General features: G+C 42.4%; 111 protein-coding genes and 1 other annotated feature (2 of these 112 cut by a window edge). Of the genes, 18 read left to right on the top strand and 93 right to left on the bottom strand.

The window, feature by feature from the left end:
- On the top strand, positions 1–533 hold the end of the coding sequence (locus IGI72_RS02750) for a glycoside hydrolase family 1 protein (RefSeq protein WP_074536600.1). Its footprint begins 892 nt before the window's first position; 533 of the gene's 1,425 nt are visible here — the last part of the coding sequence; the start codon falls outside the window, past its left edge; the stop codon is at positions 531–533.
- Between the two features lie 518 nt (positions 534–1,051).
- Here IGI72_RS02750 and IGI72_RS02745 read toward each other — a convergent pair.
- On the bottom strand, positions 1,052–1,156 hold the full coding sequence (locus tag IGI72_RS02745) for a putative holin-like toxin (RefSeq protein ID WP_017144486.1): 105 nt from the start codon (positions 1,154–1,156) through the stop codon (positions 1,052–1,054).
- A gap of 367 nt (positions 1,157–1,523) precedes the next feature.
- Here IGI72_RS02745 and IGI72_RS02740 point away from each other — a divergent pair, with 367 nt between their 5' ends.
- Both IGI72_RS02740 and IGI72_RS02735 read left to right on the top strand, forming a co-directional pair.
- Positions 1,524–2,357 carry an AraC family transcriptional regulator gene (locus IGI72_RS02740; protein WP_005227514.1) on the top strand — a complete coding sequence of 278 codons (834 nt, stop codon included), beginning with the start codon at positions 1,524–1,526 and terminating at the stop codon, positions 2,355–2,357.
- A complete protein-coding gene (locus tag IGI72_RS02735) occupies positions 2,350–2,769 on the top strand; it encodes a DUF2000 domain-containing protein (protein ID WP_005227512.1) in 420 nt (139 codons plus the stop codon). Before IGI72_RS02740 ends, IGI72_RS02735 begins: the two co-directional genes overlap by 8 nt.
- Positions 2,770–2,961: 192 nt before the next feature.
- Here IGI72_RS02735 and IGI72_RS02730 read toward each other — a convergent pair whose 3' ends face one another.
- Both IGI72_RS02730 and IGI72_RS02725 read right to left on the bottom strand, forming a co-directional pair.
- Positions 2,962–3,504 (bottom strand): DUF3267 domain-containing protein, encoded by a 543-nt coding sequence (locus IGI72_RS02730; RefSeq protein ID WP_015508960.1) that lies wholly within the window; start codon positions 3,502–3,504, stop codon positions 2,962–2,964.
- 823 nt (positions 3,505–4,327) lie between these two features.
- Positions 4,328–5,452, bottom strand: coding sequence for a GGDEF domain-containing protein (locus IGI72_RS02725; protein WP_228074223.1), 1,125 nt, complete (start codon positions 5,450–5,452; stop codon positions 4,328–4,330).
- A gap of 134 nt (positions 5,453–5,586) precedes the next feature.
- Here IGI72_RS02725 and IGI72_RS02720 point away from each other — a divergent pair, with 134 nt between their 5' ends.
- Positions 5,587–6,330, top strand: coding sequence for an EAL domain-containing protein (locus tag IGI72_RS02720; RefSeq protein WP_010748787.1), 744 nt, complete (start codon positions 5,587–5,589; stop codon positions 6,328–6,330).
- Between the two features lie 372 nt (positions 6,331–6,702).
- Here IGI72_RS02720 and IGI72_RS02715 read toward each other — a convergent pair whose 3' ends face one another.
- The 16 genes from IGI72_RS02715 to IGI72_RS02640 all read right to left on the bottom strand — a co-directional run bounded on the left by IGI72_RS02715 (position 6,703) and on the right by IGI72_RS02640 (position 25,470).
- Complete coding sequence (locus IGI72_RS02715; protein WP_438752988.1) at positions 6,703–7,050, bottom strand: DUF7006 family protein; 348 nt, start codon at positions 7,048–7,050, stop codon at positions 6,703–6,705.
- 124 nt (positions 7,051–7,174) lie between these two features.
- Complete coding sequence (locus IGI72_RS02710) at positions 7,175–7,570, bottom strand: hypothetical protein (RefSeq protein WP_438752986.1); 396 nt, start codon at positions 7,568–7,570, stop codon at positions 7,175–7,177.
- Positions 7,571–7,742: 172 nt separating this feature from the next.
- Positions 7,743–8,072: an LPXTG cell wall anchor domain-containing protein gene (locus IGI72_RS02705; RefSeq protein WP_016609681.1), complete on the bottom strand. Its 330-nt coding sequence runs from the start codon at positions 8,070–8,072 to the stop codon at positions 7,743–7,745.
- Positions 8,073–8,106: 34 nt separating this feature from the next.
- The gene (locus IGI72_RS02700; protein WP_074934358.1) at positions 8,107–8,670 is read right to left on the bottom strand and encodes a hypothetical protein; all 564 of its coding nucleotides are present in this window, start codon (positions 8,668–8,670) and stop codon (positions 8,107–8,109) included.
- Between the two features lie 27 nt (positions 8,671–8,697).
- Positions 8,698–9,216, bottom strand: a complete 519-nt coding sequence (locus tag IGI72_RS02695; RefSeq protein WP_015508953.1) for a hypothetical protein — start codon at positions 9,214–9,216, stop codon at positions 8,698–8,700.
- Positions 9,217–9,255: 39 nt separating this feature from the next.
- Positions 9,256–13,836, bottom strand: a complete 4,581-nt coding sequence (locus tag IGI72_RS02690; protein ID WP_438752982.1) for a hypothetical protein — start codon at positions 13,834–13,836, stop codon at positions 9,256–9,258.
- Positions 13,837–14,210: 374 nt separating this feature from the next.
- A complete protein-coding gene (locus IGI72_RS02685; RefSeq protein ID WP_438752980.1) occupies positions 14,211–15,686 on the bottom strand; it encodes a helix-turn-helix domain-containing protein in 1,476 nt (491 codons plus the stop codon).
- Positions 15,687–15,928: 242 nt separating this feature from the next.
- Positions 15,929–17,512: an ATP-binding cassette domain-containing protein gene (locus IGI72_RS02680; RefSeq protein ID WP_438755054.1), complete on the bottom strand. Its 1,584-nt coding sequence runs from the start codon at positions 17,510–17,512 to the stop codon at positions 15,929–15,931.
- 201 nt (positions 17,513–17,713) lie between these two features.
- Positions 17,714–18,166, bottom strand: a complete 453-nt coding sequence (locus IGI72_RS02675) for a hypothetical protein (RefSeq protein ID WP_438752977.1) — start codon at positions 18,164–18,166, stop codon at positions 17,714–17,716.
- 344 nt (positions 18,167–18,510) lie between these two features.
- A complete protein-coding gene (locus tag IGI72_RS02670) occupies positions 18,511–19,092 on the bottom strand; it encodes a GNAT family N-acetyltransferase (protein ID WP_284591397.1) in 582 nt (193 codons plus the stop codon).
- A gap of 289 nt (positions 19,093–19,381) precedes the next feature.
- Positions 19,382–20,281, bottom strand: a complete 900-nt coding sequence (locus tag IGI72_RS02665) for a DUF7916 family protein (protein ID WP_438752974.1) — start codon at positions 20,279–20,281, stop codon at positions 19,382–19,384.
- Positions 20,282–20,563: a hypothetical protein gene (locus IGI72_RS02660; protein WP_438752972.1), complete on the bottom strand. Its 282-nt coding sequence runs from the start codon at positions 20,561–20,563 to the stop codon at positions 20,282–20,284. It abuts the gene before it with no gap.
- The gene (locus IGI72_RS02655) at positions 20,560–21,543 is read right to left on the bottom strand and encodes a PTS sugar transporter subunit IIC (protein ID WP_438752969.1); all 984 of its coding nucleotides are present in this window, start codon (positions 21,541–21,543) and stop codon (positions 20,560–20,562) included. The genes IGI72_RS02660 and IGI72_RS02655 overlap by 4 nt, the downstream gene beginning before the upstream one ends.
- Positions 21,544–22,250: 707 nt before the next feature.
- Positions 22,251–22,994 (bottom strand): hypothetical protein, encoded by a 744-nt coding sequence (locus tag IGI72_RS02650; protein ID WP_005227479.1) that lies wholly within the window; start codon positions 22,992–22,994, stop codon positions 22,251–22,253.
- A gap of 483 nt (positions 22,995–23,477) precedes the next feature.
- On the bottom strand, positions 23,478–23,813 hold the full coding sequence (locus tag IGI72_RS02645) for a nucleotide pyrophosphohydrolase (RefSeq protein WP_438752967.1): 336 nt from the start codon (positions 23,811–23,813) through the stop codon (positions 23,478–23,480).
- Positions 23,776–25,470: a DUF2075 domain-containing protein gene (locus IGI72_RS02640; RefSeq protein ID WP_438752965.1), complete on the bottom strand. Its 1,695-nt coding sequence runs from the start codon at positions 25,468–25,470 to the stop codon at positions 23,776–23,778. Before IGI72_RS02640 ends, IGI72_RS02645 begins: the two co-directional genes overlap by 38 nt.
- Positions 25,471–26,353: 883 nt before the next feature.
- On the opposite strand from IGI72_RS02640, the gene IGI72_RS02635 reads away from it, so the two are divergent.
- A complete protein-coding gene (locus tag IGI72_RS02635) occupies positions 26,354–26,662 on the top strand; it encodes a hypothetical protein (RefSeq protein ID WP_438752962.1) in 309 nt (102 codons plus the stop codon).
- Between the two features lie 1,287 nt (positions 26,663–27,949).
- Here the strand turns inward: IGI72_RS02635 and IGI72_RS02630 are convergent.
- From IGI72_RS02630 to IGI72_RS02530, 21 genes are all read right to left on the bottom strand, one after another.
- Positions 27,950–28,366, bottom strand: a complete 417-nt coding sequence (locus IGI72_RS02630) for a hypothetical protein (protein WP_086269373.1) — start codon at positions 28,364–28,366, stop codon at positions 27,950–27,952.
- A gap of 24 nt (positions 28,367–28,390) precedes the next feature.
- Positions 28,391–28,591: a hypothetical protein gene (locus tag IGI72_RS02625; protein ID WP_029487044.1), complete on the bottom strand. Its 201-nt coding sequence runs from the start codon at positions 28,589–28,591 to the stop codon at positions 28,391–28,393.
- A gap of 108 nt (positions 28,592–28,699) precedes the next feature.
- Positions 28,700–29,023 carry a DUF771 domain-containing protein gene (locus IGI72_RS02620; RefSeq protein WP_086269374.1) on the bottom strand — a complete coding sequence of 108 codons (324 nt, stop codon included), beginning with the start codon at positions 29,021–29,023 and terminating at the stop codon, positions 28,700–28,702.
- A 120-nt stretch (positions 29,024–29,143) separates the two neighbouring features.
- On the bottom strand, positions 29,144–31,447 hold the full coding sequence (locus IGI72_RS02615; RefSeq protein ID WP_438752957.1) for a phage tail tape measure protein: 2,304 nt from the start codon (positions 31,445–31,447) through the stop codon (positions 29,144–29,146).
- Between the two features lie 9 nt (positions 31,448–31,456).
- On the bottom strand, positions 31,457–31,816 hold the full coding sequence (locus IGI72_RS02610) for a hypothetical protein (protein WP_438752955.1): 360 nt from the start codon (positions 31,814–31,816) through the stop codon (positions 31,457–31,459).
- 13 nt (positions 31,817–31,829) lie between these two features.
- The gene (locus IGI72_RS02605; RefSeq protein WP_010749671.1) at positions 31,830–32,195 is read right to left on the bottom strand and encodes a hypothetical protein; all 366 of its coding nucleotides are present in this window, start codon (positions 32,193–32,195) and stop codon (positions 31,830–31,832) included.
- 125 nt (positions 32,196–32,320) lie between these two features.
- The gene (locus tag IGI72_RS02600) at positions 32,321–32,950 is read right to left on the bottom strand and encodes a hypothetical protein (protein WP_225001459.1); all 630 of its coding nucleotides are present in this window, start codon (positions 32,948–32,950) and stop codon (positions 32,321–32,323) included.
- Entirely contained in the window at positions 32,947–33,231 is a 285-nt protein-coding gene (locus IGI72_RS02595; RefSeq protein ID WP_216448641.1) for a hypothetical protein, read from the bottom strand. The genes IGI72_RS02600 and IGI72_RS02595 overlap by 4 nt, the downstream gene beginning before the upstream one ends.
- Positions 33,215–33,487 carry a hypothetical protein gene (locus IGI72_RS02590; RefSeq protein WP_317745569.1) on the bottom strand — a complete coding sequence of 91 codons (273 nt, stop codon included), beginning with the start codon at positions 33,485–33,487 and terminating at the stop codon, positions 33,215–33,217. The genes IGI72_RS02595 and IGI72_RS02590 overlap by 17 nt, the downstream gene beginning before the upstream one ends.
- Before the next feature lie 22 nt (positions 33,488–33,509).
- Positions 33,510–34,109: a hypothetical protein gene (locus IGI72_RS02585; protein WP_438752951.1), complete on the bottom strand. Its 600-nt coding sequence runs from the start codon at positions 34,107–34,109 to the stop codon at positions 33,510–33,512.
- Positions 34,109–34,567, bottom strand: coding sequence for a hypothetical protein (locus IGI72_RS02580; RefSeq protein WP_311950875.1), 459 nt, complete (start codon positions 34,565–34,567; stop codon positions 34,109–34,111). Before IGI72_RS02580 ends, IGI72_RS02585 begins: the two co-directional genes overlap by 1 nt.
- A gap of 291 nt (positions 34,568–34,858) precedes the next feature.
- Positions 34,859–34,999 carry a hypothetical protein gene (locus IGI72_RS02575; protein ID WP_185079678.1) on the bottom strand — a complete coding sequence of 47 codons (141 nt, stop codon included), beginning with the start codon at positions 34,997–34,999 and terminating at the stop codon, positions 34,859–34,861.
- Between the two features lie 12 nt (positions 35,000–35,011).
- Positions 35,012–35,341: a hypothetical protein gene (locus IGI72_RS02570; protein ID WP_003128325.1), complete on the bottom strand. Its 330-nt coding sequence runs from the start codon at positions 35,339–35,341 to the stop codon at positions 35,012–35,014.
- 21 nt (positions 35,342–35,362) lie between these two features.
- Complete coding sequence (locus tag IGI72_RS02565; protein ID WP_311950879.1) at positions 35,363–35,632, bottom strand: hypothetical protein; 270 nt, start codon at positions 35,630–35,632, stop codon at positions 35,363–35,365.
- A gap of 290 nt (positions 35,633–35,922) precedes the next feature.
- The gene (locus IGI72_RS02560; RefSeq protein WP_311950882.1) at positions 35,923–37,326 is read right to left on the bottom strand and encodes a DNA primase family protein; all 1,404 of its coding nucleotides are present in this window, start codon (positions 37,324–37,326) and stop codon (positions 35,923–35,925) included.
- Entirely contained in the window at positions 37,323–38,228 is a 906-nt protein-coding gene (locus tag IGI72_RS02555) for a primase alpha helix C-terminal domain-containing protein (RefSeq protein WP_311950885.1), read from the bottom strand. The genes IGI72_RS02560 and IGI72_RS02555 overlap by 4 nt, the downstream gene beginning before the upstream one ends.
- Positions 38,229–38,243: 15 nt before the next feature.
- Positions 38,244–38,432, bottom strand: a complete 189-nt coding sequence (locus IGI72_RS02550) for a hypothetical protein (RefSeq protein ID WP_270788201.1) — start codon at positions 38,430–38,432, stop codon at positions 38,244–38,246.
- A gap of 11 nt (positions 38,433–38,443) precedes the next feature.
- A complete protein-coding gene (locus IGI72_RS02545; RefSeq protein ID WP_311950888.1) occupies positions 38,444–38,671 on the bottom strand; it encodes a hypothetical protein in 228 nt (75 codons plus the stop codon).
- Positions 38,664–38,903 carry a hypothetical protein gene (locus IGI72_RS02540; protein ID WP_311950890.1) on the bottom strand — a complete coding sequence of 80 codons (240 nt, stop codon included), beginning with the start codon at positions 38,901–38,903 and terminating at the stop codon, positions 38,664–38,666. The genes IGI72_RS02545 and IGI72_RS02540 overlap by 8 nt, the downstream gene beginning before the upstream one ends.
- Before the next feature lie 136 nt (positions 38,904–39,039).
- The gene (locus tag IGI72_RS02535; protein ID WP_311950892.1) at positions 39,040–39,285 is read right to left on the bottom strand and encodes a hypothetical protein; all 246 of its coding nucleotides are present in this window, start codon (positions 39,283–39,285) and stop codon (positions 39,040–39,042) included.
- Positions 39,286–39,359: 74 nt separating this feature from the next.
- Positions 39,360–39,632: a hypothetical protein gene (locus IGI72_RS02530; protein ID WP_311950894.1), complete on the bottom strand. Its 273-nt coding sequence runs from the start codon at positions 39,630–39,632 to the stop codon at positions 39,360–39,362.
- A 126-nt stretch (positions 39,633–39,758) separates the two neighbouring features.
- Between IGI72_RS02530 and IGI72_RS02525 the strand changes: the two genes are divergently transcribed.
- Both IGI72_RS02525 and IGI72_RS02520 read left to right on the top strand, forming a co-directional pair.
- Positions 39,759–40,607 (top strand): helix-turn-helix domain-containing protein, encoded by an 849-nt coding sequence (locus IGI72_RS02525; RefSeq protein ID WP_438752945.1) that lies wholly within the window; start codon positions 39,759–39,761, stop codon positions 40,605–40,607.
- Between the two features lie 56 nt (positions 40,608–40,663).
- Positions 40,664–41,815, top strand: a complete 1,152-nt coding sequence (locus IGI72_RS02520) for a tyrosine-type recombinase/integrase (RefSeq protein WP_311950899.1) — start codon at positions 40,664–40,666, stop codon at positions 41,813–41,815.
- Positions 41,816–41,911: 96 nt separating this feature from the next.
- Here the strand turns inward: IGI72_RS02520 and sufB are convergent, their stop codons facing one another.
- The 13 genes from sufB to IGI72_RS02455 form a co-directional block, all read right to left on the bottom strand.
- Positions 41,912–43,303, bottom strand: coding sequence for a Fe-S cluster assembly protein SufB (sufB, locus tag IGI72_RS02515; protein ID WP_005232103.1), 1,392 nt, complete (start codon positions 43,301–43,303; stop codon positions 41,912–41,914).
- A 29-nt stretch (positions 43,304–43,332) separates the two neighbouring features.
- Positions 43,333–43,827: a Fe-S cluster assembly sulfur transfer protein SufU gene (sufU, locus tag IGI72_RS02510; protein WP_005232105.1), complete on the bottom strand. Its 495-nt coding sequence runs from the start codon at positions 43,825–43,827 to the stop codon at positions 43,333–43,335.
- Entirely contained in the window at positions 43,805–45,049 is a 1,245-nt protein-coding gene (locus IGI72_RS02505; RefSeq protein ID WP_438752942.1) for a cysteine desulfurase, read from the bottom strand. Before IGI72_RS02505 ends, sufU begins: the two co-directional genes overlap by 23 nt.
- Positions 45,046–46,350 carry a Fe-S cluster assembly protein SufD gene (sufD, locus tag IGI72_RS02500; RefSeq protein ID WP_086299074.1) on the bottom strand — a complete coding sequence of 435 codons (1,305 nt, stop codon included), beginning with the start codon at positions 46,348–46,350 and terminating at the stop codon, positions 45,046–45,048. Before sufD ends, IGI72_RS02505 begins: the two co-directional genes overlap by 4 nt.
- Before the next feature lie 13 nt (positions 46,351–46,363).
- Positions 46,364–47,137 carry a Fe-S cluster assembly ATPase SufC gene (gene sufC / locus IGI72_RS02495; RefSeq protein WP_005232112.1) on the bottom strand — a complete coding sequence of 258 codons (774 nt, stop codon included), beginning with the start codon at positions 47,135–47,137 and terminating at the stop codon, positions 46,364–46,366.
- A 223-nt stretch (positions 47,138–47,360) separates the two neighbouring features.
- Complete coding sequence (locus IGI72_RS02490; RefSeq protein WP_121260106.1) at positions 47,361–47,903, bottom strand: GNAT family N-acetyltransferase; 543 nt, start codon at positions 47,901–47,903, stop codon at positions 47,361–47,363.
- 60 nt (positions 47,904–47,963) lie between these two features.
- Entirely contained in the window at positions 47,964–48,620 is a 657-nt protein-coding gene (locus tag IGI72_RS02485) for a DUF624 domain-containing protein (protein WP_438752939.1), read from the bottom strand.
- Between the two features lie 11 nt (positions 48,621–48,631).
- On the bottom strand, positions 48,632–49,504 hold the full coding sequence (locus IGI72_RS02480) for a carbohydrate ABC transporter permease (protein ID WP_005232123.1): 873 nt from the start codon (positions 49,502–49,504) through the stop codon (positions 48,632–48,634).
- A 13-nt stretch (positions 49,505–49,517) separates the two neighbouring features.
- A complete protein-coding gene (locus IGI72_RS02475; RefSeq protein WP_438752936.1) occupies positions 49,518–50,420 on the bottom strand; it encodes a carbohydrate ABC transporter permease in 903 nt (300 codons plus the stop codon).
- 86 nt (positions 50,421–50,506) lie between these two features.
- Positions 50,507–51,778, bottom strand: a complete 1,272-nt coding sequence (locus IGI72_RS02470) for an ABC transporter substrate-binding protein (RefSeq protein ID WP_034857867.1) — start codon at positions 51,776–51,778, stop codon at positions 50,507–50,509.
- Between the two features lie 45 nt (positions 51,779–51,823).
- Positions 51,824–52,975 (bottom strand): glycoside hydrolase family 88 protein, encoded by a 1,152-nt coding sequence (locus tag IGI72_RS02465; protein ID WP_438752934.1) that lies wholly within the window; start codon positions 52,973–52,975, stop codon positions 51,824–51,826.
- Positions 52,959–54,800, bottom strand: a complete 1,842-nt coding sequence (locus tag IGI72_RS02460) for a DUF2264 domain-containing protein (protein WP_101698812.1) — start codon at positions 54,798–54,800, stop codon at positions 52,959–52,961. The genes IGI72_RS02465 and IGI72_RS02460 overlap by 17 nt, the downstream gene beginning before the upstream one ends.
- On the bottom strand, positions 54,763–55,185 hold the full coding sequence (locus IGI72_RS02455; protein WP_438752932.1) for a hypothetical protein: 423 nt from the start codon (positions 55,183–55,185) through the stop codon (positions 54,763–54,765). Before IGI72_RS02455 ends, IGI72_RS02460 begins: the two co-directional genes overlap by 38 nt.
- A gap of 177 nt (positions 55,186–55,362) precedes the next feature.
- Here IGI72_RS02455 and IGI72_RS02450 point away from each other — a divergent pair, with 177 nt between their 5' ends.
- Entirely contained in the window at positions 55,363–56,406 is a 1,044-nt protein-coding gene (locus tag IGI72_RS02450; RefSeq protein WP_005232137.1) for a LacI family DNA-binding transcriptional regulator, read from the top strand.
- A 59-nt stretch (positions 56,407–56,465) separates the two neighbouring features.
- Here IGI72_RS02450 and IGI72_RS02445 read toward each other — a convergent pair whose 3' ends face one another.
- Both IGI72_RS02445 and IGI72_RS02440 read right to left on the bottom strand, forming a co-directional pair.
- The gene (locus IGI72_RS02445; protein WP_438752929.1) at positions 56,466–58,133 is read right to left on the bottom strand and encodes a hypothetical protein; all 1,668 of its coding nucleotides are present in this window, start codon (positions 58,131–58,133) and stop codon (positions 56,466–56,468) included.
- On the bottom strand, positions 58,130–58,978 hold the full coding sequence (locus IGI72_RS02440) for a hypothetical protein (RefSeq protein ID WP_438752927.1): 849 nt from the start codon (positions 58,976–58,978) through the stop codon (positions 58,130–58,132). The genes IGI72_RS02445 and IGI72_RS02440 overlap by 4 nt, the downstream gene beginning before the upstream one ends.
- Before the next feature lie 169 nt (positions 58,979–59,147).
- On the opposite strand from IGI72_RS02440, the gene IGI72_RS02435 reads away from it, so the two are divergent.
- Complete coding sequence (locus IGI72_RS02435) at positions 59,148–60,983, top strand: DUF2264 domain-containing protein (RefSeq protein ID WP_438752924.1); 1,836 nt, start codon at positions 59,148–59,150, stop codon at positions 60,981–60,983.
- Positions 60,984–61,228: 245 nt separating this feature from the next.
- Here IGI72_RS02435 and IGI72_RS02430 read toward each other — a convergent pair whose 3' ends face one another.
- Positions 61,229–61,714 (bottom strand): hypothetical protein, encoded by a 486-nt coding sequence (locus tag IGI72_RS02430; protein ID WP_142965039.1) that lies wholly within the window; start codon positions 61,712–61,714, stop codon positions 61,229–61,231.
- A gap of 91 nt (positions 61,715–61,805) precedes the next feature.
- Complete coding sequence (locus IGI72_RS02425) at positions 61,806–62,573, bottom strand: helix-turn-helix domain-containing protein (protein ID WP_438752921.1); 768 nt, start codon at positions 62,571–62,573, stop codon at positions 61,806–61,808.
- Positions 62,574–62,674: 101 nt separating this feature from the next.
- Between IGI72_RS02425 and arfA the strand changes: the two genes are divergently transcribed.
- The gene (arfA, locus tag IGI72_RS02420) at positions 62,675–64,207 is read left to right on the top strand and encodes an arabinosylfuranosidase ArfA (protein ID WP_438752919.1); all 1,533 of its coding nucleotides are present in this window, start codon (positions 62,675–62,677) and stop codon (positions 64,205–64,207) included.
- Positions 64,208–64,450: 243 nt separating this feature from the next.
- On the opposite strand, the gene adhE is transcribed toward arfA, so the two are convergent.
- From adhE to IGI72_RS02375, 9 genes are all read right to left on the bottom strand, one after another.
- On the bottom strand, positions 64,451–67,042 hold the full coding sequence (gene adhE / locus IGI72_RS02415; RefSeq protein ID WP_010748754.1) for a bifunctional acetaldehyde-CoA/alcohol dehydrogenase: 2,592 nt from the start codon (positions 67,040–67,042) through the stop codon (positions 64,451–64,453).
- 228 nt (positions 67,043–67,270) lie between these two features.
- Positions 67,271–67,771 (bottom strand): NUDIX hydrolase, encoded by a 501-nt coding sequence (locus tag IGI72_RS02410; protein WP_438752917.1) that lies wholly within the window; start codon positions 67,769–67,771, stop codon positions 67,271–67,273.
- A gap of 140 nt (positions 67,772–67,911) precedes the next feature.
- Positions 67,912–68,430 (bottom strand): GrdB-related putative oxidoreductase, encoded by a 519-nt coding sequence (locus IGI72_RS02405; RefSeq protein WP_005232156.1) that lies wholly within the window; start codon positions 68,428–68,430, stop codon positions 67,912–67,914.
- A gap of 17 nt (positions 68,431–68,447) precedes the next feature.
- Positions 68,448–69,803 (bottom strand): PTS cellobiose transporter subunit IIC, encoded by a 1,356-nt coding sequence (gene celB / locus IGI72_RS02400; protein WP_438752915.1) that lies wholly within the window; start codon positions 69,801–69,803, stop codon positions 68,448–68,450.
- A 68-nt stretch (positions 69,804–69,871) separates the two neighbouring features.
- Positions 69,872–70,204: a PTS sugar transporter subunit IIB gene (locus IGI72_RS02395; protein WP_005227348.1), complete on the bottom strand. Its 333-nt coding sequence runs from the start codon at positions 70,202–70,204 to the stop codon at positions 69,872–69,874.
- A gap of 39 nt (positions 70,205–70,243) precedes the next feature.
- Entirely contained in the window at positions 70,244–71,191 is a 948-nt protein-coding gene (locus tag IGI72_RS02390; RefSeq protein ID WP_015508904.1) for a N(4)-(beta-N-acetylglucosaminyl)-L-asparaginase, read from the bottom strand.
- A 124-nt stretch (positions 71,192–71,315) separates the two neighbouring features.
- A complete protein-coding gene (locus tag IGI72_RS02385; RefSeq protein WP_438752910.1) occupies positions 71,316–72,617 on the bottom strand; it encodes a Sapep family Mn(2+)-dependent dipeptidase in 1,302 nt (433 codons plus the stop codon).
- Between the two features lie 25 nt (positions 72,618–72,642).
- Positions 72,643–73,371 carry a GntR family transcriptional regulator, LSA1692 subfamily gene (locus tag IGI72_RS02380; RefSeq protein WP_016609636.1) on the bottom strand — a complete coding sequence of 243 codons (729 nt, stop codon included), beginning with the start codon at positions 73,369–73,371 and terminating at the stop codon, positions 72,643–72,645.
- Positions 73,372–73,397: 26 nt separating this feature from the next.
- Complete coding sequence (locus tag IGI72_RS02375; protein WP_438752906.1) at positions 73,398–74,240, bottom strand: YitT family protein; 843 nt, start codon at positions 74,238–74,240, stop codon at positions 73,398–73,400.
- 247 nt (positions 74,241–74,487) lie between these two features.
- Here IGI72_RS02375 and IGI72_RS02370 point away from each other — a divergent pair, with 247 nt between their 5' ends.
- On the top strand, positions 74,488–74,919 hold the full coding sequence (locus IGI72_RS02370; RefSeq protein WP_060792622.1) for an Hsp20/alpha crystallin family protein: 432 nt from the start codon (positions 74,488–74,490) through the stop codon (positions 74,917–74,919).
- A gap of 131 nt (positions 74,920–75,050) precedes the next feature.
- Here IGI72_RS02370 and yajC read toward each other — a convergent pair whose 3' ends face one another.
- Positions 75,051–75,392 (bottom strand): preprotein translocase subunit YajC, encoded by a 342-nt coding sequence (gene yajC / locus IGI72_RS02365; protein ID WP_005232170.1) that lies wholly within the window; start codon positions 75,390–75,392, stop codon positions 75,051–75,053.
- Positions 75,393–75,475: 83 nt separating this feature from the next.
- A complete protein-coding gene (gene tgt, locus IGI72_RS02360; protein ID WP_005227333.1) occupies positions 75,476–76,621 on the bottom strand; it encodes a tRNA guanosine(34) transglycosylase Tgt in 1,146 nt (381 codons plus the stop codon).
- 198 nt (positions 76,622–76,819) lie between these two features.
- Here tgt and IGI72_RS02355 point away from each other — a divergent pair, with 198 nt between their 5' ends.
- On the top strand, positions 76,820–77,530 hold the full coding sequence (locus tag IGI72_RS02355) for a DUF975 family protein (protein WP_434231146.1): 711 nt from the start codon (positions 76,820–76,822) through the stop codon (positions 77,528–77,530).
- 449 nt (positions 77,531–77,979) lie between these two features.
- Here IGI72_RS02355 and queA read toward each other — a convergent pair whose 3' ends face one another.
- Positions 77,980–79,011: a tRNA preQ1(34) S-adenosylmethionine ribosyltransferase-isomerase QueA gene (gene queA / locus IGI72_RS02350; RefSeq protein ID WP_213355733.1), complete on the bottom strand. Its 1,032-nt coding sequence runs from the start codon at positions 79,009–79,011 to the stop codon at positions 77,980–77,982.
- A gap of 352 nt (positions 79,012–79,363) precedes the next feature.
- Here queA and IGI72_RS02345 point away from each other — a divergent pair, with 352 nt between their 5' ends.
- The 4 genes from IGI72_RS02345 to IGI72_RS02330 are packed head-to-tail and all read left to right on the top strand — an operon-like array spanning position 79,364 to position 82,765.
- Positions 79,364–80,539, top strand: a complete 1,176-nt coding sequence (locus IGI72_RS02345; RefSeq protein WP_005227327.1) for a betaine/proline/choline family ABC transporter ATP-binding protein — start codon at positions 79,364–79,366, stop codon at positions 80,537–80,539.
- Between the two features lie 3 nt (positions 80,540–80,542).
- Positions 80,543–81,178 carry an ABC transporter permease gene (locus tag IGI72_RS02340; protein WP_016609633.1) on the top strand — a complete coding sequence of 212 codons (636 nt, stop codon included), beginning with the start codon at positions 80,543–80,545 and terminating at the stop codon, positions 81,176–81,178.
- The gene (locus tag IGI72_RS02335; RefSeq protein ID WP_010748740.1) at positions 81,178–82,098 is read left to right on the top strand and encodes an osmoprotectant ABC transporter substrate-binding protein; all 921 of its coding nucleotides are present in this window, start codon (positions 81,178–81,180) and stop codon (positions 82,096–82,098) included. The genes IGI72_RS02340 and IGI72_RS02335 overlap by 1 nt, the downstream gene beginning before the upstream one ends.
- Positions 82,099–82,102: 4 nt before the next feature.
- The gene (locus tag IGI72_RS02330; protein ID WP_005227316.1) at positions 82,103–82,765 is read left to right on the top strand and encodes an ABC transporter permease; all 663 of its coding nucleotides are present in this window, start codon (positions 82,103–82,105) and stop codon (positions 82,763–82,765) included.
- A 131-nt stretch (positions 82,766–82,896) separates the two neighbouring features.
- Here IGI72_RS02330 and IGI72_RS02325 read toward each other — a convergent pair whose 3' ends face one another.
- The 3 genes from IGI72_RS02325 to IGI72_RS02315 all read right to left on the bottom strand — a co-directional run bounded on the left by IGI72_RS02325 (position 82,897) and on the right by IGI72_RS02315 (position 88,793).
- Entirely contained in the window at positions 82,897–85,728 is a 2,832-nt protein-coding gene (locus IGI72_RS02325) for an endo-beta-N-acetylglucosaminidase (protein ID WP_438752902.1), read from the bottom strand.
- 175 nt (positions 85,729–85,903) lie between these two features.
- Positions 85,904–87,844: a glycoside hydrolase family 127 protein gene (locus IGI72_RS02320; RefSeq protein ID WP_438752900.1), complete on the bottom strand. Its 1,941-nt coding sequence runs from the start codon at positions 87,842–87,844 to the stop codon at positions 85,904–85,906.
- A 49-nt stretch (positions 87,845–87,893) separates the two neighbouring features.
- Positions 87,894–88,793, bottom strand: a complete 900-nt coding sequence (locus tag IGI72_RS02315) for a helix-turn-helix domain-containing protein (protein WP_096742193.1) — start codon at positions 88,791–88,793, stop codon at positions 87,894–87,896.
- A 120-nt stretch (positions 88,794–88,913) separates the two neighbouring features.
- On the opposite strand from IGI72_RS02315, the gene IGI72_RS02310 reads away from it, so the two are divergent.
- Positions 88,914–90,176 (top strand): alpha-galactosidase, encoded by a 1,263-nt coding sequence (locus tag IGI72_RS02310; RefSeq protein WP_438752897.1) that lies wholly within the window; start codon positions 88,914–88,916, stop codon positions 90,174–90,176.
- 66 nt (positions 90,177–90,242) lie between these two features.
- On the opposite strand, the gene IGI72_RS02305 is transcribed toward IGI72_RS02310, so the two are convergent.
- Genes IGI72_RS02305 through IGI72_RS02265 form a run of 9 tightly spaced genes read right to left on the bottom strand, consistent with a single transcriptional unit; the run spans position 90,243 to position 99,382 of the window.
- Complete coding sequence (locus IGI72_RS02305; RefSeq protein WP_164890356.1) at positions 90,243–91,433, bottom strand: arabinan endo-1,5-alpha-L-arabinosidase; 1,191 nt, start codon at positions 91,431–91,433, stop codon at positions 90,243–90,245.
- A gap of 51 nt (positions 91,434–91,484) precedes the next feature.
- Positions 91,485–91,751, bottom strand: a complete 267-nt coding sequence (locus IGI72_RS02300) for a DUF6171 family protein (RefSeq protein WP_005227303.1) — start codon at positions 91,749–91,751, stop codon at positions 91,485–91,487.
- Between the two features lie 4 nt (positions 91,752–91,755).
- Positions 91,756–93,201, bottom strand: a complete 1,446-nt coding sequence (locus IGI72_RS02295; protein WP_010748730.1) for an alpha-N-arabinofuranosidase — start codon at positions 93,199–93,201, stop codon at positions 91,756–91,758.
- The gene (locus tag IGI72_RS02290) at positions 93,202–94,185 is read right to left on the bottom strand and encodes a glycoside hydrolase family 43 protein (protein ID WP_061053697.1); all 984 of its coding nucleotides are present in this window, start codon (positions 94,183–94,185) and stop codon (positions 93,202–93,204) included. It abuts the gene before it with no gap.
- A gap of 3 nt (positions 94,186–94,188) precedes the next feature.
- Positions 94,189–95,616 carry a glycoside hydrolase family 43 protein gene (locus IGI72_RS02285; protein WP_438752894.1) on the bottom strand — a complete coding sequence of 476 codons (1,428 nt, stop codon included), beginning with the start codon at positions 95,614–95,616 and terminating at the stop codon, positions 94,189–94,191.
- A complete protein-coding gene (locus IGI72_RS02280; protein ID WP_061053696.1) occupies positions 95,613–96,221 on the bottom strand; it encodes a DUF624 domain-containing protein in 609 nt (202 codons plus the stop codon). The genes IGI72_RS02285 and IGI72_RS02280 overlap by 4 nt, the downstream gene beginning before the upstream one ends.
- 4 nt (positions 96,222–96,225) lie before the next feature.
- A complete protein-coding gene (locus IGI72_RS02275; protein WP_005232200.1) occupies positions 96,226–97,059 on the bottom strand; it encodes a carbohydrate ABC transporter permease in 834 nt (277 codons plus the stop codon).
- Positions 97,060–97,070: 11 nt separating this feature from the next.
- A complete protein-coding gene (locus tag IGI72_RS02270) occupies positions 97,071–97,985 on the bottom strand; it encodes a carbohydrate ABC transporter permease (RefSeq protein ID WP_015508888.1) in 915 nt (304 codons plus the stop codon).
- Positions 97,986–98,041: 56 nt separating this feature from the next.
- Positions 98,042–99,382, bottom strand: coding sequence for an ABC transporter substrate-binding protein (locus IGI72_RS02265; RefSeq protein WP_015508887.1), 1,341 nt, complete (start codon positions 99,380–99,382; stop codon positions 98,042–98,044).
- 375 nt (positions 99,383–99,757) lie between these two features.
- Between IGI72_RS02265 and IGI72_RS02260 the strand changes: the two genes are divergently transcribed.
- Complete coding sequence (locus IGI72_RS02260; RefSeq protein WP_005227282.1) at positions 99,758–100,648, top strand: ArsR/SmtB family transcription factor; 891 nt, start codon at positions 99,758–99,760, stop codon at positions 100,646–100,648.
- A 73-nt stretch (positions 100,649–100,721) separates the two neighbouring features.
- Here IGI72_RS02260 and IGI72_RS02255 read toward each other — a convergent pair whose 3' ends face one another.
- From IGI72_RS02255 to IGI72_RS02200, 12 genes are all read right to left on the bottom strand, one after another.
- Complete coding sequence (locus IGI72_RS02255; RefSeq protein WP_005227281.1) at positions 100,722–102,545, bottom strand: APC family permease; 1,824 nt, start codon at positions 102,543–102,545, stop codon at positions 100,722–100,724.
- A 217-nt stretch (positions 102,546–102,762) separates the two neighbouring features.
- The gene (locus IGI72_RS02250) at positions 102,763–105,471 is read right to left on the bottom strand and encodes a YhgE/Pip family protein (RefSeq protein ID WP_438752891.1); all 2,709 of its coding nucleotides are present in this window, start codon (positions 105,469–105,471) and stop codon (positions 102,763–102,765) included.
- 288 nt (positions 105,472–105,759) lie between these two features.
- Positions 105,760–106,434, bottom strand: a complete 675-nt coding sequence (locus IGI72_RS02245) for an HAD family hydrolase (protein WP_005227279.1) — start codon at positions 106,432–106,434, stop codon at positions 105,760–105,762.
- A 46-nt stretch (positions 106,435–106,480) separates the two neighbouring features.
- Positions 106,481–107,281: a pyrroline-5-carboxylate reductase gene (gene proC / locus IGI72_RS02240; protein ID WP_087626838.1), complete on the bottom strand. Its 801-nt coding sequence runs from the start codon at positions 107,279–107,281 to the stop codon at positions 106,481–106,483.
- A gap of 61 nt (positions 107,282–107,342) precedes the next feature.
- Complete coding sequence (locus IGI72_RS02235; protein ID WP_005232219.1) at positions 107,343–108,044, bottom strand: GntR family transcriptional regulator; 702 nt, start codon at positions 108,042–108,044, stop codon at positions 107,343–107,345.
- Positions 108,045–108,085: 41 nt separating this feature from the next.
- Positions 108,086–110,524, bottom strand: a complete 2,439-nt coding sequence (locus IGI72_RS02230; protein ID WP_005231469.1) for an FtsK/SpoIIIE family DNA translocase — start codon at positions 110,522–110,524, stop codon at positions 108,086–108,088.
- 130 nt (positions 110,525–110,654) lie between these two features.
- Complete coding sequence (locus IGI72_RS02225; protein ID WP_015508881.1) at positions 110,655–111,092, bottom strand: PIN domain-containing protein; 438 nt, start codon at positions 111,090–111,092, stop codon at positions 110,655–110,657.
- 7 nt (positions 111,093–111,099) lie between these two features.
- Positions 111,100–111,417, bottom strand: a complete 318-nt coding sequence (locus IGI72_RS02220; protein ID WP_005227274.1) for an AbrB/MazE/SpoVT family DNA-binding domain-containing protein — start codon at positions 111,415–111,417, stop codon at positions 111,100–111,102.
- A gap of 175 nt (positions 111,418–111,592) precedes the next feature.
- Positions 111,593–112,396: a transporter substrate-binding domain-containing protein gene (locus IGI72_RS02215; RefSeq protein ID WP_438752886.1), complete on the bottom strand. Its 804-nt coding sequence runs from the start codon at positions 112,394–112,396 to the stop codon at positions 111,593–111,595.
- A 13-nt stretch (positions 112,397–112,409) separates the two neighbouring features.
- Positions 112,410–113,042 carry an amino acid ABC transporter ATP-binding protein gene (locus IGI72_RS02210; protein WP_005227272.1) on the bottom strand — a complete coding sequence of 211 codons (633 nt, stop codon included), beginning with the start codon at positions 113,040–113,042 and terminating at the stop codon, positions 112,410–112,412.
- A 12-nt stretch (positions 113,043–113,054) separates the two neighbouring features.
- Complete coding sequence (locus tag IGI72_RS02205; RefSeq protein WP_010748717.1) at positions 113,055–113,699, bottom strand: amino acid ABC transporter permease; 645 nt, start codon at positions 113,697–113,699, stop codon at positions 113,055–113,057.
- A gap of 308 nt (positions 113,700–114,007) precedes the next feature.
- Positions 114,008–114,242, bottom strand: a binding site (T-box leader).
- A 126-nt stretch (positions 114,243–114,368) separates the two neighbouring features.
- Positions 114,369–115,343 carry the 3' portion of a cobalamin-independent methionine synthase II family protein gene (locus IGI72_RS02200; RefSeq protein WP_185953326.1) on the bottom strand. The gene runs 180 nt beyond the window's last position, so 975 of the gene's 1,155 nt are visible here — the last part of the coding sequence; its start codon lies off the right edge, out of view — the gene reads right to left on this strand; it ends in the stop codon at positions 114,369–114,371.

Genomic DNA, 115,343 nt, shown 5'->3' with positions numbered 1-115,343 from the left:
GTCTAAACTACTATGAACCACGCCGTGTCAAAGCAAGAACTTCTGCCGTTAATCTAGAAAGTCCATTCTTACCAGAATGGTTCTTTGAACCGCATATTATGCCTGGCCGTCGAATGAATGAATATCGTGGATGGGAAATCTATGAAAAAGGAATTTATGATTTATGTATGGACATCAAAAATAACTACGGAAATATTGAATCCTTTATCTCAGAAAACGGTATGGGTGTTGCTAATGAAGAACGGTTCATGGATGAAAATGGACAGGTGATTGATGACTATCGCATTGAATTTATCCAAGACCATCTCGCCTATTTATGGAAAGCAATTCAAGATGGCTGTAATATAAAAGGATACCATCTATGGACATTCATTGATTGTTGGTCATGGATCAATGCATATAAAAACCGCTACGGCTTAGTTTCTTTAGATTTAGCCACACAGAAACGTACAATAAAGAAAAGCGGCTTGTTTTACAAGGAACTAAGTAAGCAAAACGGTTTTTCCTACGATCTCGAGCGACTGGTAGATTAGCATTCACGAATATGATCGATAGTGATCTGTATAGAAGAAACCTGTTGCCACAACTCCTCTTTCGCACCTTTTAAGAAGGCGACAGGGTTTTATTAGTAAAAAAATAACCGTTTCCCTGCTAAAGTCGACGGTTATTTTTTTGTCATTTTTCACTGTGGCTAGGATACGAAAGAGCAGCATGGCAATAAATGTACCAGAATTTATCTGGAACTTATTAGCCGCTAGTTTCGATAATCATGCTTCCCTTTTCTTTAAACATTGCATTCGTTTTTGGATGTTCGAACACTTTTCCAAAATGACTACATCGAACACCTTATTCCAATTGAGAATAAGGTTTTGCCTATGTCGCTTATCGATTTTGTTTGAAAATATCCTTGTTAAAGTTGAAAAATCACTCTCTTCTTGCTATACTAACTATGTAAAGAGGAGTTGTTGCCACAACCCCTCTGCAGCGCCATTTAAGACGGCGACAGGTTTTTTAACTTAAAAGATAACCGTTTCCCTGTTAAAGTCGACGGTTATTTTTTTTTGTCATTTTTCACTGCGGCTAGGATACCAAAGATCAGCATGGCGGTAAATGTACCAAAACTGATCATTAGCCCGATTGCTTCCGCTGTGGACAAAAAGGCTTCTCCTTTCTGAAGAGTTAGTACTTACATTCATAAGCACCACCACCTTTCAAAGATAGCCACCGTCACAAACTTTACTGCAGTCAAATGGTACCATACTTCCATCAATAAAACTTTCAAATGCCAAGGATTTATCATTATTTTTTTCACGGCGCATGGTCCATCTGCTGTGATTCATTCCATAGAATCGTCAAAATAACCCACTGTTCTCTCTTCAAGTCTGATCCGCTCTTTCCCGACTTCTCTAGCCCTTTTTCTCATTCCCAATCAAGTGCCTTCCATCAAGAAAAATAGTCAAAAGTCAATATCATTCTATTCACCAAAAACCACTTTTGTTATAGTAACAAAAAGGAGAATGCAGATGAGAAATGAACGAAAAATCATTCAAGATAGCACCCTTGGTGTAGAAGCTTTATTATTTAACGGCATCCAGCAGGAGTTTCCTAACCATTGGCACGAATATTATGTGATTGGCTTGATGGAAGCTGGGACGCGTCAATTCACCTGTCAAAATACCTGCTATATCGTTGAAGCAGGCGACTTGATTTTGATTCCGCCAAAGGCTGCCCACCGCTGCCAGCAACTCACGGAGGAAAAGCTGGTTTACCGCAATATCCACTTAACCCCGGAGAACATGGCGGTACAAGTACAAAAAATTTTTAACACTCAATTGACGCCCCACTTTCCTGAACCGGTCATTCGCCAAGTGAAAGAAAAAGAGGAATTTCATGCAGTGCACCAGCTGTTGCTGTCGGATCGCGGTGATGAGTTTGAAAAGCAAGAACGCTTTACTTGTCTGCTTCACGACCTGCTTGTTCAGTATGCGGATTTCACCCACGAACAAACGGACCCGGTGTCAAATAAAGCCGCAACGGCAAAAGCCTATATCGATCAACATTATGCCGAAAAATTGTCCTTGAGTGAATTAAGTGACGTTCTTGGAATGAATCAGTACGTCTTGATTCGGCAGTTTACCAAAGCGTATGGGCTGTCGCCGTTTCAATATTTAAGTACGGTGCGCATCAGTGCTGCCAAGAAAAGACTAGAAGCACAAGAAGCAATTGCAGAAGTCGCTTTTCTGACAGGTTTTAGTGACCAAAGTCATTTTACCCGTATCTTTAAAAGCTTGATTGGGGTCACCCCGAAAGCTTACCAAACAATTTACCAAGAAGATGGAGTGAGAACGTATGAATAACCAAGAAAAATGTGTCATGATTATCGATGAACAATTACCGATTGGCTTAGTTGCAAATACTGCAGCAATTTTAGGCGCAACCTTAGGCAAATTGTTTCCCGAAGGAATCGGAGAAGATATTTACGATTCGACAGGCAGAAAACACCTTGGCATTGTCAACTTTCCCATTCCTATCTTAAAAACGAACAAGGAGCAGTTGCAGACCATTCGTGAATCGATCAGTCAGCAAGAAGATCCAGAAGTAACCATCATTGATTTTTCCGACGTTGCTCAGACCACCAATTCTTATGAGCAATACCGTCAGACGCTTGAGACAATTCCCACAGAAACACTGGCTTATTTTGGTCTTTGTTTAAAAGGCAAGAAAAAGAGTATCAATAAAGTCGCTGGCAGCTTACCGTTGTATCGGTAAAGCGCTAGTAAAAAACGGTCGTTTAAAACAAGTTGTCTTTTTGTCAGCCGAACAGTCTTCTTGCTATATACGTTTTTTATAAACAGTCCTACAAAAAAACAAACACTTTTGAGGTGTTTGTTTTTTTGTAAGAGATTTTCTAGCATACATTTTCTTGCTCTTTGATTTTGCCAAGATCAATTGAAAAATAAACTACTCTCCTTGATAAATATTTAGCCCCACTTCTGTATCTTCTACACAACTGTTCGCTGGTGCTTTAACAATCAGAAAAAGAAAGTAAAAGTCTCCCACACAAGAAGCGGCATGTGCGGCAGCAATCAAGGTAAAAAGAGATGCCGTCAACCAGCCAAATAAATAAAATAGAAAGAGACCCACAGAAATGCCAAGGAATGGCGCCAATAAAATGATGGCAAATTTCCCTTTTGAATAAAAGGAATGGGGACTCGTGGCATATGCTACGCCATTTTTGAACCCAAACTTTACCTTCCCTTTAGGGTCAAAAAGCTTGAAGAAGGCACCATGGATCAATTCATGAATAATGATGAGAATAAAATATGCAACCATTAAGATCAAAAGATCGAAAATAAACGAAGTTTCAGCATTTGACCCATGACCACCTAAGACAAAGAGTGTAAAGAACACATAGAAAAAAATAAAACTAGGAATCGCCGCGAGATTCAATCTCTTTATTGTTTTTTTATCATCCATCAAATTGATTTGTTTGAGTAATTTCATCGCTGTTCTCCTCTTCTTTTTGTCATTCTTCTTAGTACATGATTTCTATGAATTCCCTTTACCCAACCAATAAGAGCAGCAAACACAAAACCAGTGCAGTTAAAACGAAGAGGAAATTGATCATCTCTGGCGCACTTTCAAACCTTCTCTTTAATGGCGGAGGACAAAAACTTGGATTCATGCTTTTCGTTTGGTAGTCCACGCTGCTTGATAAAAAGCTGTCGGAAGGGATCATAAACACTAAAAGAACGCCATAAATAATGGAGGCAGGAATCAGGAGTGAGCATTTGGCTAGGTAGCCAATCAGTAGACTCACGATCAAAGGAATAGCTACGTACAAAACACTTTGGTACAGTATTCGCCGAATTGGTTTTATGGGGAAGTCTCCTTAGTCAGTAATCGTTACGCACAGCAAAAAATAATTTTATTTACTTATCAAATAAATATACCATTGCTTTTAAAGACTGTAAACACGCCAGAAAACCAAGTCGATGCTGCCAAGCGCGGCTGCCCAATGCTTGGTGCAAAAAAAGAAGTGGTTTCTTCCCACTTCTTAAAAAGCACTCTACTTGTTTTTTCCCTTCAATTAACCTCTCAAGATAATCGGTAAACCGTTATACTTACCAGATTGCTTCCTCTCTTCCTTTTGAAAAAGCTACGACGCTGGACAAAGAAGCCTGCGAACCTTGTCTCTTTATTAAAACTTCTTCTGAAAAGCATTCGTCTAAAAAAATCATACGACCTTGTCTTTCATTTTGGTTTCCTACAACACCCGATCTACTTGAGAAAAGACTGCGAAACCTTCTTTAGAAAAGCAAACGTCTCAAGAAAAAATAATCGTGCGGTTTCTGCCCTTCCTTTTGGCTTCGTACAATGCTTGATCTGCTTGGTAAAAGGTTTCTGAAATGTCTAACGCAGAGGCTGCTTCTGAAATCCCTGCCGAAAAGTAAAGGGTCAGTTGGGCGGTTTCTAATTTCAACTGTTCATTGCTTAAAAACAAATGGAATTCTTCAATAATTTTTTTCACAGCATCAGAAGTATTCTCTTTAAATAGGACTAAAAATTCTTCGCCGCCATATCGATAGACTTCGACTAAATGGGAAGGACTTTTCTGGTAGAGAAACGTCATCAGTTTTTCCGAAAAGAAGGATAGGGCTTGATTGCCGATTTGATGTCCATGGTGATCATTGATGCGCTTAAAATGATCTAAATCCATCATCACCACGACGAGCTGGTCCTTCTCAAGTAGCGCCAGCTTTGAAATATCCTCGTTCAGACTGCGGAAATTTTTCACCTTGGTCAACTCATCATAATTGCGTTCAATGATTTTTGTGTTAATTTTTTCCAGGAAATTTTTTTGATTCTGCAAATAATACTTCCATAAAGAAACGATCCCCACAGATCCAATGCCTAAAGACACTACATCCCAAACGCTAATTTCGCGGCGATAAAAAAGCAAGGCGTTGAGCATCGGCGAGACAACCGTAACGAAAATCGAAAATAGGTAAAATGCCGTGTGATTTGGTTGTCCATAAAATCTTTTCTTTAATAAGCCCGTAACGATTAAAATGATGTAATTTAATCCGATAATAAAGAGCATGGCTTCCCATTCAAATTTATTGATCAATGCAAAAAAGGTCAGCAAAATGACGGGTACTAACCCAACCAGATAGATTTTTTCTTTGAGAATGCCAAAATAATAAATAAAGATTGGAATCGTATATTCATACGCAACATAACCGATACTGTTCAAAGAAAATGATATAATAAAGTAGACTTGCGAAATAAACAAAACAATACCAATAAGAATTTTAAACGACAGGCGTAAATTCAATTCTTTGAAGTTCTTGATAAACAAATCATACGAAATGAGCAAGCTCACGACTAACACAGAATAGATCGCAGCATAAATCAGATGGACAAACACACTACTCCTTCTTTCTTTCATAGATTTTTCTTTAAAATCGTTCGCCCATGATTTTGAAAGGCTCGATTCTTTAACGATGCAGCGCACGAAATAAGCTTTTTTTCCTGCACTTCATGAAACCAAAAATAAAGCGACCCAGAAAGGAGCAGAAACCAATGTCTGAGAAAATAGAACAAGAACTCTTATCGATATTTCCCCAATTATATTTTGATGCCCAGCCTATCTTTCAAATGAAAGCAGATAGTCAGAAAGTGATTGGCTACGAATTATTATTGAGAAGTACCGAAAGAAATAGGTTTCCCCTTTCCTTCTTCCAGCAAGTGATCAAATACAAAAAATTACATACTCGTTTACTGCAGTGGTATCGAAATGAAATTTTCAGCTTGCTTCATCCGAACGAAGAAACAAAAATCAGTCTCAATATCCACCCGCAACAACTCAGCTACCCAGAAACCTTTTTGATGTTAGCTGATTTAGCTCCCTATCATGATCGTATTTTGATTGAGATCACCGAAGACGATACAGAACCTTCTATCGCTTGTGATCCCAAGTCCTTTCTTATGAACAAAATCAACCAAATAAAAAAGATGCGCTTTTCTGTCGCATTGGATGATGTAGGGACAGGCATTCATTCACTGACAAATATTGCACCGATGCTGGATAAAATCGATGTGATCAAGTTTTCGCCTATCTCGTTGCGAGTCCTGTCCCAAAAAGAGATTTTCTTTTTGATCGACTTCTGGCGAAATATCGCCAGCAATCGTAAAATCCAATTTATTGTCGAAGGGGTCGAAACCTCGGATATCCATGAGTACCTACTTGAAGAAGAGATTTTTCTTCAACAAGGGTTTTATTTGGACAAACCTGCCCCAGCTGATCAATTAAAGCGAAAAAAATAGTCCTCGCATCGTTTATTTTTCTCACTATACGCGATCAAAAATAAACGATTATTAAAAAAATGAACAGATGCCCTTCAAATATAACACAAATAATTTTATTTGCAGAATTTTTGCTGATTCGGCATCGTTTAAACGGTGATTTCACATGAGAGAAAGTAGAAATCAAAGAAAAGACCTTTTTTTGATAGGTGAATAGACAAAAAGCATTCAAGAAGTCAATTCCTGAATGCTTTTTGTCTATTCACTCTTTTTTCGATACACCCCTTCTATTTCAATCGCTCACCTTCCCTAATTGCAAAAGTATTAAAAATAGTCATCACTTCTTACCTACTCGTCTTGCTAGAAGTGATTCCTACCATTCCCCTCTTTGATTCATCTCACATTGAAAACCAGAGAATGTTTCGCTTTTGTTCCTAGATTGTAACCACACAGTTCTTTTAGATAAAAGCGGTAATCATTTTCAACGATTCGAATGATCTCATTGTCGGGAAAATCGTCGAATCGCATCATTTCTGTGACTAAGACCAGTTTGGCGTCGATGCCCAAAATATCTGGGGTGATCGCCCAAAATGTTTCTGGTGAAATGGCTGCTACCAATTCATCAAGGAGGGCCAATTGCTTTTCAACATACGCCGCTAAATCGCCATTGGCGCGGTGTGACTCCGCAAATTTCTTTTGAAATCCATCAAGGTATTCTGTTTTTGAAGTAAATACCGTCATGCTTTTTTACTCCTTTCTTTGAGGGGAACAAGCCCCGTTATTTTCTTCCTAAAGCTCAGCTTGTTCTTCTAGTTATTCATTCACTATTTTTTCTAGCTGCTGAAAAATCACCCAGGTACAGGCGTCAATGCAGAATATCCAGCAATCCTCTAACCAGCTGCTTGTAATGCTCTCTTTGATCTTTTGCTCCATTTTCTGCCTTGATTGAAAGACTTTGCTCAATGGCTGCTTGAGGAATTAGCAGATGGGTGTTTAAGCTTGAGATAAAGGAAACACTTTCTTCCAATAATTGATACTCTTTTTGCAGGTTGCTGGGTAATTTATATTTACGTAAAGGAAATAAATAGCGAGCACTGGCTTTTATTTCTTCTATACGATCGTTTTCTAGTAAGTAACGCATGGTATCGAGTTGCTTTCCTTGGTGATACGGGCAACTATCTGCACTCAGCAGATGGGTATAGTACCCGATGTATTCACTATTTAGGATGGTTCTTTCAAACGCTTCTTTCTTGATTTTCATCTTCTGTATCCTTCTTTCAAAGCTATCACTGACCTCACTTATACAGCGTTTGTGGTATCACTAAGTACTGTTTCTTCTTTTGGTCCATTTTTTGTTAAATCTTTCATCAAAAAAAGAGAAACTGCAAGTTTTCCCCACAGTTTCTCCTTTACGCTTCTAGCGATGCCTATAGTTAAGGAGCGACGCTTTCACCGTGTTTCTTTTTTCTTGTTACTGCGACGACAAACAGTACTAGGAGTGTATACCCAAGAATGATCAAACTGCTTGTGTTTGATGAACCTGTTTGTGGTAATTTTCCTTGTCCGATTTGAGAACCATCTGCTACGATCGTTTTCTTATTGTCATCGTCTGCTTCTTCCTCTTGCGTCACCGTTTCACCGATTCGACCGGTCACAGAGACTTGCCCTGTCGTCGCCTCTGCGACGCTGGTTTCCGATAGATCCCAGACAGTCAGAGTCAGTAACACAGCGACGAAAAGAACGATTCGTTTTCGTTTTTTCATACGATAGATCCCTTCTTTACTGGGATTTCAATTCTTAGTCTTCCTCTACATCCGGCGCAAAGCTCAAGACCAATTTGAAACTTGGATTTGATTCTTCTGATGCATCGGTCGGTGTTGCTTCACCAGTGAACGCAAATGTTCCTACATTCGTACCTTGGTTGCCTTCAAGGGTAAATAATTCTGTTTCTGCTACGGTTGGTGTGCCGTTTTCAAACAACTCAATACTGTTTACGTTTAACAAGTCTACTTCATCCATATTCAATGGTGTATCGACACCCGCAACAGAAGCGATCACACCAACTGCTGAGTTATTTGTCACAGTGTAGCTAGGTGAAACGATCTCTTTGTGGCTTGACTCTTCTGTCGTATAGAACAAAGCAGTCGTTGGAATCGTCACATTGATCCATTGGTTCAAATCGTCGGGATTTGGTCCAGGGGTTGTGTTATCGAATGATCCGATGATCCCGTTTACTTGGACATCTCCTGACGTATCGCCTTCACGTCCGTCAATGGTTTGTGTCGCAAAAGCGGTGGTGCCGCTTGCGATTACTCCTGCGATCGTTGCTGTACTTAGAATGGCTGCTACAAATTTTTTCATTTTTATTTCCTCACTTTTCCTTTTTTTTTAATTCTTAACGATGATCGTTAATTCAGCTTCAGTGACCCCTTGTTTTTCTTTGCTTTCAGGGTCGTAAATATTGATGGTGGCTTTGGCGGGATATTCCCCTTTTGCCAACGGTGTCGCTAAGGCGACATTTTCAACAAATTGGTTTGGATAGATCGCACCGGAAGAATAGATGACTTCCCCGCTCGACAGTAAAGAGATATCCACGGCGATTGGGTACACATTGGTGCCTGGATTGACGATCTCGATGGATCCTGTGCTTTGACCATCTTCAAAAATGGCTTCTGGATTGATTTGCAGCGTGAAATAATTCGCATCCGCAATCTCCTGCGCTCGTTCAGAAACCCGCTGATCGGTGGCATCGCCAGATTCTGGCAACAGGTCGGCACTGATCAAAGGGACTGCTGTTTTTGATTGGTAAAAGTAGTACCCGATCCCACCGATAAGTACTAGCAATAGCAACAACCACAAGATCCATTTCCGTCGATCCTTCGTTTCGGTTTGATTCGTTTGCTCCAATGGATTCACCTCCTTCACGTTTGGTACGATCTTTTTTCTTTAATCTCGTGGGACAAAGCGTAAGACGATGCGATACTTCGGTACGAGCAAGTCTTCATAATACCCACCTTGGTCGGCTTCTGTATCAACGATCCATTGGGGATAGTCTCCATAGAAGTCCCCCGTTAAGGAAATCGGCACGCGGCTTCTTTCTTCTAGGCGAACCAAGTGTTGTTCCTCCATCGCTTCATAGAGTTGGATCTGTGTTTCTTCCGTTTTTAGATTCAATCGCAACAGCGGGGTTGAGATGTCGTCATAGGTCAGGGTTGGGTCTTCTTCTTCGCTTTCACTTTCGGCATAGTCGAGAGGATCTTCTCCCGCTTCTAATAAGACAATACTGGCACTATCATCGATCGCCAGTTGATTGACGTAGGTATCCACGGCAAGTGGCGATTGATTGCGGATCTCATACGTTTGGCTTTCAAAATTACGATTCGATTCCGCTGTGTTGTACAAGGATTCGAAGACCATTTTGGTTGGGATCGTCACCCGCATATGCTCCAGTTTCGATGTCACATCGATACCGACTGTCAGCTGGTAGGCTTTATTCCCCACCTCAAGAACAGCGAAGTAGCTACCATCTTCGTCGACTTCTCGTGTAAGATCCGTTTCTACGATGCGAAAGTCTTCCGTCATATCCGCTTCCGTCAAGACGTTTGCGGCTTGCGCACGACTTTCTTGAAGGATCAAAGCATCTAATTCTTCTTGCGTGCTTAATTCATTAATTTTATAGCGATCTAAGGTGATATTGTATGCTTCAAAGTTCACACCTTTAATCACGGTTTGACGAGCGGTCACATCGACATAGGTCTCAATCGACGGTTTTGATAAGAAAATCGACACTTCTGTCTCGGTTTCCAATCGTTCATTTTCTCTTAGTGGAATACGGAAATAGCGATACAGCTGATTTTCATCACGATAGTCGCCCCATTCGATTCGTTCAGAGTTTTTGTCTAATTCGACGAGTTCTCCGTCAGTATTGGTATAGGAGATCACTGTGATATCGGTATCCTCGTACATAGAACCAGTGATTTCAGTCGACTGATCACTCAATGCATCAATTCGGGCAACGAGGCCTTCTGGTTCTGAAAAACGAATTTTATTGTAATTATTTTTCGCAATCACTTGATAAATATCTGTTTGTGTTTCAAGACTTTCTAAGGAACCATCGAATTGTTCGCCACTCAGCAATCTGGAACGTGCTTCGCCATTTCCTGTGCCTCCATAGGGGAAGGTATTCCCACCATTTCGATTGATTCGCATCGTTCCTGAAATATTGATAAATTCTTCCGTTGGTGCCTCTAAAGAAGCATTTTCCCAAACTGCTAGTTTTTGACTCGCCACATTGATTCGCAAACCATTCGCAACCGTATTTTGTGCGGAGCGGATCAAACGCTGCAATTGCGCATTGGCTTGACCAGTTCTTGTCGTAGGGTGACTAATTTCAAACAAATTCACATTGTTTATATTCAATCGTGCATTGGCTAGTCTGAAATAAAGAACTTCAGATTTATTTCTTATGGTTTCTAATACAACCGTAGCGTCTTCTTCTGCGGAAAATGAATTACGGACATTGACTAGTGGTCGATTGATAAATTCTGCTGATGTCCCCATGCCTGTTCGATTATCAGTCATGAAAAAATTAGCTCTGGCCCCTACCATGATGTTCGCAAATGAATTCGAATGATTGCTTGAGGCATTCCCTCCCGCTTGCGTATTTAATCCTCTCGCAACCCCTTTAAAGGTCGCGTCATCATTGAGAATGAAATTAGAGGAAGTCGTGACTCTAAAGATTCCTCCAGATTGATCCACGTCAAGGGTAGCTCCTTTGCCAATCCGAACAAATGAATTACTAGCCGTCAACCATATAAAGCGGGAATCTGAAGTCGTTCGATCTCTTCTTGACGTCATGGTGGCATTGTCTTGCAATTCCACTCTTTGTGACACTCGGATTCTGGCGTAATTTTGACTTGTAGCTGAATTTTGAATCGCCGTCGTTGTTGGCTCTGTCAAATGAACTTCAGCATGTTGTCCAAGCGTAACGGAACGAACAGTGGTGTTTCCTGTCATTCCCCTCGCTGCGTTGATTCTCGTATAGGAATTTTCGCCAAATAGCAGATCCGTCGTTCCGACGCCTTGTAAAAATCGTCCCCCCGTATCAACTTCGACTTTACTTGCTTCTTCCATCGTAAATTTCGAGTTCGCCAAGGTTAAACGAAAGACCGCTCGTGCTGCTTGTCGTGTAGTATGATTGACCGTTACTTTCGCTTCACGTCCAAGTTTGATTTCTTCTCTAAAGCGGAAAAAATCAACATTTGCATTGCTTCGTCCAGAAACGGTGATCTCAGAGTGATCGCCCACATGCAACCTGCGAATGGTTGAAGAAGCAGCAGATGAGGTACCGCCGGTAAAGCCTTGTGCGGTTTGTAGGCTGATCGTATTTGCTTCACCAATATAGATATCTGTTGTGCTGCGACCAGTAACCAATGGTCCTACTTGATTAAGGGTGATAGTTGCATTTGCTTCTGATAGAAATTGGGATGCCGCCGACGTTGAACCCAATGCAATGAAAGGATTGGCGGCCGATGACGTGCGAGAATAGTTGATTGTCGCTTTTTCTCCTAGAAAGAAGCGTCGTTGCACGGAAAACGCATTGGCTGCTGCACTCGTTGAATGCTCAGCAATCGTGATTTCAGCCCCTTCAAGCAGCTCAAATTGATCGACCATCGTTCCAGCGGTGAAGCCATGACCTAACACACCAGTAAGTTTCGCGTATTTCCCTAAAGTTACCTGAGCCAAGCTTGCGTTGACAAACGCCCCACGCTGATTCACAGCTATTTCTGAATAGTCACCAATGGTGATTTTTCCGTTGCTCGATGCTAAACCGATGACGACATTCGATGTACTTGCTGAAGAGGTCGTTCGCGTTCTCGGTACGTCAATTGTTGTATGACTGCCGATTTGAACCGAAGACGTTGCGAAAAAGGTGCGATACGCTTGACCAACAGTGGCATTACTAGGTTCACTGATGGCAATTTCCACCTGATCACCAATCGAAATACTGTCGACGGCTATGTTGCCATTAAACCCGTTGCTATGCTGATTGTTCATTTTCACGTGGTCTTGGATCACGATCGTGGAACTCGCCACCCCTGTAAACATCGGTCCATGCTGCGAGACCTTGGTTTGTGTGTGCTCCCCCAAATCGATGGCAGAATTCGCACTTCGAAGTTGAATAAATGCCCCGGTCGTTGTGCCCGTCCGCGTTCCTTCAATGATGGTAGGTTGGTCTGCGGTACTATTTTCAACGACGAAGCGGCGTCCGACATTGATGGCAGGCGTCCCGCTGACCGTCCCGTATTCAGATAGCTTTAACTGACTACCTGCTTGTAACCGTATCTCTCCTAACGTACTGGTAGAGTTCCCGGAAAGTCCTTTTCCTGTACCGACATCCAGAGTTGCCCCTGTGGCTAACGTCAATCGGCTGTCTTGATTGGCATTTGGCAAGGAGACCATTGCACCAGATTGGCGAATCGTCGTCACACTTCCTTGACCAAAATCAAGGCTTGCTGTGGTACCCGTCATATGAAAGACGGTGCCAGTATTGCTGTTGGTACTGCGAGTGACAGAAATTTCAGCTTGGCTAGCGACTGCTACTTGGTTCATTTCAAAAATCGGTGTGGCATTTGAGGAGCGATGATTGATCGTCAATTGCCCTTCAACCAAAAGCCTTTCCGCCGTGAATAAGGTTGGAATAGAAGACGTCGCTGTCGTCACCACATTGGTTCCTTTGAAATGAAGTTGTGCTTGGTTGTTATTCACCACGCGACCTGCGGTAGTGGTCAGCTCCAGTTGGGTATCTTCAAAAGTAATCGTTGATGCCCCAGTTGTTTGAGCCAGCCCTTGCGCTGACTGGATGCCTTGTTGCTGCACCCCTTGCCAAGTCAGTTGAACGGGTGCCGCAAACTGCATCAGGTTCTCGGCTGCCGTCTGTGAAACGATCACAGGCATCTCTTGACTACGAAAAGTAACGTTCGTCCGTTGGATCCCACTGATTGGCTCAGTTAATGCCAAGTTGCTGGCAAAAGTAAGCACTAGCGATTGCTCATTGGCGATTTCTTCGTAACGATACTCCGTGCCCTCTTCATCGGTGAAGGGTTCGCCAAGTAAAATTGCCCGCAATTGCGCCTCACTTGCTACAGTCAGTTGGATGGTTGCAGCTTCTGCATCGAACCCTTCGACTTGCTCGTTTTCAGATTCAGGCTCCTCTTCATCTTCTGAGCTGTCTGGCGTTTCTGCTTCGGGCAGTGCTTCAGTTTCTTCTACTTCTTCTTGGCTAGCGATCGTTGAATCATCGGTGGCTTCCGAAGAGGTTGTTTGTTCCTCGCTGCTTTGCTCGGTTGACTCTTGCGTTTCCGATTGATCAGCAGAATTATTGGTTTCCTCCCCAGAAGATTGTTGCGTCCCTTCAGAAAGTGACTCTGTTTCTGCATAAGCAACTTGCTGGAATGCCATCGTCGTGTTGACGCCCGTGCTGCTCAGTAGTAATACGGCCGAAAACAATGTAAGTAATTTCATCATATCCTCCTTTCTTCAAGTCTTTATTGCGTTAAGAAAGCTGAAAACTAGGGAATAGCTTCTTGCTTTTTCACGCAAAGCTATCTCAATATTCTTCGTTTTTGAGGGAACGACAAAAAAAGACATTTTGATGAATCAAATGTCTGGAGAAAGTTGTTAGATTAAGTTTTCATAAAATAATAACTACATACGAGTTCTGCATTCTCAAAAACGAAGGTTATTGGGACAAATTATTTGTAAGTATGACACGCGTGTTCCTTACTAAACTAAGAATAGCGTGCTCGTTTCTCAAAGGAAAATCATTATTTTCATAAACACCTGAAATAGATGAATAAATAACATACCTATTTAAACGCGTGAACAGCACAGCAATTGGTTTAAAAGAGCGGTTTTTGATGGGGATTTATTTTCCTTTCGAGGTGTTCCCAATCGCGATCATCCGGGAGAGATTTTAACAATAAGTAATCTGTTTTGACTTTATAATCAACGAGGTAGCGATTATAATTGGTCACGATCAAATCGATATGGGCAGCATGAAGCGTATGTTTTGTTAAATATTGCAGTTGAACAAACGTCAATTTATGCTTGCTGCCAAATCGCTGGATCGCTCTTGTTTGGATATGCTGGCACACAAAATGATCCCCTTCTAAGAGGAAATAAATGGTTTTTGCTGGTGCATAATAATCGAAAATCAGCTCGCTATAAATCGTTAAACTGACACAGATGTCTTCTAAGTAGGCAGTAGACAAAGAGAGTTTTTTGCTCTGCTCCTTAAGAAATTGTAAGTTCTTTTGGTAACTCTCACTGTTGGAACGCATGATCACCTCTTTGATATCATCCATTTCCTTGTTCAAAACCGGCGCAATCGCATGGTTAATTTTTCTCGATAAAAAGAAAGAACGTAAAAAAGTCGCAACCGTTTTGGCTTGTGCTTGGGGAACATCATGGTTTTGAAGAAACAAGTCCGTCACAGTTGTGATGGCTTCGCCTTGATGAAATTGTTGGTAAAATTTTTCCTCTCGTTCTTCTTGATCCAAGGTTCGCTTGCACAAGGTGACTAAGTAGATCCAAGCGAATTCTTCTTTGGGCAGCTGAACCTGATAGATTTTTTCAATGCCTTCCTTCAGTGCGTATAGCTTGGAAAAACTGTTCCCTTTATACGCCTGTCTAACCAGTTCTTTCGGCATAGTGATACGATAGCCGAGGCTCGCACGCTTGATGGCAATATAAAACGTGTAGTAAAACGCTGCGGGAGTCGCCCCAGATCCGATTTCATAATAGCCGAACTTGTCCTCCAATTGACCTAAGATCAAGTCATGCAAGGCTTGATCTGGAACCAACGTATAGATCGTTTCCACACCTTCGTAATAAAAATCTTTGAAAAACTTACGCAAGTTGGCTTCACTTCCTTCAATCGTTAAGGGATTTGATGCCCACTGCAAGCCATAGCTTTTTAAAATAGGGTTTCGCTGATTGAGTAGACGCCGAAACGTACTCTCTGAAAAATGATAATGATGTGCCAGCTCATCCACCTTAGATAGTTTGCCATGGAAAATATTCCCGATAATTTCAAATAAGCATTCATTTTTTAACAAGCTTTGCTTTCTTTTTTGATAGTCTGCTGGCTTTTTCTCTTCGAAAACAAACCCGCTATTTCCCGAAACGAGGGCAATACTGTTCCCAAAATATTCTTTCATGTATTTGATATCATTGGCAATCGTTCGTTGCGTCACCTGATTGCGCTCTGCTAAGTCGCCAATCGTGAACACACGGTCTCGCTCAATCGTACTCAGCAGCCGAAACAAGCGCGCGGTCGTACGGTTGCTGATGAAGGCCAATTGCAACTCTCTCATTCATCCCACTCCTTTTTTTCAAGAAATTCTTTTCTATACTATTACATAAATAGCACACTATTTGGTAATTATATACTCAAATTTATATATTTTTAATCAAAAAACCTACTAAAAATGAAAAAAATAACGAGGAGAAACTCACTTTTTAGACTTATCATATTCTTTTTTGCTGGAGGAAAAAGAAAAAAAGCCGCAAGCAGCGCTCGATGAAAGAGCTGCTTGCGGCTTTTTTGGTTTTCTCATTAAAATAAATACTGGGCAGTAATCGAGGACTGGCACTCGATCAGTTTTTCTGGAATCCCTTCGTACAACACTTCGCCACCGCGAATCCCGCCATCAATGCCGACATCGATCAGCCAATCCGCTGCTTTCATGACCTCAAGGTTGTGTTCGATCACGATCACCGTGTTGCCTTTTTCCACTAGCCGTTCGATGATCGCCAAAATGCTCTTGATGTCTGCCATGTGCAATCCGGTTGTTGGTTCATCCATAATGTAGATATTGCCTTTTTTGCTTAATTCTTTTGCTAACTTCAGTCGCTGGCATTCACCACCAGACAAGGTATTCAATGGCTGTCCAAGGGTCATGTATCCTAGTCCCACAGCCAAAATCTGTTTTAGTTTTCTTTGAATCGCTTTTTCCTCAAAGAATTCCACCGCTTCTGTGATGCTCATGGCAAGGACTTCATCGATCGACTTGCCTTTCAAGCGATACTGGTAGACTTCTTCTTTAAACCGTTTGCCGCCACAGGCCTGACACAAAACCTCGACGGAATCCATAAAGGACAGTTCCATCTTGATGGTACCGTGGCCTTTGCACGTTTCACAGGCGCCTTCGGAATTGTAGGAAAAAAGACCTGCTGAGACCTTGTTTTCTTGGGAAAATAACTTCCGAATGTCATTCATGATCCCAGAATAGGTCGCTGGATTGGAGCGGATATTTCCCGCCACCGCTGATTGATCGATCGTAATGGCTTCGGGGTATTCTTTAGCAAAAACCCCGTTCACTAAACTGCTCTTTCCAGAACCAGCAACACCGGTCACCACTGTAAATACTCCTAATGGCACCCGCAGTGCTGTATTTTTCAAGTTATGCAGCGTCGATTTTTTCGTTTCGATAACCTGCTGACTCTGGCGAGGTGCTTCTTTAAAGTCCACCATCTGTCCAAATGCTTTGCCAGTCAGTGTATCTGAGCGCAGCAATCCTTCAAAGGTTCCTTCGTAGGTAATATAGCCGCCATTTTTCCCCGCTTTAGGACCAACATCGATAATATGGTCAGCTGCTTTAATGACATCTGGATCATGCTCCACTACGATGACGGTGTTTCCTTTGTCCCGTAGTTTGACTAACAATTCATTCAATCGATGGACATCCCTCGGATGCAGCCCAATACTCGGTTCATCAAAAATGTAGATCACATCGTTCAAGCTAGAAGACAAGTGTTTGACCATTTTTACCCGCTGACTTTCCCCACCAGAAAGGGTCGTCGTTTCACGGTCTAAGGAAACATAATCCAACCCGATATTGATTAGATCAGTGATTCTCGCTTGGATGTTTTGAAGCAGTGGTTGGACACTCTCCTCCGAGATTTCTTGAAGAACCGTCAATAGTTCATCCACTTGCATCGCCAAAAAGTCCGCAATCGAATAGCCCGCGATTTTGCACGCGAGTACTTGTGGATTGAATCGTTTTCCCTGACAGTCAGGACACTTCTGCTCATTCATGAAAGAAGCGATTTTCTTCTGGGTAGCAGCGGAGCTTTCATTGCCACCCTTGATATTGGAGCGATTAAAACGAGCGACTAAGCCTTCATAGGTGGAACTCATCCCTTCCATATACAAGGAATCGATTTTTTCTCCTTGGGCATACAAAAAGCGGTTCATTTCTTCTTCGCTATATTCTTTCAATGGCTTGTCATTATCAAAAAAGCCCGTATTGGTGAAAGACTTCAGCAGCCAAGAGCCGACTTTATAGCCAGGAAGCAGGATCGCCCCTTCGTTTAAGGACTTTTCAAGATCCAGTGCCTTTTATAAATCTAAGCCGACGATGCGCCCAATCCCTTCGCAAGTGGGACACATCCCATGAGGATCATTGAAAGAGAAATTCCATGCAGGACCTAAATACGGTTGACCAAGACGAGAAAAAAGCAAGCGGATCAAGGGATTGATATCCGTGATCGTCCCTAATGTGGAGCGGGAATTGCCGCCTAAACGGCTTTGATCAACTACTACCGCCATCGAAAGATTGTCGATGGCATCCGCATCGGGCTGGCTGTATTTAGGCAAAAAGTTGCGGACAAATTTCGAAAAGTTCTCATTCAGCTGTCGACCTGCTTCTTGTGCGATCGTGTCAAAGACGATCGATGACTTGCCTGAACCAGAAACACCCGTGAAAATCGTGATTTTTCTTTTGGGAATCTTCAAGTCAAAGCCCTTCAAATTGTTCTGCCTGGCGTTGTGGATCGTAATGTATTCCTGCATGCTATACCCTCCCAGATTCTGTTGAATTTTTTCAGTGAGCGACCATTATAGCACAAACATTCTCGCTGTTTCTCGGAATTTTGAAAAAAAACTATGTTTATTTTATGTTTTGTTCTAAATGCTGGAATAGCAAGGATAGAGGGCTTATGCGATTTTTCGATAACTGTTGCATAGAAAGGAATTTAGCGTGCGAACGAAGTTAGAAGACAGAGCGAAGAACGAGTATTTTGAATGACCTTAAATTGCTAAAAGGTAAAAAAACAGTCCATTTCCCCTTGCTTGCAAAGTGAAATGGACTGTTTTCATGAAATAACCTTTAACCGTTTGAAGCCGACTGTTATAGATCAGCTCAATGCAGTTGAAGGAAACGTTTTGATCAATGTCACCGTTTCTTCTGCCCCATAATCCCCTTCGGCATATAAATCAAGATACTCTTCCAACAAATAGTCAGCAAGGTCTTGGGAAGATTGCGTAAAACCAGCCTTTTCGTAAGATTTGACTGCAGCAATATTTTTTCTCGATGGTCGCATCATCAATTTTTGAATGCCGAATGTTTCATGTAAATGATCACCGAGGGTGACGATCGCATCGGTGCCAAATCCTTTGCCGCAATGAATTTCCCGATTCAACCAGATATCCAGTTCTGCTATGCCGTCTTTTAGATGAAATGAGGAGTAGCTAATAAAGCCAATCGGTTCACCTGCAGGTAGAATCAAAAAGCCTCTGCCATCTTGCGGTTGGGCACCAGTAAAGTAATACTCTTGATAGTCCTCAAAAAACTCTGCTTCAGTGGCGATCGGTGCATTAGGATAAGAAGGTGGTCCGGAATGATATTTTGTGGTTTCAGAGTGAAAACACCATTGATAGACCGCTTCTTTATCTTTGATTTCCGCAGGGGTTAAAGTGACTTTGTTGCCTGTTAGCATGTAGCATACTCCTTTGCTTAGTTAGTATATGATAGCTGCTGTGCCTATTTTAATCAAAGGTACTTTAGAAAACAACTGCTCGCCAATTCGTTTATTAAATATAGATTTCGTTTAGGAAAACAAAAAACCAATTGCTTTCTTTCATTTTCAAAGACTTACTATGTAGGTTACATACATAAACAAAACCGAAACAGCAGACTTCCTCTCTGTTTCGGTCTTACTTCATTAGTCTACGAAAAATTCTTCTAACACTTCTTGCATTTCATAGGCATGTGCCGATTTGTTCCACCTACCTATTCACTGAGATGGCCATTCGGTGATAGGTATGGCGCTTGCCTCTGACGGCGATGGATAGTTGCAAGATGTTCTCGGGATCAGCGGTCCCAGAAAAACCTGCATCTCCGATATGATGAAGGTCGCAGCCGGCACGTTTGCTAGTCAATGCCAAGGCACGGATCGTACCTTTATCTGCACCTTCCTGTGTAGTGCCAATGGTGCCCATGACCAACTTCCCTTTTTGGTGGATAAAGGCCACTAGATCACTCATATGTTGTTCACTCAGCCCAGGAATCGTGCCCGCAATGGGTACAAGAATAACATCGGCTCCAGCTTGAATGAACGCAGACGCAATTTCTTCATCTAACACGGGTTCATTGACACCAGCTCCGTGCATTTTTCCAGCAATAATGATCCCAGAGAAAATGGCTCTTGCTTGTTTGATTGCCGCTGTAATCTCTTTATTTGAAACGCCAGTGGAAGGATTTCCTGTCAGACAGATAAAATCAAATCCAAGTGCTTCTGCACGAGCCATGTTTTTCTTTGTTGCCAAACGCCCAGTAGCGATAGTTGTCAGCTGTTCCATCTGCTCCGCATAATCGTCGACAGGCTCAAGATTGACTCCAATAGGCCGCCCCGTTAAGCATTGCAAAAAGCGAATGGGGTCATCCGTTGTCGGTAATCCTTTGATAGCGCCGTTTTCGCAATCAAATAGGTTCAGCAAAATCAAATCCGCCCCAAATGCAGCGACGAATTCAGCATTGGTGATTCCTCTAGACATCGGATCGATTTGGACATCATTTTCTGCTACGATCGTCCGCCCCGCACTTCCTCGGATACTTTCCAATAGCTGGTCTTTATCAAATGATTTAAAATCAGCTGCCGTGCAATTCAATAATCGTTTTGTCTCCATTTACTCCTCACTTTCTGAACCGAGTTCACTGGCTAATGTCCGATTATCCAGCATTTTGAAGAATGGATAATAGATGGCGATAGAAACCGTCAGATTCACCAGTTGTAAGATTGCCCCCGAAATATGTCCGCCTGTGGCTAGATAACCGCCGATGATTGGCGGCATCGACCAGGGCACCAAAACGACGGCAGGTTGGACGATCCCCATGGCAACTGTCGTATAAGAGATGATATAGCAAACGACCGGCGTCAGAATATAAGGGAACAAAATCAATGGATTCATGACAACGGGCAATCCAAACATGATGGGTTTGATGGAAATCCGAGTTTCCCCAACTCTTTTAAATACTTGCTTTTACTTCTGACTAATAGCAAGATCGCTAAGCCCAAAATCACCCCACTACCGCCAATCCAGACAAAGGTATTCATAAAGGTATAATTGATGATATGCGGAATCGTTTCGCCGTTTTGAAAAGCGATTCGATTCTCATCGATCATTTGAATCCATGTCGGCTGCAAGACGCTCAAGACCAAGTCCCACCCGTGGATACCCACTGACCAAAACAATGACGTAAACATAATGGCAAACAGACCGCCTACAAAGCCTCCGCCAATGATAGATAGTGGTTGTCCCACAAGGCTGTACAGCAGATCATGAACATTCGTGTTGCCGAATGATTCCACTAATAAACGAATCACCCAGAAAAGCGAGAGGCAAAAGAATGAGGGGATCAATGCAATAAAGGAGCGACTGACCGCCGGGGGAACGTTTTCTGGCATGCGAATCACGATATTCTTTTGTACGAATAATCGGAAAATCTCCGCCGTGATTAGACTAGTGATGATTGCTACGATCAGCCCGCGGCTACCAAGATAAGACATTTGAATGCCGCCATCTTCAATCGGAGTGACTAAAAGAAAAACCGAAGCTGCCAATACACCGGCAGATAAACCGCTGACGCGGTAAGTGGTTGCTAAACTATACGCAATAGCAAAGGAATTGAACAGCGCCATCACACCAAAGGTCACTTGTACGACAAAGTCTAATTTGCTGCGCCATTCCCCGCCAAAAATACTCGTAACAAATAGGTTAAAGCCTTCCCATGGAACGTTAGATAAAATAACAAAAATGGAACCGATAATAATCAAAGGCATCGTGGTGACAAGTCCATCACGGATGGCAACTAGATGCTTTTCACCGCCAATTTTCATTCCCCATGGCAGCATTTTTTCTTCCATAAATTTCTTTAACGAATCCTTCATAAGCTTCCTCCTTAACCTTAAAAGAACGCTGACAGATTGCTTTCAGGTATCTTTTCGAAGTGTGAATAGAAACCAAGGCTTGCCACCTTCAAGAACCTAGGATTGAAGTGCTGATCGCCAGAACGCTATTTCTATGAACACAGTAAGAACGCATGGCATTGGATTTCTCAACTATGACTGCCTATTTTCCATGCGACTGTCCTCAACTGATCTTCACACCTGTTATTTGCCGCAAACGATCCTGCGCATGAACCGTTTCAAACGACAAAAAAGGCATTGGACAAGATTGTCCAATGCCTTTGGCATAGCAAAATAAGCGTCCAGCATCCCACGGTTTTTGCCCAAAAACCTGCCTGAATCTACTAGAAATCGACAAGGAAATCGGGTACAATAAACACGTTGATGCCTTTGGCGATCAACTATGGCAACTTGATTGGTCATCCTGTTTAGAGAAGTGACTGATCAGGGCCTCGTAAATCTGTTGGCGCAGAGATACGAGGTGCCTATTTTTTTGGTTTCTATTCGCTTACATTTTATAGAATGTTTTTGGGAAAAGCAAGCGAACATTGCAACAAAATTGTAAATAATGGTCAAAAAAATAAAAAACTATTGTGATTTGTTCGATTGAAATAGAAAATAGTAATTACTTTGCGTATTTATAAAAAAAGGAGGACCGAATCATCCATGATTCAGTCCTCCTTTTCGCGCTAGACGAATACAAACAAAATTCCAGAGCAGATCGTGCCTACCAATAGCCCACGAATACTGCCTTCCCCTTCATTAGGTAACTCAAATTTGATGATATTCACCAGCAAAGCGCCGGTGATCAAGGCTTCAATGATGACCACCAAATAGTAGGGCAATGATACAAAGAGGGAGAACGCAGCTCCCGCGAAAATACTGAAGGAAAGCACAAAGCGGCCATATTTGTTATAGAGGGCACCATGATGGTGATAGAGCAGCCAATCGTTCATAAGAAAATGCAAACCAAAAGCAATAAAGTAGGTCAAAATGTAAAAACGCTCTGATAGCGTATTGGCAATCACGATATAGCCGATCATAATGTTGTAAATCACATGAAAAGCGATATCCGACCAAAAAAAGGCGTTTTTGGCACTGGTGATGTCTTTCTTTTCTAACACCATAAACGTCCGCTCATCGATTTTGTAGATCACGTAACTGAAGACTAAGCCAAACAAAACGATGCCATAGACCCCATGACTATAAAAAATCCCCGAATCCCAGCCAAATTCATCGATCAACACCGTTTGAAAATAAGCCAAATGGGGCAATAGATGAACGATCGCATAGGAGATCCCTACCCCAGCGGCAAAGGAGCTCATGTATTGCACGTTTAGTTTTCTGGATGAGATAACATTTGAAGATAGATGGATGAAGATAAACCCTAAAGTGATCATGCAATTCACAAGATTGTTTGTTAGATACGTCATTGTTTTCTCCTTCTTACATTCCGTTTGCGGCATCGTTTAATCGCAATTTTCAATAACAAAGTCTTTTTAATTAGTTATTTTTGGTTATTTTCATGAAATATTCTTGTTTACTATACAGTAAGTGAGCTTGAGGAGCAATAGGTTTTTTAGGTTTTTGGGGAGAAATATTTTTGATAGAAAATGACCTTCATTGTTGCCGATTTTTTCCCGATGACCTTGCCTTCATTTTCGGATAGGATACTCTTGTTTTTGCTCTAGCAGACACTAGGTCTAACTTCATTTTTATAAAAAATTGCGCTTATTTGAAGATAACTTCAAATTTCCGAAAAATTATAACCAATTTGAAGTTATCTTCAACTTTCTCAATTATGACAGATTTTTGACGTTCGTAACCAATCACTGATAAATTCAGAAAGCCGTTGTTGCTCCTATTCCATCAAAAAAAAAGAAGCAAGAACTTGCAGCGTCCTTGCTTCTTTTTTGTTACAATTCATTATACTTCTTTTTCGAATCTTTACTTTCTTTCACCGGATACTTCATGTTGTTTTTTTCCAGCTTTTCTTTGATGATCTCATCAATATCAAGACCCAAATTGTCTGCCAACATATAAGAATAAATCAGAACATCGGCAATTTCTTCTTTTAGATGTTCGAAATCTTGAGTGGCTTCTTCAGGTGTTTTCCATTGAAAAGTCTCCAACAATTCGGCGGCTTCGATGGAGATAGAAATAGCTAGATCTTTTTCATTATGAAATTGTCGCCAATTGCGATCATCTCGGAATTTATTGATCCGTTCCATTGAAGAGGGGTGGTTTTGCATGGTAGGACTGGCTCCTTTCATTTTGTAGGGTTAAGAGTTTTTGGCGGAGATTGGGATTGATTGCATAGATGTAAAGCCCTTTGATTGCTCGTTTCATTAATACATTCAATGAATTAAGGATGATCGTTTCTTTGGCTTTCTTCGTCAATTCTTGGTTCATATCGTCACGTCCCGTAAACGCCCCTTTGTCCTCATATTTATCAATATCGATGACAAGCTGGTCGGTCTCTGGATCGTAATCAACGGAAGGGCCAATGACGACTCCTACATTGTTTAAATCAAACCCTTGGACGGTGTAGATTGATCCGACTTCACTGATCGTATCTGGTCGCTCCGCCCATGTTCGCTTCGTGTCGGTCGTATTCCATGGCAGGTTGATCCCACCAGGGTCTACAAGATAAGAAGCTCCGTCTTTTTTATGAACATAATCGAATGTTGAGATGATCCGTGACAGCCCTTCCTTTTTATCGAGAGAAAAGATTTTGTTCTTCAACGCATCATGGGTTTCCATAATCTGAAGCTCAAAAGATGCTGTCGATTCTGGAATCGGTGTTACACGTTTTTCTACGATATCATCGATCCATTGAATAATTTGTGGACTACTTTTCATTCTTAATTGATCTTTTAGATTAAAGCGAGAAGCATTGTACCTTTTCTGAAACTGATCCAATTTGTCCTGATCCCAATAACTTTTGATTTTCAATACTTGCTTCGGATCAAAGATACAAATCGTGATTTTTGCTCGCTTGATAATCTCTTCTAGTTGGTTTTCATAGTGAAAACTGTTATAGCTGTCTTTCTTCGTTAAAAGCAAATGGGCCTCATCCACAATAACGATGTCTGGGTGCAACTTCTGATTATCTGTTTTATTAATAAAGGAAGTTGGCTTTAACATATGATTCTTTTTTAAATTTGGCAAACTTTCTGCCATTGTATGATAGGTTTTTAACATTTCTGAATGGTTGACCAACAAATAGTTATCGGTGCCTTTGAATACAGGCTCTGACTTTGTATAGTCTTGAAGGGTGTTATAGAGAGATGCCAAAAGGACGCTCTTTCCCGTTCCAGCTTCTCCTTCGATCATCAAGACTTTTTGTGTCTCATCCTGCTGAATCGCTTGTTTACAGTACTCAATGATTTCAAGTTTTATATCTAACTGTTCTGGCGTCAGTTCTTTAAAAGGGGATAATTTATATACATCTTTGTTGCGAATCGTATCGATTGAGTGCTTCGCCAATTGCCGCCTTTGCAATTCTTCCCATAACTCTTGGAAGACCACTTCATCATAATACTCTTTTTCATAATACTGATGCATCTGCACCTGTCTTGTTTGACTGACATTTTGTAACTGAAACTGCTCATCCCCAATGAAGTGATTGATCAAATTGGTTTCGATATTGTAGGTCGCTGATTGATTGAATTTTTCATGTCCAATCAGTAAGACTTCTTTAATTTCTTTGCGCTTAGAGTTATTCAAGTGCTGCTTCAATCGTTTGTTCACTTGAACCGTTTGACCAATGTACGCAACAGGTCTTTTCTTTTCATTTCGGTTGTAGAGTATGTAAACGACTGGGTACTGATCGATATATGCCGTCGTTATGCTAGATAGCTCACCTTTCTTGAAATGATGATCTTCTATGATTAGTTGGTTGGTCATATTTTAGAGTCTCCGTTTAGTGTCTATTCCATTAAGGTTATTTATTTTAGTATATCATTGCATATTTTGCTCTTAAAGCATTAAAGACAAAATTGGTAATTTTTTGTTTTAGCAAAATAACCATTATATAAAAAAATCGCTGTTGATTAATCTACTAATTTCGTCCAACGTCATACTTTGCTAATGATTTAATAGACTAACCTATTATCCTGAAACTCTTTTCAAACGAATCCTCTCTAAGACGTTCTAAAATAAATAGCTGAAAATCCCATTTGACAATTCATTAAACATCCTCTGTTTAGGATATTTATAAATTGTTTATTAAATCAAAAGAATTTATTTTTCAACATTAAAATAAATAAATGTTTTATAATTTTAATTTAACCAAATCATTCAATATGAGATAATCATTTACGAAAGGATGATTTGATGAACTATACAGTTACCAACCTAAGACATCTGCGGATCGCTCAAATTTCTTTGTTAACATACTATATTTATTTAGCCTTCCATGACAATATTTTCAAAGCTATTCCATTACTTTTTATCAGTGGCTTTTTAGATTCCGTATACCCGCCAGACTACGCAAGCCAGTCATTTTGGTTCCCTTATAAAAAGAAAACAATATTTTTAAAAAGCAACAATTTGTTTCTAGAAAGAGCATTTGAAATCTTAATCATAATTGTTTTTGGTATTTTCCTATCTCTTGTTTTTTAAAGGAACAACTTGTGATTGCTGGTTTCCTTTTACCCAACGACTGAATCATTTTCTATTGCTCACTATTTTATCCATTTGTCTATTAAAATGGATTTACCAAATGAATAACGAATCCTTCACTGTTGAGATGCTGCTAGTATTTAATCGAAAGGAAAGGTGATTTTTTATGAAAAGAATTTGTTTTGTCTTAGTTTTGAGCAATGGATTATCTTACACACCGTTAACTCCAGGTGTTCTTTATCAAAGAGACACCTGTCTCAAAGACTATTTTTCACCGTTTTACGACGTTTCAATCAATTATCTGAGAGATAAAGATACTGTTGATTACTTGGTCCTTCCTGAGCCATTCGCTCCTTTTGATAATGAAAATAACCTCCCCATCATAAAAGTTCCTTCTAAATTTTTTCTGACTAAAGACTTTGAAAAAATTAAGGATTACATTGATGACTACTTTAAAGAAAACGATGCTAAGTAATACTAATCTTCGATCGTTTTAAGCTCTTACTGATTGATACCGTTATCAATCAGTTTTTTTCTACGATTCGCCAACTTCTTTTTGGACGAGAAAACAGTCCGAATATTCTAAATCTATTACCTTACGATAAAATTATTCCAATAATTAATATGGTAGTATTTATTAGGTGGCTCTCAATTAGTCGTATACTTAGCTGAGGGTACCCCTTGCTTGACCACAAAATTCAATGATCGAATACGGGTTAACAGTTTTAAATTTACTTAAAGGGGATTTAGTTTTGACGGACGAAAGATGGTTCCAAATAAGAAAAAGACGAAAAATAGAATTATATATTTGTCTTTTAGTCGTCTTCCCAATGGTCTATGGGCTATGGTTCAACATAGTTTTTCTTGTACAATATACTGCACTACTTTTTTGTATCGCAGTTTTAACAGCAATTTATGAACTCGGAAAACTATTAATTGATAAAACTCTAAGAAAAAGGTAGTAATGTTCAATCTATATTTTTTAGGTTGGACATTACTACCTTTTTCTTGAAGGAATTTAATAACAATAAGCCTAAAGAAGATACAAAAAGGAGCACTCCTTAGAGTACTCCTTTTTCATTATTTAATGGAAAACAGTAAGATACTAGTCAAGTCAACAGAGCTCTGAAAGTAGTGGTATACACCTATTACCCCACAGACCCTTCCATTTAACGATTTTCTATCTTAATACGCACAAATGCTGTTATATCAACAAAAAATCTCTAAAAGTTATCTTCTAAAATCCATATATTCACAACTATTTTTACAAATAGATAGTTTTTAGATAGCTTTTTTAGCTGGGGGCAATCAATTGTTCTATAATTTTTTTCTTCTTATCTTCATCAAATTTCCTTGGTAAATAAATGACTTGCTAAGGCAAGCTTGTACATAATTATATTCATATTACTTGCAGTAATTTAGTTTATGCTATAAATTAGTTAGTGCGTGCAATATTTTATGAAGAGTAGTTAGGCGGTGAAAACTTGGGGAAGTGCGCCTAATACTCTTCTTTTTTATTTTATCATTATTTCAACGTAATAGATATTATTGATTAGAAAATCGTCATAAATTGGTTGAATTTAATTAATAAAAGGTGTACAGGATTGGTCAAATGAAAATCAATAACTTTTAATGATGAAAATTGACTGTTACTACACTCTTTCAAAAGAGTAATTTACTCAATAAGCAATAGATAAAAATATCCAATCGTATTCATTTTCGTATTCAAAAACTCATTGGTCCTGGGCAAAGAGTTTTATTTTTAAAATAGAATTTTCATCGCTTCCTCAAGGTATTCTTCAAGCTTTAGAATTTTCTCAGATATTTGATGTATCTCAATGCTTTTATCACCGCTCCAGTTTAATTCTGAAAACATCTCGTCATAAACAGTTTCAGGATCATCGATATTACTTTGGCCGTCTCTACCAACATACATTGCAGTCTGAACGAATTGCACATCATCATAACTCAAACCTTCTAAATAAGAGATTAACTCTCTTTTTTTATTAAACAGGCTTGAATCTTCCTCGTTGTCACCAATCATAGACAAAAATTCATCAGTTAAATCACTATTAAAGATTTCCGGATTAATTATCCAATACTCTTTGCTATAATTTACCGCTAACTTCTGTACTTCTTTTAAAACCATCAAACGTTGATTTCCCAATTTTATTTTCACTATTTCATCTCCTAGTTTGATTTTTTATTTAAATAAATCCCATAAACTAAATGTTGTCTTCTTATAAATTTTGTTCTTTACCGATTTGGCAGGAGATTTAACAAATCCCATCCCTTTTTTGCCGTACAATGGATTGACAGACTTTTTCACTGCTCTTTTTGCTTTTCCTGTAGTTCTGGCGGAAATCGATTTCTTTATGCTTGGTTTTCTCATGCCAATCTTCATATAATAAGCTCCTTTTTATATTGATATTACCAATTAAGTATATGCTATCACTATCTGTACTTTAAGATGTCTCATATTGACCTCCTGATATGAAAGCTATAATATATTTTATTCTTTCAGAATCTCCGCAAAGTTTTTCTCTAAGAACTCCAATGTTTTTGATTTCAAAAAAAGATACTTGTCATTGCCTTCCCCTGGGTAATACACAAACCCTTCAGATGATTTTGAAATGTCGATTCTATTTCTATACCTTGGGTTTTTTAAAACTTTCTGACTAAACCAATCATATTTTCTATTTATGCGATCAAGCACTTCTTTTAACGTAATCCACCGACCTAAACTATCCGCTTGAAGCAACTCTTCATACTCAACCTTAGAAATGATCACATAATCTTCTGGCACAAGTATCTTTGCTTCCAAAAATTGTTGCATAAAAGCTCCTTTCTTTTATTTTTTCACTTTCTCAATTACATAATACCTCTTTACACATACGTAATTCAAACTTTATTTGCAAAAAAAAGACACCCAGCCGATAAGCTAGGTGCCTTGTATTTAACCTCCCACACCGGCAAGTGCCTGTTTGCTTGCACGGTAAAATTTACGGTTCATTTTGTTTAATTCGCTTGGGTTATTCGCATCGACATTCCCAATGTGGATATGTTGTTCCACTTTAGAAGGCTGTACTTTGCCGCCAATGCCTTTGCGTTTTTCTTCGTCTGATAACGGAGTAACAGTAGTCTTGCCGTTTTTGTTCGTAAGCAATTCTGGTCCGGCTTCACCTACGATCGCTTGGCCATTCAGTACATGACCGCCATCTGCCAAATAAGGCAAAGTAGAAATACTGAAGCTTTTACCGCCAACACCAGGTACCCATTTAGGAATCTTGATATTATTCAAACCACCTAAAAATCCATTAATCAAGCCGATCATTCCGTTAATTGGCGCTTTCGCCATAGCAGCGATTCCATCTAATATACCACCGAAAATATTTGCAACACCTTTCCAAGCTAGTTCCCAATCACCAGTAAACGCTCCAGTTATAAAATCTATAAATCCGGTGAAAATTCTCTTGCCTGCATCGAAAAAGTTTTGGAAATTTTGTATGATTCCTCCAAAAATATTGCTAATGTATCCGCCCATAAAATTAAATACTTCCACCGCTATATCAGAAACACCTTGGAAAAATGCATTCACACCGTTCCTAAACCATTCAACATTGTTATAAGCCCAAACTAGCCCAGCGACTAATGCGGCTATTGCTATTACAGCTACGGCAAACCATCCACCAGATAATCCGAATAATTTGCCTAGCCCACTCCACACAGTGGCCAGATCTTTAACCCCAGCGGTGATCTTAGTAACGGAACTCATAAGCGTTCCTATGACAACCAAAGCTGGTCCGATTACTGCAGCTATACCAGCGAGTGTAATAATCCAGTTCTTAGTACCTTGATCCAGAGAATCCCACCAGCCTTTGAAACTCTTCAAAGCATCGATCGCCATTTCAAAGAAAGGTAATAAGCTGATTTGGACGGATTCACCTACGTCTGCTAAAGCGAATTTTGCATTGTTCATCGCACGATTAGCCGCGTCAATAGGATCTTCCGTTTCTGCAAATGTATCAGCCACTGTACCGCCGCTTTCTTTTGCTACTTTTGCTAAATCATCCAAGGTGAACGTTCCTCGTTTGATTGCGTCAACCATTTTATCTGACCCTTTTCCAAATACTTCATTAGCAATTCTCAAAGCTTCTGTTTCGTCTTTTGCATTCAGTATTGAATCGATTGTTCCCTTTAATCCGTCTTGTAACGATAGATTGTCTTTGGCGTAAACAACTGAAGCTTTAGACATCTTGCTTAACATTGTGCTTGAGTCAACCCCAGCTTGCTCAAATTTACCAATTAAGGTCACCCCTTCATCGAAACTCAATCCTAATTGTTTGATTTGAGGTGCACCATCAATCGCCTTCTTCATAAGGTCATCAACTGATTGTCCTGTGTTCTGGGAAGTTTTGGTAGTAACATCCAATACATCGTTTAAATCATCGTAGGATAGTTCATAAGCTTCGATTGATTGTCTAGCATAAATTGCTGCTTGCGAGACATCAGTATTATTGATATCGGCATATTTCAATAGGTAGTCTGTTGAATCTTCAAGTTTTTTATCCATGAACCCAAATTGAGTATTGACTTCACCAATCGCTTCTCCGACTGTTTGTAGTTCTAAGTGAGTGTTTGAGCCAACATTTTCAAACGAGGTAGACAAACGATCAGCAACATCGCCTGTTGCGCCTGTCTTTTGTATAATAGTGTCCATAGCTTCATCAACTTCTGAGAATGCAGCTAAACCAGCAGCCCCAGCAGCCATAATCGGCGCTGTTACCCCTACTGACATCTTCTTGCCGACATTTGAAACCTTTTCGCCAGCTTCTTCAATTTTTTGTAACTTTTTGGCTGTATCAATAGATACATCACCTTGTTCTTTTAGTGCTTCATTTGTTTCATCCAAGGCGGCTTTTAATTTGTTTTGACCCGTTTCAGATTCAAGCATCTTCTTATAAAGTTTTTCAGATTCTGCTGAATACTTGCCGGTTTCTTCAACCGATTTTTCATATTGTTCACGCAAAAGTTGAGTACGCTTTTCAGCAAGCGTCAACTGGTTTTCTAATTTCTTTTTGGTAACTGTCAACTTCTCAGTTGCAGTCGCATTTTTATCCATGGCAGACATCTGATTGTTGAATTCAGTTGCTGCTAAGTTCATTTCACGATTGATCCCCTTGATCGTTTTAGAGTAATTGACTTCTCCATTTGTCTTGAAATTCAAGACAACATCGGTTTCTCTTACACTTCCTGCCATATTTTACTCTCATCTCCTTTGCATTTTCTGTCTTCTGATTGCAAGAAATTCGTCTTGCCTATTCTTCATTTCTTGTATTAATTTATCGTATTTCACACCATCTACTTCATCTCTATCTTGAAATTCATTTATTAGGAACGCACAAATTTCCATTCTTTTAGAAAGCAAAGAAAAATAGCTTTTAATATACTCTCGATTAGAACTGTTCTTCTTCTGGATCAGCCTTAAATCTCGCTCGATCGCTTTTAACTTCCGAAGCAATTCTTTAAAATTAGAAATCGTTTCAAAAGATTTTCCTAAGTCAGTTTTTACCGTGTGTTGATACCAAATGTTATCCGCCTTATCCCGCAAAAATTCTAATCTATTCATTTTTATCCCTCGCTCATTCTCTGGTTGTTAGAAAGTTCATAAATTCATCTACTTCTGGACTTCCTATTTTTGTTTTATCATTCTCGACTACCAATCTAAGCAATTCTTTAACTGCAGCAGTATATCTATTGATCATCGTGTTATATGTCTTGACTGAAGCCGATTCTTTGTAAAATTCTTGGCTGCCATTCTTGAAAAGTTCAATAGACCCATTTTTATTGATATCTTCTTCAAGTTCTGACAAAGTAACATTCATAAATGAAACTCGCTCAATCAAACCTTTGACTACTTCAGCGCTACTACTGGGTACTCCGTCCATCAATGTTGTTAGTCTTTCTTTCTCAGCCGCTATCCGTGCTTCTTTTGCTTTCTTTTTCAATGTTTGCCCCCCTCCCGTGTATGGTCCTGTGTGTTTTTCGGAGTTCCATCCCCGATTCCTAACCGATTTATTTTTTATAAAAATAACGGGGGGATAAATCAATCCCACACCGTTAATCATTTAATTTATTTTTTAATTTCAAATTTATTATCTGGCATGCCATTCAGTCTAATGATTTCATCTAAGTAGTTACTCACTGATCGTTTAACATCATGGAAATAAGAACCCAACACTGAGGCGTAGCCCCATCCTCCTTTGTAGTATTCTCGTTGAACTCTCTCCAATATGTTTTTGTTCTTAATGCCCAACACATCTATAAGTTGTTTCATTGAGCTGTTATGCGATTTGATTAACTGATCATTTAATTGGAACAGTCTAGTAGTTTCTGTTCCCAGTAAAGCAGTTACTTCAGCGAATCCTTTGTTGTCAAATAGTTCTTTTGCTTCAGACAATAAAGCAGCTTCTTTACGGTTGGTTTCATTTTTCAACTGATTGATATAATTAAGATAGATACTATTGGTGATCTCTGCACGTTCTTGGTACGCCTCGGCAATCACCTTCTCAAGATCTTCAATATCCTTATTTGCTTCTTTGTTAGCCTTGAATGTCTCTAAGCTATACTTTCCTTTTGCTGAAGCTTTCTTGTCTCTCTTTTCAACCAGACTATCTAACTCTTTCTCCAACTCATTGATATTGATATCGATCTCTTTTAATTCTTTTACCTCTGGTGTGGTTACTGTGTACTCTACTGTCATTCTTGATTCGCTCCCTTGATTTTTTCTTTGAGTTTACTTACTACTGTTTTCTTAGGTTCTTTGATCTGTGTTACTCGTTCTTTCTTATATTGAGCCAACAACTCTCTGCGGCGCTCGATGGCAATTTCATTTGTACTGTCTTCCTCGATCAGCTTATTTAATTCAACCAGCGATAGCTTTTTAATAGCATCTGGATTTTCTTCCAGCTCTTGCTTCATTTGTTGTTCTTCAAGGTATTCCTTCCATTCTCTATAGCTAAAGAAATCATCTTCTGTTTTCATTTGCCAACTCCTCTACTTTCTTACGAGTATCAGGATCTAACCCATTCGTGTTCTTTGCTACCAAGGTGAGCATTGCTTTGCGTTTAAACTCAGCGGTACAAATGCCTTTAAGCAAAACTAACTTCTTCTTATCAGCTAACACTCCATCCCGATCCTCATTTAGAGCATTCTCCACTTGTTCAGGACTTAGCCCTGTGACTTCGCACAAATGCTTCTGTTTGATTTTGCGTGTCTTCATAATCTCTACAATAGTCATTTACACTTTCCTTTCTGCTTAATCAGTCAAACCATATATCAATAAACTTTATATACTCGTCTCGAGGTTCCATTTTATTTAATCGAAGGTACATCTTTAGCTGGTTACCCTGTGTAGAGTCCTGTTTGAATCTTTTCGCTTTGGATCTATCTTGCGTGAAGACATAAGAATCTGGATCCGCACGCTTTCCCTCGATAATTTGATAATCCTTCAAATAAATAGTCCCAACGCCTAGAATGTATTCCTCAAGTTCGTCAGCATCAATTTCGATAAACTCTTTTCTCAACCGATTGAGAATAGCCTGTAATTTCGCCTCTGACTTGCTCCTGATTTTTCGATATTCAAGAACAGATATTCCTCTTCGGTCAGCCAATACCTTATCTGTTATAGGTATATAAGTTCGATAACCGTTATGCATATAACTAAAGTTGGCACCTTGTTCAGTTTCGTAATACTTCTCAGAAAGAATTAAAACATCTTCTTTTGGCAGCTCTTTTAAAGCAGTAAATAGCAAACGAGCATATCCTGCTGTATTCCCCTCTTTCAAATGATTTCTATTTACCACAAAGGCCTTCCATTGAGTGAGTATCCATTTTGGGCGAATGTCATAATCATAAACCACTATCCAAACACCTCCGCCATTAGTGCAATATTCGAAAACAAATCGTCTGTTAATTCAACCTTTTCTTGCGGCACTTCCCATTCATATCTGAACGCCATAGCTGTTTCAATCTCGTATATTTCATCGAGTGCTTTCTGTTTCAAAGATGGGCTTTCAGCCCCTTTTAAAAGGCTCTCACGTTCAGCTACAGGCAATTCATCTAAGAAGTGCATAAAATGCTTGTGCCTAAACTTCCACCGCTCTATCCGCTTGTCAATGAGCATACACGCTTCAACGTTATCTGCTACTAAATAATCAATCTTGGGAGCTTTTGCATGGATAGCAATTTCATCATAGGCAATTCCTGTGCATAGGCTTTGGCAATAAAGCTCTTGCCTGATTAATCGTTTTTCTTCTTCCAGCTTTCTGATATAAGCCTCTATGTTCAAATAGCGGTTTAAATTGTATTCACTATCCATGCTTCCCTCCTAAAAAACAGTATTCTATTATGTTGCGGTTTTGATCGTTGGTCTAGCTTGGGATTGTCATCATCTAGGACGGCTTTTTCAGCAACCGCAGTATACAGTTTTCAAAGGACAACTAATAATAAAAAACGGACACGAGACGTCTGCCATATTACTGGCTTTTTTCGTCTCATATCCGTTGGTTCTTCCTAATCAGATATTATTATTAAGTTGTCTTTATTATACCATATTTGAGCGATAAAATCTTTATAAAACGTTGATATATCAGCTTTTAAAACACTTTTTTCACTCTAATTTATTTGTTGTTTTCGTCTCATATCTGACTACTTGACCATCTTTTACGATCAGGATGATTTCCCCATATTTAGGTAACTCAACGTCCACTGTTTTTGTTTGTTTATCAATATATACTTTATCCATACTCATTGTTCATTCTCCTTATTTTGCAATTTTTAATGATTCTTGCCAGTTTTTTAGATCTGCTTGCTCAATATTCGTGATTGTTTGTTCCATGCTCTTAAATTGGTTCTTGAAAGCTTGAAGACCAATAGTCCGTTCAGCTTCGTTGGTAGCGATAAACATGCCGCCTTCGTATCCTCTGACAGAAACAATAGGCACTCCTTTTGCTCGCAGCATTTGAATAACTGCTTTTACGTCTCGTTCGTCCAGATCAATAATAGAGCATATATCTGGTACTTTAATTTTCCTTTCAAACCCTCTCGGAATTAATTCAAGTACCGATTGTTCAATAATCGTAAGTTCTTCCATTACATGCCTCCGCTCATTTTTTTAATTTTCCTCAAACATTGGATAGTCATTTGGATAGAGATTATGACTTTTGAAATCCAAATCGTTTCTTGTAGCTAACTTGATAATGTAACCAGTTTTTTTAAACGGTGAATGTGGGTTAGTGCAATGCGCCACCCTCATTCCATCTTTCTTTCCGTGAAAATGCCATTTCGAACAATACGGACACCAAACTGCATATTGTGATCCTGTATCATAAGCGATTAAAATTGGGTATTTTCTTTCATTTTTATTGGTTTTCAGTGTTTTCACTCCTATCTTCTTTGCGTGTGTATTCCTTAGATAAATATAGCCGAACCGTCCGAACCGTTAGTACAAAACCCTGATTTATCAACATTTCCACTGCTGTTTATTATCGAACCACTAAGTACCTAAACCGAACCATACCGAACCATTAAGTACCTATTCATTTGTTAGAAAATTCTGGTTCGGGTTGGTTCGATTTTTTTCTTGGTTGGTTCGACTTCAGAACACTGCTATACCAACGTTTTCCAAAACCGGTTCGGATGATTCGGTATTTTTCACTTCTTCCAGACACATACTCAGTCTTCGATCGAAATATATTGCTTCAAAAACAAATGAATGTAACGTTTCATTCGCTGATTTTCTACTCTTGGGTTCTTTTTATAAATCCCTATTTTTTCAAGTTGCTTAGTAAACTTCGGTTGAGATAGTTCTTTGAGGTTTTCCCTGAAACAAAAATTTCTATATTCTTCGTATATCATTTTAGAAGAATCTCCCTCACTTGATTCCATGTCAACCTCGCACACTTCTTCAATGAACCTCATGATATGATTCGATTCTTTCAACCATTTATCTTTCGCTTGATTCATCTTGTCTGATACAGTCAGTTCTTTGCGGTCTAGCGCTTCTTTAAACATACTTATGCAATAGGTGGCGAATAGTGGAATCTCTTTCTCGATAGCATTTAAGTCGTGCTTAGTTTTAAAGCTTTCGTCTATCACGCAATCAAAAGGAACTACATATAAGCGCCTCTCAAAACCGTGTGTGAAGTCATTGAACGCTGGCAACTCATTCGCTGAAAATATCAACTTCGCAAAATTCACAAACATAAAGTGATCTTTTCCTTTAAACTCAGCAGATAAACGATCCCCACCAGTGAGGGCTTTGAGTAGCCCTGTTGACTTGAGAAACTCGGAATCAACATCCGCAAACAGATTGGCTTCTTTCTGAAATAGGTTGGCACCAGCAAAACGATTCTGTTTATTACCCAATTCTTGAAGCGTCATATTGCTGGTATTGTCCTTACCGATGACTTTTGTTAGAAAATCTAAGAAAGTGGATTTACCATTCTCGCCGCTCCCTTGCAAAATCGTTATGGTTTGAAAAGGTGCATAACTTCGATAGAAACAGTATCCTATGATTTCCATTAAATGCTGTGCGCTTTTTTCATCACCAGTCAAATCTCGCAGCCATTCGATTGCCTTCTCTGGCTTCAAATTCGATTTCGGATCTACAACATAATCATGACTTTGAAGAATATAGTCTTTAGTATCGTGCGGTTTCAATTCTCCAGTTTTAATGTTGTAAGTTCCGTTTTTAAAATTGGCCAGATACGGCTTGCTATTGTTAAAAGGATTTTCTTTCATAGTCGGGTCAAAAATCTTAATCATGATGAACTTTTTTGTTTCGCCTAGTTTTTGCTGGCTCCACTTATTGAAAGCTTCCAATTTGTCAGTGATATAACCGTCTAAAAAGTCGCTTAAACTATCAATTCGCCATGATCCTGTTTTTTTATCAAACCTCGCACCGTAGAGCAAACCATTTGTTCGGATCATTGGTATCTCGTTCATAATTTCATAACCTAACTTAGAAGCATTTACTTTAGTGTTTCCTTTTTCATCTGTGTAAATCCAAGAAGGCAGTTTCTTTTCTTCGCCAATCTTCTTTTTTTGTAATTCTTGTAACTCAATAATTTCACTCAATTGGCTCCCAACTCCTTCTTTGCTATCGAATAAAATGTTTCCTCCACTTCTTTTTCAGATAGCGGTTCTGAAAAGTATCGATTGGCGACTTTAACTAATTCGAATACCGCCTTTACGTCTACCGCTCTTGCTAGCAAACCTCCTGTGATTTGAGCAATGCGATTGTTGCGGTTTCCTTCTTCGCATCCGCATACAATGCTTTCGAATAATTCGGTCGTTGTATTCCTATATCTTGACCCGCCTTTTTTGAATTGGCTTGTGTTTTTGTACAATTTTCTTGAAGTTACGCCTCCTGTGTCTTGCTTATAGTCTTTCAGCCAAAGTTTTGCGGCATCTAAGCCATCAGATATGGGAAATAATTTTTCTCCGCCATGGACAATAATTTGTTCTTGCTTAGTATATTGTGTCAACACTGGTAGTAACTGCATTTGCGACCAGGTAAGGTTTGACTGATCCGCATTGTGGATAATGCCATCCAGTATTTTATTTGAAAAGAAGTAAATCAGTAGCTTGTATTCTTGTTCATTCACTGGTTTATCCATTGGAATAACTAACCGATAACGCACGCCTTTTAACCCATGACTAACACTTGGATAAAGAACATAAGCAAACTTGGCTAGTTTTTGTTTGATGGCAGCTATCAAATCAATTTCAGATACGGTCACATCATCTAAATCTAAAATTAGGCAATCTCGATTGATTAAATTTTCATTTTTTCGTATCAAGGCCTTCATTTCACCAGCTATGAACCCATCAATTACAATCGTTTTTAATTTCTTCTGTTCTTCAGGATCATCAGAAACATTGACTTTAATCGGTGTATATTCTGAAAAGAATTGAATAATGCTTTTATCAATTGGTGGTTCCATAATGGATGGCCGCACTTTTCCTATATAAATCATTCGAAGCACCTCCGCTTACTGTTTTTTTGGTTCTACTTCAGCAAGCCATTTGTGAAGTGCAGAATCGTCATCAAGCTTTCCACCAATTTGGACGAAAACTTTCTTTATATGAGGAAGAACGAATCCCATTTCTAAGTCAAACTCTCCAGGCGTGTATCTAACTACATTCATGTTCCCAATATATTTATTAGTTATTTCCATCATTTATACCCCTCCTATACTGGATAAATTTCATCAGAGACAGCTTGTATTTGCCCTCGGATATTTTCTGAAGCTTCACCTATTTCATCTAGCACTCCAGTTCCCAATTGTTGATTTAAAGAAAATGTATCTTCAGTTACTCGTGAATATTCGATATTCTCGATAAGACGCTCGATGATTTTTAAGTCATTTACTCTTGCTGCAAGGTTCTTAGAACTGGCCAGTAACTTCTTTTCATTCATTGTTAGATCCTCCTTGTTCCAAGTTGATCGCGTAACCCTCAGTATCAGCTGCATGTCTTCCTGATAACTCTAAAATAGATACTAGCAATGCATTTGCCATGTTTAAATCTTCTGTAGTAATAGTTCCTTGCATCGACATTTGATTGTCAAAAAAAGCTTTAAACCCCTTCAAAGCAAAGTCAACATTAAATGCATCAGTAACTAAATTTTCAATTCCTAAAATATTTTCCATATTAAGTGCGCTCCATTCTCTAATTGTGATATACTAGAGAAAAGAATAATAGGAAATATCCTATCGTGTAGCCATTTGCTAATTCCGCCAAGAATTTGATAGCAAGGGCTTTTTCTTTTCCCCATCCATAGTTTTTTTAATCCACTTCTTTTAAACTTGGAAACTGACTTTCTAGCCATGGGATCATGACCGCTAAATTTTTTCTTGCTTGTTCTTCGGTTAAATTAGCTATTTGATTTTGAAGAACAATTAGATCAGCGTAAAGTCGTGCATTCTCTTTTTCAGCTTCCTTACACTCTTTCAAAATACCTTCTGCTTCTTCTACAATTTCACGTACAGAAAAATTCTTGTACTTCTTAGGTATCCAAACTAATTTCAGCATTTCAATCCTCCAATTAGTAATTCTATTGTGACTACCACTTGACTAACCGGCTTTCTCTTGCCCCCAGCGACTAATTAAATTTCAAATTGTGCCATCCATTCATCTACTCTTTTTCGATTACAACGCTTTGTTTGATTAATGGTAGAAACGGGAAAATTTAACTCTTTGATAAATTTAGATAAATTGGATCGTGATACTTGTAGATAATCACAAGTCGTTTCTAAGTCCATCCACTCACCATAATTCCGTTTCTCAACTTCACGCTGCATTGTTTCCGCCCACACACGACTAGCAACTTCTGTTAGTTGTTGCTCGATAGTCGGGCTTAAATCTACTTCTAACTTCATTAGCATTCACCTACCTCAAAAAATATTCAGTTTACATATATTAACGAATGTTGTAAACTATACATACATAGTAAAACATGAAAGAATATCTGTCAACTGTATATTCTATTTTTTCTAAAAAATGTAATGTACACCTTCAGAAAGGAGATAATAATGCTATACTTTAAATTGGATAAATTAATGGATGAAAGAAATCTAAGTATTAACAAAGTTTCTTCGGAAACAAAGATTTCAAGACCAGCTCTTACGGCAATGTACAATAACGAGTCACGGGGGGTTCAATTTGAAACCCTCGAGAAACTGATGGAATACTTGAACGTATCATTGGATGAATTAGTAGGTGAAAGAATAGACCAAAATATGTTCATTTTCAAAACAACCGTTTCAAAAGAAAACTTAATTAAAGCAGAAAATGACGACATAGAAGCTAGGGAAGACGGTTATATTGAGGTCAAACCTTCTCAAGCACTTCCTTATGATGCTGTCTTAATGGAAAATGAAAAAATCGGAAAAAAATTTAACTTTGTTGTTTACCCTATAGACAATATAGGACAAAACTCTCCGTATCCTTTCAAACAAGAAAAAAAAATAACGACATTACTGATTGCTTTTTATAGGACTGATGAACACGGTAAAAAGCTTGAAATTGGTGATATAAATACTTTCTTGGGTAATCTAAATACTGATGCTTCTATCAGTTTATGTCAGCATATATTCGATTCTTGGTTTTCTATATATAAGTCATTAAAAAAAGAGGCAGAAAATGTGTTATCTGATTTTTTACTTTTTGATATTGGAATAATGGAAAGGAAAACTAGAATACCTTTAATTGCTAAAGTAGAGAAGAAAGCCAAAGGCTCTGGAGTATTACTAAATTTTGATACTTTTAAAAATGAATCTAAAATTAGAGGTAACGATAAGTATTCTTCTTCTCTAGAATTCAAAGAAATACCTGGCGACATGCAAATACCTTAATTTTTTTAAAACTAACCTCCATCACTTGCCCCCAGCAGTACCAGGAGGGAATAATATTGGCAAAATTTGAACAATATAAAGATAAAAACAATAAAAGAAAATGGTTATTCAGTGGATATGTTGCTACTGATCCTATTACAGAAAAAAAGATTGTCACCACTCGTAAGGGTTTTGACACCAAAGCAGAAGCAAGTCTTGAGTTTGATAAATTGAAAGCAAGCATTCTAAAAGGCTCTAAAAAGAAACGTACAATCACATTCCAAGAGCTGTATGACGATTGGTTGGAACAACACCGAAAAAGCGTTAAATCTTCTACAGTAGCCACCAATAGACGGTTTATTGAAGGTCATGTATTGCCAAAATTCGGCAAGTTAAAACTAGACCAAATAACCGTTTCTTTTTGTCAAAAATGTGTGAACGAATGGCACGACAAATACAAGCAATATCACTATATAAGACGTGCTACTGCTCAGGTCATGAATTATGGCGTATCTATGGAATTAATGGAAAGCAACCCCATGAAAAAGACGATTCTTCCACGCAAAAAAGAAGAGGAAAAGAAACCTAACTTTTATAGTAAAGATGAATTACACGAGTTTATGATATTCGTTAAAACGCTTGACAACTATAAATACTATGCCTTCTTCCGTTTACTTGCTATTACTGGCATGCGTAAATCAGAAGCGTTGGGGCTTTATATTAAAGACTTGAACATATTCAACAAGACACTAACAATAGGTAAAACGATAGCCATTGATGAATACGATCAAGTTGTTTTACAGACACCAAAAACAAAAAATTCATACCGCACCATCAGCTTAGATGATGAAACGATACGAATTTTACAAAAATGGTTCAGTATTCAAAAAGAAGATTATTTCAAACTCGGGTTTAATACTTCAAAGGCAAAGCAGCTCATGTTTAGTAATATGAGTAATGATTTATATTATCCGCAAGTAGTAAACGATTGGCTTGATTGGATTTATGACAAAGCAGAAAAAGAAGGCTTAACTCTAAAAAGAATAAGTCCTCATGGTTTTCGACATACTGCTTGTTCGCTTATGTTTGAAGCTGGCGCAACGATTAATGAGGTTCAGAAGCGCTTAGGCCATAAAGACGTAAAAACAACCATGAACATTTATAGCCATGTTACACCGCAACAAGCAGAAAACACCAGCCAGAAGTTGGCAAACTATTTAGGTTTCTGACAAATAGATAGTTTTTCGGATAGCATTTATGAGATTGAAGGCAAATAAAAAGCCAAGAACGCTATAATATCAACGTTCTTAGCCTATAGTTAGGTTTTAACCTACACTGCCTTCCATCTCATAACTAATCAACCGGTTCAATTCGACTGCGTATTCCATCGGTAATTCTTTGGTGAATGGTTCGACGAATCCCATGACGATCATTTCGGTTGCTTCGCTTTCGGAGAGGCCGCGACTCATTAGGTAGTATAGTTGTTCTTCTGAGATTTTGGAGACTTTGGCTTCGTGTTCTAGGGACACTTGGCTGTTGTGGATCTCATTGAATGGGATGGTATCGGATTTCGATAGATCATCCATGATGATAGTGTCACACTCGATATGGGAGATAGAGCCTGCGCTCTTCTTGCCGAAGGTGACTTGTCCACGGTAGTTTACTGCACCGCCGTCTTTAGAAATTGATTTTGAGACGATGGAGCTGGAGGTGTTTGGTGCGTTATGGATCATTTTTGCACCAGTATCTTGGATTTGGTTGGCACCTGCAAAGGCAATGGAAAGCATCGTGCCCCGTGCGCCTTTGCCATCAAGATACACACTTGGGTATTTCATGGTTGTTTTGGCACCTAGGTTGCCATCGATCCATTCAACGGTTGCACCTTCTAAGGCTTTGGCCCGTTTGGTTACTAGGTTGTAGACGTTGTCTGACCAGTTTTGAATGGTGGTGTAGCGGCAATAAGCGTCTTTTAGGGTAAAAATTTCAACGATGGCTGCGTGCAAACTATTGCTTGAATAGGTTGGGGCGGTACAGCCTTCGACGTAATGGACGCTGGCGCCTTCGTCAACGATGATCAATGTGCGTTCGAACTGACCGGTATTTTCGGCATTGATTCGGAAATAGGTTTGTAATGGCACATCGACACGAACGCCTTTTGGTACATAGATAAAGGTACCACCTGACCAAACGGCTGAGTTTAAAGCAGCAAGCTTGTTATCGGTTGGTGGGACTAATTTTGAAAAGTATTGTTTGAACAGCTCAGGGTATTCCTTCAAGGCTGAATCGGTATCGGTAAAGACGATGCCAAGTTTTTCAAACTCTTCTTTCATGTTGTGGTAAACGACTTCTGATTCGTATTGGGCAGAAGCGCCGGCCAGGTATGCCCGCTCGGCTTCTGGAATACCAATGCGCTCAAAGGTCTCTTTGATTTTTTCTGGTACGTCATCCCAATCACGGGCAGGACGATCACTTGGTTTTTGGTAATATTTGATGGCATCAAAATCGATGTCAGACAGGTCTGGGCCCCAGTTTTGCATGGGCATCTTGTTGAAGGCTTCAAGAGACTTCAAGCGGAACTCAAGCATCCATTCTGGCTCTTGCTTGACCCGTGAGATTTCACGGACGATGTCTTCGGTCAATCCTTCGCCGGTACTAAAAACAGGCTGCACGTCATCGTGGAAGCCAAATTTATATTCTTCTAATTCGGGTACACCCATGGTTCTCACTCCTTTTGTAGTGCGGTTGTCTATTCGCTGGTTTCTTCAGTGTCAGATTCATTGGCGTGGCTGTGACTGACAGATGCTTGTGTACTGTCGGCAGCAATGGCTTTTTCTAATGCTTTCCAAGCTAAAGTCGCACACTTGATGCGTGCAGGAAACTTCGCCACACCTCCAAGCATGGAAGCATCGCCTAAGCGATCGCTTTGGGGAATGTCGTTTCCTTGGACGAGCTCAGAAAACAAGCCTGATAGTTCACCAGCTTCTGCTAGTGTCTTACCGATAATCGCATCCCCCATCATGGATGCACTGGCGGTACTGATGGAACAGCCTTCGCCAGTAAACGCGATATCTTTGATGGTGTCTCCTTCGACAGCGAGCTCCAAGTGGATCACGTCGCCACAGGTAGGGTTATTCAATTCGACTTTGTACGTTGAATCATCCAAGGTGCCCCGATGATGTGGGTGGCTGGAATGATCCAGAATGACTTGTCGATACAAATTATCTAATTTCGTTAGTGCCATGTTGGAAAAACTCCTTCGTCAGCTTGATGGCGTCAACCAGTCGATCGGCGTCCTCTCTTGTATTATACAGGTAAAAGCTGGCCCGTGCAGTCGCTGGGACTTGCAAATAGCTCAAGAGGGGTTGGGCACAATGATGACCTGCCCGTACCGCGATGCCTTCCATGTCTAAAGCGGTGGCAACATCATGAGGATGGATGCCAGCTAGATTAAAGGCGATCACTCCCGTGCGTTTTGCTGCTTCTTGGGGGCCATAGATGGTCAAGCCTTCAATGGCTTGCAGTTTTGGCAAAACGTAAGCAGCTAAGTCTGCTTCATGGGCGTGGATGTTTTCTAAGCCGGTTTCTGTTAAGTAATCCACCGCTGCACCTAAACCGATCGCACCGGCAATATTTGGTGTACCAGCTTCAAATTTCCACGGCAGTTCTTTCCACGTGCTTTCTTGCAGATGGACAAAATCGATCATTTCCCCGCCAAATTCGACGGGCTCCATCTGATCCAGCCATTGCCGTTTGCCGTACAAGACACCGATACCAGTTGGTCCGCACATTTTATGGCCAGAAAAGGCATAGAAATCACAATCCAGTGCTTGGACATCAACTGTCATATGTGGAACAGCCTGAGCACCATCCACTACCATGACGGCTTGGTGCTGATGCGCCAATTTGGTTAGCTCCGCAATCGGATTGATCACGCCTAAAACATTGGAAACGTGAGCGATCGAAACGATAGCGGTTTTTTCAGTGATCTGTTTCTTGGCATCTTCCATGTCCAAGGTGCCTTCTGGCGTCAGCTGGATATATTTCAAGGTAGCTTTTTTTCGGGCTGCTAATTGTTGCCAAGGGATGATATTGGAATGATGTTCCATATAGGAAATCACGATTTCATCGCCTTCATTGACAAAACGGTCGCCGTAGCTGCGGGAGACCCAATTTAAACCAGTGGTCGTCCCTCGAGTAAACAGCACTTCCGCCGTTTCATTCGCATGGATAAAGCTGCGCACTTTTTCCCGCGCGCCTTCATAGGAATGGGTCGCCCGTTCTGCGAGGCTATGGACCCCACGATGAACATTGGCATTGTCTTGATGGTAATAATCGGTGATCGCCTGCAGCACCGCCTCTGGCTTTTGCGTAGTGGCGGCATTGTCGAGGTAGATCAATGGTTCGTCATTTACGAGCTGATCCAAGATGGGAAACGCTTGTTTCACTTTTTGGGCATCGATCATGCGAGTAACTTCCCTTCGATAACGGCAACCAATTCTTGTTGCACTTCTTTGACTGGGATCGCGGTCAAGACGGAGCCTAAGAAACCACGAATCACCAAACGTTCCGCTTCTGCTTTGCGCAGCCCGCGACTCATCAAGTAGTACATTTCTTCTGGATCGACCCGTCCCACACTGGCTGCGTGTCCGGCGGTTACTTCGTGCTCATCGATCAAAAGGATTGGGTTGGCATCGCCCCGGGCTTGATCAGAAAGCATCAAGACACGACTTTCTTGTTGCGCGTCCGCCCCTTTGGCTCCTTTTAAAATGTGTCCGATACCGTTAAAGGTTAAGACGCCGCGTTCTCTAATGACGCCGTGTTGCAGGATATGGCCAATGGAATGCGGTGCTTTGTTGGTGACGCGAGTGTCGATTCCTTGTGTTTGACGCCCAGCACTGATGGCGACCGCTTTGACTTCCGAATGCGCGCCTTCGCCTACAAGATCAGAATCAAAGTCCGCCACGACGTCGCCGTCATTCATGACTCCAATTGCCCAATCTACCATCGCATCTCGTAATACGTAGCCGCGACGATTCATGTACGTAGTAATGTTGACACCTAACTGATCAATCGCAGAGAATTTGACCTTCGCACCTGCTTTGGCAATCACTTCCACTACGATATTGCCAGACAGTTTTTTCGCTTGGTCGCCTTTGGTTTGGAAACGTTCCAAATAGCTGAACTCACTGTGCTCATCAGCAACGATCAAAATGTGTTTGAAGAAATGCGCTTGACTATTGCCATTGTGATAGAAAATCGCTTCAAGGGGTTCTTCGATCACCACGTTTTTTGGTACATACAAGAACATGCCGCTATTCATAAACGCCGCATGTGCTGCGGTCATTTTGTCTTCATCCATTGGCACTGCTTTGGTCATGTAGTATTGATTGACCAACTCTGGTACTTCTTTCATTGCTGTAAACAAGTCGGTAAAGATCACGCCTTTGTCGATCAACTCTTGCGGTAATTGCTCAAAGATGGTGGTGTCATCGAACTGAACGAGGGTCGGATGGTTATCCATCGCGTCAAAGGCGGGAACTGCGCCTGCCACTTCTTCTTCTGACAAAGCGTACTCACCAGCAAGTGCTTGTTCGTCGATATTGAACAATGGCCAACGCTCGTAACGCACCCGCTCGATTTTTGGAAACGCAAGTTCATCCACTTTCGCAAGGGCTGCTTGGCGTAATTCCAACATCCATTCAGGCTCTTCTTTTAACGCTGAAAAAACGTTGACTTGTTCAAGATAATCCTGTAATTTTGCCATTTACCTTGCCTCCTTACGCTTCTTCTTCTTTGTAGTCGATCCCTAACTCTTTACTGATCCCAGCATAGCCTTCTGCTTCTAGGCGTTTGGCTAAATCTGCCGAACCGGTCATCACGACACGGCCTTCCATCATGATATGAACCACGTCTGGTGTGATGTAGTTTAACAGACGTTGGTAATGGGTGATGATCAAAGCGCCAAAACCTTCGCCGCGCATTTCATTGACGCCTTTTGCTACGACTTTCAAGGCATCAATATCTAGACCAGAGTCGATCTCATCCAAAATCGCAAAGGTTGGATCTAGCATCAACAATTGTAAGATTTCATTTCGTTTCTTTTCTCCACCAGAGAAGCCTTCATTCAAATAGCGTTCCGCCATTTCTTCTGGCATATTCAATAAATCCATTTTTTCATCTAATTTTTTCAAGAAATCCATGACAGAGATTTTGTCGTCTTCGTCACGTTTGGCATTGATCGCTGCCCGCATAAATTCCGCATTGGTGATGCCTGGAATTTCACTTGGGTATTGCATCGCCAAGAACAGACCTAAACGAGCCCGCTCATCCACTTCCATTTCCAAGACATTTTCGCCGTCGAACAAAATTTCCCCTTCTGTCACTTCATAATTCGGGTTGCCCATGATGGCAGCGGACAAGGTTGATTTCCCTGTACCGTTTGGTCCCATGATGGCATGGATTTCTCCAGTTTTTAACACTAAGTCAACGCCTTTTAAGATCTTTTTATCTTCGATTTGGACGTGTAGATTTTTGATTTCTAAAACTGACATTTCTTTCCCTCCAGTATCTTTTCTTTCTCACTATTTTAGACTAATTGAGAATGAACTTCAAACGCTATTCCCGACTTTTTTAAAATATTTCTAATCTGTACATTGGAATTATTATAAAGTATTACATAGAGATAGTACATGGTTATTGTCTGTAATGCTAGAAATTTTTTAATTTTTTGTAATAAAAAAAGGAATACGACATTGGCTGCCGCATCCCATACCTTCACTTCTGCTGTGCCCATTCTTCTCGCAAGATGCCATACTTGATGGAATCATAATAGGTGCCTTCCCAGAAACGGACTTTGCGGATCTGGGCTTCTTTGGTCATCCCTAGCTTTTCTCCTAGTTTCATCATGCGGTGATTGCCCGACCACGTGGTATAACCGACACGCTGGATATGAGGCTGTGATTCAAACAACTCATTGATCCACTGGCGAATTGCTTGGCTGCCAATCCCTTGATTCCAAAGGGAAGCATCATAGATGGCTATCCCGAATTCCAACCACTGCTGCAAGGTATTGTCTTCCCAGTAAGCGGTCGCGATCCCCACGATTCTTCCTTGATAGCTGATCGCTTTACGTAACGGGTTGTCGATACAGCTAGCGCCAAACCCCGTTCGAAATTCTTCCCACGTCAACACGGGGTCTTGGAAATACGGTCCGTCCCATTTTTTCCATTCTAAATCTGCCTTAGGCCCATAGCTGATCGACCAAAGTTCAGCAATTATTTCTTCCGTAATCGGTTGAAGTGTGACTGTTTCTGCCATCTTCAAGCCCCCCTTTCTCCTAAAAAAAGTCGTCTCCTTTATTCGTAGACGACTTTCTTTCTATTTTATCTGAAATTTCCGTAAGTTTAAATAAAGGAGTCCGAAAAAAAGGACTGGAAAAAGAGTAAAGCCAAATTGCGGCTTCAAAATCAAGGCGACAAAAACGGCAACAAACAAAAAGGTTGCTAACAAACTAACAGGCCATTTTTTCAAAGTGAAGAAAAGTGCGGTACGCAGGACATCTTTCTTAGCGGCTTTTGGATTACGCACTTGGAAGTACCAAGCGTTGATACTTAGAGCTATGGAAAGCATCCCTAACAAAAGAAAGAAAGGAACGAGCCATTTGCCACTTTCAAATTGAACCGCAAACAGAATATCCACGATCGCAATGACACTTCCCAGCCAGCCGATGAGCCAATAGAGAAACCCGCGCACGGCAAAGGTTCGTAAAAAGTAGCAGAAATCTTTTGATGGATCGATGTCTTTGCGTTCTGCAAAGCGATCGATCGCAGCCAGGAGGCTGATCATGCTTGGCCCAATCAGCAAGAGTGCCAATGCAAACCAAAGGAGGTTTCTAGGATCGACTGCCAAGAACATTGCCGTGAGGGTGTAGGGTGTATTCACGACCCAAAAACTGATATTCAGGGCAAAGCCAATATATAGCCAGCGGAAGATCCGCATGTAAAGATTGTTTTCAAAGGTAGGTTTGGTAAACATGATTGATCACCTCAATTTTTCATTCCCGAAGTAGCGATTCCTTCTACGAAGTATTTTTGCATTGCTAAAAAGACGATCGCCACTGGCAAAATGGAGACCACAGATGCTGCCATGATCAGGGCGTACTCGGCATCATATAAGCCGACAAACATTTTCAGCCCTAACTGAATGGTTTTGTTTTCGGTTGAGGAAAGGTAGATAAATGGTCCCATATAATCGTTCCACGTATTGACGAAGGTGATGATGGTCAGACTCGCTAAAGCGGGCTTCGTCAGTGGTAGAATGATTTTTCTATAGATCCCCCATTCACTCAAGCCGTCGATCCGCGCACTTTCACACAATGAATCAGGAATACTACTATAGTATTGTTTCAACAAAAAGACGCCAAAGGCACTGAAGGCTTGTAAGAGGACCAAAGACCAAAGCGTGTCTGTCAGCCCGAACTGGCGCATCATGATGAACTGAGGAATCATATAGGATTGCCAAGGAATCGCAATCGTACCGATGTATGTCAGAAACAACAGGTCACGTCCTTTGAAATGCATCTTCGAAAACCCATAAGCCGCAAAGCTAGAGGTAAACAGTTGGATCAAGGTAATGATGACGCTCAAAAATGCTGTATTCTTGAAAAAAGTCAGCAAAGGAATGCGATCCCAGATCACCGTATAGTTTTCTGGGTGCCAACTTTTTGGAATCCATTGGATCGGTACGCTAAAAACATCGTTATTGGTCTTAAAAGAAGCAGAAATCATCCAGAGAAACGGGATCAGTGTCACTAACGCGAGAAATGTTAATAAAAGAATCAAGGAGACACTGCCGACCGACAGCTTGGCTTTTTGTTTTGGTTTGGCTTGAACATTCTTTTTACTCAGTGTATTTTCCATCTGTACTCCCTCCTTACACCCGTTCTTGTCTTTGGTTCCACTTAAACTGGATCACCGTGATGCCCAAAACGATCACAAACAAGACCATGGCGATCGCAGATGCGTAACCAAAATTAAATTTCACAAACGCTTCGTTGTAAATTTGATACACCAAGACATTGGTGGCTCGACCGGGTCCGCCGGCAGTCATGACTTGGACCAAATCGAAGATCTTGAAACAGTTGATGACCAACATGATCGAAACAAAGAAGGTCGTTGGTCGCAAGGACGGCAACGTCACGTTGCGAAACTGCTGCCACTTGTTGGCGCCATCGATCGAAGCCGCTTCATACAATTCCTTTGGCACACTTTGTAACCCTGCCAAGTATAAGATCATGTAATACCCCATGCCACGCCAGACGCTGACTATGATGATCGCCGTCAAAGCCCAATCAGAGCTGGAGGTCCAACCAGGAGGATTTTCAATAAAAAATTTCAAAAACTGATTGATTGGTCCCATCGTTGGGTGAAACAACATGTTCCACACGACAGCGATCGCAACTAACGAGGTGACATAAGGAAAGAAGAAGGCCGTACGGAAAAACTTCATTCCACGTACTTTTTTATTCAATAAAATCGCTAAGCCTAAGGAACATATTAACGTCAATGGAACGACGCCAATCGTATAGAGAAAGGTGTTCTTTAACGAGATCCAAAAGGTGTCGTCCCCTAGCATTTTGCTGAAATTTTTCATTCCCACAAATTCAGGCGAACTAAAGGAATCCCATTCCATGAAAGCCAGAATCAATGAGAACACAACGGGCACTAAGGTAAATAAGAAAAAGCCGATAAAGTTCGGTGCAATAAAAGACAGCGCGGTTAGCATATTTTTGCGTTTCAACTTATTGGCTGCTTTTGATTTTGAGGTTATTTCCATATTTGTCTCCTGCTGCTTGCCAGCAGGCCCCCTTTCATTAATAAAGAGAAGGAACTTTTTTGCCCAAGTCCCTTCTCTCGTTAGGACTATTCTGTTTCAGATTTCACCCTTTTTTCCATATTCGCAATGCCTTCTTTTGGTGTTTCGTCCCCTACAAGAATCAAGTCATGTTCTTCTTGCAAGATTTTGTCGATCGCTGGTCCATTTTCATCGACAGGAAACTCGATCGCGACGGTTTCTGGATTGAAGGCTTTTTTCGATACTTCATCGGCGGGCATGCCTTCACGGGAGAAGTAAAGTTCATCAATGGCATCAGTCTTATACGAAGGAACGACACCGACTTCTGCTAATACTTTGGCGCCTTCTTCACCAGAACAAAAGTCTAAGAATTTTTGTGCAGCTTCTTGATGTTTTGAATTTTTATTGATGGCAAAAGCAGTTGGAGAACCAAATGTCGTTACTTCCCCTTTTTCATTTTGCGGCATTTCCGCAATTCCCCACTCAACATCTGTCTTGCCATCGTCGATATTGGTCATCAACGCTCCCATATACCAAGTTCCCATGTACATCATGGCTGCTTTTTCATTTTCAAATTGTGATTGATACGTAACTTTCGTTGATTTTGCTGTCCCAAAGTCCATTTGCGCTTTTTCGTCTTGCATCCGCAATGCACGATCATAGTACGCTTCCAAGTAGTCGTATTGAGGATCGATCAAGTTGGCGCCATTTTGGGCAGCTGCAATCGCTTGGGTAGTGGAACGCCACGTGTGTTGATACGCACCATAAATTTGTTCGTCTGGTTTTGTTAGCTGCTTGGCAAGCTCCTCATATTCGTCCCAGGTGATGTTTGATGGGTAGTCTAAGCCTGCTTCATCGAACATTTTTTTGTTATAATACAAGACCCAAAAATCCGTCCGATACGGTTGTGCATAGGTTTTGCCTTCTACGTCATACATGTCATAGCTTTCTTGCGCTGGGGCAATATCCAATGATCCGATATGGTCGGTGAGATCCACCAATTGGTCCCGCAACGCATAATTAGAGTAAGAAAGTAAATTTTTCATGGTCAAAATATCTGTCGTATCTCCTGAAGAGAGCATCGTCGTCAGTTTGGTATCATAATCATCTGAAGCAATATCGACAGGTTCAACGGTAATGCCCGGATTCGCTTCTTCAAAGGCACGGAATAGTTTTTCGAATTCAGGTGTCGTATCGTAATTCCAAGTGGTTACGGTCAATTTGATGTCGCCATCTTCAGAAGCAGCGGAATCATCTGTCGCTCCGCCTCCACACGCTGCCAAGGCTGCGATCGTCCCAAACATCGTTGCTGCTAATAAACCTTTTTTCAAAAAGTGCATGTTCATTCCTCCATTAAACATTTTTTTAAAGGGTCGCCCCTAAAACTACCAATAGGAATACCAACTTTGTGACACCCGCATCAGCGCTTCCATATAATAATAATCGCCCCAGATCATGCATTCATCGACCCCTTTGAGGGAATTCTTGTCATAAACCCCATGCATCAAAAGTCCGTTTGATTCAGGATGGTCGATCGTTGTATAGTTTTGGGCTAACGACGTCAAGATCGCCAAGGCGTTTTCCTGATAGGCGGCTTGGTTTGGCTGCGTGATCGGTAAATGTTTCGCCAGTTCTAGCAAGCCACAGACTGCGATGGCGGCGGCCGAACTATCCCTTTCTTCCTGACTACCATCGTTAAACACTAAATCCCAATAACTGACCTTGTCCGCCGGTAATTCCGCAATAAAGTAATCCGCAAGGTCTTGAGCAGTCTTCAAGAAACTGGTATCACCGGTGTAAAGGTAACTCAGCGTAAATCCGTAGATTCCCCACGCTTGCCCTCTCGCCCAGCAGGAATCATCGGCATAGCCTTGTTGGGTATTGCCGCTGATCGCCGCCCCAGTTTCAACGTCGAAGTAATAGGTGTGATACGTCGTGGCGTTGTCTCGCACGATGTATTTCTGGGTCTGCTTGGCATGAGCATAGGCTGCTTGTTTGTAGGATTCATCCCCCGTCATTTGGGAAGCAAAATACAATAGCGGCAAATTCATCAAGCAATCAATAATGATGCGCCCCCGTTGTTGCGGATCATCGAGATTGCCCCACGCTTGAATGATCTGGGCTTTGGGTGAGTAACGGGCCATCAATAGATCGGCGGCGGCAATCGCGAGTTTTTTCGAAGATTCCCGTCCGTTCACTCGATAGTCGGCAATCGCAGTCAAACTATACAAAAACCCGATATCATGGGTTTCTAGTCCAATTCTTTGGTCCAATCGTTCTTGGAAAGAGTGCAGTTGTTTTTCGATGGTTTCATCAAATTCTGTTGATCCCGTCAGTTCTTTACTCAAAAACAACATGCCAGTCCAAAAACTCGCCGTCCAATCATGGTTGGCTTCTGGTCGATAGACAAGCTGTTCACTTGCTGCAGGTGGGACCAACGTGTCAAAGGTCTTAGTATTCTTTCTTACTTGATTAACGGTGAAGTCGATTTGCTCGGCTACCCATTGTGATAGCTGTACGTCATAGCTGGTTTCCATTTTTTCCTCCTATTCGCTCAACCTGGATCATATGTCCGGATTGATTGATCGTAATGTTGTTTGTTGTCACTTCGACGGTCACTGCTTGTTCTTGTTCTTGTGGAAGCAAGCCGGTGACGAGGGAAACGAACAGGTGCTTTCCTGCTTGTCGTTGAGCAGTTAGATACGGCAGCCACGTTGCAGGATACAAGAGGTTCGTATTTGGCTCCGTTCGTAGGACATCGCTCGTTTCATAGCCAGCGATCGCCTCGATTTTCGAATAGCCGATCGATGTTCGTACCGCAGCGCTGCTTGTGGTTTTTTCAGTGATGGCAGTTGCCTCTTTCGGTGATGAAAACCCACCCTCATAGAAAGAAAGGGCGCGCTGAGAATTGATCTCATGAATGCGAAGGTGACTGCCTATCAGTGGAATGATTGTTGTTTTTATCTGGACGTCTTCCCATGGATTCCATTCATGAATGATCCGATCAGGTAAAAGCTGATACTGGCGATCCAATCCTTTGGTGCGAAAGTAATGGTCATCTTCTGATAAAGCCAATGTGTTGTCATAATTTCCTTCATAAAACCAATAATTGCTCTTGGGCACGCTATTGCCAAACGTCGTTGAGTAGACAAATTTGCTATATTTGCTGCTGGCATGACTTTGATAGTTGATACATTGTCCTGCAGGAAACATCAAGGCATGCGTCAAGTCTTGATTGTGTTGATAAAAGTTCTTACTGATGGGATGAGCCAGTGTTCTTTCAGTGATCACTAATGGCGTTGGGGTGGCTTGCCAATAGGGATGCTCCTTTGGTACCGCTAACAAAAGAAAGGTTTTTAACGCCCAATAAGGTGAACCTGGTGCATTGTAGCCTTCGGCAAAGATCAGATTCTGGTACGAATAGCCGACCGTCAGTATCCCTTCGGAAGTAAAAATGTCTTGCTGCATCCACTGATGCAGGTGACGACTGATCAATCCTTTGATCTCTCCCCATGGCAATGCTTCAACATCCGCAAAAACCAATGCGCTGAAGAAAGAAACTTGCGCAAAGCGATACGTCAAACTTCGACCAAAAGGAACGGCAGCTCCACCTGCTGCAAACCAATGCTTGAAGGTTTGAGCAAACTCGGTGGCTCGTTGTTTGAACTTCCTTCCCCTTTCAAGATCCTCAGGGACAAATCGACAGTACAGAAGACTATAGTAGTGGATCGCAAAAGATACATAGTAATCGATTTGAGTGGCTACTCCGTCACAGTACCATCCTTCCCCTAAATAAAAGGTCTCGATCAATGCCAAGTCAGCATCGATCTTTTCTTGGGAAAAGCTGCTGCCACAACGCTTCATGGCTACATTGACGAGAACCCGAAAGAAATGCCAATTGTTTGCGGGAATTTCTCGTTGATTGACTTGGATCAGCCACGCATGGAGATTATCTTTTTGGCGTTGGGATAAAACATCCCACGTTTTTTCCTTGTTTAATAGTAAAAAGGTACTTAGCGAAGCCATTTCCACGATTCGTTGGTCGAAGTCTTCCACAACACCCCAATAATCGGGACTCTCTGGATCTGTACCCGCAATAATTCCTGAGAGATAGGTTTCCATGAATGAATCTTCTTGCTGGGTTAGATAAGGCGCGAGTCCCCAAAGCGGTCGCAAGAACGCTTCAAGTTCCTGTACCTCTTTCTCATAGACAGTCCCATGGCTGCCTAAAGCCAAATGACCGGGACGACTGCTTGCAAAAGCGGGTTTGAGTTGGTCCATGATCGTTTTGAAGCCGGCTGCTACATCTTCATAACTTTCAAATTTATTCTTTTTCAATTGCTGCAGCTTCTGTGATTGCATCCGCATCCTTCCTTTCAATCAATGTCGCTTTAATAAAACCATAATATTCTCCGTAGACCGTCACCACATCTTGCAGTTTCAGTTGTTGACTTTGTTCATTGAATACTTGGTACTGTCCAGTCGCTGTTTCTAGAATAAATCGATCCCCTTTCTCAATGTCTGCTGTTTTCGCATCACTCTTTACGATGGTGCCAGATAGCTTCACGAATTCATGCAACGGGACGACACCTTGCGAAAAATCTTCGTCAGAATAACAAAGCGCTCGTTCTTTTAATTGCTTTTCGCTGCTTTGGGAAAATGCTTGCGTCTGCGTTGCTTCATTTGGAGAACAAGCAGTTAACCCCATAAGTAGACCCAGGATAAATAACGAATTAATCCACTTCATTCATGCCACCCTCATTTTTAAAACGCTTTCTTCATTTCAAATCATACTTTTTTTTAGGAAAATAATCAATAGTTTTTCCTAAAAAAAGTAAAATTTTTACTTGAGGGCAATTTCTCTCTTGGTTTTTTTACTAAAAAGAAATATACTGAAGAGGAGAAGCATTGGAGGAGGGATTCTATGGCTACGATTACCGACATAGCGACCATAGCTGAGGTATCAATATCAACCGTATCACGGGTTCTGAACTACGATCCTAGTCTTTCAGTGACCGAAGAAACCAAACGAAAGATTTTCGAGGCAGCTGAAAAACTAAATTATACGAAATACAAAAACAAGCAAAAGCAGCGTGAACTACCAGTGGATGTACCAAAAAAACACAACAAATCGATCGGGATCGTTCAGTGGCGGATGGATGATGAAGAATTGGAAGACATTTACTATATGTCGATTCGTTTGGGTGTGGAAAAACGCGCCGCCGAACTGGGTTGTGATCTGTTAAAAATCTCCAACCTTGATGAGTCAGTGATCCAGTCCGTCGACGGCTTACTGGCGATCGGCAAGTTCACAGAAGAGCGGGTCAAGAAACTCCATGAGCTACACCCCAACCTCTGTGTGATTGGCAGTAACTTTCCGCTGGATGACTACGATTCTGTCAATACCGATTTTACGCAAGCAACGGAGTTGGCTCTTTCTCACTTGATGGGACTTGGTCATCAAAAAATCGCCTTTATCGGCGCCGAGGAAAGTCAAAATATGTATGGGTATCGGCGGTACAAAACGCCAACGGTCAACACCTATGTCGATATGATGCAGCATTATCAGCTGTTTGATGAGGATTATTTCATCGTGAAAGAAAATAGTCGGTTGGATGTCCAAACGGGGGAAGAATTAACGGAGCAGGCTTTGGCTTTGTGGCAAGACCGCTTGCCGACTGCGATTTTGGCAGCCAATGATGCCTTTGCGATCGGGGTCATCCATACGTTAACGGCTCATGGAATCAAGATTCCTGAAGACATCAGTGTTATGGGCATCAACGATATTTCGGTGTCCCGCTATGTCTCTCCACCCCTTTCTTCAGTCCAAGCATTTACTGAAGAGATGGGTGAAACGGGGTTAGAGCTACTCTATAACCGCATCGAAAATCCTGGGATCGCCAGACGCATCTTTTTAAGTACACAGCTGGTGATTCGTCAATCTACCGCAAAACCAAAAGAAGGCTGAGAAGCTGCGGTGTCTTCTTGCATTGATCAACGTCATTGCAAGGAAGCACCGCATCCTTCTCACCCTTTTTTTATTTTAATGGTCGTTTTGATTTTCCCTGTCTGCTCAAGCGCGTATTCGGCTTGGATCAAATACGCTTGTGCCTGTACACCATGGTGGTCATGATAAGTGACTGGCTGTATTTGGATCTTATCACTGGTAAAACGAAGAACACAGCGTGCTTTTTTTGTCATTAGTTGAACGGTCTTATCTTGCACCATTGGTGTTATGTTCGTAATAAAGTTTTCCACCACCAGATTCTTTGGTTGGTGCTCGTCAAAGACAAAATGGTCTTCGATCGTTACTTGTTGCTGCGAGACCACGAAGCGCCGCTGGTATTCAGTGACCGCTGCTTTCGGATAGAACGCACTGAGGTCTAAGTCAAATTGCTGGTCATTGACCTGTAGCACTGTCGCTTCCTCGGCTGTTGTGCGTTGGGTGTGCTGGTTGATGATCGGCAGCGAATGACTGATTGCGGCTGCGGGAAAGTAGTGATAGCGCGTGTTCTCGTCAAAATACTCTTTGGTGTACTCCCCTGCACCAAGGTCCGTCAGAAATAACTCCTCCGTCGTTCCTAAAACAAAATGACCGACATCGAGATGATTGTGGCTTTCTTGATTGCTCCCCCCTTTGGCAGCAAAAAAGAGATCCTGCTGCACATCTTTTGCCATGAACCACTGTGCTTGTTCAAAATAGTGATGAAATGAGGCATTCGTTTCTCGTGTGATCGCTTCGTTATGCCAATACAAATTTCGATAGCTGTGGGCAAACCGGTAGCAAGGATCAAAATCTAACGGACTGACCCCCGATAATTGAGGAACCGCCACGCCCAAATGCTCGTAGCAATAACTGACCAAGCCACTAGGCAGTTCGATCGCCGAATAATCAGAAAAAGGAATGTAATGCCCTGGAGAAATCATCGTGTAGTAAGGAAAAGCGGCAATTTTTCTGGTTTTAGGCTGCTTTAGGTAGGTGTCTTCTTGCAATACTTCTGCCAACAATTGCGCATAATACAGAAAATAACCAAACCCATACGCCCAGTATCCGACACCTTCCACACAAGCCCCATCTTCGCCAAAGCTGTTGAGATAGCTTTGCATTGCAGTATCCAATCGTTTGATCATCCGCAATTGTCGCTCGCTTTTTTTCGGCAATACATAGAGCGCCGTCATTCCAAGACAGCCACCAATAACTGCGGACCAATTGTTCTCTTTTGTCTCCCACTCCCAGGTTTGCTCCTCGAAGGGTAAAAAAAGCCGTTGATCGATCTCATACAACACTCGTTCTGTGATGACTGGTGAAAGGTCTCCCCCAACCAACATAAACAACTCTGCTAAGGATTGCCCAGTTTCAGCTGCAAAAAGATCGACTGTGTGGCGCGCTTGCGAAGAAAACTGGCCATCGACAATCGGCAGATGCGCTGGCAGACACCATGTATATTCATTGCAGATTTCCCAAATCACTTGCTCCAACAGCACTTTGATCGCTGCCTTACGCTCCATTTCATAAGCAAGTCCTAAAACCACCAACATCCGTCGGCGGGCAAAATAATGGGATTCGAAGGCAACACGATTCCCCGATTCGAGATACTCTTGATAGCCTTGATAAGGCAAATAGGGAATCTCACCAGTGTCAAGGTACGCCTGTGCCGCCTGTAAAATTTCTTCTTTTACATCTGCTGGATTCACGCGTTTTCCTCCTGAATGGAGCGTCCGAAGACTTCGATTTGGGTCAACGCTGGAAATGGTGAGGGATCGTCATTTTGGATCAGCTCATGCAATTTCACCCAAGTGACCGTTCGCGGCTGGAAAGAAAACCGTTGAGGCTGGCTGCTTTTGACCGTCTGCAAGATTTCTTGACTCCCGTCGGAAAACGCCAACGTGACTTGTTGCCAATAGCTATCATGGGGAAAATCCGCCCGTAACGTAAGCGCACATTGGTCGATGCGGACCTCATGACCAAAGTCGATCGTCAAAGCGGCATCTGCTTGTTGATTGATCCCCCATGAGCCATAGGGATAATTGCCATGAGACGTATTGGCAAAAATGCCATCAATAGCGTTACAAGCGAAAAACGTCGCATCATCTCTTGTTTCAACATTGGCATGGGCATGCGGATAGGCACCCAAGAATTCTTTTTGATCATGAGGGTTTAAGGCGACATTGCGGTAAGCCGCTAGTTCTTCTTTTGTTGCTACCCGCACACTCAAATAATGGCTTTTCCCAGCAAAACGGCCTTCTGGCGCGGCTTCTTTGGCATTTTCACTAAGATGTACGGGGTAGATCCACTCGTTGCCTTTGATGTACACCAAAGTAGTCGCCAGCGTTTCATCGAGTGTGACCCACACAAATTGTCCACTGCGTGAGAGCGAGACAACGATTTTATCTCCGTCCTCGTAACAATACTCTTGGGATGCCAACGTGACAAAGTCTTCCGCCGTCGCTTGAAGAAGGGTAGGTTCACTTTCAGGTGTTTGTTTGCCTTTTTTTACTTGATGCTTTTGGTCATAAATCGTTAAGGAAATCTGGGTCATTGCATGTAGCTCCTCTCGTATTTTCTCCATTATAGCGATGTCGACAAAAAAATGTAACTGGTTCCAGCGATTTTTTACTATTTTTTTACTTAAAATTGAGAAACGTAACAGTTTCCATTTCTTTATTTTACTAAATAAAGTAAAATAACAAATAAAAGGAGCTGTTTACATGAGAAACTTCCAAGAAGCATTAAGTAAGAACCCTCTTCGAACCAAAACCGATCTAGAAGAGGCCCTTGTTGATCTGGTCACTCCCGTATACGAATGTATGGCACGACAAGGAACTCCCGGGAGGGTCCACCTAGGAAATTCAGGAGCAGTGTACACCCAGGAAAAGAGTGACGTCGAAGGCTTTTTACGGACACTCTGGGGATTGGGCCCATTGTTCAGCCAAGAAGAAGCGTGCCTTCGTTACCCAAAACTTTTTCAACAAGCCAATGCCGGGATCGTTGCAGGCACCACCCCGATCTCTCAGGAGTACTGGGGAAAACTGCATGACTACGACCAATTGTTTGTGGAAATGGGTGCCCTTGCTAGCTATTTGATTTTTACCAAACCCGTCTTTTGGGATCTCCTCACACCAAGAGAGCAAACAAATCTCTTTGATTGGCTCAATCAGATCAATCAGCACACCATCCCTAAAACCAATTGGCTCTTCTTTCGGATTTTAGTTAATACCTTCTTTGAAATGGCAGCATTGCCTTTTTTAGAAACGACCCTTTTGGCTGATCAAGAAGAGATCGAGAGGTATTACTTAGCAGACGGCTGGTATTTTGATGGCTATGAAAACCAAATCGACTATTATATTCCTTTTGGGATGCAATACTACGGACTCCTTTACAGTGTTCTTACTTGTCGTTCCCAATGCCCTTATCAGTTTAGCTATCGTCAAAGAGCCGCTACGTTTGCGCAATCCTTTAAGCAGTGGTTCACGAAAACCGGTGCGGCATTGCCTTTTGGTCGTAGTCTAACGTATCGGTTTGCGCAATCAAGTTTCTTTGCTGTCGGTGCTTTCGCCGATATAGAATATGAAGGCTTCACAAAAAATGAAGGAAAATATTTACTGTTACAAAACATGCGTTACTGGTTTCGCCAACCAATCTTTACGCAAGAAGGCTTTTTAAGTATTGGCTATGCTTACCCCAACCTAAATATGGCTGAAGGCTATAACGCACCAGGATCGCCTTATTGGGCTTTCAAAAATTTCTGTGTATTGGCCATCCCAGCGGATGCTGAATTTTGGACGCTTGAGGAGCAGGTGCCAACCTTTGCCACACCGGTGCGCAATCCGCATAGTCGGATGCTTTTGGTGCATAACCAAGAAGGCACAGAATTGCAAGCTTTCACTGCGGGGCAACATTCCCACGAACATGCTCACGGCAATGCCAAATACGAAAAGTTTGTCTATTCGACAACGTTTGGGTTTAGCGTACCGAAAGCAACCGTTTTATTGAAACAAGGTGCCTATGATAATACATTGGCGATCTCAGAGGGGCAGACGGATTTTAAAACAGCTTTTGGTTACGAAGCCTTTGCGATTGAAGATGACTACGTCTATAGTCGCTGGCGCCCCTACGAGCAGGTCGTCATCGAAACCTTTGTGATTCCGATGTATCCTTGGCATCTGCGTTACCATCGGATTCAAACGGATCGAAGGTTGCAACTGGTCAATGGCAGCTTTGCAGCACCAGCTGATGGTGCTGCGCTTTCTAGCAAAGAAGGCACCTTTTATCAAAGCTCGGTTGGCTGTGTCGGTATCAAAAGCTTCCCGACGCATCAAGAAGGTACCCTCTTGATGCCAGAACCCAACACGAATCTACTTTATAGTCGAACAGTCATCCCTCAAATAAGCAAAACCGTTCTCGCTGAACAACAGGAATGGCTCGTTGCGTGTTTAGGCAATGCCTTTTCTGATCAGATTCCATCTTTTGATGTCACTATCACAGCGGACAAAGTAGCAATGAGCCAAGGGGATCAGAAAAAAACCATTCAGCTTAGCTACTAGCAAAAAATTACTGGCAAATGCTAGTAGAAAAGCTACCGAAAACACCTTTCTGATTTACGGGATTGAAGAATGTCCCCCCCAGAAGTTCGATTTCAGTCTAAGGTTTCAGCGTCGGTACCTTCTGATCTCTCCGTTTCTATTGGCAAAAAGCAAAAAAATACTTGTACCACAAAACGGTGCTTCACGTATTGTGAAGTGCCGTTTTTTTGGTACAAGTGATTCATGTTTTGATCGACGATCAGTGCTTATTTCCCGAAAAGCTTTTGGAGAAATCCTTTTTTCTCAGAGACTTCCTTTGTTTCAGTCACCTGAAGCGGTCCAGTTTCCTTCACGACTTGCTGAAAGCCACGATTGTCTTGCAGCAACAGACCGTTTAGTTCCAGGATCCCAGACAGACTGCCAATCATCCGCCGCACTTCTCCCGCACTTTTGCCGAAAAAGCGCTGGTCGTCATTTGCTTCGGCTTCTTCCAAAATAACCAGCAGCTGTTGGATGCTTTGATTTTGTTCACCTAAGACGTACGACAACTGGTCAACTTCCGCTGCTGTAGTTGCCGCTGACGGTACTAAATCTGTTACGAGCTTTAAGCTATCTAAATAATCCTTTAAGTCAAAAATGAACGTTTGTGCCGCTTCATTATTCATTAATTGGCTTTGACTCAATTTTCTTTGTAGCGCTTCCAATTCACTTGAACGTTTAGAAAGTTCGCTTACGATCGTTTCTGTATCCATATGCCACCTCCTAATGACATTGTCCCGTTTTCTCTTTCATCCGTCAAGAATTCGTCGGACTTTTTTCTGCGTTTTTACCGATCAGACCTGCCTATTGCTCCTGTTGGTACTTTGTCGGTGCGCAGCCATAGCGCTTCGCAAAGAGCCGATTAAAATGGTTGATGTTTTGGAACCCTGATTGAAACGCCGCCTCTCGAATCGTCAGCGTTTCGTTGCTGCGTAAATAAAAAAACTTTTGAAACCGAGCTTGCAATAAATCTTCTTTGGGCGTGGTATGAAAAAATTGTTGATAGAGCTTATAGAATTGGCTTTTACCGATGGAAAGCTCTCGGCTAAACTGGTAAAAATTCCATTGCTGTTCGCAATTGACTAACATTTTCAACCGCATCGCCTGAAACAGTTGATAGTGTTCGTTTTGTGGTTGCGGGATGCTTTCTTCAAAATTGCGTTCAAGTAAGACCAATAGATTTGTCATATACGCCGCGATCAATTCTTCCGTGTGCCGTTGTGGCAACAAGGATTCATGATTGATCTTTTGGATCAATTTGTTGATTTGTTGAATATTTTTCGGCTGGAACAGTTGGTTACAAGGGATCGCATAGGTTTCTTCGATCACCTGATCCGTTTGAAACTCAACAAAGCTATTAAAAAAATCTTCTTTGCCACGATAATCTTGATAGACGGTTGGAGGAAAAAGAATGCAGCTACCTTTTTCACTAGTTTCTTGATGACCATCTTCAAAAGTGAAAACCATTGGAGACAACGTCAACACGAAAAGATAATGCTTTAAGCCAGAGGGGCGATAAATATGATCGGAAACAGCATTGTGCATTTGAAATCCTGAATAGGTTACGTTCAACTTCTCACTCCTTCCTACTTGCCTTTAGTATAAAGAAAACGGACAAAACGTCAATAGAATAAGACAGAATGTAGTGTTTATTTTCATGGACTATCGCTACAATGAAAGAAAAGAAAAGGGTTGCAAAATTGAAGAAAACTACGATGTATTTAGACAAACACTTTATTTTGGCACCAGTCGACGAACGGATCTACGGCTCTTTTGTGGAGCACTTAGGGCGCTGTGTGTACGAAGGGATCTATCAACCAGAAAGTCCTTTTGCCGATGAGCAAGGCTTTCGTCAAGATGTCGCTGCCTTGATCAAGCAGTTGAATGTGCCGATCGTCCGTTACCCAGGAGGCAATTTCGTCTCTGGGTATAAATGGGAAGATAGCGTCGGCCCTAAAGAGCAACGGCCAGCAAAAATCGATTTGGCCTGGCGGGTAATCGAAAGCAATCAGTTCGGCTTAAACGAATTTATGGATTGGACCAAACAAGTCAATACGGCACCGATGATGGCGATCAATCTTGGGACACGAGGAATCGAAGCAGCGAAAAACTTGATCGAATACACCAATTTAAAAGGCGGCAGCTATTATAGTGACCTCCGTCGTGCCCATGGGGTGGCCGATCCTCATGACATCAAACTTTGGTGTCTAGGCAATGAAATGGACGGTCCTTGGCAAGAAGGACATAAGACAGCCGATGAATATGGCCGGCTCGCAGAAGAAGCTGGCAAAGCGATGCGTTTGGTGGACCCAACGATCGAAACCGTCGCTTGTGGTAGTTCTTCTCTCACGATGCCGACCTTTGGCATGTGGGAAGATACAGTATTAAGTCATTGTTACGATCAAGTCGACTACATTTCCATGCACCAATATTATGGCAACCGTAACGGCGATAGCCAAGATTATCTAGCAAGCAATGTCGCAATGGATCAGTTCATCAGTCAAGTCGCAGCAATCTGTGATGCAGTGAAAGCCAAACGCCGAAGCAAGAAGACGATCAATATTTCCTTCGACGAATGGAACGTCTGGTATCACTCAAATGAACAGGATCAAAAAATTGAACCTTGGAGTCAACACCCACCACAATTAGAAGACGTCTATCACTTTGAAGATGCGTTACTCGTCGCAAGCATGATGATCACGATGCTTCATCACGCAGATCGCGTTAAAATCGCCTGCATGGCACAGCTGGTCAACGTGATCGCACCGATCATGACTTCCGATACTGCCGCTTGGAAACAAACGATTTTTTATCCCTATGAAATGATCAGCAACTATGGTCGCGGTCACGTGTTGCATAGTATTCTTCGAGGGGCTGATTTCGATAGCAGCCACGGAAAAGCTTCTTATGTGGATGCCATTGCGATCGAAAACGAAGATGACTATCTGACCTTTTTCTTAGTAAATAAGGATTTGCAGGATGCCAATGAATTCACTTGCGACTTGCGTCAATATGATTCATTGCAAATCGCTACCCATCAAGTCTTGCACCACCCAGACTTGCATGCCGTCAATACCGAAGCAACCCCGAACAACGTTGTGCCCGTCAATGGAAAAACAGCGGAATTGAATGACGGCATTTTGCGTGTCGTCTTGGAAAAACAAAGCTTCCAGATGCTACGCTTGAAGAAAAACGTCAGCAAGTAACGAGCGTATCTGTTTTAGCCAAAAAAAGCAACAGCCTTGGTGACATCCTGAAAAAACGAGACTTTTACGGAGTGGAGAAATCCACTCCTTTTTTATGATCCCCCCTGTTCACTTGCTATTTTTCGCATTCTTAACTGATCTGGGCAAAAAGGCGGCAACTGCCAGCTTGTTTTTCAAAAAAAGAGACGACAAAAGAACACCCTGCGGCAGCTAAGATACTGCAGGGTGTTCTTGATTCATTGTTTAGCCGTTATAGGCATCAACGATGATTTGTTTCAATTCAGAGATTAGAGGTTCTTTTGGATTTGCTGTTGTACATTGGTCTTCATAAGCCAATTCAGCCATGCGATCAACTGTTGTATCTAGTGTTTGTTGAGTGACGCCTTGCGCTTTCAAGCTCATGTCGATACCAACAGATTGTCCTAATTCGTAAACAGCTGTTGCCAATGCTTCAACCAATTCAGCCGTTGTTTTGCCTTTAAGACCCAAGAATTTCGCAATGTCTGCGTAATCTGTATCGGCACGGAAGAAGTCATATTTAGGGAACATTGCATGTTTTTGTGGGTCTTTGGCATTGTAACGGATGATGTGCGGTAAAAGAATCGCATTTGTACGTCCGTGAGGAATACCATATTCACCACCGATTTTGTGAGCTACTGAGTGACAAATACCTAGGAATGCATTGGCGAAGGCCATACCTGCCATTGTTGAGGCATTATGCATTTTTTCGCGAGATTCCATATCAGGTGTTTTCACTGATTTTTCTAAGTAGTCAAAGACTAACTTGATTGCTTGTAAGCTCAATCCACGAGTGTAATCAGATGCCATTACTGACACATAAGATTCGATCGCATGAGTCAAAACGTCCATTCCAGTGTCTGCTGTAACAGAAGCAGGTACTGACATTACGAATTGAGGGTCAACGATTGCTACATCTGGTGTCAATGCGTAATCAGCTAATGGGTACTTCACGTGTGTTTCACTGTCAGTGATAACCGCAAATGGTGTTACTTCAGAACCAGTACCAGACGTTGTTGGGATACAAACGAATTGCGTTTTTTCTGGTTTGTCGATCTTGTATGTCCGTTTACGGATATCTAAGAATTTTTGTTTCGCGCCGAAGAATGAAGTATCTGGGTGCTCATAGAACATCCACATGCCTTTGGCAGCATCCATTGCTGATCCACCACCAAGGGCGATCACTGTATCTGGTTTGAAATCAACCATCATTTTTGTTCCAGCGTAAACGGTGTTTGTTGATGGGTTTGGTTCTACGTCAGAGAAGACTTCGATTTTCACGTCATTTTTACGACGAGCAAGTACTTCACGAACCGTATCGCAATAGCCGAATTGAACCATACCAGGGTCACAAACGATCATGACACGTTCAACGTTTTCCATTTTCTCCAAGTACATTAGAGAGTTCTTTTCAAAGAAGATTTTTGGTGGCAATTTAAACCATTGCATATTATTTCTCCGTTTCGCTACAGTTTTCACGTTGATCAAGTTCACAGCAGAAACATTTCGTGATACAGAGTTTTTCCCGTATGAACCACAACCAAGTGTCAATGATGGAATCATTTCGTTGTAGATATTTCCGATACCACCTTCTGCAGATGGTGTATTAACTAAGATACGGCAAGCTTTCATGCGTAGGCCGAATGCTAATTGCAAGTCTTCGTTTTCAGTGTGGATCACCGCTGTATGGCCTAATCCGCCTAAATCAAGCATTGCTTCACATTTTTCGAACGCGTCTTCTGTGTTGTTTGCTTTGATCATTGCTAAAACTGGAGAAAGTTTTTCTCTTGATAGTGGGTAATCAGCACCGACACCGTCAAGTTCAGCGATCAATAATTTTGTTCCTTCTGGTACGTTGATGCCTGCTAATTTCGCGATTTCCATTGCTGAATGTCCAACGATTGCTGGATTTACGGCATATTTCCCTTCGTTCATCACGGCATCTTCAAGTTTTTGTAATTCTTTTGCTTTTACAACATAGACTTGATGTGCTTCAAATTCTGCTTTCACAGAGGCATAGACTTCTTTATCAACGATCACTGCTTGTTCAGAGGCACAGATCATTCCGTTATCAAAAGTTTTTGATACGATCAAGTCATTGACTGCTCGTTTCACTTTCGCTGTTTTTTCGATATAAGCAGGTACGTTCCCTGGTCCAACACCTAATGCAGGTTTACCAGTTGAGTATGCTGCTTTGACCATGCCAGCGCCACCAGTTGCTAATACGATCGCAATTCCTGGGTGGTTCATCAATAAGCCAGTCGCTTCGATTGATGGATGCTCGATCCATTGCACACAGTTTTCAGGTGCCCCAGCAGCGATGGCTGCATCACGAACGATACGTGCAGCTTCTGCTGAACATTTTTGTGCAGATGGGTGGAAAGCAAAAACGATCGGGTTACGTGTTTTCAAAGCGATCATTGCTTTAAAGATCGTTGTAGATGTTGGGTTAGTTGTTGGTGTTACCCCACAAACGACACCAACTGGTTCAGCGATTTCAATCAAGCCTTTTTGTTTGTCTTCATTGATCACGCCGACTGTTTTGTCATGTTTGATACTGTTCCAAATATATTCTGAAGCGTACATGTTTTTGATCGCTTTATCTTCATAGATACCACGGCCAGTTTCTTCTACTGCCATTTTAGCTAAAGGCATGTGTTTGTCTAGAGCTGCCATTGCCATTTCATGAACAATGTGGTCCACTTTTTCTTGATCAAAGCTTTCCATTTCTTTTAACGCCACATTTGCCTTCGTTGCTAAATCGTCGATCATTGCTTGTACGTCGATTGTCACTTCTTTTTCCAATGTCTTAGCCATTGTATGTCCTCCTAGTTTTTAAACATGTTTTGTTTGTTAACTACTTCACATACAGATCATACAACATCTTTTTTCGTTTGTAAATAGTTTTTGTGATTTTTTTCACAGTTTTATAAAACTCCCATTAAATTAAGCGTTTTCATCGTTTTTCACTGCAATATTCCTTGAAAAAACTGTCCTAGGCAGTAAGAAAAATTAATGTGTTATATTGAACAATATCTAAATTATTTATAAAGATTCGTGAACATGTGGCTTACTTAAAACGGACCATTCCGTAATCCGCTGCCCTTTCTCAATGAATTGTTTTTTACGTCCGTACTCACAAGCCTTCAACACTAGCGGTGAGGCATTGGCGGCGTGAAATTGTTCCAGCGGCAAAAAGCCACAGCCTAACGAATCTTGTCCATCAAACTGCGGGGCATGTGAAATTGGTGCTCCTGCTGTTTCTTCGATTTGATAAAAAACACAGATATGATTGTTCATTGTTGTCTCTTTGTATCGCCAAGGATAGAGAAAATTAATTGTTCCTAATTGATGATAGCTAGTGACGGTCATGCCGGTTTCTTCTTTAAATTCTCGGCACAGCGTGTCTTCCAGCAATTCACCTGCCTCCATGCTGCCGCCTGGTAAATCATAGCGGTTTTGATAAGGTCCCGCCTTCTTTTTGATGACGGCCAAGCAGTTGCCTTGAAACAAAATTCCATATACTCCAAATGCGGTATGGTACAACCGAATCCCTCCTAACTTGTATCTATTCTACGTAAATCAAAACAAATCATCAACAGGCTTAATCGATTTATGTCTTACATCGAACATGCTTGGCTTGATTCATAAAAAAAACGACCAGCCATCGCTGATCGTCTTTCTCTTTAAAATAAATCCTCTTGGTCTGCTTCTGTTAGAGGCTTCCCGTGGGCAAGCTGGGAAACAACGTGCGCCATCTTTTTGTAGGAATCATTCAATCCGATTCCGCCTTTTTTCGGCATCTTCAAGATATAGATATCTTTGGCATAGATTGCCACTGCTGGGTTTTCCTCTGACATCGCTGCAGCCCCTGGAATTCCTTGTGCATTGAATACTTTCGTCAATCCTGCTGCCATTTCGCCAAAATTAGGATAATGCATCGCAGGTCCGCAAAGAACGGCATCGGCGTCAAATTTTTTAGCAAACCCCACAAATTTTTTATTCACTTCTTCTTGATGCTCGTGATAATATTGGTCACCACAATAAAGCGTTGCAACGATTTGTGCGTCTTGCTCTTGAAAAAGTGGATTCAAGGTTCGACCTGGCCCAAGGGCAGCTTTTTTGCCGCTTGGCGGCAACTGAGCATTTTCATCACTTCCCATCCCTGCAGTGACATGATTGAGAATCAAAATTATTTTTTTCATGAGCGGTGCCTCTTTTCTTATAGATCATCAAAATCGAAATCATCAAAATTGATTTCCTCTTCTTCTTGTTCAACAGTATCCGCTTCTTCTTTTAGATATTGATTATCTAAGACTTTGATAAACGGATAATAAATAGCCATTCCCAAGAGGATCAACAAGACTTGTAACACGGACGCTTGCCAACCACTGACTAAGAAACCAGAAATAATCGGTGGCGTGGTCCATGGCAGTTGAATTCCATTGGTATAGTTGACTAACCCAAGATCCATACAGAAGTAAGAGATAATAATATTGATCGTTGGCACTAAAGCAAAAGGAATCAGCAGAACTGGATTCAAGACGATCGGTAACCCAAAGATGATGGGTTCATTGATCCCGAAAATACCTGGAATCAACGATAACTGTGATAGTTTTTTGACCCGTTGGCTTTTACAGACTAAGATCATGACTAAAATCAAAGATAATGTCGAACCGCCCCCACCAAAGGTCGCGAACATGTCTTGAAATTGACCGGTGATGATGTTAGGAATTTCTGCGCCATTCTTGAAAGCATCTAAATTTTCAATAGATAATGCTCGTAAGATAGGGTTGAAGACAGCGCCGACCACACTGGAACCATTGATCCCAAAGAACCAGAAAAAATGCAAAAATAGGTAGGCTATGATCATGGCACCTAAAGTATTTCCTAAACTTAACAACGGTGTCTGTAAGAACTTAAAGAGGATCTCTTGGAGATTGCCATAAGACGTCAAGTTGGCTAACCAGTTGACGATCATAAAGACCGTCACGATCACAAAGCTGGGAATCAACGCCTCAAAGGATTTCACCACAGTTGGGGGAACACCGTCAGGCATTTTGATCGTCCACCCTTTGCGTAATAACGCAACGAACATTCTGGTGGAAATCAAGGCAACAACCATCCCTAAGAACAAACCGCTAGAACCCATCCATCGTAATGGCAGGCTGCCAACTTCATATACTTCCGTAGAGCCTTCTGGTGTGAAAACGGTCGTAAATGGTGTCACGATAAAAAAAGAAACGAGTGAAATAATGGCTGCTTGCATGGCATCAACTTTAAACTGTTTTGCCAAACTATACCCGATCCCACCAACGGCTAAAATCGTCATAATGTCAAAGCTGGCTGTTGCTGGCATATTCAACATCGTTGCCCAGTTGTCTCCCAGCAAACTGCTCATCATCTCGTTCCAATTTGGAATCGGAAAATTGGTCAAGACTAAAAAGAGTGAACCCACGATCAACAACGGTGTGGATAATAAGAAACCATCACGAATCGCAATCAAGTATTTGTTTTCACCGATCGTCTTTGCCATCGGTGTTAACACTTTTTCTAACCAGTTTAAAAATTTCTGCATTTTTCTTCCTCCCATCTGCGTGCTATCTGGCAGATAACACGTAGTCCCCTGTTACTCCAACACTTTTATTACTTTGCTTTGGCTTTTTTGATCAAGCTTAAGGCATCTTTCAACGCTCGTTCGCCATCCATCATGCCGTATGCTTCTGTCGCGATCGTGCCGACTGGAATCCCCATTGGCTCAAAAGTTGCTTTCATTTTGCTATCTAAGTGTCGTACTTGTGGACCTAACAAAATAGCGACTGGTTTTTCTTGTTCGACTTTTTCTTCTGCATGGATCGCAGGGAATGCTTCGATCGTCAAAGGCATGTTGTGCTTTTTGACGACTTCCATCATTTTATTGACCATGATACTCGTTGACATTCCAGCTTCACAAAACAAATAGATTTTTTTCGTTGCCATATCCATTCCTCCAATGTTTGTTTTTCTCAATCGCGGTTGTTAGACCGGCGCTTTGATTCGTTTTTCATACGCCTCCAACCATTCTTTCGTGATGGGTTCGATCACGGTTGTCTGCTCAGGTCCTGGTGTTGCCATAAAAATAGCAGGCTCTTGATTGGTGGTTGCGACACTAAAGGTAAATTCTACATTGGTTGCCACCCCCCAGCGACCCTGTTTATCTAAGGCGATCAGCGAGAAGGCGCCGGCTTTGCCGTAGCGCTTCTTCAATCGCGCTTCAAAGTCGTAAACGGCTTGATCACATGCTTCTTGCGGTGCTAGCCCTTCTCCCATCAAACGAACGATTTCGTAGGAAAGGCAGCCTTTCATCAAGTCTTCCCCTAACCCTGTGGCAGCGGCACCGCCGATTTCACTATCCACATAAAAACCAGATCCAGACAAAGGTGAATCGCCAACACGACCGCTTTTTTTCATAAATAAACCAGAACTAGAGGTTCCTGCTGCCATGCTTTGGTGTTCATCCAGCGCAACTACTCCCACTGTATCGTGGCCGTCATAGGGATCGAGGTTGTTGGCAGCGATCTCTGCTTTGCGCTTTTCCCAAATGGTTTTGGCTCGCGGTGTCAGCATCTCTTTGGGCTGGAATCCTTCGGCAAGCGCATAAGCGACCGCTCCTTGGCCGATCCGAAAACTATTGAATTTCTCCTCACTTAGGCTGCGTGCCACGGAAATAGGATTTTCCACATCGACGATCCCAGCGACGGCACCAATTTTGAAGGTATCACCATCCATGAAGGCAGCGTCCATTTCCAACACGCCTTCTTCGTTAGGCAGTCCGCCATACCCCACCGATTTATAAAATGGATAATCTTCCACTGCTTTAATGGCTGTTTCTACTGCATCTTGGCAGGAGCCTTGTTGTTCTAATATTGCTTTAGCAGCGAGCACGCCATCGTGTGCCATCCGCCATGTAGCAATCATTCCCCACATAAATATCCCTCCATTTTTCATAGCGCTTTCAAGTATATTCTATATGGTATATACTACTATGTCTATACTAAAAAAAGAGTTTCTCAAAAAAATTGGAAAAACTCTTCTTCGTTCGTGTCTTCGCTTATTTTGTCAGTGCTTGTAAGCTGCGCAAATAAATTTCAAGATTCGTCCGTAGATCGGCAACCGCCATGTACTCATCTTGGTTATGAGCGATCCCTTTTTGCCCTGGAAAAGACGGACCAAAAGCAAGGATGTTTGGCATCTTGCGGGCGTAGGTTGCTCCTGTAGTCGTCACGGGGGTTGGATCATTGCCCGTTACTTGGTGATAGATCGTCGATAGCTTTTGGATTTCGGGAACATCTTTTGATCGGCAGAACCCTGGAATGCTGCGAAGGATCGTAAGGCTTGCCCCTTTTGGCAATGCCTTTTGCACCCCAGCGAGCACTTGTTCCTCCGTTACCGATACAGGATAGCGAAAGGCCACTTCTAACGCTAGTCCACTGGCGGATTTTTGGAGAACCACAGGGGTCAAGATCAATTTTCCTGAGTCGGCATCTTCTAGTACTAAATCAAGGCCTTCGCCATAGTGCTGCTGGTGAAAACTTTGGGTGATCCACTGCAAAGCTGCTTGCAATGACGGTGTCTCCGCTAGTCGCGGTGCCGCTTGCTGCGCAAGTTTTGTAATGGCATTTTCCCCTAGCTCAGGGGCATTGCTAGGGGAGCGTTTGCCTAGTGCTTCAAAGGACTGGCTGCCTACGGTTACCGATAGGTGGTCTGGCACATGATCGCGGAATTGATCGCCAGAAAACGCAGCTAACAGCTGCTGTTCTTGGACGGGCAATGGAAAATCAAGTTGCACATTGACGACACCCCGTTCGCCGTAAACCACTGGATACTTGCAGTCTGGCGTAAAACCAAAACGCGGTGGCTGCTCAACCGCTAGATAATGCGGGATATCCGACATGCCGCTTTCTTCATCTGTACCGAAAATGATCCGCAGCGGTAATTGCGGTTGATGACCAAGGTCTTTCAATAATTTCATGGCAAACAAACAGCTGATGATCGGGCCTTTGTTATCTAAGATCCCTCGGCCATAAAAGTTGCCGTCTTTTTCAGTTAGTGCAAACGGTGGGTAGCTCCAGCCAGAACCTGCCGAGACGACATCCAAGTGTCCTAACACACCGATATAGTCGGTATCCGTTGGTCCCCAATGGACATAGCCGATCGCATCATCGATGACCGTTGTTTGAAACCCGTATGCTGCGCTTTTTTCCATGACGTATGCTAACACTTCTCGTGGTCCTGTGCCATAAGGCGCATGAGGCGCCGGCTCACCTTTGACGCTTGCGATCTGCATCACCTCGCTCAAAAGCGTGAGAAATTCTGACCAATTGGCTTCAATACTTGCTGTGAGTGGATCCATTGTCTTCACCTCTAGAGGATTGATTTTATTTTTGACGCACTAATGTATTTTTGAAGGTATATTTGTCTGCTCGGTAATAGGATGTATCGTATAAGATCGGTTTGGCTGATGCGGAATAGGTCATCGAATGGACCAAAAGCATCGGTTCCTCTTGAGGCACCTGTAAAAGTTTCGCAATATCGGCCGGACTTTTCACAGCTTCCACCTCTTGATGGGAATAACCAATCTCGATGTTGGCTTCAATGACTTGATACAAAGACGACTCTAATTGAGCTTTCGTGAGTTCTGCGGTGTCTTCTTGCAGATAGCGTTTCAGTACGTAAAGATTTTCCACCGTCATCGGCTCATCATCAAAGTAGCGCAAGCGCACCAAATAAACGATTGGTTCCTTGGCGTAATCGCCAAACAGCTGACCAATCTCTATCGGGAGCTCTTTGACGGTTTCGATATGCAAAACTTCCGTACGGGTCTTTTTCCCTTGGATTTTGGCGGTCTCGGTAAAACTTTGGAGCCCGCCAGAGCCGCTTTGGATCTTGGGCTGTTTCATGACATAGGTTCCTTTGCCTTTTTCTTTCACTAACAAATTCTGGCCAATCAATAGATCGATGGCTTTGCGCACCGTTAAACGGCTGCACTGAAATTCCTCTGCTAAATCATAATCGGAAGGAAGCTTTTGGCTCGTCACGTACGTACCTTCATGAACCCGTTGCGCAATCTGCTGGGCAACTTCTTGAAATACTGCTTGTTTTTTCAACGTCTCTCCTACTTTCTTTCACTTTGCTACCATTCATAAAACGATCGATTGGCACTGACGCCAGAAGAAACACTGACAAACGCTTGTTCATCGATTCCTTGGATCATGCCTTCGACAGTCTTGAGTTCTCTATGGGAAATGACAAGTAATAATAGTTTTTTCTGTTGATGATCAAATCCACCTTCGACATCGTTGATGACCGTGATGCCTCGCTGCATGGCACATTGCAACGTCGTAATGACGGGTTCTGCTTTTTCTGTAACGACCAGCAGCTGCACACGCCGCTGCTTCAGGTTGACGTAGTCGACCATCCGCCCACTGATGAAGAAGGAAATGGCACTATAAAAAGCATAAGGCCAGCCAAAGATCAGCCCAGCTGCTAGCTGCAAACTGACATTGAAGCCGATAAAGAAACTGCCGATACTTCTACCAGTGGCTTTTTTCACTAAAATCCCTAAAATGTCAAGCCCACCCGTTGAAAAATCGTCGTTCAATGTCAAGCCCACCGACACCCCGTGCAGCAATCCGCCAAACACGGCACAGATCACCGGATCGGTCGTTAAAGCAATGACCGGTACCACCTTCATCATAACAGAAGACAGGACGACGGTACAAACCGTCATGATGGTAAATTCTCGATCGATTTTGACCCAAGCAACCGCTAACAATGGCGCATTAAAAAAAAGCACCAAAAGCGGGATCGAAAGCTGCAGATTCAACTGCTCATCTAAAAGCTGCGACAACAATTGCGACAAACCAGTGATCCCAGTCGCATAAATATTTCCCGGCAGCCAAAAGAGATTTAGGGCAATCGACGACAGCAATGCATAGATCAAAGCAACAAGCATTCGTTTTCTATAACGTGCCATGTTTTTCCTCCTCCACTTCGCTTTTAGTATATATCATTAAGTATATACTGTCACGCAGAAAAAGCAGGCGAAATGAGGGGAAAAACAGGAACGAAGCAATGTAAAAACACGCCAAAATCAAGGAGTAAAACGTTGGTATCAAAGGTTTTTTAAGATTTTTTTAAAGCGAGTAAATCACTTGAAATTCGCTAAAAAATGAATAAAATAAAAAGTGTAAAAACAAAAGAATAAAGAAAGGATGATTCTTATGACACATGAGATTGTGCCACGCCGCTCAGATTCATACAGTATGACACCTTTTGATTTCTTTGAAGATTTTGGCCGCAGTTTTTTTGATGGATTTAAATCGAACCTGATCAAAACCGATATTCACGAGAATGACAAGGAATTTCTCGTTGAAGCAGAACTGCCTGGCATCCCTAAAGAAAATATTCAAGTAACCTATGAAAATGGGGTTTTAACGATTACGGGACAACACCAGACGGATCATGCGACCGAAGATGAAAAAGGACGTCTGGTTCGCAGCGAGCGCAGCTTGACAAGCGTTCGGCGGCAATACCTGTTAGAAAACGTCAAAGAGGATGAAATCAAAGCCTCTTACGCTGAAGGAATTTTGAAATTGACGTTGCCAAAAGACCAAGGCAAACAAGCGTCAAAGAAACTGATTCCGATCGAGTAACGAAGGCAATCAAAGCACCGCAGCAAAACGAGCGATCTCTGTTTTGCTGCGGTGCTTGTTTTACTTTAGAAACTGTCCGACTACTAAAAAAATGCACCATCGCTTCTGAGAAAGCGACGGTGCGTTTGTGCTTATTCTTTGGTTTCGTCTTGGATGCTCGTTGCGTCTTCGACATCAGCTGGTTCGATTTGTGTCTCAACGGATGCAACAGTTCCGGGTTTCACTGTGCGGATCGCTGAACGATCAAACTCTAAGAAAATTCCTTCACAGTCGATGATCACGGTACTTTTTTCTGTGTTGACTTCAGAAAGAACGCCGTGGAGTCCGCCGATGGTTACGACTTCATCGCCAGCTTTCATATTTTCTAAAAGATTTTTACGCTCTTGCTGTTGTTTCTTTTGTGAACGACTCATAAAGAACCACATTGCCACTAAAGCAACCAGCATAAAGAGCATTGGTAAAGATTGTGCCATTTTTTTCACCTCGATTTATTTTCTTTCCTATAAGATACTTTATCAGAATTCCTCTATTATTCCCACCATTTTAGTAGAGAATGTTAGAAATTCCTCGCATTTTCCTTGTTGAACCCATACTCTTCAATAAAATGCTCACGGAACTCCAACAAGTTGTCATCCATGATGGCTTGACGGACATTTTTCATCAGATTCAATAAGAAGTAGACATTGTGGTAAGACGTCAAACGCATACCAAAGGTTTCATCACATTTGATCAAGTGGCGGATGTACGCACGAGAATAGTTTTTACATGTATAGCAATCACACTTCTCGTCAATTGGTCGAAAGTCACGGGCATATTGCGCATTTTTTACGACTAAACGACCTTTTGAAGTCATACAGGTACCGTTTCTTGCGATCCGTGTTGGTAAAACGCAGTCGAACATATCGACACCGCGAATCACGCCATCGATCAAGGAGTCAGCTGCCCCAACGCCCATCAGGTAACGTGGTTTGTTTTCTGGAATCCAAGGAGTTGTAAATTCCAACACGCGATTCATTTCCGCTTTTGGTTCGCCAACTGACAGGCCGCCGATGGAATACCCTGGGAAGTCCATACTGATCAAGTCTTGGGCACTTTGCTTGCGCAAGTCTTCAAATCCTGCACCTTGAATGATCCCAAACAAGCCTTGACGATCTGGATTGGCATGGGCTTTCAAGCCACGCTCCGCCCAGCGAGACGTCCGTTCCACCGATTTTTTGACGTAGTCATAGCTTTCATCAAATGGCGGACACTCATCAAAACTCATCATGATATCTGACCCTAATTTGTTTTGGATATCAATCGCTTTTTCAGGAGATAAAAACATTTTCGACCCATTCAAATGGTTTTTGAAATGGACACCTTCTTCGACGATGTTGCGCATTTCGGCTAATGAAAAGACTTGGAAACCACCTGAATCTGTTAAGATCGGTTGATCCCAATTCATAAATTTATGTAAGCCGCCTGCTTCTGCAACAATGTCTTCTCCTGGACGTAACCACAAGTGATAGGTATTGCTTAAAATGACGCCTGCACCCATTTCTTTCAATTCTTCAGGGGCAAGGGTTTTGACCGTTGCTAATGTGCCGACTGGCATGAACATTGGCGTTGGAAAGGTTCCGTGAGGCGTGATCAGTTCGCCTAAACGGGCACCGGTATGCTTTTCTTTCTTTATCAGACGATAACGAATGGCTGGTTCCGTCATTCATTTCCCTACTTTCTCTCTATACTCGATTAACTGTGCAACGCTATCTATGATAAGGGTTGCCCTTACATTTTGCAAGGAAGTTTAAAGAAACTAAGAGTATTTTCTCCTAGTCATGCGAAACATCTATTACTTTTTTTTGAAGATTTAGCGAAAGTTTGCTATCATGTTATTTATATTGAAGGGAGGTTTTTTGAAATGAAATCAAATAGAGAACTAAAAGCAGAAGCAAAAGCAATCCTGAGAGGCCGCTGGAAAGACAGTGTTTTGATGTGTATTGTACCGACTTTGATCTCGATCGCTATCGCATTCGTCATTATCGTCCTTACTGTTATTCCATTGTATCAAAGCGGTATGTTCAATGATCTTGGTTCTACCGGTGCAGTCAATTCCGCTGGCGGCAGTGGTGGCAGTGGCGGCGGCGGTTTGATCAGCGGTCTATTTTCTGCCTTATTCGGTGCTGGGATCTCTTGGACTTTCCTTGATCTTTTACGCGGTAAAAAACAGTCGATCCAACCCTTTTCTGATGTCTTTCGTGGCTTCAGTGGTGCTTTCGTGTTAGGGATCATCGTCATTTATATTTTGTCGACTATCTTCACGACGTTGTGGACATTCCTGTTTATCATTCCTGGGATCATCAAAGCTTATTCTTATTCTCAAGCATATTTTGTCTTTTATGATACTTATGAAGAAACGGGCATGCGACCAGATTTTCTCAGCTGCATCACAGGTAGCCGTCATTTAATGAGAGGCTACAAAGGGCAACTGTTCATCCTTGATCTGAGCTTCATTGGCTGGCACATTTTGGCCATCATGACTGCAGGAATCGGCTACTTATGGTTGACGCCATACATCAGTGCAACCAAAGCAGCGTTTTATGACAATCTGCCTAAACGAGCACTTGCTTAAAAGATCGGTTCGCCGGTCTTTTTTTTTGAGGAAAACGACCTTTTTCTTTTGCAAACGCTTCCGTTTCGTGTTATAGTATACGTGTAAGGAAGGTAGCAACTCTGTTGGTGGTTTTCGTAAATATCGCAAACTCAATCTACTAAAAGTTGTTGAACGTACAAGTTTCACCTAGTACCAAACGTGTAAAGTAACAAGAAGAAAAACGTAACAAGGATCGAACATTTCCATATCGAAAAATGATACGTCTCATTTTGTATCGGAATACACGAAACATGTGTAAGTTTGTAAATGAAAACAAATTTTCGAGAAACATTGCTTTGCATGGACCACAAAAAGCGACCACCACTTATACCTTCCTCTAGTAGTAAGCTGGGCGACAAAAAAGCAGTTCTAAAAGTTGAGAAATTGTTTCAACTTAAAGAGCCGCTTACGTCGCTCAGTTTTTTTGTTTATTTTAAGAACATCGCATCGCCAAAGCTAAAGAAGCGATACCGCTCATCGATGGCATGCTGGTAGGCAGAAAGTGTTAGGTCGCGTCCTGCAAAGGCACTGACTAACATCACTAAGGTTGATTTTGGTAAATGGAAGTTGGTAGAAAAAGCTTCCACGATTTTAAACTGATAGCCTGGCGTGATAAAAATACTCGTCCACCCACTATCGGCTTTGATTTGCCCATCAAACTTAGTCCCAATGGTTTCTAACGTACGGATCGAAGTCGTTCCGACTGCAACGATCTTGCCGCCATTTGCCCGAACCTCGTTCAATTGAGCGGCAGCTTCTTCTGTCAAACGGTAAAATTCGCTGTGCATCTCATGATCAGCGATATTATCGACACTGACTGGACGAAACGTTCCTAAACCAACGTGCAAAGTCAGATAAACCAGCTTGACGCCTTTTGCTGCGATCTGCTCTAACAATTCTGGGGTAAAATGCAAGCCGGCAGTCGGTGCAGCAGCTGAGCCGTTTTCTTTGGCATAAACCGTTTGATAGCGGTCTGGGTCTTCTAGCCGTTCTTTGATATAAGGCGGTAACGGCATTTCGCCAAGTGATTCCAGAATCTCTAAAAAGATCCCTTTGTATTGAAAACGAATGATCCGGCCGCCGTGATCGAGCTCTTCTTCCACCACTGCCTCTAATCGTCCGTCGCCAAAGGTGATCTTCGTGCCGACTTTGGCTCTTTTGGCTGGCTTGATCAAGGTTTCCCACGTATCCCCTTCAATATTGTTCAGTAAAAGGATTTCCAAATGGGCACCTGTTTCTTGTTTTTCGCCATAGATACGAGCTGGTAATACCCGTGTATCATTCATCACCAAAGCATCCCCTGGTGCCAATTCATCAATGATGTTAAAGAAGTGCTTGTCCTCAAATTTGCCAGTCTCACGGTCAACCACTAATAAACGGGAACTTGAGCGATCGCTTAATGGCGTTTGGGCGATCAGTTCTTCCGGTAATTCAAAATCAAAATCTTCAGTTGTAAGCATGTTGTTCCTCTCTTTCCCTAAATTCTTCTCTATTCTAGCATGTTTTTATAAAAATTGAAAAAACAGCTTTTTATTCTGCCCTTTCTTAGAAAAAAATAAAGAGACTGCTGCCAAGGCCTTCTGCAAAAAAGCCCCCTTTTTCCCAATGAAAAATAACGGGGAATCTTCGACGTTTCTTTTCTCTATGCATCGCTCCTTAATTTGGACTTGCTTCTGGCGCTATTTTCGGTTTTGCCTATACAATTATGAAAAAAATGGGCAGATTATTTGAATAACAAGGGACTTTTCGGCATACTTAGTACAGATTCTAAGCCATTATTCAGATTGCTTAAATAAAAATAGAGGTGACATCATGATTGAGTTTCAGCAGGTATCCAAAATTTACAAAGGTGGTAAAGTCGCTGTTGAAGATGTGAATCTTTCCTTTGAAAAAGGCGAATTCATTTGCTTCATCGGGACAAGTGGTAGCGGAAAGACGACTTGTATGCGGATGATCAACCGTATGACGGATCCTTCTAAAGGAAAAATCTTGATCAATGGAAAAAGCGTTACAGAGATCAACCCAGTGGAATTACGCCGTCAAATCGGCTATGTGATCCAAAGCATCGGTTTGATGCCTCACATGACGATTCGGGAAAATATCACATTGGTTCAAAAATTGTTAAAAGTCAGCCAAGAAGAACGCAACAAAACTGCCGAGCGCATGATCGATTTGGTGGAATTGCCGCGAGAAATGCTCGACCGCTACCCCAACGAATTATCTGGGGGCCAACAGCAACGGATCGGTGTTGTCCGTGCCTTGGCAGCTGACCAAGATGTCATCTTAATGGATGAGCCTTTTGGCGCACTAGACCCAATCACTCGTGATTCTCTACAAGATTTGGTCAAAGACTTGCAAGAACGGCTTGGAAAAACCGTCGTCTTCGTTACCCACGATATGGATGAAGCATTGAAACTTGCTAGCCGCATCGTGATCATGAGTGAAGGAAAAGTCATTCAATTTGATACACCAGAAAATATTCTGCAACACCCAGCAACACCGTTTGTGGAAGAGTTGATCGGTGAAGACCGCTTGTTGCAAGCAAAACCTGACACAACGCCAGTCAAAGACGTGATGCTGAATACCCCGATCGCTATCACACCAGAAAAATCCTTACAAGAAGCGATTCATTTGATGCGGGAAAAACGGGTCGATACCTTGCTGGTTACCGACAATAGCAACGTGCTAAAAGGCTACATCGATGTCGAATCCATCGACCGCAACCGTGGCAAAGTTACTAGTGTCGGCGATATCTTGAACAAAGATGTCTTTTTCGTTCGTGAAACTGCCTTGTTGCGGGATACCTTGCAACGCATTTTAAAACGCGGCTTAAAATATGTGCCGGTAGTAGATGCCGACAAACATTTAGTCGGGATTTTGACCCGTGCTTCCTTAGTTGATATCGTTTATGACGTGATTTGGGGCGATGAGCCATCGATCATGGAAGCCATTGAGTCGGCGAAACCTGAAGAAACTGAGGAGGTCTAGCGCATGCAAAGCTTCTTTAATGAATATGGCGGCCAATTGGTCACCAAAAGTCTCGAACATTTGTATATCTCCTTTGCTGCTTTGCTCTTAGGGATTCTTGTTGCTGTACCGATCGGTGTGATCTTGACCCGTTTCCCAAAAGCAGCAACGGTCGTGATCGGCATCACCAGTGCGCTGCAAACCGTGCCTTCTTTGGCGCTATTGGCATTGATGATCCCGATTTTAGGTGTCGGAAAAGTCCCTGCTATCGTCGCTCTTTTCATTTATTCCTTGTTGCCGATTTTGCGAAATACCTACATTGGAATGAAAAAAGTCGATTGGAATTACCGCGATGTTGCCAAAGGGATGGGGATGACCAACTTGCAGTCGATCATCAGTGTGGAATTACCTCTAGCGATCCCAACGATCATGGCAGGGATCCGCTTATCGGCCGTCTATGTTTTAGCCTGGGCTACCTTGGCTTCTTACATTGGCGCCGGTGGACTTGGTGATTTGATCTTTAGCGGACTAAACAACTACCAACCGCCTTTGATTTTTGCTGGGACGATTCCAGTGACGATCTTTGCTTTATTAGCTGACTGGTTACTGGGTTTGTTAGAAAACAAACTGACACCAGCTGCCTTAAGGGGGGATGCGTAATGAAAAAAACTTCAAAATTAGCGCTGTTGTTTTCCTTAGGTGTCGCTTTACTGTCCGGCTGTTCCTTTCCCGGTTTAGCCTCGACTTCTGATGAGAATACCGTGGCGATCACAGGTGGCATCACTTCCGAAGCCCAAATTCTTGGCGCAGTGGTTGCCGGTATGGTCGAACACTACACGGATAAAAACACAACCGTCATTAACAACTTAGCAACAACGACCATCAATCACCAAGCGATGATGAATGGCGATGCGTCGATCTCAGCTGCTCGCTACACAGGCACTGACTTGACCACGACGTTAGGGTTGGAACCAGAATCTGATCCGCAAGCCGCCTTTGACAAAGTCAAATCAGAATTTGAGCAACGTTACCAACAGACTTGGTTCCCTTCTTACGGCTTTGATAACACATATGTCTTTCTTGTCAGAAAAGATACTGCCGAAGAATACGGATTGGAAAAAGTCAGTGACTTGAAAGATGTCGCAGATCAATTGGTTGCAGGGGTCGATACCGCGTGGATCACACGGGTCGGCGATGGATACGATGGCTTCCAGAAAGCCTATGGATTCTCTTTCCAAAATATCCTACCGATGCAGATCGGTCTCGTCTACGATGCTGTTGATAACGGAAAAATGGATATCGTTTTAGGGTACTCAACCGATGGCCGGATCGGCAGTTACGATCTCGTGATGCTGGAAGATGATCTAAACTTCTTCCCGCCTTATGATGCCGCACCGATCGTCGATGACAAATTGTTGAAAGAAACACCTGAAATCGGCGATGCCCTGAACAAATTAGCAGGCAAAATCGATACCGAAAAAATGCAAGAATTGAATTACCAAGTGGATAATGACCTTCTAGAACCAACGGTAGTTGCCGAACGTTTCTTAGAAGAAAATAATTACTTCGAAGGAGAGTGACGAAATGGCAGACATGAATTTATTCCAACAATTTCTTTTCTATTTTCAAGAAAATGGCGGCTATGTTTTTGCTCAGTTCATTCGTCACTTCTTGATTTCAATCTACGGGGTACTTTTTGCCTCGATCGTCGGGATTCCAATCGGGATCTTGATTTCTAAAAAAATGCGTTTGGCAGATTGGGTGATTCGTTTCGCCAATATCATCCAGACGATTCCATCTTTAGCGATGATCTCGATTTTAATGATCGGCATGGGCTTAGGTGTGAATGTCGTGATTTTAACGATTTTCCTTTATTCTTTGTTACCGATCATCAAAAATACCTATACTGGCATGCGCCAAGTCGATCGCAATACGTTAGATGTCGGCAAAGGGATGGGGATGACTAGCTGGCAGCGATTGTATATGATCGAATTGCCATTGTCTGTTTCGGTGATCATGGCAGGGATTCGAAACGCCTTAGTCGTGGCGATCGGTATCACCGCTATTGGCGCTTTCGTTGGTGCTGGTGGATTGGGGGACATCATCATCCGTGGAACCAATGCGACGGATGGTGCATCGATCATCTTAGCCGGTGCTTTACCAACTGCCTTGATGGCGATCATTACGGATCTTGGATTGAGCTTTATTGAACGCCGCTTAGATCCAGCCAGCCGTACTTCACGCTAAACTTATTTGGAAAAAGCAAAAACCGTTGTGACCATTTATTGGTCGCAACGGCTTTTTTGGTTCGGTCATTTTTCAGGAAAGTATCGCTTCAGCCGCTTCCCTTTTTAGGGTTAACGCCCTGCTCTTTTTTGCTATTTATCCATTCCGTATACTTCGGCTTCATAGATTCGGGCTGCTGAGTCTGCTCCTTGTGTTGGTTTATCGATACTGATTTTTACATATTGCACCTTCTTGACGGCAAACGTATTGGTGCTAGTGCCCGCTTCATTTTTCAACGTTCGAGAAACTGGCTCATAGTCTTTGCCGTCTTCACTGACGAGCACCGTATACGCCCGCGTATTCATGTCTGGGCCTTCTCCACCAGCTTCCGCATGGGCGAGGCGTACTTCACTGACCGTTTGCGGTCGACCGAGATCGATCATCAACTCATGAGGCGCATTGCCTGTCGCACACCACTTCGTACTCAAATCACCATCGAGGGCAAAAGCTGGTGCTTCGGCATCATTGACAAACGATGAAGCAGTTGCTTCGGCATCTTTTGAAAGCAGCAGCAACTCTTTCGGCGCATCAGCAGAAATCGTGATCAATCCCGCCATTTCCAGAGGGGTCTCTCCTGCTTCGTTTTTGGCAACAAGCGTGACTTTGTAGGTACCTGGTTCCGAATAGGTCACTTGGGGATTTTCTTCTGTACTGCTGGTGATATCGCCGCCTTCAAACGTCCATTCAAATGCTTCGGCATTCGCAGATGAGGTATTCGTGAAGGTGATCGTTTCCCCCGGTGCCGCTAAGGTTTTAGAGGCTGTAAAGGCTGCTTTTGGCAGCTGATTGTTTGGCCAAGTGATCTCCACCGTATCGGATAGCTTGCCACGATTGCCATAGCGATACACTGCCACCACCGCGAACTTGGTTTTCGTTCCTTTTGGTCGTTCAACGGCATTCAAATAGTGGTTGGTTGCTGGCGTAGCTGCTAAGAAAGAGCGTGAGCCGTCATCGTTCAATTGGTAGACCTCATAAACCGCAGCTGTCTTGTCCTTGGCAGCTTCCCACGTTAAACGGACACCCGCATAGTTGCCCTCTTCTTCATCAAAGAGCACATCCTCAACCGTCAATGCTTCGGCAGCGAATTTCTCCGCTTTCTGATCTCCGATCGTTAATTGCCCTAAATTCAATTCATAGACATCACTGGTTTCTTTCGTGGTTATGTCATAACCGATCGCTGTCACTTCCCCTTTGATGTCTTTCAATGAGTAAGTGATCGTCGTCCAGTCTGTTGCGACCTCTTTGTCTCCTTTGATCGTTTGTGTTGAACCATCAGCTAAAGTCACGACCAAATCAAGAGCTGTCGGTACCGTTGCTTTGACAGTCGTCGTCAGCTTCGTCTTTTTCGTCACAGGAAATGCTGTCTGATACAATGCCATGTGACTGGTACTGCCTTTTGTCATCTGTCCACGTAGTTTCAGTGCATTTCCGCCATTATAGGCCTCCGCATAATTGATTGATACAGCCAGATCATTGTCTTTCCCATGGTCAAAGACCCAACGATAGGTCGGCAAAACAGCTTGCAAGCTTCGGTTGTTCCAATTGCGGCTGGACACTTTTTCTCCCTCGATAAAATAGTTGTAGCCATTCCCCAGACTAAAATTCGTCACAAAAGGCAGCTCTGTGATAGCGGTCTGTTCCAGGGCATAGGTGGAGATCCCAGGCCACTCTGTCGCTTCTGGCAGCTGGCTTTCCCGAGGATCGCCCGTGTTATTGACCCAAAAAGCATTCTCTTTGCTTTGGAAATCATCCGGCGTACTAGCAGAAGAATAGGTCCAGCTAGGCACATACAGGCCCAATGAGGTATAAGGAACGCCTTTTTCATCCGTAAACAGATCCCAGCGTACAGGCGTTGAATAGCCATTTTCTTGCACATCGATCCCAGCAAAAAGATCGTAAGGATCGACGCCGATTTCACGGGCTTTTTCATTGGAGGCCTTCAACAGCTCTTTGTCCGCCAGTTTGTCAGTGGTCCACCAGAAATTCAAGAACATACTATCTGCCAATGGGTTCATCTCTGCATCCACCAAATAGGCTTTGTTCTTATCCGTCAAAGCGTTTTGCCAATCCATTTTCCCATCACTCGTCATGGAATCATACCACATGATCTCTAAATGCTCGTCGGCTTGTTCTTTGAATTGGGCGATCAGTTCTTGCATCGCTTTGGCGTGGCTTTCATTTAGTCCTTTACCATCAGCCCCCGATTGTTCGACACCTTCCGCTGCATCATCAAAACTAGTGACCGCCGTATCGGTTTCTTGATTGATGAACCAGCCATCAAAGCCATACGTATTGGCAACTTCGATCATTTTTTCTACGATCGGAAAATTGCCGTCCTCATCCTTAGCTAAAAACGTATCTAGCCATTCCAGCTTCCCACCATGGGCAGTTTGCGGAAAGAAGATCGTTCCTAAAACCGGCACGCCATTCCTATGAGCAGCATCCGTTACATCAGGACTTGGCGGTACGATGATCCCTTCGCCAGAAGAGCCGCCCCAATAAACCAATTGATCGATGTATTGCCAATAAGAAAAGACATTGGCATCAAAGGTATTGATCCCTCGTGGTGCATTGCCGCTCGTACTGCTATTCATGATCGAAAGCGCCACGACTTTGGTTTCTGCCGTTTGCGTGTCATTCATCTTCGGCAACGTCTCTTTAGCTGCCCGCTGCGCTAATGGAACAACGCTGGTATTGTATTTCGCATCTGGATCTTTTTCAAAAGACCATGCCAACAAATCCTCTGGGAACCAATAAGACGACTCCGGTTGATTGTCCATCGCTTTTTCCAACGTACTTTTGGCTGTTTCTTGGTAAACGACTTTTCCAGTTGTCTTCGCCTCACTTTGAGTGCAGCCGCCGATTGCCGTTGCCGCTGCCAATACCAACAAAGATACGCCAACTTTACTGATTTTCCTTGTCACACTTCTTCCTCCTTGTTTTACATAAACCCGCCAACATTCCTACACTAAAACGATAACGCTTTCAAAGATAAGAATATAGGAACAAATTAAAGAAATCATGCAACAAATCCAAGAAGGTTGAGTTTAGAAAAAAAAGAGCCTCCTTTTAGGGAAGCTCTTTGGCCCTGCTTACTTCTTACTCCTTTCCAACGAGCGGCAGCCAAACGCGCATTTCGCCTATGCCCCGATTGCCCCATAAATGGTATGGGATCAGTTGCCACGTACGAGGTATGACCGTTTCCGCTCGTTCTTCGTAAAGGGTTGTTCCCGACCATTCTTCGCTTTGGTAGCCTTTGATCGTCAAGCGTAAAGTAGTTGGCAACAACGTATCCTCTTTCGAAAAGGTCGCCTCCAGCGCCTGTGGGTCGATGCGGCAACGCCAGAGTGCTTGACCATTGTCGGCTTCTTCTATGCAATACACGAAGGGGCCACGTTGCAATGCGACTTGATTGATGTCTTGAATAACTTGAGGATTCGCACGCAAGATTTGCAATGGTTGTTCAAAACGGATATTGGCCGTCACGTTTTCGACTGCCTCAAAGATGATTGCCTCGCTCGTCTCCTGCCATTCGTGTTCACTATCGATTTGAAACTTACTTAGTCCGTTAGGTTTGTGGATGATGAGCGTCTTTGGAATGCCTTGATAGCGAATCGTGAGGTCCTCTGTAAAAGGAAACCCGCCCGTTTGTTCAAACGTAAATTGATCAGGTTCTTCTAAACGGCTTGCTACAAATAAATTCACGTAAAGCTTCTCTTGATCGCAAGTGTAAACCAAGCGCTGCAGCGAAGCGACCATCCGTGCAAAATTGGGCGGACAACACGCACAACCGAGCCAATCAGGTCGTTGAGCTTTGACGTGGCCTTTGCCAGGATTTTTTTGATCTCGTTGGGGATTGACCTCCAAAGGATTCACGTAGAAAAAGTGTTTGCCGTCAATTGCCGCACCAGAAAGGACGCTATTATACAACGCTCGTTCCATCGTCGCTAAATATTTTGGTTCATTGGTTAGTTTGAACAGCTCAAAAGAAAATTGGACCAATGCAATGGCTGCACAAGTTTCACAATACATCGTATCATTTGGCAAATCATAGGGACCGACAAAGGCTTCCCCGTGAACGGTTGAGCCGACGCCACCGGTCACATACATTTTCTTACAGGCGATGTCTTCCCAAATCGCTTCGCAAGCGTCGATTAATGCTTGATCTTGGGTATGCTGGGCGACTTTTGCCATACCGCTTGCCATATACAGCATTCGTACCGCATGCCCTTTGGCTTCATGCTGCTTTTTAGGTTGATCGTAGGCTTGTAAATAGGTGAGGTCTACCCTTGGTGTTTCATCTGATAAGCCATCCACTTGGTTTTTCAAGATTTCTTTTTCGTAAAAGGCAGGATCTTCCCCACGTACTTCAAGAAAGAAATCAGCTAATGTCAAATAGGTTTGTTTACCAGTGTATTCATACAAACGCACCAGTGCCAATTCGATCTCTTGATGGCCATCAGCACCTTGAATTTTTCCAGGCTCCCGCCCAAAATACGTGCAAATATTGGCGATATTTTTCTCTGCCACGGTCAGTAATTTATCCTTGCCTGTTGCTTGATCATAAGCGATAGCCGCTTCGACTAGATGCCCGGCACAATAAAGTTCATGACTGAAATACAGCTGACGGTATTTTAACTTCGGTCGGGTCAATTGAAAGAAGGTATTTAAGTAGCCGTCCGCTTCTTGCGCAGCAGCAACTAAGTCAATCACTTCATCTACTGTCGTTTCCAATTGCGGATCGCTAGTATTCAACAAGCTATACCCAGCCGACTCGATCCATTTGTAGACATCACTATCTTGGAAAAACCAGCCAAAATGTTCCCCTTCCATTTGCCCTGCAGCGATGCGAAAATTCGCCAATGCATGGCTTTTCCCAGCTGGCAAATTGGGATCTTCCCGTTCTGCTTGAACATCTACATCGATTTCATCATTTAGGACTTGGTATTGGTAAGGAATCGTTTCTTTGCGAACAAGCTCTTGGTATCCTTGCCAAAACTCGTCCGTGAGCTGGATCTTGTTTAATGCGAATTCTTTCATTACGTTCTCCTATTCTTTCCTTTTTTATGTTTGATCATTCGTTTCATATTTACTTCATTAATAAAAAGGCCGGATCATCTCCTGTGATATGTTGCCCTGCCTCCTCTTTGATCGTTTGCTTATATAAGAGCTGGTAGGCTTTAGGACTCATGCCTTTTTTCTGTTTAAAGGTATTGGTAAAGTGCTGCCTACTGTTGAATCCTGCTTGAGCGGCAATTTCGACGATTGGCAGCTGACTATTGCTTAGTAAAAATGCTGCCTGCTTCAGACGCTCACTGGTGAGAAAATGGTTGACCGTCACTCCCAGTTGCTCATGAAAGAGTTTATGCAAGTAGGCTTTCGTAATCCCCACAGCCGCTGCGATTTGGGAGACTTGAATATCTTCATCAAAATGCTGTTGAATATAGTTGACCGCAGCGTTCACATAGCAATTGCCCCGTTTGGTTTCTTTCGTACGTAATGAAAAGGCTAATTCCATCAACATCCGCTTAAACAAGAGCTCGATCGTAAATTGCCGTTCAGCAGACGGTTGCTCTTGAGTATCATCGATCATTAGCAGCTGCAGCAATGACTTGATCGCTTGTCCAAATTGGCGGACATCGCGACTTTTCGCGTAAGGCTCATTCAATTGTACATTTCCTTTGATGTATGCAAAAACATCACGAACACAAAGGCCGGACGGTGTCTCACTCAGAAGAAATTCAATATTCAGTAAGGTGCAGGAATCTCCTTCAACGAGTAAGGCGTGCTCCACAAACGCATTTATGAAAACGAAATCATTTCTTTCTAGAACTATCACTTGATTTTCAATCTTTATCTTACACTTTCCTTTGGTCACAAACATGATTTCACACGCTGGGTGTTGATGTGGATCCATGGAAAAACGCTCAAGGGCAACACTATAGTATGCTGTAATCTTCGCATAGTTTGTTTCTTGTGGAAACACCATTGATCAACTCCTTTTTCATTCGTTGACGATTTCTTTCTTTTTTATTCCTAGTAGACAAAACTTTCCCTCTCTTTTTTATTACTTACTATACTATAAGAAAAACGTACTAGGAGGAAATCAATGTCTTTTTTACATTTTGCACAAACACCCCCAATGGGATGGAATTCTTGGGACTGCTATGGCGCTTCTGTAACCGAAGCAGAAGTGATCGCCCATGCAGATTTTATGGCAGAGCATTTGAAAGCTTATGGTTGGGAGTACGTCTTCGTGGATATTCAATGGAGCGAACCAGAAGCAAAGTCTACAAGGTACAATGATTTTTATCCGTTGTGTATGGACGACTATTCTCGCTTGATTCCTGCTGAGAACCGTTTCCCTTCAGCAAAAGATGGCGCTGGTTTCAAAAAACTTGGTGACTATCTGCATCAAAAAGGGCTGAAGTTTGGTATCCATATCATGCGCGGCATTCCACGACAAGCAGTTCATCAAAATACGCCGATCAAAGGAACGGATAAACGGGCACGGGACATTGCTATGAATTCAATCTGCCCTTGGAATTCCGATATGTATGGGGTCGATGTTTCATTGCCTGAAGGACAGCTTTATTATGATTCTTTGCTCGAATTATATGCTTCTTGGGGTGTTGACTTTATAAAGGTGGATGATATCGGCGATTCGAAAATTTACGGTGATGCCCATAAAGCAGAAATCAAAGCGATTCGCCGTGCGATCGATCGATCGGGTCGAGAGATCGTCCTTTCTTTGTCTCCCGGACCAGCTGCCCTCAAAAATGGTAGTTTCTTTCAAAATCATGCCAATATGTGGCGCTTGACGGATGACTTTTGGGATCATTGGGACGCCCTTCACGCCATGTTTGACCGAGCAGCAGAGTGGGCACCTTTCGTCCGTCCAGGTAACTGGCCTGACTGTGATATGCTGCCGTTGGGTCATATCGGCATTCGGGCAGTTGATGGTGGCGGTGGTGATAGCTGGACACGTTTTACGGAAGACGAGCAATACTTATTGATGAGTTTATGGACGATCTTCCAATCTCCATTGATGTTCGGTGGTACTTTACCAGACATCGATCCCTTTACCTTACGTTTATTGACGAATACTGAAGTCTTAGAAATGTATCGAAGAATTCATACGAAAAAAGAGTTCTATCGTGATCAAGAGTGGATCATTTGGGAGGCGTTAAGCGACACAGCCGTCTACTATGCCATTTTCAATGTTTCTGATCAAACGCAAACCATCCCAAAATCGATCGCTGCTTTACTACCAATTAAAAGCGGCACTGAGTTATGGCAACAAAAAGAACAAACAATTGCCGATGCTGAGGTTCCTACTCATGGTGTCAGATTATTAAAAGGCAGTATTTAGTAAAAAGGGCAGCAGCATACGTTTACAAGCAGCACAATGGAACCTACTCATTGTGCTGCTTGTTTTTTATTCTTCGTACACTTTTCGACCAAGAAACGCAACGCCTTGATCATTGATTCCAGATAAAAACAACCTTTCTTTTTGGTCGATGTACTCATAATATGGGACAAATTCGTTTTCTCCCCACAAGTAACTTCGTCCTTCTTTTTTTAATGCTGTTATTTCTTGCAGTTGAGAAGATATAACTTGAGATTCATGATCAAATTGGATGATTTCCCACTTTCCTAACAGAGTTTCCTGCTCTGGCATTCGTGAAACACTTCCTTGATAGATTGAAGCAGAGATTACTGGCCAGCCTGATTCCAGCCAATAGAGTTTACGTATTTGTAAATGGAATTGGTCACTGAATGGTTTTCTCCGTGCATGATGCACAACGAAGCTTTCTTTATTGGATTGCGTAAAGATCGAGTTATGACCAGGAGCGTATACAACTGGTTCTTCTGAGAACTGATAACTGCCTAACAGTTTAGTCCCTACTTCGGTTGGCGTCTTTTCTTGATCCGTCATGGCCGTACCATGCCAGTCCAGATATGGCCCTGTAATTTCTTTTGCTCGGGCGACACGGATATTATACGAATCGTTAAGGGAGTCGAAAGAAACAAACAAATAATAATAATCGGTTTCAGGATGATAATAGATAAATGGGCCTTCAATAGCAGTATCAACTGTTTTCGGACGAAAAGCAATCCGTTGGCCATAGCTCTTTTCTTGAAGTTTTCCAGTTTCTTTGTTCAATGGAGCAATATAGATTCCGCCAAAGAAAGAACCATAGACAAACCACTGCTCACCCGAGCGGTCAAAAGCAATATTGGCATCGATCGCGTTATGCTGTGCAAGAGTTGCATTGGTTTTAACAACCTCTCCTTGATCTTCCCAAGGGCCCAAAGGATCTGATGCTGTAGCTAAGCCGATAAAAGAAGTGGTACTGCCGAATGTCGAAGCAGAATAATACATACGGAATTCGTCCTTGTAGCGGATAACTTCCGGTGCCCATAGTCCTTGAGCTTTGCTCCATTTTACTGCTGGTTCAGGCATTTCTGACAATGCCTGTTTCTCAAATTGCCAATGGATCAAATCTTTTGAACGACGAATTGGTACACCAGCCGTTTTGGGCTGTTGTGTGTCCGTTGAATATAAATAAAAGGTACCTTCATGTTCAATAATCGTAGGATCATGAACCCCATTGATCGCTGTCATGTCTTCCCTCATCTCCTAATTGATTTATTCTATTTTATAAAAACAGGACAGCTACTTGACGAGCTGTCCTGTTTGTTCCCACATTCCTGCAGGACAGTTTTTCTTAGCTAAATTTGCGCGAAACCGATAAAAGCAGCCGCATTTGGTACAGGTATGATTCAATCGCAATGGACAAGTCTCACAAACAGCGATTCTCCTACTGACGATCTCCGGCGAAGCCAAGTCGCTTTCTAAAGAAAGTTGTTCTGCAATCAAGGATTCAATGTCTTCCTGTGCTGCTGCAGCAGCATCTTTCACTTCACATCCTTTACAAGTCATTGGATCAGACTGTCAATGAGATCGTTAGAACACTCATTGCTGGCACCCGCAAGCTGACTTTGTTCTCTTCAACATCGTAAGCGGTGAAGTCTTGGATCACCACATCTTCAGGATGATCAAAATCATTGTGTGCGTTCATTTTGTCCCCCACGATATAACGAGCTTCTTTCACTTCATTGATCGCTGTTTCCAGGGAGAAGGTTAATTCTTCCGTGCCTTGGGTAGCAAAATTACAAACCGATAGATGGATCGTATCCTCTTTTTTCGAAATCGTATACGTAATGGTATCACTGCTAGTTCCATGGCTATCAATGGTTTCAGCATCTTGATGGACTTTGTACAAATCAAAGACATGATAGCTTGGGGTTTTCACCATTTGTTCGCCATCTGTCAAAATCATCGCTTGCAGGACGTTGACGGTTTGTGCGATATTTGCCATATGCACTCGCTTGGCATGTTTATGGAAAATATTCAAGGTGATCGCTGCGACCATGGCATCACGAATCGTATTTTGTTGGTATAAGAAGCCTGGATTCGTCCCAGGTTCTGCTGAGAACCAAGTGCCCCATTCATCAACAATGATTCCCACACGCTGTTCTGGGTCATACTGGTCCATGATCGCGCTGTGGCGGGTCAATAATTCATCCATGTAGGCTGCTTTTTCACAGGTCACTTGCCACTCTGCCTCATCAAATTCCAAGGCGCTCCCTTTTTCTTCCCAGCCCTGCGGATGAACGTAGTAGTGCAAGCTTAGGCCGTCCATCAACCAATGGGCGTTTTTCATCAGCGTTTCTGTCCAATGATAGTCTGCGACATTCGCTCCGCCAGCAACTTTGTAGATTTTTTTGTCACCGTATTGGCGGACATAGGTTTGATAGCGGCGATACAGATCCGCATAGTACTCTGGCCGCATATTGCCGCCGCAGCCCCAGTTTTCGTTTCCTACGCCAAAGAATTTCATTTCCCACGCATCTTCATGGCCATTTTCTCTGCGAAGATCAGCCATCGGAGAAATGCCATCCATCGTGATGTATTCCACCCATTCCGACATTTCTTGCACCGTTCCGCTGCCGACATTGCCGTTGACATACGCGTCACATTCCAGCTGCTTGATCAATTCAAAAAATTCATGGGTCCCGAAATGATTGTTTTCAGTCACGCCGCCCCAGTGAGTGTTGACCATCGTTTTGCGGTTTTCTTTAGGTCCAATTCCGTCTTTCCAATGGTATTCATCGGCGAAGCAGCCGCCTGGCCAACGCAGCACAGGGATTTGAATGTTTTTCAGTGCTTCAACCACATCGATCCGCATCCCATTTTTATTTGGGATCTGCGAATCTTCTCCAACGTATAATCCTTCATAGATACAACGGCCTAGATGCTCTGCAAAATGACCGTAGATATATTTGCTGATCGTTGTTCCTGATTTTGTGTTTTGAATGTTGATCGTCAATCAGTTCACCTTCATCTCTAATTTATTGTTTGCGACCGGCTCGCCAAAAACTGGGAATCCTTTTTCATCCCAAGTGAATGGTTGTGCAACTGCATGTCGATTCGGGTTTGCCAGAGGATCGCCTGCCTGATTTTTTTCTGGTCTTGCATGATAAACTAAAATGTCCTCACCATCTGCCCCTTTTGTAAAAGAGTTATGCCCGGGTCCATATTGAGAATTCCGTTCTGACGTTTGAAAGACTGGCTCTTGGGATTTGTGCCAAGAAAATCCATTCAATAAATCACTATTTTCGTCTGTCCACAATAATCCCATAGCGTAATTTTCATCTGTAGCACTGCCAGAATAAGTGATAAAAATCTTACCATTTCGCTTAAGCACGGCTGGTCCCTCATTCACCATGAAACCAATCTGTTCCCAAGGGTATTCAGGGATCGATAGTAAAAGCTGCTTCCCTTTTAGTGTCCATGGATTTTCCATTTCTGATAGATACAGATTAGAGTTTCCTGGAATTCTTGGATCTTGTTGCGCCCAAACATAATAAAGTTTCTCCTGATGTTCAAACACAGTTGCATCCAAACTAAAACTTTCAAATTGCGTGATGACTTGTCCTTTTTCTTCCCATTCCCCTTCAAAAGGGTCACTTGAATTATTTTCGATCACGAACATTCGATGATGATGATTTTCATTTCTGATCTCTTCATTATCACTCGCGGCAAAATAGATATACCACTTATCAGCGATAAAATGAATTTCTGGCGCCCAAATCAATTCACTCATTGGTCCCGATTCATGTGCCTGCCAAACCGTCTTTCTCTCTGCATCTTCCAGTTCATTGAGGCTTTTCGCTCGTCTAAGTTCAATCGACTGATATCCAGGAACTGAACCTGTAAAATAATAGTAACCATCGGAATGTAAATATACCCAAGGGTCTGCTCGTTCATACACGATTGGATTTTGTATTGTCTCTGCATTTGCTTTTGCCATACCTTACTCCTCATTCCTAACAATAAATAATGGTACTCCTGCTTCTGAGGTACCTGTAAATGTCATTACTTGCTTTTGCTGATTTTCATCCCAGCCGGAAAGAAACTTCCCTTTATAAACAGTGTCATCGATAACCACACTTGAATCTTCTTGACTATTCTTTTCTGCTAGTTCCCATGTTCCAGTGCGATCACCTTTGACCGTGCCATTTTTTTCAACTGTAATTTCCTGTGGTTCTTTCAAATCATCCGTTAAAAACTTGTCAAAGGAAATCAGCGTATAGGCACCCGTAACTTGATTCTTTGTATAGTCAGCAATCGTTTCTTCGCTGTATCTCAATGGAGAAACAACCGGCCAGCCTGCTTCTGTGAAAAACATTTGATGGACTCTCACAGAATGGTATTCTCCGCTATTTGGAAAACGTGTATGGAAAATCAAGTAATATTGATTGGTTTCTTCATCATAATAGGTCGAGTTGTGACCTGGCGAAACATAGCCAACCCCTTCATTGCTCGTATTTTCGGTATATAGGAAGTTCCCCATAATTTTAGTTCCGAAGTCTTGAATACTTGCGTCATCAAAAACTGTTCCAAATTTCCCTTTGACCTCAGCCATTGGATTTCCTTGGCTGTCTTCATAAGGACCATCGGGATTCTTTGACCGCGCGACTCGAAGGTTGTATCCACCGTCTGCATCTAGCCCACCAAATGAAGTGAACAAGTAATAGTAGCCATTTTCTTGATTATACTGAATGTATGGTGCTTCGATGCGACTGTGATTTCCGCCCATCAAATGTGTTCCGTATGAATTGCGATCTTTAGGCAAACCCGTTTCATCATCCATTTCTAGGATAAAAATCCCACCTGAGTATGATCCATAGACCATCCATAATTTTCCTTCATTGTCATAAAAAACATGAGGATCGATCGCATTTGGATGAATCGCTGCATTGTACGCTTCACCAAACTGCGGAGAGGTTCCTGAATAAAGAAAAGATTCGACTTTTTCATAAGGACCTTCAATAGAGTCAGATACCGCCACTCCCATTACGGAGAGCGGTGAAGTTCCTTGACACAAACAATAGTACAAATAGTATTTTCCATTCTTAAACTGTTGGATATCACTAGCCCATAACGTATCTGTCTGTGCGTACTCAAACTCTTCTGCCAATTCTTCTCGAATATTCTCAAATAGTGTATCTTCAGATACTGAATTAGATATCTGCTCCCACTTCATCAAATCCTGAGACTTGGCAAATTGCATATGTGATCCAATAATATAAAACGTATCATCCGCTTTGATCACCGATGGGTCATGGACACTAACATCGGCAAACTCAGGAGGGGACAAGACTTCTTCAACTGCAGAAGCAGTACAGCCAGATAAAAGAACCATTAGAGGAACACACGAGAAAAGAAATTTTTTGATCATGATTTTAACAATCCTTTCTTGCTATAGCCTGACAACAAGCACTTGCTGGCACTGTACAAAAAGATTGAAATTGCGACAAAAAAGAACCAATGATACGCCATGCTAACAATTGAAAATGTGAGAACCATCAAAAGACAAAGAAGCGATTCTTTTGGTAACAAGAATGGACTCGTCAATGAAAAAACGGCTTTTTTCCGCCACTTATCTTTACTCAATCGAGTGACTAAGGATAAATTGATCAATACTAAAATCACATAACTGAACAAAAACAAAAGTGGCCATTGGAAAAATGCTCTCATTAGATCACTTTGCTGCACAATCAGCAATTCCAAATAGAGAATGCCTAGAATAAGTGGAAATATAAAGACCCGCCATTTGTATAAGCGAATGGCTGACACATAGTTTTTCCAAAATAAAGTCAATACTTCTATATAAGAGTAATAGCCTGTAAATAGATCCTCTTTATTTAGAATCGTTAAGACAGCAACAGTACTGGGAACAAAGCCGACCACAAAAAAACCAGCTAAAATACCTAGAAGCCACAAAATATTTAGTTCTATCAGAAGTACCAATGCATTTAGCCAGTTCATTGCTTTTAGAAACATCTACTCACCCTTTCATTCCAGAAAGTGCAACTGATTCAATAATTTGCTTTTGGAAAATAATAAATACGATCAAAACCGGAAGTAATGAAACAACGGAAGCTGCCATAATCAACGGATAATCCGTTTGAATTGCATAGGCGGCATTTAAGTTTGCGATCACTACTTGCAATGTTTGTTTTTCTGGACTATTCAAGTAGATCAAGGGTGCTAAGTAGTCATTCCAAGCGCCCATAAACCATAAAATAAATTGAGCAGCAACCGCTGGACGAATCAACGGAAAAATCAATTGGATAAAGGTTTGTAAATAGCCCGCACCATCAATTTTCGCCGCCTCAACGATCGAATCAGGAATATTAGATAAATATTGTCGTAAAAAGAAAATCATCGTGATATTTCCAAACATTCCTGGGATGATCAATGGTAATAACGTATCAACCCAGCCAATTTGGGAAAACATCATAAATTGCGGGATCATCACCGCTGGATAAGGAATCATCAAAGCGGCTAAAAGGATTAGAAATAGCGCATCTTTATGCGGCATCCGTAATTTGGCAAATGAGAAGGCGGCTAAACTGGATGTCAGAGTACCTACAACAGTCACAGAAAGTGAAACGATCACTGTATTTTTAATCCCTGAGAACAAAGTGTCCAGCTCAGATAAACGTTTGTACGCATCAAATTGTACTGGGTCTGGAATCCATTGAGGTGGCAGCTGGAAGACGCCAGCTCGGTCTTTTAGCGATGTTGAGATCATCCAAAGTAACGGCCCCACCATAATAACTGCTCCAAGGGAGAGAATTAAAATAATGAGTACGTTGCTTATTTTCAGTTTTTTCATTCTTTTCCCTCCTAATCTAATTTATAGCTTGAACGATTGTTCATATAGAATTGGAATGCTGTTATCACAAAAACCAATACTGCTAGAATCAACGCCATACTGCTTGCATAACCCATTTGCCAATTTCTGAAAGCTTTTTGCCAGATATACCAAACGACCGTAGCACTGCTATATTGTGGTCCGCCAGTTGGTGTCATAATGTTTATTTCCGTAAAGATTTGTGAGCCGCCGATAATATTCGTAACGACTAAAAAGAAAGTGACTGGTCTAACCATCGGCCAAGTGATATTGCGAAACTTTTGAAAAGAAGAAGCACCATCTAATTCTGCTGCTTCATAAAAGGTTTTTGGTACACTTTGAATCGCTGCCAAGTACAAGAGCATAGAATAGCCCAATCCCTTCCAAACAGACATAATAATAATTGCCGGTTTGACTGTTGATGGGTTTTGCAACCAGTTGGGGCCGCTGATACCGAAGATATCCAAGACCTGATTGACTAAACCAAAATCACCATTGTAAGCCCATTGCCACAAAATCGAAATGGCTGCTAATGATGAGATAACTGGAATATAATAGATCGTTCGGAAAATCGTCGTTCCTTTAATTCCTCTGCTCAGTGCTGATGCCAGCATAAATGACAAAATCAAACCGATTGGGATCCCTAACATCAAAAAGACGGTATTAAACATCGTCTTATAGAAGTACTCATCTCTAAAAAGCTTCTGAAAGTTCTCAAAACCGATAAAATTCATTTGCCCTAGACCGTTCCAATCTGTAAAGGCAGCATAAACCGAATAGCCCAAAGGTATCAATGAAAACAAAATAAATCCTAAAACTGGAAGTAGAACGAACAAGAAAGCAACTTTGTGCTCTTTTGCATAAAGACTATTTTTATTTTTTGTTTTTTTTATTTCCACTTGTTCCATTACGCGTCCCTCCATAAAAATCTTTGGGGTCACATAGATATGTGACCCCAGTGAGTCTATCTTGCTGTTTCTTGTTGGCGAATCGCTGAGTCTAGTTTTTCTTGCATCTTAGGTTGAACTTCTTTTAAATAATCCGCTGCCGTTTGATCTCCATCTAACACAGGTTGGATATTGATAAAGAATTCATCGTACCATTCTGCATTGTAGGTTGTTGCTACTGGCAAAGCGCGACCATAATCTTGGACGATATCAATAAATTCTTGTTTATTATTAGGTACACTGTCCGTATCAGAAGCCCATTCTTCAGCCATATCAATCAGGTTAGGAATTTGAATCTGTGCGTCTACTAATTGTTGTTGTCCTTCTTCAGATGCACTTAAATACTCAACTAATTTCACTGCTTCTTCTGGATGTTTGGTTTTGCTGGCAACACCAATTCCTAAAGAACCGATATACGTTGCAGATTCGCCTGTAGAGCCTGCTGGCCAAGGCATCAAGTCATACTCAAAATCTAATCCTGCATACGTACTCATATCCCAAGGTCCTACAGGGAAGAAAGCAATCTCACCATTCATCCATCTTTGATACGTATCCAATGTTTGGGCATCAGAAATTGAAGGGGTGAGTTCATGCACATTTTGCAGATCCGCAAACCATTGCAATGCTTCCGCAAATTCTGGTGTATCGACTGTAACGGTATCTTTGGCTTCGTTGATCCAATCTGCTCCGTTACTCCAAACAAAAGCTTGTAAACTCCAGTTTACGTTAAATCCTGTTGCCCATTGGTCAAGATTTCCATCTCCATCAGAATCCTTCGTCAACTGTTTAGATACTTCAACGAATTCATCCCATGTATAAGGCGTATCTGTATCTGGCAAATCAATACCAGCTTCTTTAAACATGTCTTTGTTATATCCTAAAGCAAATGGTCCAACATCTTTTGGTAATCCATACAAAGCACCGCTACCAACTTTTTCACCATCATACCGATAACTGTTTACCCCATATTCCCAAATGTTTGAAAGATCAAAATCTGAATTCTCAATTTCATCCGTAATATCTAGCAAAACACCATTATCAACGTAAGCCATTAGATTGCTTTGTTCTACATAGAAAACATCGGGCATATTACCGCCTGAGATTGCCGCTTGCAGCTTTGTTGCATATTGATCAGCATCTGTGGCGATAATCTTAACGCTTACATCATTTTCTTCCTCAAATTGTTTAATTGCTGTTTCATAGGCTTTCTTCTCGTCCTCGCCGCCTCGAAACATAAACGTAATTTCTTTACTTCCGCTATCATCACCTGAACTATTATTACTGTTTCCGCAGGCCCCTAATACCAAACTACTTAAACCTAGAACTGCTCCCGAAAAAATAACCTTTTTGATGTTCATCTTTTCCATCCTCTCAAGTTTTATAGATATTTGCAGGTACGTTATCACATTTGTTCATTGACATCTCTTAAAAAAAACCTTACTAACTGCTCATAATAATTCCTAACACCTAAGATATTTCCTATAAAGAAGCCTATAAACAATTCACAAAAACAAAACATAGAAATTGATGTTTACAAACACTTTCAATTTACAAATAAATCATAACTTGATTTGTAATCGCTGTCAACAATATTTTGATTAATTTATCTAGGATAATATCTATATTAATTAATAAATATATTAATAACTAGCGAAATAAACAACGCTATTTACACAAATTAGCAAATATGTTAACATTCAAGTAAATCAAACAGTTTAAGCGGAGGTGACACGATGCAATTAGAAATCAATCAAGAAGCATTGCCTGTCTATGAGGCACTTGCCAGTAACGTGCGAATCAAAATCATTCAATTGCTGGCTAAAAACAAGATGAATGTCAAAGAGTTGGCACAGGAGTTGGGCTTAAGCAGCGCCATCATTACGATGCACATCAAAAAATTAGAAGAAGCCAAAATCATCAAAACAGAGCGTGTGGGACAAAAAAAGATTTCCAGTTTGAGAGTGGATCATATCGATATCAACTTTCCTGAGAAAATCTTTAATGCCTTTGATACGAAAGAAACGGCGATACCGATCGGTCATTATACAAATTATTCGGTAGAACCAACGTGCGGGCTTGCTACTTCAGCTGATTTTGTGGGAATGGTGGATGAACCGAAGTTTTTCATGGATCCCCGACGAATGGATGCCCGCATCTTGTGGTTTACGAAAGGATTTGTTGAATACCAATCGCCAAACTTCTTAGCAAGAGAAGAAAAACTTGAAATGATGGAGATTTCAATGGAAGTTTCGTCTGAATTTCCTTTTTCCAATAACAACTGGCCGTCAGACATCACCTTCAGCTTAAATGGTGTGGAGCTTGGTACATGGACTAGCCCAGGGGATTTTGCAGATATTCGCGGCAAGTATACACCGGATTGGTATCCAGACAATCTCAATCAGTACGGGTTATTGAAGACGATCCGCATCATGGATCACGGAACCTACATGGAAGGTGTTCCTCTTTCCGACATTACGATCAAGGATATACCTGCCTACGAAGATACGTGGCACTTAAAAGTGGAAGTCAAAGAAGATGCCGAGCATGTCGGCGGTTGTACCCTCTTTGGCAAGGGGTTTGGGAATTACGATCAGGATATCAAACTGAAAATGTTTTATAGCTAAAAAAAAAACGCTAGTCTTAGCGGCTGACCCAAACATTTCTTTTGGGAATCAGGTCGCTAAACTAGCGTTTTTGTTATTTCTTCAAATGGTAACTGTACGTACTTACAATGATGTTCTCACGCCAAGAGAGTCTGAAACGCAAGCGCAGGCTTGTTTGGTTGTGCAAAATATTTTGCCAGCGACGTCTTGGGACAAACTGTGGAATGATGACGGTCGTTGTGTAATTGTGTTTGGCTGCATTGCGGCTGACTAGATCCACATAACGCAAGATGGGATTTTCAATCGAACGATACGAAGAATGAACGACGGAGAAACGCACGTCTGGGAATTTTTGCTTAAATTCTTGTTCGATCTCTTTTTCTTTCTTCACATCTTCATCCAACGAGACGTGCATCGCCACGACATAATCACCAATCGATTGGGCATAGTTCAATGCGCCGATATTTACTCGGGTAACATTTCCGACGAGAACGATCACGGTATTTCCTTCATAGACATGCAGTGCTTCTTGTTTTTCCAATCGCAGCTGTTCTGCGACTTTTTTATAATGATCATGGATCTTGTAAAAGATATACAAGAGGATCGGCATGATAATGAAAAATGGCCAAATATCGCCTAAGCGATACACGAACAAGATGGCAATGATCGCAAAAGAAATCAAAGCCCCAATGATGTTGGCGATCGATTTAAAGAACCAGCCTTTGCCTTCTTTTTTCCATTTGACGACCATTCCGCTTTGGGATAGTGCAAAAGGAATGAATACCCCGATGGAATACAACGGAATCAAACGCTCGGTCGATCCTTGGAAGATAAACAATAGGACGATGGAACCAGCAGCTAAGGTGATGATCCCGTTTGAGTAGCCGAGACGATCCCCACGGTCTTGATACATGTGTGGCATATATTTGTCTTTGGCTAAGTTATACGCCAACACGGGGAAGGCGGAAAATCCTGTATTTGCGGCAACTGCTAAAATCAGCGCTGTGGCAAATTGCAAAACGTAGTACATAAACCCATGACCAAAAACAGCAGAGCCGATTTGAGATAGGACGGTCACTTCTGCTTCTGGTACGATACCGTACCAATAGTTGATAAAAGTGATGCCGACGAAGAAGAACCCTAAGATCGCAGCCATGATCGTCAAGGTCGCAGCTGCATTTTTCGCCCGTGGTTTTTTGAAAAATGGCACCGCGTTACTGATCGCTTCGACCCCCGTCAAAGAAGAGGAACCTGATGAGAAAGCCCGTAAGATCAAGGCTACGGATACCCCAGGCACCACAGCTCCCGGCAGTGCGGTTGCATTCAACGGTTGCGCACCAGTTACGATGTTGTACAAGCCGACCACGATCAAGACTGTGATCACTGCGATAAAGGTGTAGACAGGAATCATCAAGAAGCTAGCTGATTCTCGCAGCCCTCGCAGATTCATCATCATGATCAAGAGTACGATCACGACAGAAATGGCCACTTGATGGCCGAACAACGCTGGCACAGCAGAAGTGATGGCTTCCGCCCCTGCTGAGACGGATACTGCTACTGTCAGCATATAATCGATCAACAGTGAGCCGCCGGCAATCAGGCCCGCATTTTTCCCTAAATTTTCACTACTTACTACATACGCCCCACCACCGTGAGGGTATGCATGAATGATCTGACGGTAAGACAAGGTCAATGAAATCAAAAGAATAATAACAAAAGCAGCGATCGGTAATGAATACCAGATAGCAGCAGCGGAAAGTGCCACTAATACGACAACGATCTGCTCTGTCCCATAAGCAATCGAAGACAAAGCATCAGAAGATAGCAACGCAAGGGCCGCCGTCCGGCTCAGTTTTTGTTCATCATTCTCTGCGGATTTCAATGGACGTCCGACCAACAAACGTTTCAAATACTCCACTTTTTCTACACTCCTTTTCATGAAAAAATCCTTCGTTAAACTTGTAACGATATCCTCACAAATATTGAATTATCAAGACTGTATGCTACTCTTGTAACCGCGAAAAGTCAATGAAAATCAGATGAAAAAACGGCCCTTTTTCCCTCTTTTGATTATTAGAAATTTCACGTGATGGCACAAAAGCAGAAAGAACAAATGCTCTTTCTGCTTTTCGATGTTAGTGGAAGAAATGACTTTCTTTGGAAATGTCGCTTAATTTCTTCGTAGAGTTGACTAGATAAGGATACGCGTAGGTACCGACGATCCCAAAGACCAGGAACAAAATCGTTAAAATAACCAATTGTGGCACGGCATTTGGCCAATAGATCCCGCCAGCTGATTCTCTTAACAGATTGACTGCATGGGTAAATGGCAGCAGCGGATTAATGAATTGGAAGAACTTCCCAGAAACTTGGATCGGGTAGTTTCCTCCCCCACCTGAGATGGAGAGAACCAAAATGATGATGGCGATCCCTTTCCCGAGGTTGCCGAACAGTCCTGCCAGTACGTAAACGATCATCATAAAGGCGAGTCCGACGAGTAATGCGAAGAAGACACTGTACACTGGATTGTGGACATCAACGCCTAATAAAAACATATTTCCTAGGGTCACGATCAAACTTTGGGCGACTGCCATCGTCAAGAACGTCAGCATTCGTGCCACAAAGGTTTCACGTTGGGTAAAGCGTTTTTTGTCTTTCTTCTCTAAATGATACTCCGTTGTAGCGACACTTGACAACAATAATGCCCCTACCCACAAACACAATGCGGTATAAAACGGTGTGCTAGCTGAACCATTGTTGGCGATTGGATAGATTTCATTGCTTTTTAATTCCACTGGCTGTTTGAAGAAGTCGGCTTCATCGGTGGCATCAAGTTTCAATAATTTGATGACTTCCCCGAGATCGACTTCATTTTCGCCTGCTCGGATCGCATCAGCGGCTTTGTGGATGCCTGCTTTGATACTTGGCCAATCGTTATTGATCAAATCAACGGCCGCATCCAAGGCTTTTTCAACTTCTGGTAGTTTTTCATCCACCATTGCCATCGTAGAGCTGATTTCTGATTTGATAGTTGGCCAATCGTTTTGCAAGAAGTTTACGGCCAGCCCTAATTTTTCTTCGGCGACTGGCAATTCGTTGTTGTACAGGTCGGCTCCTTTGTTGATGGCATTGACGATTTCATCCATGTGACCATTCAACATCGTATTGGCATCGTGCAATTCTTGCTTGATGGCAGGCAATTCTTTTTGGTATTTTTCCAAAATCGTCACGGCATTGCTGACCACTGATTTGGTGGAAGACAGCAACGAGTCAAAATCGATCTCTTGGGCTTTTTTCAAGACATCTTCGGCGGTGGTGATGGTTTCGATTAGTTTGGTTAGAATGTCGTTGATGGTTTTAGTAATGGCATCAACATTAAAACTATTAGGATCCAGAAGATTAGCAACATTTTGAGCAGCTGCGGTGACTTCACTAAGATATTGCTTAGCTGCCTTAACATCACCGCTTTGCACAGCGCTTCTAACCTTAGTTAACAATCCAGATACATTCGTCAAGTGCCCTTTTATGTCAGTTAACTGACCGATTACGCCTTGAATTTGGGCATTTTCAGCTGAGCCTTCAATATTTCCTAAAAATGCAATTAAGGCATCTAGCATACTTTGTTGTTGCTGAATACTTTGCTGCAACCCATCAATCGTTTGTAAAATTGATTCTCGATCTTGGTCCAACTGATCTTGATCGATTGAATCATTCAGTGCTTGCGACCACTTTGCTGTGGTTGTTGCCACTTGACGAATAGACTCAATCGTCACCTTCACACTGCTAGAAATACTTGGCAGGGCATCTTGCAATTGTTGCGCCCCATCTTTGGTCGCGGTGGCGAAGCTGGCGGCTTGGTCGCCTAGTTGTTCGATCTGTGGTAAAGCGGCTTGCACTTGTTCAATGACTTGCAGTCCTTGCTTGGCGGTGTCGATGCCGTCCGTCATGGTGCTGGCAATGTCATCGAAATCATCGTCGATCATCTTCAATTGTTTGCCGGCATTTTGGATCTCTGGGATCTTTTCTTGCAAGGTCAAAATGATGCTGGCTTCTTTCTTCAATGCAGGCAGCTTATCGTTTAAGCCAATCAGTTTTTCCCCCATGGCATCCACTTGTGGGATATAATCGGTGAATTCTTCGGCTTTTGCGATCTTTTCTTTGATTTCTGGAAACTTATCGTGCAAGGTGACGATCTCTTTCGTATAGCCATCGATCGTAGCCAAATTGTCATCGGTGTCTAAGATCATCGATTTGACTTTGTTGATGCTGACTAAGTTGGAATCAATGTCATAGCCGATTTCATTGAAGACTTTTATCAACGTGGAGCTGGCGGTTTCAATAAAGTTTTGTGAGATCTCTTCTTGAAGGCTGCTGGCTCCTTTATCGGTGATTTTTGGTGCGATGGCATTGATTTTTTGGTTGCTATAATACTCGATGGTCGGTTTTTCGATTTTTCCACTGGTAAAGCTGATCAGATCATCTGAAAAATCCGCTGGTAGGTAAATACCCGCGTAATATTTTCCTGACTTGACCCCTTCTACTAAGTCCTCTTTTGAATCCAAGAAGCGCCAGCCCAACTGCTTGTTTTTATGGAGGGTGTCGATGACTTCATCACCGATATCGATGTGCTTGTCTTGAAATTCTGCCCCTTTATCCGCACTGTAAACGGCGATCGGCAATTCACTGGTGTTGCCGTATGGGTCCCAGAGGGCTTTGATATTGAACCACGCATAAAGCGAGGGTAAAATCATTAAGGCAATGATCAAAAATGCAGAAATTGGATTGCTGAAAATTCGTTTCCAGTCCAGTTTATATAAATAGAAAACATTCTTTAGTTTATTCATTTTTTTCTTCCCCCACTAGTTCTTCGTCGAAGGATAATTTACCATGTTTTTCCCCTGCCGCCAACGGCTAGGATCGACCAAGAAAAGTCCTTTTGACAAATGGACGTTTTTGTCAAAATGAAACCCCTTTACTTTTTGTTTTTTTTCGCTTATTGTTAAACTTTCTTTAACTTTACCATGATGGCGAAAAACACACCACTCATATCCTTTGTTCTGTTTTTTTACAGGCCTTTCCTATACAAAAAAAGCTTCCTTTTTCTGCAATGAAAAAGGAAGCTTTTTTAGGTATTATTTCAGTTGATCCTTTGCCAATAACTCATACACATACTTCAATGAGGTAGCTTCGCCATATAATTGAAGATCTGCTTTTTCCTCTGGGGAATAGACTTGATCAAAGCTTTGATCGGGAATCAGCACGACATCGATGCCCGCACGTGTCGCGGCTGTTGCTCCCACAAGAGAATCTTCCATGACTAAAGCTTTTTCCGCTGCGACTTGCGCTTTTTCTAAAGTCAGCAAGTAAGGTGCTGGATCAGGTTTATGGGCGGAAACGTCATCGCCAAAGGTCTGATAGTCAAAGGCCTGCAACAAATCGAAATGCGCCAACAATTCAGAGGCTCTTTTTTTCATCGTCGAGGTGGCTAGTGCCGTTTGGAAGCCTTTCTCACGAGCCAAGGCGATGGTTTCTTTCGCATAGGGTTTAGTTTTGAAGGTGCCATCAGTTATTTGCTGGGCAATATAGACTTCCCGTTCTGCTCGTAATTCCTGCACCCGCTGCTGACCGCCTACGAGGTCGGCTAATTTAGTGGCAGTCTGTTGCCAACTTTGACCACGCCAACCAAAAATATCAGCGGCTGTAATCGGAAGCTCATACTTTTTAAATAGCGCCAACCACCCATCAAAATAGACTCTTTCGGTATCGACTAACAATCCATCAAAATCAAAAATCAAAAGTTCTTTCATAAACGCTCCTTCGTTTTGCTAAGATTTTTTCCTCACTCACTGGGGATCAAGACATCTCCCGACTTTTGTCAGCAGCTGCTTGCACTGCTTTGATGACAGCCGCCCGAAAGCCATTTTCCTCTAAGGTTTTGACTGCTTGGATCGTTGTGCCCCCTGGCGAGCTGACACGATCCTTTAAGACACCTGGGTGTTCCTTCGTCTCTAGTACCATCTTCGCTGCGCCTAATACCGCTTGAGCAGCAAATTCATACGCCATCGGACGCGGCATTCCTTCTGCCACTGCTCCATCTGCCAAAGCTTCGATGAACAAATACGTGTAGGCTGGTGAAGAACCGCTGACACCAATGACTGCATCGATCATGCTTTCTGGTACTTGCTCGGCTTTGCCCAGGCTTTCAAAAAGCTGTTTGACTTCGTTGGCTTCGGCTTCCGTCACTTGACCGTTGGGACTGATAGAAGACATCCCTTCCCCCACCAGTGCAGGGGTATTTGGCATGACCCGCACGATTTTGTGCGCACCGATGATTTCTTCCATTTGCGCGATCGTCACACCCGCGGCAATAGATACTAGCAAATGCTCCTTGGTCAAGCCGTCTTTTAAATCAGCAAGCAAGCGGGGAAAGACAAAAGGTTTAACTGCTAAGACGAAGATCTCTGCTTTTCCGGTGACATCTGCTAGCTTAGTTGTCCCAGTGATCCCGGTTTCTTTTTCTAATTGTGCCAAAGTCGGCTCGTAGCGATGGTTATAAACCAAGATCTCTGCTGGTTCATACAGGTTTGCTGCAATCAAGCCGTTGATAATGGCTTTTGCCATGTTACCGGCTCCTAAAAAGGCGATTTTTCTCATAGTTTTCACGCTCCACTTCTGATTTTGGTACCACTTTTTGCTAAAAAAGCCTAATCAATGACTAGGCTTCAAACTCGATCATATACGGATGCAAGGCGGTGTTATAGATCCCTTCTGTATATTCTACCACTTCTCCTTGTAGATCATATGAATAACGGGTCCGTTTCAAGGCAGCGACCTCTGGCGTGATCATAAACTTCTGTTGCTCTTCGGTCAAGGTCGTTGCCACGAACGCATCTTGAAAGCGATCGATGATCATTCGATGTTCATCCAATAGGCGATACAATGATTTTTCTTCAAAGACCTCGATGGAGGTACCCTTTAGCTGCTTTGGCAAATGGTACTCATAATAAATAAAGGGTTGGTGGTCAAAATAATACATGCGACGTAAACGCATGACTTCTTTGCCCATCAAGGAATACGCTGGGTGCTCAGGCGCAAGTTCGACTAATTCATAGCTGAGGTTTTTCTTCGTGTATTCCTTGCCAGTCTTTTCAAGCAATTGGCTAAACGTCGTGCCTTTTGACAGCTTGTTATAAGGGCGATTGCTTAAAACCGTCGTCCCACGTCCGCTGCGTTTTTCCACATACTCATCTGCCGCTAACAATTCGATGGCTTTGCGGACAGTGATCTTGCTGACATTGAAGGTGGCTTCCAATTCTGTTTCCGTCGGTAAAAATGAACCAATCGGGTAGCGACCCGACATGATGTCTTCTTTGAGCTTATCGGCAACATCACGGTAAAGAATGTGTTTGCGTTTCATTGCTATCTCGCCTTTCTCTCATTGGATTGGTCTTGTTCTCCTTATTCATCAAAGGTAGGAATGTCTTCTGGTTGCGGCTCGATCAAGACTTTCCGTGGCTTGCTGCCTTCAGAAGGGCCAACGACGCCTTGATCTTCTAATTCATCCACTAACCGAGCCGCTCGGTTATAGCCGATGCGAAAACGTCGCTGCAAGAGAGAAACGCTGGCGGTCTGCATTTCCACCACAAGGGCTTTGGCATCTTCGAATAGCTCATCTTGCGGTTGTCCGCTGCTGCCGGTACTCGTTTCTTCCTCAGTAACCATCATTTTTTCTTCATAATTGGCTTCTTGCTGATCGGTCACGAATTCAACCACTCGTTCGACTTCTTGGTCGGAGATAAAGGCCCCTTGGACCCGAATCGGTTTGTTCTCACCCATCGGCAGATACAGCATGTCGCCGCGACCCAGCAGTTTTTCGGCTCCGTTCCCATCAATGATGGTCCGCGAATCGACACCGCTGGAAACCGCAAAGGCCATCCGTGATGGAACATTGGCTTTGATGATCCCTGTAATGACATCCACACTTGGTCGTTGCGTTGCTAGGATCATATGGATACCTGCTGCCCGTGCCATTTGCGCCAAACGAATGATGGCATCTTCGACTTCGTTGCTGGCAACCATCATCAAGTCGGCTAACTCATCGACGATCACTACAATGAATGGCAAGATCGGACGATTTTCGCCGTCTTCTAAATTCTTATTGATCACTAAATCGTTGTAGCCAGTAATGTTTCGGACCCCAGTTGCCGCAAATTTTTCGTAGCGCTCTTCCATTTCCTTGACCACTTTTTGCAACGCTTGCGCCGCTTTGCGGGGATTGGTCACGACAGGTGTCAAGAGATGGGGAATCCCATTATAAACATTTAATTCAACCATTTTCGGGTCGATCATCATCAGTTTGACTTCATGGGGTTTTGCCCGCATCAAAATACTGGTGATGATGCCGTTGATGGCTACGGACTTCCCGCTCCCGGTCGATCCGGCAATCAAGAGATGGGGCATTTTCGTTAAGTCTGCCGTTTGGACACGGCCAGAAATATCGCGTCCTAAAGGTACTTCTAATAGTTTATCTGGATGATCCGGTTGGGCTTCGATCACTTCTCGGAATGAAACCATGCTGACTGCACTGTTTGGAACTTCGATCCCAATCAATGATTTTCCTGGGATCGGCGCTTCCATCCGCACATCTTTGGCAGCTAAGGCCAAGGCGATATCGTCGGTCAACCCGACGATTTTGCTGACTTTGACCCCTACTGCTGGTTGAACTTCGAATTTGGTTACTGCTGGTCCTAAGCTGGCTTTGACGACTTTTGCGTCAACACCGAAGCTTTGGAAGGTGGTTTCTAACACACCGATATTTTGTTCGATCTTTTTGTACTCGCTGCTTTGATCCGTTGAAGGGATCGAATCGAGTAATTGCGCTGAAGGCAATTCATAATCACGATTTTCAGCTTCTTCCGAAATCTCAAATTCCAATACTTCACCATCATCATCAAGGATCTCTCCGTCTTCATTGACCTTTTTGCTTGGTCCCGGTTTGTTTCCTGCTGGATGTGGTGCTTGAGCGGCCTCTGGTCCCGCCGCTTGCGGCAATTCCTGGAAGTGGTCGATGGGTACAAAGCTCAGCTGCTCTGGTTCAAAATCAGCTGGCGCTTGCATCTGTTGTTCTTTTGCTGATTTTTCGTCTTCTGTCATTGGTCGGACTTGATTCTTTTCTTTGATCTCCGCCATGACTGCTGCTCGTTCGGCTTCTTTTTTGGCTTCTTTCGCAGCTTGTTTCTCTGCTGCTCGTTCCGCTTTGCGGGCTTCTCGTTCGGCTTGCTTTTCTGGAGAGCCTTCTAACAACCGCTGCAGCTTGTCACCAGCTGCTTGCAGGTGCTCGACTAACTCGTGGCTGCTCATTTGGCTGAACAAGAACGCCCCAATCATCATGAGTAAAACAGCGATGATGTAGCTGCCGATCTGGGAAACAAGAAAATAGGTCGCCCCATAGAGCATGGCGCCAATCATTCCGCCCCCGACATTTTGGGTCACTTGGCTGCGCCGAATATCGCCTAACAGCGTCATCCACGTGGTTTGGAAGATATTGGCTTGTTCTCCCACCACATTACTAAAGATTTGCGCATGGAGGATGATCAGTAAACCAAAATACACCAATACACAGCCAATCACTCGCCGAATACTCTTAAATCGAGCATCGGTCGTTTTGATCGCTAACCAGACACCATAAGCGGCTAGGGCAACACTCAAAAATTGGTACGTGTTTCCGCCAACGATCCGAAACCCGTTGGCAATCAAGGTTCCTAAAAAACCTAAATGGAAAAAGCCAAATATCGAAAACAAGACAAAGAGCAGGCCGACGCCGACCAGCATTAATTTCTCTTGCTGTTTTTGTTGTTTTTTTGTTTTGCGTTTCTTTGCGCGTTTTTTTTGCGCCATTTCTATCCCTCTTTTCATCTTTCCCTATTATAACGAAAAAAGAAGGCGAACAAAAGTTTTCCTGTGAGAAATTTTGGTTAGCTGTTGGAATTTAAGGAAAAAAGAGGATGTCTGCCAGATATAGCAGTGATCATCCTCTTTTTAGCTGCTGCACAAATTCAGCGACTGTATAGACAATCAGTCCCGATGATTCAAAATCAGCGGTATTGGTCGTTACTAGACTGTCGATTTGATTTCGCTTCGCACAAGCTGCTAAAACAGCATCCTCAAAATCTGTCATTGTTGAATCAAGCGCCTGAAGGCAATCTGCTTCCGTAACTGTTAAGACGGTATGCACTTGGATCAGTTTTTTGACTTCCCTCCGAGCATCGACTCCTGCTGCTCCATCGAGAATATAGAAAAGATCCGTTAAGGTACTTGCCGTAATCACGCCCTCGCAAAGTCCATAAATGGAACTGTTGTATATCTGTTTGATGGCTTCTTGATGGCTTTTAGACCCTCTTCCTAATAAATAGTCAAGGATCACATTGGTGTCAATCACGACTCGTTTGGCTTTGTATTTGGTCATGCTTATTTTATTCTCCCAGATATTTTTTCCTACGCCGTTCGTTTCTTACTTTTTTGATGTCCACAACGTCAGGTGTTTCAAATGAATCTGCTAAAATGCCTTGCAAAGAATCGACTAAACGAAGTTTCTCCTCTGGGGACAACTCTCCTACTGACTGCTTTTCTGTAATAACTAACTGTTTTTTGCCATTGACTTCTTCTGCCAGTTCCATTTCTAGTTCAGAACCTACCTGGAGATCCAATTTCCGAATCATTTTCTTAGACAAGCGAACCCCCTGTCCGTTGCCCCACTTAATCAAATGAGCGGTCTCTTTATAATGTTCCACTCGGCTCCCCCCTCTTTATCGGATTTTCCTTACTACCTATCATTATAACATGAGCACGCCTATGTATACACAAGTATATACTTCAATCGTTCCTTCTTTCCTTAAATACGCAAAAGAAATGAATGTATAAAAAAACACCAGCTGCTAAGCAGCCAGTGTATCTTGTTGACTTGTTTTAGTTTGGTGTAACGTCTTCGCCAAACCACTTTTCAGAGATTTCAGCAAAGGTGCCATTGCCTTGCAATTCTTTCAAGCCATCATTGATTTTATCTGCCATGGCTTGATCGTCTTTACGCACACCTACAGCAAAATCTTCTGCTTCAAAGGGGCTTTCGATTTCGTTGAAGTCATCGGTTTTGCCTGTTTGAGTCAAATAATATTCTGCGTAGACGCGGTCGATCAAAAGACCGTCGATCCGACCGTTTTCTAGATCGATAAAGGCTTCATTAAAGCTGGCATACAAGGTTGCGTCATTGCCGTCTACGAGATCCTTCAAAACTTCCGGTTGGTTGTTGAAGGTCTCATAACCAGAAGAACCTTCTTGGGCGCCTAAGACTTTGCCCTCCATATCATCAAAGCTAGTAATGCCGCTGGCTTTTGCTGTGACCAAGACTTGTTTGTTTTCCATATAAGTATCTGTAAACAATACTTTTTCTTCACGAGCTGCGGTTTTGGTATACCCGTTCCAGATCATATCGATGGTGCCATTGCTTAGTTCGGTTTCTTTCATGGACCAATCGATTGGTTGAAATTTGACTTTGGTTCCTGTTAGATCCAAGATCGCTGTTGCTAAATCCACATCAAACCCAACGATGTTGCCTTGGTCGTCTTTAAAGCCCATCGGTACAAAAGTATCGTCTAGGCCGACGATCACTTCTTCTTTGTCAGCGGCACTGGTTGTGGTGTCATTGTTGCTGCCACACGCCCCTAATAAAAACACACTTGCTGCTGCGATTCCCGTCAATAGTAATTTTTTCATTTTGTTCTCCCCCTTATTCTCCTGCTACTTTTAATAATTGATCGCCGATATTTTCGGCAAAAACCAAATCATGGGTCACCACGATCTGGGTCACTCCTTCTTTTTTCAGATCCAAGATCAGCTGTTCGACTTGCTGTCTCAAGCCTGGATCTAAGGCGCTGGTAGGCTCGTCATAGGCCAACACTTTGGGATTCATCGCCATCGCTCGTGCGATAGCCACCCGTTGCCGCTGCCCCCCCGACAATTGGAAGGGATATTGGGCTAGTAGGTCACTTAACCCTAGTTTTTCTGCCAACTGTTCGGCTTTTGCTGTATACGCGGCCTTGTCTTGTTTTAGCACCATTTTTGGCGCCAAAGTGATGTTTTCAAAAACTGACAAGTGCGGAAACAATTGGAAGTCTTGGAAGACGACACCGACGACTTGTTCTTGTTCTTTTGTGTCGGTGGGATCAAAGGCTTTGCCATCCAGTAAAAAGCTTCCAGAATCGATCGTTTCTAAACCAGCCAGTGTCCGAAGCAAGGTGGTTTTCCCACCACCGGAAGGACCGACCACCGCTAAGATACTGCCGTCTTCGATCGTCAAGTCTAGCTGATCGATGACTTTTTTAGCGCCAAATGACTTTGATACTTGTTTTAGTTCTAACATATGTGGTTCCTCCTAACGGTAATAGTCCAGTTTGGTCTCGATTTGTTTTAACAATAACGTAAAGACGCCTGTCATCACCAAGTAGATCAAGCCGACCCCAACTAACGGAAGCAAGGTACTGTCTCGCTCCATGGCGATTTTTCCGATTCGCATCACGTCTGACAATCCTAAGATGTAGACGAGGGATGTGTCTTTGACAAGATTGATGACTTCATTGCCGACAGATGGCAGGGTGATCTTGACGACTTGTGGGATGATAATTTTTTGGATCGTTTGGATCGGGGACAAACGCAAGACTTTCGCGGCTTCGTATTGTCCTGCTGGAATCGATTGGATTCCTCCACGGAAAATCTCGGCAAAATAAGCAGCGTAATTGATAATAAAGGCGATCAAGGCTGCTTCAAAGCGGTCAAAGACGATCCCTAAGATCGGCAGACCGTAGAATACGAAGATCAGCTGTAGCAATAAAGGCGTTCCTCGCATCAACCAAACGTAGACTTGCACGATCAATTTCAAAATACGCAGGCGACTGGCTAAAACAAAGGCCAACAAGATGCCTAAGGGAATGGACCCGATTAAGGTCAGTGCGAACAATTTAACGGTGATTCCAGTTCCTGAAATCAGTTGGGGCATAACATTGACTAAATACTCAAACATGGTGACTTCCTCCTTGATAGGTTTCAATTTCGATTAGCAGCGATACAGCTTAGCGACGGTTTGCTCCGACGCTTATGTGACGCTGGGCGTTGGCTGGTGAGGGGCAACTGGCAAGTTTCATTTTTCTAAAAAAGAAAAACAAAAAAAGCGCACACTGGCATTTGCCAGAGGACGCTTGATACGTGGTTCCACCTCAATTTGCCTTTCCTTCACAGGAAAAGGCCTCGTGCAGTCCTTGTGATCCTTCCACTTTCGGTTTTCGGTGAGATGCAAAAAAAGAGAAAAAAAACGTCCCCTAGCCATTACAGCTAAAGGACGTTATCAACGCGGTTCCACCTTTGTTTATCAGTGCTTCACAGCAACTGAACTCAGAAAGTCATCAATCAATGACTGCTGCTGTAACGGGCAAACCCGGTCTCTCCTACTTTTCTTTCGGAAAAACGACTCCAAGATGTGTTTCACAACCATGCGTTATCTCTTTGCACCAACCAGAGACTCTCTTCAAACAGCAAGCCTTGCTACTCTTCTTTTCGATGTCTGTTTCATTAAGTTGTGTCTTACTTTACTCGCTCTTAAAGAAAATGTCAAACATTTTTTCTGAAATTTTCGAAACTTTGTCGCATGCACCGGTTTCGAGGGGAAGATTCAGGGAAAAAAAGACGCAGCTGCTTAACCGAAGTACGCTTCAGCTAAGGCTTGTCCTTGCTTGATTTTTGCCCATTGCTGTTCAGTCGAAAGCTCATTGCCGCAGTCACAAGAGGCAAAGCCGCATTGATGAGAAAGATAAAGCCGCTCCTTAGGAATGATTTGGCTGGCTTTGTCTAATAAAGCGATCACTCGCTCTTCATCGTCTAATGTGGCGGTTTTGCTGGATAATAAGCCTAAGACAACTTCCACTTCTGGACGATCTTTCAGCACTTCTAAAGCCGAGATATCACCAGCACGGTCATCGTCCCACTCTAGGAAAAAGCGGTCATAATGCTGATCACGCAAGAATTTTTCGGCGATCGCTTTGTAGGTACCGCTGGCGGCCGCGCGGCTTTGGTAATTGCCGCGACAATTGTGGGTCCAGACTTTTAATCCTAATTCGTGGGCGTAGTCAGCGACTTCGTTGTTGATCGCCACGAATTCATCGGCTAACGCTTCTAAGCCGTCATTGCCTTGGGTGAAGAAGCTCTTGTCATTGTCTTCGGCGAATAATTCCCATAAACAATCATCGAACTGAACGATTTCACCACCTGCTTCTCGGTATTCCTGCAAGAATTCCTTGTAGGCGTTAAGCAGCCCTTCCCGCAAGGCTTCTTTCGTTGGATACACCTGACCTTCACCAACGAGGTCGTTAAAGACAGTCAGCTCGGTAAAGGCGTGGGCAGCCCCCCAGACGGTGATTTTGACTGGCAGGTCGCCAGCTTGGCGTTTGGTTTCTTTAAACAACGTCAAGTAATGATGGTTTTTGCCAGATAATGGTTCTGTGATTCGGATGCCGATGTCTTTACGTGTCTCAAAATGTCCACCGTCCAAATCTTCAAAGGCATACCCATGATCGGAGATATAGCGCTCAACGCCTTTTAATCCCCAGAGAAAATCCAGGTGCCACATTGAGCGGCCGTGTTCGCCGTCTGTGATGACTGTGATGCCGTGTTC

Source organism: Enterococcus sp. DIV1059_2 (assembly GCF_051713685.1).
In the GTDB taxonomy this organism is placed as follows: Bacteria; Bacillota; Bacilli; order Lactobacillales; family Enterococcaceae; genus Enterococcus_D; species Enterococcus_D casseliflavus.
Note: the sequence above shows the minus strand (reverse complement) of the source record. Positions and strands in the feature narration are given on the sequence as shown.

Coding starts and splice junctions, on each gene's coding strand:
- IGI72_RS02440 (WP_438752927.1), bottom strand. CDS start 58,978: ATGACCCAGATTTCCTTAACGATTTATGACCAAAAGCATCAAGTAAAA.
- IGI72_RS02525 (WP_438752945.1), top strand. CDS start 39,759: ATGTACACCTTCAGAAAGGAGATAATAATGCTATACTTTAAATTGGAT.
- IGI72_RS02340 (WP_016609633.1), top strand. CDS start 80,543: ATGCAAAGCTTCTTTAATGAATATGGCGGCCAATTGGTCACCAAAAGT.
- IGI72_RS02735 (WP_005227512.1), top strand. CDS start 2,350: ATGAATAACCAAGAAAAATGTGTCATGATTATCGATGAACAATTACCG.
- IGI72_RS02370 (WP_060792622.1), top strand. CDS start 74,488: ATGACACATGAGATTGTGCCACGCCGCTCAGATTCATACAGTATGACA.
- IGI72_RS02700 (WP_074934358.1), bottom strand. CDS start 8,670: ATGAAAAAATTTGTAGCAGCCATTCTAAGTACAGCAACGATCGCAGGA.
- IGI72_RS02740 (WP_005227514.1), top strand. CDS start 1,524: ATGAGAAATGAACGAAAAATCATTCAAGATAGCACCCTTGGTGTAGAA.
- IGI72_RS02275 (WP_005232200.1), bottom strand. CDS start 97,059: ATGAAAAAACTGAAAATAAGCAACGTACTCATTATTTTAATTCTCTCC.
- IGI72_RS02335 (WP_010748740.1), top strand. CDS start 81,178: ATGAAAAAAACTTCAAAATTAGCGCTGTTGTTTTCCTTAGGTGTCGCT.
- IGI72_RS02505 (WP_438752942.1), bottom strand. CDS start 45,049: ATGATCGATGCCCAAAAAGTGAAACAAGCGTTTCCCATCTTGGATCAG.
- IGI72_RS02655 (WP_438752969.1), bottom strand. CDS start 21,543: ATGAAGGATTCGTTAAAGAAATTTATGGAAGAAAAAATGCTGCCATGG.
- IGI72_RS02320 (WP_438752900.1), bottom strand. CDS start 87,844: ATGAAAGAATTCGCATTAAACAAGATCCAGCTCACGGACGAGTTTTGG.
- IGI72_RS02685 (WP_438752980.1), bottom strand. CDS start 15,686: ATGAGAGAGTTGCAATTGGCCTTCATCAGCAACCGTACGACCGCGCGC.
- IGI72_RS02620 (WP_086269374.1), bottom strand. CDS start 29,023: ATGCAACAATTTTTGGAAGCAAAGATACTTGTGCCAGAAGATTATGTG.
- IGI72_RS02675 (WP_438752977.1), bottom strand. CDS start 18,166: ATGCAGGAATACATTACGATCCACAACGCCAGGCAGAACAATTTGAAG.
- IGI72_RS02260 (WP_005227282.1), top strand. CDS start 99,758: ATGCAATTAGAAATCAATCAAGAAGCATTGCCTGTCTATGAGGCACTT.
- IGI72_RS02235 (WP_005232219.1), bottom strand. CDS start 108,044: ATGAAACGCAAACACATTCTTTACCGTGATGTTGCCGATAAGCTCAAA.
- IGI72_RS02205 (WP_010748717.1), bottom strand. CDS start 113,699: ATGTTTGAGTATTTAGTCAATGTTATGCCCCAACTGATTTCAGGAACT.
- IGI72_RS02535 (WP_311950892.1), bottom strand. CDS start 39,285: ATGCTGAAATTAGTTTGGATACCTAAGAAGTACAAGAATTTTTCTGTA.
- IGI72_RS02715 (WP_438752988.1), bottom strand. CDS start 7,050: ATGACGGTATTTACTTCAAAAACAGAATACCTTGATGGATTTCAAAAG.
- IGI72_RS02435 (WP_438752924.1), top strand. CDS start 59,148: ATGAGAAACTTCCAAGAAGCATTAAGTAAGAACCCTCTTCGAACCAAA.
- IGI72_RS02470 (WP_034857867.1), bottom strand. CDS start 51,778: ATGCACTTTTTGAAAAAAGGTTTATTAGCAGCAACGATGTTTGGGACG.
- sufU (WP_005232105.1), bottom strand. CDS start 43,827: ATGGCACTAACGAAATTAGATAATTTGTATCGACAAGTCATTCTGGAT.
- IGI72_RS02645 (WP_438752967.1), bottom strand. CDS start 23,813: ATGCAAAACCACCCCTCTTCAATGGAACGGATCAATAAATTCCGAGAT.
- celB (WP_438752915.1), bottom strand. CDS start 69,803: ATGCAGAAATTTTTAAACTGGTTAGAAAAAGTGTTAACACCGATGGCA.
- IGI72_RS02625 (WP_029487044.1), bottom strand. CDS start 28,591: ATGAAGATTGGCATGAGAAAACCAAGCATAAAGAAATCGATTTCCGCC.
- IGI72_RS02580 (WP_311950875.1), bottom strand. CDS start 34,567: ATGGATAGTGAATACAATTTAAACCGCTATTTGAACATAGAGGCTTAT.
- queA (WP_213355733.1), bottom strand. CDS start 79,011: ATGCTTACAACTGAAGATTTTGATTTTGAATTACCGGAAGAACTGATC.
- IGI72_RS02300 (WP_005227303.1), bottom strand. CDS start 91,751: ATGACTTGTAAAGGATGTGAAGTGAAAGATGCTGCTGCAGCAGCACAG.
- IGI72_RS02710 (WP_438752986.1), bottom strand. CDS start 7,570: ATGAAAATCAAGAAAGAAGCGTTTGAAAGAACCATCCTAAATAGTGAA.
- IGI72_RS02485 (WP_438752939.1), bottom strand. CDS start 48,620: ATGTTTACCAAACCTACCTTTGAAAACAATCTTTACATGCGGATCTTC.
- IGI72_RS02600 (WP_225001459.1), bottom strand. CDS start 32,950: ATGACAGTAGAGTACACAGTAACCACACCAGAGGTAAAAGAATTAAAA.
- IGI72_RS02305 (WP_164890356.1), bottom strand. CDS start 91,433: ATGACAGCGATCAATGGGGTTCATGATCCTACGATTATTGAACATGAA.
- IGI72_RS02330 (WP_005227316.1), top strand. CDS start 82,103: ATGGCAGACATGAATTTATTCCAACAATTTCTTTTCTATTTTCAAGAA.
- adhE (WP_010748754.1), bottom strand. CDS start 67,042: ATGGCTAAGACATTGGAAAAAGAAGTGACAATCGACGTACAAGCAATG.
- IGI72_RS02385 (WP_438752910.1), bottom strand. CDS start 72,617: ATGGATCCACTCACAGCAAGTATTGAAGCCAATTGGTCAGAATTTCTC.
- IGI72_RS02480 (WP_005232123.1), bottom strand. CDS start 49,504: ATGGAAAATACACTGAGTAAAAAGAATGTTCAAGCCAAACCAAAACAA.
- IGI72_RS02730 (WP_015508960.1), bottom strand. CDS start 3,504: ATGAAATTACTCAAACAAATCAATTTGATGGATGATAAAAAAACAATA.
- arfA (WP_438752919.1), top strand. CDS start 62,675: ATGAAAGAAAAGAAAAGGGTTGCAAAATTGAAGAAAACTACGATGTAT.
- IGI72_RS02450 (WP_005232137.1), top strand. CDS start 55,363: ATGGCTACGATTACCGACATAGCGACCATAGCTGAGGTATCAATATCA.
- proC (WP_087626838.1), bottom strand. CDS start 107,281: ATGAGAAAAATCGCCTTTTTAGGAGCCGGTAACATGGCAAAAGCCATT.
- IGI72_RS02375 (WP_438752906.1), bottom strand. CDS start 74,240: ATGGCACGTTATAGAAAACGAATGCTTGTTGCTTTGATCTATGCATTG.
- IGI72_RS02430 (WP_142965039.1), bottom strand. CDS start 61,714: ATGGATACAGAAACGATCGTAAGCGAACTTTCTAAACGTTCAAGTGAA.
- IGI72_RS02550 (WP_270788201.1), bottom strand. CDS start 38,432: ATGATGGAAATAACTAATAAATATATTGGGAACATGAATGTAGTTAGA.
- IGI72_RS02210 (WP_005227272.1), bottom strand. CDS start 113,042: ATGTTAGAACTAAAACAAGTATCAAAGTCATTTGGCGCTAAAAAAGTC.
- IGI72_RS02725 (WP_228074223.1), bottom strand. CDS start 5,452: ATGAAAGAAAGAAGGAGTAGTGTGTTTGTCCATCTGATTTATGCTGCG.
- IGI72_RS02455 (WP_438752932.1), bottom strand. CDS start 55,185: ATGAAGTGGATTAATTCGTTATTTATCCTGGGTCTACTTATGGGGTTA.
- IGI72_RS02665 (WP_438752974.1), bottom strand. CDS start 20,281: ATGGAGACAAAACGATTATTGAATTGCACGGCAGCTGATTTTAAATCA.
- IGI72_RS02680 (WP_438755054.1), bottom strand. CDS start 17,512: ATGAGTTCCACCTATGAAGGCTTAGTCGCTCGTTTTAATCGCTCCAAT.
- sufC (WP_005232112.1), bottom strand. CDS start 47,137: ATGTCAGTTTTAGAAATCAAAAATCTACACGTCCAAATCGAAGATAAA.
- IGI72_RS02315 (WP_096742193.1), bottom strand. CDS start 88,793: ATGGTGTTTCCACAAGAAACAAACTATGCGAAGATTACAGCATACTAT.
- IGI72_RS02225 (WP_015508881.1), bottom strand. CDS start 111,092: ATGACCAAATACAAAGCCAAACGAGTCGTGATTGACACCAATGTGATC.
- IGI72_RS02250 (WP_438752891.1), bottom strand. CDS start 105,471: ATGAATAAACTAAAGAATGTTTTCTATTTATATAAACTGGACTGGAAA.
- IGI72_RS02590 (WP_317745569.1), bottom strand. CDS start 33,487: ATGACTATTGTAGAGATTATGAAGACACGCAAAATCAAACAGAAGCAT.
- IGI72_RS02540 (WP_311950890.1), bottom strand. CDS start 38,903: ATGGAAAATATTTTAGGAATTGAAAATTTAGTTACTGATGCATTTAAT.
- IGI72_RS02405 (WP_005232156.1), bottom strand. CDS start 68,430: ATGAAAAAAATAATTTTGATTCTCAATCATGTCACTGCAGGGATGGGA.
- IGI72_RS02660 (WP_438752972.1), bottom strand. CDS start 20,563: ATGAATCCATTGATTTTGTTCCCTTATATTCTGACGCCGGTCGTTTGC.
- IGI72_RS02575 (WP_185079678.1), bottom strand. CDS start 34,999: ATGAGTATGGATAAAGTATATATTGATAAACAAACAAAAACAGTGGAC.
- IGI72_RS02245 (WP_005227279.1), bottom strand. CDS start 106,434: ATGAAAGAACTTTTGATTTTTGATTTTGATGGATTGTTAGTCGATACC.
- IGI72_RS02395 (WP_005227348.1), bottom strand. CDS start 70,204: ATGGCAACGAAAAAAATCTATTTGTTTTGTGAAGCTGGAATGTCAACG.
- IGI72_RS02690 (WP_438752982.1), bottom strand. CDS start 13,836: ATGATGAAATTACTTACATTGTTTTCGGCCGTATTACTACTGAGCAGC.
- yajC (WP_005232170.1), bottom strand. CDS start 75,392: ATGGCACAATCTTTACCAATGCTCTTTATGCTGGTTGCTTTAGTGGCA.
- IGI72_RS02230 (WP_005231469.1), bottom strand. CDS start 110,524: ATGGCGCAAAAAAAACGCGCAAAGAAACGCAAAACAAAAAAACAACAA.
- IGI72_RS02670 (WP_284591397.1), bottom strand. CDS start 19,092: ATGCTAACAGGCAACAAAGTCACTTTAACCCCTGCGGAAATCAAAGAT.
- IGI72_RS02615 (WP_438752957.1), bottom strand. CDS start 31,447: ATGGCAGGAAGTGTAAGAGAAACCGATGTTGTCTTGAATTTCAAGACA.
- IGI72_RS02635 (WP_438752962.1), top strand. CDS start 26,354: ATGAAAAGAATTTGTTTTGTCTTAGTTTTGAGCAATGGATTATCTTAC.
- IGI72_RS02390 (WP_015508904.1), bottom strand. CDS start 71,191: ATGTGGGGAATGATTGCTACATGGCGGATGGCACACGATGGCGTGCTC.
- IGI72_RS02290 (WP_061053697.1), bottom strand. CDS start 94,185: ATGGCAAAAGCAAATGCAGAGACAATACAAAATCCAATCGTGTATGAA.
- sufD (WP_086299074.1), bottom strand. CDS start 46,350: ATGGCAAAATTACAGGATTATCTTGAACAAGTCAACGTTTTTTCAGCG.
- IGI72_RS02270 (WP_015508888.1), bottom strand. CDS start 97,985: ATGGAACAAGTGGAAATAAAAAAAACAAAAAATAAAAATAGTCTTTAT.
- IGI72_RS02555 (WP_311950885.1), bottom strand. CDS start 38,228: ATGATTTATATAGGAAAAGTGCGGCCATCCATTATGGAACCACCAATT.
- IGI72_RS02355 (WP_434231146.1), top strand. CDS start 76,820: ATGAAATCAAATAGAGAACTAAAAGCAGAAGCAAAAGCAATCCTGAGA.
- IGI72_RS02465 (WP_438752934.1), bottom strand. CDS start 52,975: ATGGAAACCAGCTATGACGTACAGCTATCACAATGGGTAGCCGAGCAA.
- IGI72_RS02265 (WP_015508887.1), bottom strand. CDS start 99,382: ATGAACATCAAAAAGGTTATTTTTTCGGGAGCAGTTCTAGGTTTAAGT.
- IGI72_RS02705 (WP_016609681.1), bottom strand. CDS start 8,072: ATGAAAAAACGAAAACGAATCGTTCTTTTCGTCGCTGTGTTACTGACT.
- IGI72_RS02475 (WP_438752936.1), bottom strand. CDS start 50,420: ATGGAAATAACCTCAAAATCAAAAGCAGCCAATAAGTTGAAACGCAAA.
- IGI72_RS02280 (WP_061053696.1), bottom strand. CDS start 96,221: ATGTTTCTAAAAGCAATGAACTGGCTAAATGCATTGGTACTTCTGATA.
- IGI72_RS02345 (WP_005227327.1), top strand. CDS start 79,364: ATGATTGAGTTTCAGCAGGTATCCAAAATTTACAAAGGTGGTAAAGTC.
- IGI72_RS02215 (WP_438752886.1), bottom strand. CDS start 112,396: ATGAAAAAATTACTATTGACGGGAATCGCAGCAGCAAGTGTGTTTTTA.
- IGI72_RS02310 (WP_438752897.1), top strand. CDS start 88,914: ATGTCTTTTTTACATTTTGCACAAACACCCCCAATGGGATGGAATTCT.
- IGI72_RS02490 (WP_121260106.1), bottom strand. CDS start 47,903: ATGGCAGAAACAGTCACACTTCAACCGATTACGGAAGAAATAATTGCT.
- IGI72_RS02570 (WP_003128325.1), bottom strand. CDS start 35,341: ATGGAAGAACTTACGATTATTGAACAATCGGTACTTGAATTAATTCCG.
- IGI72_RS02650 (WP_005227479.1), bottom strand. CDS start 22,994: ATGACGTATCTAACAAACAATCTTGTGAATTGCATGATCACTTTAGGG.
- IGI72_RS02610 (WP_438752955.1), bottom strand. CDS start 31,816: ATGAATAGATTAGAATTTTTGCGGGATAAGGCGGATAACATTTGGTAT.
- IGI72_RS02640 (WP_438752965.1), bottom strand. CDS start 25,470: ATGACCAACCAACTAATCATAGAAGATCATCATTTCAAGAAAGGTGAG.
- sufB (WP_005232103.1), bottom strand. CDS start 43,303: ATGGGTGTACCCGAATTAGAAGAATATAAATTTGGCTTCCACGATGAC.
- IGI72_RS02460 (WP_101698812.1), bottom strand. CDS start 54,800: ATGCAATCACAGAAGCTGCAGCAATTGAAAAAGAATAAATTTGAAAGT.
- IGI72_RS02530 (WP_311950894.1), bottom strand. CDS start 39,632: ATGAAGTTAGAAGTAGATTTAAGCCCGACTATCGAGCAACAACTAACA.
- IGI72_RS02595 (WP_216448641.1), bottom strand. CDS start 33,231: ATGAAAACAGAAGATGATTTCTTTAGCTATAGAGAATGGAAGGAATAC.
- IGI72_RS02545 (WP_311950888.1), bottom strand. CDS start 38,671: ATGAATGAAAAGAAGTTACTGGCCAGTTCTAAGAACCTTGCAGCAAGA.
- tgt (WP_005227333.1), bottom strand. CDS start 76,621: ATGACGGAACCAGCCATTCGTTATCGTCTGATAAAGAAAGAAAAGCAT.
- IGI72_RS02720 (WP_010748787.1), top strand. CDS start 5,587: ATGTCTGAGAAAATAGAACAAGAACTCTTATCGATATTTCCCCAATTA.
- IGI72_RS02285 (WP_438752894.1), bottom strand. CDS start 95,616: ATGATCAAAAAATTTCTTTTCTCGTGTGTTCCTCTAATGGTTCTTTTA.